This is a genomic window from Laspinema olomoucense D3b, assembly GCF_025370785.1.
GTDB classification, from domain to species: domain Bacteria; phylum Cyanobacteriota; class Cyanobacteriia; order Cyanobacteriales; family Laspinemataceae; genus Laspinema; species Laspinema olomoucense.
This window is the reverse complement of record NZ_JAMXFA010000025.1, coordinates 1-97724: the sequence shown is the minus strand read 5'-3', so window position 1 is coordinate 97724 and position 97724 is coordinate 1. Positions and strand designations below refer to the sequence as shown.

Here is a 97724-nt window from a genome sequence, read left to right as displayed (position 1 = left end):
CCTCCCCATCCTCCCCATCCTCCCCATCCTCCCCATCCTCCCCATCCTCCCCATCCTCCCCATCCTCCCCATCTCCCTTTGATCACCCTGAAAACTGGGTAAAGAGGAACCAGCAACTGATGGTGATGCTTAACCATGTTAAAAAGCACCATCGTGTGAGTAACATAGCTTGGTGAATTCGGTCTGGGGTGATGGGATTGAGGGGAATATTTAAGAGAGGTTTGGGTTTGGGAATGCCGCGATAGTAATTGATGCCACCGAGTTGGACGCCGAGAATGACGGCGTAGGTGCATTCACTCCAACCTGAATTGGGACTAGGGTCTTGGGTGGCATCGCGTTGACAGATCCGCCAAATGTCCGGGAGGCGATCGCTTAAAAGTCCTAATGTAATGACTGTTAAGCGACAGGGAAACCAGGTGAGAATGTCTTCGAGTTTGGCGCTACACCATCCTAAATCGGTATAGGGTTCATCCCGGTAACCGACCATTGAATCGAGGGTACTGGCGGCTTTATAGGCGAAGGCTAAGGGTAAGGCCCCAAGATGAAAAATCATGGAACCGGCGATCGCATAAAATAAAGGTGCCATGACTCCATCCACTGCATTTTCGGTAACGGTTTCTAATACCGCGCGCATCACCTCAGATTCCCTGAGATTGTCTGTATCTCGGCCTACATATAAGCTTAATTTTTGACGCGCTGTTTCTAAATCGGAGTCGTTTAGGGGTGTTAACACGGTTTCAGCAGCGCTTCTTAAACTGCGACCCGCAAAACAACTCGCTAAGAGGATACTTTCGATCGCCAGTCCCAATAGCGGATGTAACTGATAGGACCCGTGGATAATTCCCCACCCGATTAATCCGGTGCAAGCGACTGCACCAGTCGCCAGAATAATGCCTGCAATTCGGCGGATAACCGGGTTTTTCCAGCGGTTTAAAACCCATTGACTATAGTGAGAAATCACCCAACCCATGCCCTGAACTGGATGGGGCCAACCCCAAGGATCGCCAATCAAAAAATCCAGATAAGCGGCGATCGCCAGAACGCCTAGTGCAAATTCCCTCGGTTGCACGATCGATACAGCTAACCTCATCGGTGACAACATTAACTCATCTATATTATTAGCGATCGGTGCTTTTGGCTTCAAGGTGAGTCTAAAAACTCATTTTCCGTAGGGAACAGCGGAATCAAACCACCACTGGCTATACCACAAAATTGGTTTCTTCTCCTTGGTACGCTTGCCAGCTTCTAGCATCAAAGTACAAATCTTCCAGGGAAATGCTATAGAGAGATTCCTTTAACTTTTGGTGTAATCGATGCCAGAGGCGATCGGTTACCCAGTCCTCCGCTTGTTCGCTATCCGGAGAGGATCTAGGCAATGGATCAATCGTTTCTCCAACCGCTTCTAAAATTTGACCCAAAGAGATTTGTGCCGGATGTCGGGCGAGTTGATAACCTCCGGTAGCACCGCGCAGGGATTTGACTAAACCAGCGCGACGCATTTCCATCAATAATTTTTCCAGATAAGGGGCGGGTAAATCCTGGCGATCGGCGATCGCTTTTACAGAAGTTGGGCCAAACTGTGGCTGTAAACTCAAATCGAGCAGCGCCTTAACGCTATAGTGTCCTCGGGTTGTTAGCTTCATCCCTTGAATAGAATCTGATAGTGCATCAAAACTTGGTTATAACGCTTTTCCAACGGAAGAGGGATTTATAGTGAAAATATTCTCCTCCCTTCATCGGCTACTTTCCACCCAGCTACCCCTCCAATTGTCAAACGAGCAACGCGATCGCCTCTGCAATGGAGTATCCCCCCTTCCTTGAGTTAAATCTTCTCTCCCTGAACGGGATAGCTGCCCTTTCTCCCCCGTTTTATCGGACAGAACCGACCCTATTTATCTATTCTCCTCTCCCGGGGACCCCTTTCCCTCCGGCATTTATAGCCCTTCTCTTCTATTTCGTCTATATAGTAAAAAAGCGAAGACGTCAAGACACTGCTGAAGGATAAGCATCTTTTTTCTCTTCACTAGAAGCAACCTTTACAAACAAAATCTGCCTCGGGTTAACCCAACGCTTTCTAAATTGATTCTAATTGGCATAAGATGACATAAGCCCGTTCCAAAAGTCAGTTGCTAACCCGACTGAAACCGGACTTAAGCCTTCAAACCAAACCCTTCAACTGCTCTTGATGCCCCTCTAACTCTCCCCTTACTGCCTCATTCTCTTCGGGACCGCTTTGAGTCATGACTCAGTTAGCACAGTGGCTATTTCCGGCATAACTGACCGATATTAACCCCTTCTTCAATCCATCGCGCTTCTTTCATCTGCCTTTAAACAACTCGATTCGAGACCATTACCTTCCTTCGACCGAGCTTTTCTGGTTTATCATACCGATCTTTAGGCCAGAATTCACTCCTGAGCCCGGCCTATCCTCAGATAGGTTAGGGTCAATTCGACTTCTACCGGGCCGTACCTCTTATCAGTCCACCGCTACCTATCACTCACCTGTGCCGATTCCGGTGAAGCCTTTACCATTCCTGATGCCACAGATAGGATAAAAATCTCGTGACTACCCACTCTGATTCGTGTAATATAGTTTAATAACCTGACTGCCCGAAAAAAAAAGTTCTAATTTTTAGCAACACTCGGCTAAAATAGAATTCGTTAGCCCTATTGTTCATGGCGGTCGTTGTAAGTCAATGAGTAAAAAGAAAAAGATGGAACCCCTAGTTGGTGAAGATCTTCTCCAGAAAGTCAAAGATCTAGAGAACCTCAGCAAGGAAGAAAAAGCCAGAGAGTGTGGCTACTACACCGTTACAAAAAATGGGGTAGAGCGCGTTAATATGATGAAATTCCTCAATGCCCTGATTGATGCTGAGGGTATTGAACTCGATGGCAAGCAAAATGGTCAAGGTCGTGGTGGACGTAGTGCCAGTTATCGGATTAGCGTCCAGTCAAATGGCAACTTACTGATCGGATCGGCTTACACCAAGCAGATGGATCTCAATCCGGGAGATGAATTTGAAATTTCCCTAGGACGCAAACACATTCACCTGCGTCAAATCGATAAAGATTCTGACGAGGAATGAGTTCCAGACGGCGATTCTGTAACGGCAACTGCCAGTCAGGTCGCCGCAGTTAAACGAGCGACAGAAAGCCGACTCATCGGATAGAGGACAAAGAGGGTTGTATCCCAACCCTTACCTAGTATCCTGAGTAATTCTGAAGCTTGGTCAATGGCGGCGGCAAGTGCCAAAATCCTTGCCGCATCTAGTTCTAAAGAGTTCACCCCTGTGCTATTAATGCCTCCTGAAGTCAAGGGGAAACTAATTCAATACCATCAGTGGTGTAGGCAGTAATCTCCGTGGATTCACTGCTTTAATTTTGCTTTCACTCCTGCCATAACCGCACCCTCGCTTTCAATCCCATCCTCCCCAATAGAAGAAGCGCTGGGGCGGGTGTTGGATTGGAGGTTAATCTATCAATTCCCGGGTCATCCATTGGCCGGGAGATGAAAAGGTCTGCTTGCCGATCGCCCCGGTAAAAAAGCCCAGCTTCAGCGATCGCATCTCATCAGGACCTGGACCATCCCGTCAAGTCTATTCCTCAATTTTTAACCCCCTTCATTCCCTCGGTCTATCCTCCAATCTCAGGCTAAGGACCCGATGAAACCCTGATAAATCCCTCAAAAACTATGGCGTTTTCTGAAAAAATGCCCTGAGTTCCTTCGCGAAACAGGCATAAGGACTAGATTAGCATTCTGGCGGGCCAGTTAATTCAAATCAGGCGATCGCGAACAAGCGGATTGCATCAGCCTATTCCCTCCCCTGTATCCTCCCCCAGATGCTGGAGTCCGCATCCTAAATATCACCCTTCCAACCCTAACTGTCTATTCCCCTAAAGGGGGATTTCTTGACGATTTGGAATTCCTCTTCCTCTTAATCCAGGCCACCAGTCCAGGCAATTGTCGCGCTCGATACCTGACATATATAGATCGCCTTCAATAGAAGGGTTGAGAAAAATTGATGCTCCACCGCGATCGCGCGTTCCGGACCCTTGCAAGACTATCCCGATGGGTCACATTCCCGAACAATCTGCCCTCGCCACCGCAACATCAGCCGAAACTCTAGCCTAAATTTAGCAACCGTTAATCCACCTACAATCGCCATTAAAAATCAATAACCCAACCCCAAACAAACAGCACAAGGGAGTACCTTGTGCTCAGAAAAATTGAAAATTGTAGAATTGGGAATTCCCTAAGCTGCCCGATCGCCTTCCGATAACTCCACAGCCGGTGCAGCATTGGGCAACAATACATAAGGTGCCAATGCCTCAGAAACCGCAGCAACATTGCAAGCTAAAGAAATCCCCTCGCGATCGAGCAACCCTAGAACCCGATGTGGATCATCCGGGTCTACCACAGGTAATTGCCGCAATCCTCGGGCCGCCATGCGGTCTAACGCTTCACTGAGCAACTCATCGGGATAGGCATACAAAACTTCTAGGGTACAAATCTCTGCGATCGCCTGTTCAATCCAAGGCACTGCCACTGAATCTGATTCTACCAGGGTACTTGTCGGTCGTTCTCCCAAGGCGATCGCCCGCTCAATATCCTGTAAACTAATAATTCCAATCAGGCGATCGGTGCAATCAAACACCAAAGCACTGTAATACTTCCCCTGAGTCAAGGCTAACCCGGCTTCCAACACGGACTGAGTAGCCTTCAAGATTAGAAACGACTCATGCATCGCCGCCGCCACGGACATTTGTTGTAAAATCTCCACATTGCGATCGGGAGCAACATTAAACCCCATCTGTTCTGGATTTAACTCCGAATCAGTGCGAACCTTAGACCCTTCCACTAACCAAGCGGCCAAACCGACTGCCGCCATCAAAGGCAGTACAATCCGATAATCCCTTGTGAGTTCAAACAGCAATAAAATAGCCGTCAGCGGTGCTTTAGCCGTTCCCGCCAATACGGCAGCCATTCCCACCATTGCATAAGCCGGAGGGGCGGCTATATGAGAGGCGATCGCGGGTAAATTGGCGGCTAAAAGTTTCCCATAGGCTGAACCCAAGGAAGCCCCCAAAAACATGGCCGGAGCAAATACCCCTCCCACCAAACCACTCCCTTGACAGAACGCCGTTATCCCCAACTTGACCACCAGCAGCATGATTAACAACGGCAGGGAAAACTCCACATCCTGAAGCATCGCTTCCACGGTTTCATAACCAATTCCCAGGATTTGCGGCCATTGCAGCGCCACTAACCCCACGCAGATTCCCCCGATCGCCGGATGAATCGGGCGAGGAATTCGACCCAGCCATCTCACTAGCGGCACCTCTCCTCGAAAGCAGTGACGGGCGAATTGAATCGTTTCCGTAAAGGCGATCGAGACTCCTGCCGCCAATAAACCCAAACCTAAATATAGGGGTAATTCCAATGGAGAGCGCACGTCATACATCGGCAGGGTAAAAGCTGGTTGAGAACCCAAGCCAATTTGAGCAATTAACGCTGCCACCACCGCCGCCAGTAAGACCACACTCACTGCCGAAGTTGCAAACGTGGTCCCCAGGACCACCTCCAAGGCAAAAAACACCCCGGCGATCGGGGCATTAAATCCCGCTGCTAACCCCGCTGCGGCACCAGCACCCAACAGCAAGCGTTGGCGTTCTCGCGACACTTGCAGCACTTCCCCCAACAGCATCCCAAAATTCGCCCCAATTTCCACACTAGGACCTTCCGGCCCTAAAGAGGCCCCGGTCCCCAAGGAAACCGACGCCGCCACCATTTTGGTCACAGGTCTCAGGGGCAGTAGTTCCCGGAGGCCCTGGGTTGCCGCAATTAAAGCTGAGATCCCTGGACCAAAATCGGGCCGATGCCAGCGCATCAACCCCACCACTGCGCCCCCCAGGGCCGGAATACAAGCCAAGGTCCAAGGTCCCCCTGGGGAAATGATGCCCATGACATCCTCAAGCATCACGGTATGGATCAGGTGAATCAGGTAGTGAAAGGTGACGATTCCCATCCCGGTGCTACTTCCAATGAAGACGGCCAGGAGAAGCACAACCGTTTCTGGGGTGGGCTGCAATCGGTTCAGAAAACTCGTTAGGGAGGACTTGGAAGGGGCAGGAGGGGCTTGCCCAGGAAGTAACAGATCGGGGGGAGGGAGGGCTGTCATGGAATCACGATGCGGTGAAAATGTCCAAAATTTTAACTTTTGTTGCTATTTTCTCATTTTCCGAAGACCCTGTAGCGCTCTTCACTCCGGTTTTTTGGAACAATGGCAGGACTTAGGCATATTTTTTGAGTCCACCTTAAATATAGGGGCGATTCTCTACGATGCCCCTACACAGATAGAGGTAAAGCGCTAGTCCTGTGAGTGTCGTGATTTACTCCATCTAACTGGGATAGGCAGCGCCTGGGGTGAACTGGCCAATCCTCATCCCTGGATTTTTAAAATGAGGGATGAGAACGGGTTGGGTAAAGTGCGAAACTGAAACTATCCGGGCGGGATGATTTAGTTGGCTTGTCAGTTAAAAGTTGGCTGAATATTAAGGGGGAGTTGTTGTTCAATTGAGCCAGATGAGGTCAAATTTCCACCGCTTCTCCCCAATTCTGGCCTATCGTTCTGACTATCCTGGAGTCTGAGCCGGTGCTACGGATTCGGACGGATTACCCAGTCCTTCGGGGCGATCGCAGTCAGCTTTAAGGGTTGAGCTTTAACCGCTTCTGCCATCTCATCCATCGCCCATCACTGAAGGTAGAAAGGTAGAAATTAGTCTGCTATTTTTATAATATCTTATTTTCAAGCTAATTTAATCGCCAAATTTTAGAAAAATCCGGACAATCTCCCCTCCATTCAGTCGGGACTACCCAGTTAATTAAAGTTCCCCCTCGACCCCAGTCTGAACTCAACCTGCTATATAATAATAAAAGTAAAGACAATGCCATTCAACGGCCCTCCCCAGGAGGTCGGACTCAGCCCGGTCATTTGATCATCAGTTGAATGGGGGCCGATATGGGATGATCATAGGGGAAGATCAAGCAGTCTAGGAATAAAACCAGGATTAAACAAGGCCGCTTGGGATGGAGTCAAAGCTCCCTTACCAATTTTTATTAACAAGTGCCGCCACTTACTGACCTAAAAAAGCTCAAACAGTAAAAGGGGTTTAAGCCTATCAACTCAAGGGGACAGCGATTCAAACCGGAAAATATTTATAATTAATCTGAGTCTTTGCCTATCAATCTTGTTAGAGTAGAATGAGAGTAGAAATAGGGGAAAGCAAGGCACAGGGAGAACCCGAGACGCCAGCGGGCATCCGCTACCCCCCTCCCCTCAATTATCATCAGGAAAATGGGGCGATTTACCCGTTCCCACCGGGATAACTTTCGCCCAGGGGATAGTGGGTTCCTCAAATTGGCCCGCTTTGACCCCAGCTAGAGCCGAGTCTTGGCCTCCTTAGACCCTTGAAGGGATAGGGAGGGTAGCCCGAGCGCAGCCAGAGGGTTCAGAACGCATCCAGGGTGGATGGGAGTGTTTCTTTTAGTGTCCCACGAGGTGGGGTGAAATCTCCCCCAGGGCATCAACCCCGATGGCGATCGCCACCTCAAACCTAAATCCTGAGTAACCGTGAAGATTCAATCCATTCAGGGTAAACAGGGTGAGTGGGAAATCTGATCCAAAAACGGGCCAACATCTGCCGGTGGTGAAGCGCCAGGAGTGAGCAGGAATTGAACTCATCACCCCGGGTAGTCAATCACCCACCGACTCAAAGACCGCAGCAGCAAGACCCTTAAACCGAAGCCAAATCGCGATCGCACAGATACCCCAATCCGGGTTTCCACACCCTGAAAAATGAAACTAGCCAGAGAACCCCACCCCAGTCAATCCTTAGCACCCAAGGAGTTTGAAATTGTTAAATAAGTTTGTAACCTTCATCCGAATTTCCACTTTTTCGGGTATAACAGGAGAATGCTGCCTGATCTTTCTAAAACCTGGTTAACTTTGAATATAGTTACCTCTATTTTCTCCTTCTTAGAGATTTAGCCGAAACGTACAACCTGACTGATAGACCCCATTGCGACTACAAGCGAAATACACCCATGCAAGAGATGCAAAACCAATTCACAGTTCACTTCTGGGGCGTGCGAGGGAGCATAGCCTGTCCCGGGTCCGAAACCGTTCGCTACGGTGGTAATACACCCTGCATTGAGATGCGAGTGGGTGGTGAGCGCCTAATTTTTGATGGAGGGACGGGCTTAAGGGTTCTAGGACTATCCCTGCTATCGCAGATGCCGGTCAAAGCTTCGATGTTCTTCACGCACTCCCACTGGGATCATATCCAGGGGTTTCCTTTTTTTGTACCGGCTTTTATTAAAAATAATCGGTTCCGCATTCATGGAGCAGTCGCGCCGAATGGAGCCACCATCGAGCAACGCCTCAACGATCAAATGTTGCACCCGAATTTTCCAGTACCGTTGCAGATTATGGGTGCTCAACTGGAATTTCACGATATTAAAATTGGCGAAGTCGTACAAATTGGAGAGGTCAAGGTTGAAAATGCTCTCCTCAATCATCCGGGAGAGGCAGTTGGCTATCGGGTAAGCTGGCGTGGGTATGTCGCCGCTTACATTACGGATACTGAACATTTCCCCGATCGCCTCGATGAAAACGTCCTCTGGTTAGCTCGCGATGCCGATGTCATGATTTACGATGCGACCTATAGTGATGACGAGTACAACTCCCCCACTTCCAGTAAAGTCGGCTGGGGACATTCAACCTGGCAGGAAGCGGTCAAAGTTGCGAAAGCAGCCAATGTGAAACGATTGGTGATTTTCCATCATGACCCCTTGCATAATGATGATTTCTTAGATCGGATCGGAGAGCAAGCGGCTCAACTGTTTCCGAATTCGCTCATGGCACGGGAGGGGCTCTCGGTCCAGTTAATTACTCCCGGGGAAGAACCAGCGGTTCACGAACCCCAACAGGCAAAAGCCTCCGTCTAATCAACACCAGTCGGTCTAAACGAGAACGGGTGAGGCTTCAACACCACTGAGGTAGAGGTTGAAGTGTCCAGTCGCTGCTGAAGCATCACCCTAGCTTAAGGGCGATCGCCTAATGGAATTTTGAGGGGAGCGCTCTTTGGCTGAAAAAATTTTAGATAGAGTTTGGGGAGTTCCCATTTATGTGTAAAAATGTAAACTGTGTGGATTACCTCTTCTCTAACAACGGCTCTGACTCCCGCCTCTGTTGCCCTGGGAAATTTTGATGGCATTCATCAGGGACACAGACAGGTCATGCAGCCGATTTTAAGTCCGTCCTTGCGCCGTCAGCCGCTTTCTGTCCCTCCTCTGGCGGGAGAAAGCTATGGGGAAAATTCCCCCCCCAACCCCGAGGCATCTGTGAATAATGCCGAGGAAACAAGTTTAGAACCCTATCCAACCGTCGTTACCTTTAATCCCCATCCCCAGGAATTTTTTTCCGGGCAACGGCGTAGTCTGTTAACCCCCCTGAGTGAAAAGGTCAAATATTTAGAAGCAATCGGGGTTCAACAGCTCGTTTTGCTGCCCTTTGACCAGGATTTAGCCAATATGACCCCGGAAGCCTTCGTGGAAGAGATTCTGGTGGGACAGCTAAACGCTCAACAGATTAGTGTGGGGCAAGATTTTTGTTTTGGGCGGCAACGCTCAGGGACTGTCACCGAACTCAGAGCGATCGCCGCTCGTCACGGGGTTAAAGTTCACCTCGTTCCCTTACAAACTGCCAACGGCGATCGCATTAGTAGTTCTGCCATTCGTGCAGCTCTCCTCGAAGGCAACCTTCCTCAAGCCAACTCCATTCTGGGCCGCCCCTACAGCCTGATCGGAGAAGTCGTGCATGGACAGCAGATTGGCCGAACCATTGGATTTCCCACGGCTAACCTGCAACTTCCCCCGGAAAAATTTCTACCCCGCCACGGCGTCTATGCGGTTCGGGTTTATGGTTTACCCAGCCTTAATCAAGAAAACGGGCTGATGGGTGCGCTGAATATCGGGACTCGTCCCACCGTCGATGCGATCGCTACCCCCACCGTCGAAGTGCATTTATTAGATTGGTCCGGGGATTTGTATGGGAAAAGCTTGACATTGCACCTAGAGCATTTTTTGCGTCCCCAACAAAAATTTGACTCTTTAGACCAACTCAAAGCCCAAATCCAAACCGACTGCGACACCGCCCGAACCCTATTAAGTGCCCAGGAGTAGCCCAGAAATATCCGCACCCTGTTCGTGTAGCGTTCCGTAAGGAAAGGGTGGGGTTCTACGGACATAGCCCGCGCAGGCGGGCTCTTCATACTGGGTTTTTACAGAGTAATGAGGACCAGCATTGAGTATCACCCAGTTTAACCGTAAGCTGGTAACAGGGATCTGTTCTCCATGCCCGATCATCGAGTCCGAAATCATACCAAATCCGGTTGTTAAAAGTCGATTTTTTCTTGAGCCTGCCTTCGCAGGCTTCATCCGTAGAGCCAGACCCTTGAGGGTGTGGGGTTTGATAGACCTATCACAACCGGATTCCGTATAAATCCCGCTTACCAAGATAACTCTGGGTGATATTGAGCGAATTATGAGAGACCGTGTAGAAAAACTAACCCACAACCTCAGTCAAACCATTGTCGGCAAAACCGATGCCATTCGCCTCGTACTCGTGGCCCTCTTCAGTGGGGGCCATGCCTTGCTCGAAGATGTCCCCGGCGTCGGCAAAACCTTGATTGCTAAATCTCTGGCGCGTTCCATCGCTGGAGACTTTAAACGGATCCAATGTACCCCGGATCTCTTACCTACCGATATCACTGGGACTAATATCTGGAATCCCAATAAGGGCGAGTTTCAATTTCTTCCCGGTCCCGTCTTTACCAATATTCTCCTGGCAGATGAAATCAACCGGGCCACCCCCCGCACCCAGTCTGCCTTATTAGAGGTGATGGAAGAACAACAAGTCACTGTCGATGGCCTTGCTAGGACCGTTTCCCATCCCTTTTTTGTGATTGCGACTCAGAACCCGATTGAGTATCAAGGCACCTTTCCCTTACCGGAAGCCCAAATGGACCGCTTTACGCTGTCCTTTTCCATTGGGTATCCTAGTGAAGCTGAAGAACTGCAAATGTTGCAGCGCCTGGAACACAAAGGGTCAAACTTTCGGGATTTGCAACCCTGCCTGGAACTGGATGAAGTCCTGGAATTACAGCGCCTTTGTTCTCAGGTACGGGTCGATCGCTCCTTGCAGCAATACATCGTCAATTTAGTCCGCGCTACCCGAGAGTCTGAGGAGATCACCCTAGGGGTCAGTCCCCGGGGTGCAGTCGCCTTGCAACGCGCTACCCAAGCGCTGGCTTTTCTGGAGGGTCGAGATTATGCTGTTCCTGATGATGTCAAATTTTTAACCCCTCATGTCCTCTGCCACCGCCTGATTCCTTCCGGAGGACGTCGTGCTAAAACCATTGTGGAGCAACTCTTGCGATCGGTTTCCATTCCTTAACGGTTAAATGGGATGGATGGAGTATTGAGTACCAGAGGCTATTCAGTTAGGTTCCAGCATCCATCCCTCTAGCTTGAGGTATCAATTTGCGCTCCATGATGAACATGATATTAAGGTTTATAAGAACAAAAATCCTCCGGCGGCAGGGGGTGCGATCGCCCTTCGTCCTGTTTCTATTGCTCCTGTTTTGGAGTGTTGTCATCTCCTGGCAACTCGCCGAGGCGATCGAACCGCCTCCCATCACCACCGTAGATCCCGTGCCCGAAACCTTGCAACTCGGACAAGAACTCTACCTAAATAACTGCGCCAGTTGCCATATTGGCGTCCCTCCAGCCATCTTCCCAACTGAAACTTGGCGGGATATCATCCAAGACACCAACCACTACGGCATCCAAATCCCACCCCTGGTCGATCCGGGTCGTCTCGTCATCTGGAACTACCTCAGAGTCTTCTCCCGCCTCCAAACTCCTGACACTCCCCTCCCGTATCGCATCCGCGACTCCAACTATTTCAAAGCCCTCCATCCGAGAGTCGAACTCCCCGAGTCCCTCACCCTCAAAACCTGCATCCAATGCCATCCCGGGAGTGAGCAATACAATTTTCGCAGCCTAACCCCTGAGTGGGAGAATGGGGAGTGATTTGTCATTGGTCATTGGTCATTGGTCATTGGTTGTTGGGGAAGATGGGGAGGATGGGGACGATGGAGAGGGGCAGGAGATGGGTCCTCGTGAGGGGGCGGCACGCCGCGTCACGAGCAGGGGGACCAACCACCAAATGACAAATGACAAATGACAAATGACCAATGACCAATGACAATCCCCCATCTTCCCTCATCCGTTCGGTAGAAATGATAAAATTCATATCAGTTCAAACTCCCGTCAGCCAAGCTGTGTAAAATACGGGACATAAAACTGGCTGAATCAAACCCTCTTAAAAGTAGTGCTACTGTCCTGATATGCTTAAAAATCTGCTAGGCGACCCCAACGCACGCAAGTTAAAAAAATATCAACCCATCGTCGTTGATATCAATCTCCTTGAAGAAGAAATCCAGGCCCTCACCGATGAACAACTAACGGCTAAGACAGCAGAATTCAAGGAACAGCTATCCAAAGCCAAAACCATCGCTCAAGAAAAAGAAATCCTGGATGACATCCTCCCCGAAGCCTTTGCGGTGGTCCGAGAAGCCGCTAGGCGAGTTTTGGGGATGAGACATTTTGATGTGCAGTTGCTTGGGGGGACCATCCTGCACGAGGGACAGATTGCCGAAATGAAAACCGGGGAAGGGAAAACCCTCGTTTCTACTTTACCGGCTTACTTAAACGCATTAAATGGCAAAGGCGTCCATGCTGTTACCGTTAATGACTATCTCGCCCGACGAGATGCGGAATGGATGGGACAAGTGCATCGGTTCCTCGGGTTATCGGTGGGACTGATTCAGCAAGGAATGTCCCCGACGGAACGCAAGAAAAACTACGCCTGCGATATCACCTACTGTACTAACTCTGAACTCGGGTTTGATTATCTGCGGGATAACATGGCAACCTCGATGGCAGAGGTGGTGCAGCGTCCCTTCAATTACTGCATCATCGATGAAGTGGATTCGGTGCTCGTTGACGAAGCACGGACCCCCTTGATTATTTCTGGACAGATTGAACGCCCCACGGAGAAATATACCCGCGCCACGGAGATTGCGATGGCGTTGAATGCTGAGGAGCATTATGAAGTAGATGAAAAAGCCCGAAATATCCTGCTGACGGATGAAGGGTTTGCCCAAGCTGAGGAATTGCTGGGGGTGACGGACCTGTATGACCCGGCAGATCCTTGGGCGCATTATATTTTTAATGCAATTAAAGCCAAGGAACTGTTTATCAAGGATGTTAACTATATCGTCCGTCAGGATGAAGTGGTGATTGTGGATGAGTTTACCGGACGGGTGATGCCCGGACGGCGCTGGAGTGATGGATTGCACCAGGCGATCGAGGCAAAGGAACGAGTGGAAATTCAACCGGAAACTCAAACCCTGGCGACGATTACTTATCAAAACTTTTTCCTGTTGTATCCTAAGTTAGCGGGGATGACCGGAACTGCCAAAACCGAAGAGGCAGAATTTGAGCGGATTTATAACCTCCAAGTGACCGTGATTCCCACCAACCGATCGCTCCAGCGTCGAGATATGTCCGACGTGGTGTATAAAAGTGAGGAAGGAAAATGGAAATCCATCGCCCAAGAATGTGCGGAAATGCACCAAGCGGGACGTCCGGTGTTGGTCGGAACCACCAGCGTTGAAAAATCTGAGGTACTCAGTAGACTGCTGAATCAACTGGAGATTCCTCACAACCTGCTGAATGCTAAACCGGAAAACGTGGAACGGGAATCGGAAATTGTGGCCCAAGCGGGTCGCAAGGGTGCTGTGACGATCGCCACCAATATGGCGGGTCGCGGAACCGATATCATTCTCGGGGGTAATGCCGAATATATGGCCCGTCTGAAAGTGCGAGAATATCTGCTGCCTCGCATTGTGCGACCGGAGGAAGAGGGGGATATGAATGCCCTAAAAGTTGCTGGGACAGATTCCCGCAATAATAAACCGGAAGGGTTTGCGGCAACTTCTGATAAAAAAGTGAAAACTTGGAAAGTATCACCGCAAATTTTCCCCACCCAACTTTCTCGGGAAACGGAACAGCAACTCAAGGAAGCGGTAGAGTTTGCAGTCCAACAATATGGAGAACGGAAGCTGGCGGAATTAGAGGCGGAAGATAAAGTGGCAGTCGCCTCGGAAAAAGCCCCCACCGATGACCCTGCGATTCAAAAACTCCGGGATATCTACAACCGAATTCGCGAAGAATACGAGGCGTTTACCAGCAGTGAACATCAAGAGGTGATTCAACTCGGTGGACTGCACGTCATCGGGACTGAACGGCACGAATCTCGCCGGATTGATAACCAATTACGGGGACGCGCCGGACGCCAAGGTGACCCCGGTTCTACCAAATTTTTCCTCAGTTTACAGGATAACTTATTGCGGATTTTCGGCGGTCAGCGTGTCGAATCCATGATGAATATGTTCCGCGTGGAAGAAGATATGCCGATCGAGTCTAAAATGCTGACTCGTTCCCTAGAAGGCGCACAGAAAAAGGTGGAAACCTACTACTACGACATCCGGAAACAGGTGTTTGAGTATGACGAGGTGATGAACAACCAACGTCGCGCCATCTATGCCGAACGTCGCCGAGTTTTGGAAGGGTTAGACCTGAAAGAACAGGTGATTAAGTACGCCGAACAAACGATGGATGATATCGTGGAAGCTTATGTTAACCCCGATTTACCCTCGGAAGAATGGCAACTGGATCAAATGGTGGATAAGGTTAAAGAGTTTGTCTATCTGTTAGCGGATTTGGAACCGTCTCAACTGGAAGACTTATCCATTGACGAAATTAAAACCTTCCTTCATGAACAAATCCGGATTGCTTACGACATGAAAGAAGCGCAAGTCGATCGCATTCAACCGGGATTGATGCGACAAGCGGAACGATTCTTTATTCTGCAACAAATTGATACCCTTTGGCGGGAACATTTGCAACAAATGGATGCCTTACGGGAATCGGTTGGGTTGCGGAGTTACGGTCAAAAAGATCCGTTGTTGGAGTATAAGAGTGAGGGGTATGAGTTGTTCCTGGACATGATGACGGCGATTCGTCGGAATGTGGTCTATTCGTTGTTCCAATTCCAGCCGCAAATGCAACAAGCACAAGCTGCTGTGGCGGAACGGTAAAGCGGAAGGTTGCTCAAGAAACCGTATTCTAGTCCCCTCCTGGTAAGAAGAACCCCACCCTAACCCTCCCCTTGCCAAGGGGAGGGGACAAGAGGTATTCCAGTCTTCCCCCGGGTCAAAAGAACCCCACCCTAACCCTCCCCTTGCCAAGGGGAGGGGACAAGAGGTATTCCAGTCCCCTCCCGGGTCAAAAGAACCCCACCCTAACCCTCCCCTTGGCAAGGGGAGGGGACAAGAAATATTCCGGTCCCCCCCCTTAGCAAGGGGGGGTTAGGGGGGGTCCCCTCCTGGTAAGAAGAACCCCACCCTAACCCTCCCCTTGCCAAGGGGAGGGGACAAGAAATATTCCGGTCCCCCCCCTTAGCAAGGGGGGGCTAGGGGGGGTCCCAATGTTGACGTCAACCCTCCTAAAACTCTTTTAAAATTACCTAACATCTGTAACCTTGGATATTTATAAAACTCTATTACGTCCGCTAATTTTTTCAGGAGTGCAACCGGATCCGGAGTGGTGGCATCATCAAACGATGCAGGTGATGGAGTGGTTGAATCGGAATCGCGATCGCGCCACGATTAGCACGATTTTGTCCCAATTAAATCGCAGTTCTACGGTTGTTGATACCCGGTTAGAACAAACTCTTTGGAACATTAAGTTTCCCAATCCCATTGGATTAGCTGCGGGATTTGATAAGAATGGTTCAGTAGGGGGAAGTTGGTCTAATTTAGGGTTTGGGTTTGCTGAACTCGGGACGGTGACGTTTCATGCTCAACCGGGTAATCCTCGTCCCCGAATGTTTCGCTTACCCGAAGATTTAGCCGCTATTAATCGCATGGGATTTAATAATAATGGTGCAGAAGCTTTAGCACAACGCCTGATTGCGGATAAAGATAAAGGACAAGTTACTTCAGAAAAGCCGATTATTGGGATTAATTTAGGCAAGTCCAAAATTACTCCTTTAGAAGAAGCACCAGGGGATTATTTAGGCAGTTTTCGGCTGTTGAAAGAGTTCGGGGATTATTTTGTGGTGAATGTGTCTTCACCGAATACCCCAGGATTGCGATCGCTGCAAGAAGGAAAACAACTGGCGGAGATTTTAGACGCCTTGCAACAGGAAAATCAAGGGGTTAAACCGATATTAGTTAAAATTGCCCCAGATTTGGAATGGGAAGCAATTTCCGAGGCGATAACCGTGGCTCAAACCTATCAACTAGCGGGGATGATTGCCACGAATACGACGATTCGCCGGGATGGATTAAAAACCCAAACCATTAAGTTAACGGGAAACCCGGTTACGGAAGAAGCGGGAGGATTGAGTGGTGCACCGTTAAGAGGGCGATCGACTGAAATTATCCGCTATATTCATCAACAAACCCAAGGACAACTGCCAATCATCGGCACCGGGGGAATTTTCACGGCTGAAGACGCTTGGGAAAAGATAACAGCAGGTGCTTGTTTGTTAGAAATTTACACGGGTTTAATTTACGAAGGACCCTGGATGGTCCGGCGCATTTTAGCAGGATTGGTGCAGAAATTAGAGGAGAATGGATTGGGAAATATTGCCGAGGCAGTGGGTAGGAGTTAGGGAGTTGCATCAGGGGATTACAAAATATAAATCCTCCAAACGTTCAGCTAAAACGAACCTATATGTAGGGGCGCAATGCGCAGGCCCTCTTTTGGGCCTGCGCATTGCGCCCCTACTCCGTTGATCCTACGAACGAACATTTTGGAGATTTTATTTTTTGGAGTTCCCTCATAAATTTTTCCCTTACCCCCAGCGCGTCTTTGCATATTCAACTGCTTCTTTTAGGCTGAGTTTGACTGTGGAATTATTGCTGCGAAGGTAAAAACAATCTTCCTCTTTCCCTGCTTTGTCTTTAACTTTGACATAAATGGGTTTAGGGGAAGGTTGAACCACCACGCGACAGAGTTCAAATCCGGAGACTTGATGGACGGTAATTTCCCACAATGTGCCGCACTCTTTGCCAATTTCTCGCAGGAGTAAATCGTTATTTAAAAACAGTGCCAATCCATCGGGACTACTTTTTTTCAAGGTTTGATAGTCAGACTTTAATCCGAGGGGTACGCCGTCATCATTGATGCCAATTAATAATGTACCGCCGCTGGCATTGAGAAAACCGGCCACGGTTTTAACGATTTCATGTTCCATTGCTTTGTCTTTTTTATTCTCCCGTAAATTCCAACGGGCGGTGGATTTAAACTCTAACTGATGACCTTCTCCTTGGGTGATTAAGTTGATGATTTCCGAGTCACCGGATAGGGGGGCAAAATTACGATAGGCCTCTAAGGTTGCCTCTTTTACGGATTCAGAAACTAGGGGAAAGGTACTGAGGATATAGGTAAATTCTTCTTCATTTAGTCCGTAAATATGGGCGATTATCCCGTCAAGTTCTGCCCGCAGTTGGGCGCGATCGCCTTCATCGGTTACGCCGTCTTGGTGCGAACTTAACCCCACTTCCTGCGCCAGTTCGTCAAATTCTGGAGTAGTACAGATAAGTTTGGCAGCGCGATCGACGATTTCCGCAAAGAAGCGATCGGCTGCGGTTAATCGCGGGACTGGGGTTTGGTAAAGGAAAAACAGCGTTAAATTTGCGGAAACTTTCTGACGCAATGCAAAATCAAAGCATACGCTATTTAATACAGCACAAATTAACAGCATATACTGGTTATTTTCAATAGCTGAGGCAACATTAAGAGAATGACCGCAAACAACATTTTTAGGCAGTATTGTCCCTATCAAAGTACGAGAATCGGTACTTCTAGCAATTGCCCGATATGCAAAGCGATAACACTGATAATCTAACTTTTGACTATTATCTGTACTTTTTTTTCCTAATAAGGCTTTTCTAGCTTCTCCCTCATCCACCCAATACCTGGGTTCAGCATACAGGTGAGTAAACTGATGAATCATTTTCCCTTCATAAAGAGGGAATTTACCTTTCCCTGGCTGCTGCTTAAATAAATAACTGTCATTGGTCATGTGGAATTCAGAAGTTAACCGCAAATTCCACTTTCCCGCCATGTTTTCGCCTAGCAAAGGAAACTTGAGCATTTTTTCCGCAATTTGGATATCGACATCCGATTTAAACTCCATCACGGAAAGCGAGTCCGGAGACAACCGACGAACCAAAGGTAGAGAAATAACTAGATGTTCATCTGGATTATTTAGAAATGTATCTAACTGGTTGATTCTAATCGCTTCACGGGGATGGATTCGGAATGCCGCCCAAAATGAATCAGTTACTCCACCTTTAGCAAACGTAATTAGGCAAAACTTAAAACTGTGGTGGACTCCTTCAAAAATGAATTTTTCGTTTGAGAGTCCAAATAGTGCATCGATGTTACTTTGTGAAAACAACATTTCTCGCAACTGTTTAGCCCCTAAGTCTGTATAAATTCCCGAAGGAATAATAATTCCACATTCTCCCCCCGGACGTAACAGATTAAAACATTGTTCTAAAAACAGTTTGTAGAGGTTAATATCTGTCCCTGCTTTTTTGCCATTGACAATAGAAACTTGATTCTGATACTGTTCCGCAGACCGATAATAAGCACTCAAGTGAGGAAATTGGCTTTGATATTCTAGCCAAGCTGCCGCAATTTTTGGATCCTCCAGAATTTGACTTTGCTCTTTCTCAAATGCCTTAATGTCCATCTTGCTTTTATTCACCAATTCGCTATGTTGGAGAAAAAATTCTCTAGCATTGGGTTTAAAGATTTCCCAAGGCGGATTGGCAATAATGACATCAAATCCCCCGCGTTGCAAGACGCGATCAAAATGATATCCCCAATGGAACGGCTTCAATGCTGCAATGTCATCAATTTTTAATACCCGCTTCTTAGGTTTCCCCGAGATTTGCACCTCCTGATACTTAATCCCTAAGCGGCTGCTAAACTCATCCAATAACAATAGATTTAACTTATCCTGAGATTCCCGATTTAACTGTTCAATGTGACCCCGCAACATTAACAGCCGCGACTCCTGAGAGGTTCCCTCTTGTTCCCCAGGCTGAAAAGCGTGTTTTTTATATAAATCAATCGAATCATTTTTATCGGTTAAAATCTTTTGATAAGCACTTGCTGCCAAGGGTTGCAGCAAATTTCCCTGGAAAGCAACGGGTTCCGAATCTTTCTTTTTGCCTTTTCCCTTCGTCCCAGAATTGACCGCATCAAACCCGGTTTCATCCACCCGAATTAAGCCAATCAGAGAATTTCCCGCCATAATATTAAAATCAATATTCGGCAAAGGTTCTAATTCCTTGACATTATGGGCGGAAGAAACCAAAGCTAAAAATAGCCGCAATTTAGCAATTTCCGTGGCTTCCTCCATGATATCCACCCCATAGAGGTTATCGGTAATAATTCGCTTTTTGATATAATAATTAAGCGAAGGATGCTCGCTTTCAACTTGAGTTAACCAGGTATTGAGATAATGGTCCGTAATTCTAACTTTAACTGTAGCAATCACATTAGAATAGACATAAATCAGCGTTTTCATGGCTGCCACCAAAAACGCACCGGAACCACAGGCAGGGTCTAATAAACTGAGGGTGGGAAGAATCTCTTCCAGCAATTGACGGCAGAGTTTGGCATCCAGTTTGGTTAACAGTTCGGTAATCGTTTCAAACTGACGCGGTGCATTGGCTTGATTAATGCGGTCTAAAATCAGTTTATTAATGGTTTTATCACACAAATATTCGGTGATTTCTGCCCGGGTGTAATAAGCCCCAAAGGCTTTTTGGTTAATGTATTTCTCGAAAATATACCCCAAAACTGCCGGGTTAATTTCGTTTTCTTTGCCTTCCAGGGTATCATCTAAATTCCAGGAATAGCCTGCAAATAAAGCAAAAACCTTTTCAAAAGCCTCATCAGGAATTGCAATATCGGGATAGTTTTGTTCGATTTGATGGGTGAGAAATAGTCCCCCATTCAAATATTTGATATCCCCAATCAGGGCCATCACCGCAGGCGATCGCTGGTCCACAGGTTTAGCAAACCCATCAAAAAACAAGGCAGGCAGGAAGTCCCGGTAAAATAAATCGGTCCCTCGCTGCTGGCTTTCCGTGAGTTTTTCTTGAAGATAGAGGGTTTTTCCTCCATCAATAAATCCTTTGCGCTGCAAGAAATAAACAAACATCAAACGGTTAAGCAGAACCGAAGTGTACCAGCGGCGATCGCCTTCTTTGTCAATCCCCCGAATTGCACTTAAAAACTCAAGATGCTGTTGCTTAAAGTCTTCAAAAAATTTCTTAGTAATGCGTTCAACATCCAATCCTGCCTGTAACCGTTGAGCAACATCAATCACCGAGAGGGATTCCAATTCCTCCAAACTCACGTATAAGGCGCTAATCTTACTTAACAGCAAATCGCAAGGTTCGCGCTTAACATAAACATGGTCCCGAGGATACAGTTTATTCCCATCTCGCTTCACCCAATACCAAACACATTGAGTCCGATTTTTACCCACAAAAATTAACATATTTTCCCGAACCAACTCCGCAATTTCTTTATAAATTGCCATCCGCGCCGTGGCATTGGGAATTTCCCCATTCTCTGCTAAGACTTCAAAAACACCCACCCCCGACAGTTCCGCAACGGGCGATCTAGAGTAGACTTGCCCCTCCACTTCCATTCTGACGCTTTTATCCGCAGCAGGGTAGGACCATCCTAATTGCTGAACGAACAAATCGCTAAACTGAAATTCTTGTAAAAGGGGGCGAGCTTTTTGAAAGTCAATCGTCATCGTTAGTTTCCTCAGAACATTAATCAGTGGGGTACATCATTTCCGGATTTGGGTCAATCCGTAAACCGACTTAAAACAAAGGTTAAGCTTTTTTATCCGCCTATCTTATCCCTCCTGAAACAATCCTAAAGAACAAATAATTTGCGGTTCTCGCTTTTCAATTTCGTCACTGACAATGCACAATCGGCCATCCATTCTTAATGCTACCACTAACTCCGCCAGGTGGCGATCGCTAATTCCACTTTTCAACTGCCGATTCAACGTATCCGTTGCCGACTGCCGCAGGGGATAGCGGTAAATTTCATCAATCGCTTTCACCAATTCATCGGTAACAAAAGCCGCCTCTCGCTTATCCTGGGCATACCGTTTCAACCGTTCATAACTGCGGAAACGTGCCCCAGAAGGTCGCCCTAACTGACCCCCAGAGTTTTTCTCCTCTGCCGCCAACAAATCCGCCCCTTTTTTAACTAATTCATGATGCTGTTCATCACGGGAAATTGCCGGGGTGAATTCGTCACAAGCTGCCGCCCGCAACACCCCCAATTGGGATTGAGTCACGCTATTTCCCTCGCGATTCACCCAAATTAAAGAATCATTACCCTCTGTCGTTTTCATGTACAATAAAACCCCCTCCGGCTGTACCGGCGTTGGACTGTGGGCGCGAGTGGAATACACCACGTTCGGCATTTCTTCAATTGTCTTTTTCAAACTTGGATTATTTTCCGTCGCCTTTTTCCAAATTTGGAACGCTTCAGAGGTTAAATCCACTTCCCCATCTTCTTCCCCATCTAATGCCCCAGATTTTTCATTATAAATGTCAAGCAAAACCCCTGAATCATCATCCTCAAAAAACATTTCATCGGTTCCCACCACTTCCGCATTCTCCTGTAACCGACGCTTCAGGCGTCCCCGCAGATTAATAATTTGTTCAACTCCCTCCGCAGGCAAAAACGAATAGCAGAGAATTTTTTCAGCTTGTTGCCCAATTCTATCTACCCGTCCCGCCCGCTGAATCAGTCGAATAATCGCCCAAGGTAAATCATAATTAACAATAATCGCGCAATCTTGCAGGTTATGTCCTTCGCTCAAAACATCCGTCGCAATTAACACCCGCAATTCTTGATCCGGGCTAATGTTATCCACTTTCCCACTACTCACCGGACTAAAGCGATTTGCCAATTCCGTAGGGTCTGGAGATTGACCCGTAACCCCCGCCACTCTTGGAATTTGGAGGGCGTTTAAATTGTCCGTTAAATAGCGTACCGTATCCGCAAACTGAGTAAAAACCAGCACCTTTTCCTGGGGATAAGTTTTGGTTAACAACTCCACCAATGCTGCGAATTTTCTATCTTGCTGCCGATGCCACTCGCCACCCTTTTGCAACACCTCAATCAAGGCTTTCGCATCTTCTAATAGGTCCCGTTTCAAGGCTTTGGTATCGAATAAAGCCGCTTTGAGCCATTTAAACCGCCGTTTGTAGCGGGTTTCATAGTCATGGTAAACCGCCTGTGCTCGCTGCTTGAAAATTTTTTGCGAGAGGGATAACAAATCTTCCAATTCTAAATAGGGGTTCTCCCCTTCTTCGGTGTCCGTCTCCAGTGCGATCGCCGTCACCGAATCCGAATCCTCATCACTATTGCGCGTATCCAACAACTCCGCATCCTGAGTCCCAATGGGAATATCTAACTGATTTTCAATGGCATATAAATAGATGAAGTTCCGCAAAATATGACGTTCTAGAGACTGGATAAAAGCAATGCCACTACTTTCTAAGCGTTTAAAGAGATTAGTCCGCGAAAATCCCATCAACCGCTTCCCTGCACGAGATAGAGCATTCAGTTGATGTTGTTCCGCTTCCGTCGGGGAAACTTTCTGTTTTTTCTGGATATAATTTCCCAATCCATACCGAGGCAATGTCAGGGCATTAATCACATCCACCACCCCCTCGGAGTACAGCCGCGAATAGGGATTGGAGTCAGCCGAATCAAGCTGAAATTTGAGAGTAGCTGGAACGCGATCGGGAAAATAAGAACGACTTCCATCGGGAAATTTCAAAAATTTTCTCCCGGTTTCGCCGTCCGTTTGAGCATAATTTTCTTTAATAAACGAACGAGTTCGGCGGACCATGTAATGCTTCATTAATTCGCGCCAATCATCCGGATGGTCGCTCTTTTCAAAAGCCGCCAAAGAGCGTACCGAACATTGATGACGGCGGATAAATTCCAGTTCTCCTACCGCCCCGCCTCCGAGTTCATTCAACAGTGCCTCGGGCCGAAATCCCAGGTTTTGGTCCTCGGAAACAAATAACCGCAATTGGGAAGATAAATCTAAATAAGTTTTGTTATAAGGGGTAGCGGACAGAAAAATACACTTGCTTTCATTCGCCGCAATATATTCCTGAATGGCGCGATACCGCTTCCCGTCCCGGTTTCTCAAGTTGTGACTTTCATCAATTAAAACCACCCGATACCGGCGTAACTCAGGCAGTTTATTTTGCACCTGGCTAATCGGTAATACTTTAGCATAAAGACGGTAATTATCTACATAATCTTGCCACATTTTAACCAAGTTTTTCGGGCAGATAATCAGAGTTTCTAACAGGCAATCTTCTTGGAGAATCTTCGCTAGGGCAGTTCCCACCAGAGTTTTACCCAAACCGACAACATCCCCAACCAAAACCCCTCCCCGCTTGGTAACATGACGGGCAGCCAATTGCACTGCTGCTTTCTGGAAGTCAAATAAACCATTAAATTCCCGAGGAATCCGAAACTCAGAAAGTCCGGCGATCGCCTCCCGAGAGAGGTGATAAGCAATTTTCAAATAAATATGATACGGTGGAATCAGTTGTTCCCTAGCCCAACTTTCATCAATAATTTCCGCCAGTTCTTTAGAAATATCAATACAGCCAAAATCTTCCCAGCGATCATCAAACCACTTTTGCAACTTCTGGCAAGCATCAAAATCTAAAACATCAACATTCAATTCCCCCTGATATCGCAATCCAGCCAACGTCAAGTTACTGCTGCCTAAAAATCCCACAATCGGACTATTTGGATCTTGCCGATGAATCAGATACAGTTTTGCATGAAGGGGGTGGGCTAAAAATAGTTTAACGACCAGTTTTCCGGCTTTAATTTGACAACTAACCCTGCGTAATCCCGCTTCATCGTCGTTCGTCGGTGCGCCGATCGCCAACTGCTGACGAAATTCAGCCGCCATCCGTTTTTTAAACCGCAAAATTCCACTATTATCAATTTTTCCCTCACTAGGACCCAAGGTAAAAGCTGCCTGAACTTCATCCTTCGGCAGACGTTGCATCCCCACCAACAGACGGCAGCAAGACCCCTCTCCCCCAACATAACGCTCAATCAAATCATCTATCTTTTGCCACCCTCTCAAGTTGAAATAACCCACGCAAAAATCTGCCCGATACGAGAGTTTAAGCGTGTCTCGAAGGGCTGAGTGGAGGTGTAACTCAATATTATCAAAGATCCGTGGCACTTTTTTTCTGTAGTAGCACTAATTTGAGGGTGTTCTCAGTGGGAGGGCTTTTGCCCTACAACCTATCTTACCTCTTTTTTGCTAAAAACCCTCATTTTGTAATTTTGCCTGAAATAGGAAAGAGTATAGAGATTATATTGAACACTATTTCTTCTCTGTGAAAACTAGAAATTTTTTTAAAATTTAATCAATAAAAACTTAATTTACCCAGAATTTCCACTTTATAAAGCTCCTTAAAACAGGCAGAATATCCGATTCTGCTTTAATGCGGGGAAGGAGATAATCATTTATATTTGTAGAGGCGATTCGCGTCGCCCCTACAGATTAGGTTCGTTTTTGGAAAGCAAGCGCCAGCCCTATTTCCTCCTATGTTTACTATGAATACAGCCATCCAAATAAATCTTGGGCTGATAATTGCCAATCGGTTAATACACTTAAACCGGGTAACGCATCATCTCCAGTTTTTAATTCAGGGTTTTGATTGGGTTTAAAAATTAATACCGATTCATCCTCTGGATCGACTAACCATCCCAGTTTTGTACCCTGATTGAGGCATAGCATAATTTTCCGAATGACCCGATTTGCAGATTGTTCAGGCGACAAAATTTCAATCGTCCAATCCGGTGCAATTGTAAATCGATTTTCCACTCTGCCATTCGGTTTTCGGGGAATCCTGTGCCATTCAAATACTGCTATATCTGGCACGATTGCAGACCCACCAAATGTACAGCGTAACTCGGGAAAGGCAGAAGCTAAGTTCTGAGGTTCACCAAGTTGATTAATTAAGGATAAAAGACGAGCTTGTAATCGGCTATGTTCTCCTTGTGGCATTGGTTTTTGATAAATTACTCCATTGATATAGTCACTGGCAGGTTTGGTTTCGGGTAACTGCAAGAAGTCTTCCAGGGTAATCTCAGTCAAGGATTGAATTGCGGGAGTCATAACGGTTTTCTCCTGAACGGTTTGGGAATGCCTCCGAGGGTTTTGCCAAGGTTGGCTGTTGAGTAATCTGGGTTTACAGTATAGGGGCCGCCCCAAGGCATTCTCTTCCCCAGTATAGCCCAATCTCCCCGTTTCAATCGGTAATATTTACGCAAAATTCAACTCATACATCACCTGAACCTCCACCTAAAAAAGAGTGAAGATAAGCAGTAAACCTATTTTAAATCTCACCCATTATAGCGGTCCCCAGACTCATGAGTTTGGGGCTGAAATTGTCACGCCACCAACCACCGAATTGCGGATGAGACCCTGTGGAGTGGGAAGTCACCCTGCCGATCGCCTAAAATTAGGGAATAACTGCACTTTTATAGAGTTTAGGCATGAATTGGCAAGAAATTTCCGGTAATTGGGTCCATATTCCTCCCCGGACAAGGGGCATTATTCATTTCCTGGGGGGCGCGTTCCTGGCGGCAGCGCCTCAAGTGACCTATCGATGGTTACTTGAACAACTCAGTCTCCAAGGATATGCGATTATCGCTACGCCGTTTGTTAGTAATTTCGACCACGGTGCGATCGCCTCTGATATCCTGGACCGTTTCGAGTGGTGTGTGGAACAATTGCGCCTGTCTGGTAAATTGCCTCAACGCTATCTACCCATCTATGGAATCGGTCATAGCATGGGTTGTAAACTTCACTTACTAATCGGTAGTTTATTTGACGTCGATCGCGCTGGGAATATCCTCATTTCCTATAATAATTACCCCGCCCGTCGTTCCATTCCTTTCTTAGAATTAGTGGAACAATTACCCACAGCTTGGGGAGGCCAATTGCCGACAGCTTTCTCCGTTGAATTTACTCCTTCCCCAGAAGAAACTAACCAAATTATTGCCAGAGAGTATCAAATTAAGCGGAATCTAATTGTCAAATTTAAAGATGATACCCTGGATCAAACTTTGCTGTTATTTCCTGTGATGAAAGAGCGCTTTCCTGACCTGGTATCTATGCTCACTATCCCGGGAAATCATCTCACACCCTTAAGTCAAGACCCGGGTTGGAAATCGGGGACGGAATTCTCGGCTTTTGATGCGATCGCCCAATGGGTCCGCCAAGAAATGTATCGCGAACCCGTTCGCCTCAAAGATGAAATCCTCCGATGGCTCAATCCCATCCCCTCCATCAGACCTCTAGGCTAATTTCTCCCTCATCCCTGTTCCTGTCGGGGACTGACCTCGGCTCGATAAAGCAGCTTCTCCCCTTGGCGATACCCGGTACTGCGGACTCTCACAAGTTCCCCGGGTTGAGCCATTCCCTCCCGTAACTGATGCTGCTGGGGATTGTATGGAATGTCCGAACCCACGGAGGCGATCGCCTCCACTCCCCACTCTTGCAGCAACCGTTCCACCGGATGTACCAACGGCAGCAAACGCACCGCAGGCAAGTTCGGATTTTGGGTAGCAGCATAAGCAGCAGTAGGCCAATTCCGCAACCAGGACTCTAAAATATCTAAACTGCTGAGTTGAAATTCCTGCAACAGCGTCTCCCGTTGTTGCTGCATCTGCACCAGAAGGCGCTCATATTCCGCTTGCACCGTCGAACTCGGCTCAAGGGGTTCTACGGCCTCCACTCCAGCACATCTCACTAATAACTCGGATAGGGTGACTTGTAGCACATTAGCCAGCACCAGCAACGGTTCTACACGCATCTGCAACGCCTTTCCCTGGCGCAGTTGCCTCACTTGCCAGTGAGACACCCCGGCTTGACGAGCGAGCGAGCGAAAACTGGAGATTCCCACCCGTTGCATTAACCCTTGTAATTGTTGGCTGGCGTCTGGAGTATCACTCATGAGTTCGAGTTGATCAATCTAATGTCATCTTGAACATCATATTACAAACCGCGAAGGAATCTTCGCGGTTTGTATGTAATGCCTCACCTAGAAACCCGATTTATGGTTTCGAGTTGGCAGGATTTAACCGATGTTTTATTCTTCCAGTAGACTTCTTAACATCCAAGCGGTTTTTTCATGAATTTGCATCCGCTGGGTTAATAAATCAGCGGTGGGTTCATCGTTTGCAGCATCAACTGTGGGGAAAACAGAACGAGCAGTCCGCACTACGGCTTCTTGTCCTTCAACTAACAACTGAATCATCTCTTTCGCCTTCGGAACTCCGAGGGTTTCTTCAATGGAGCTTAACTGACTAAACTCGCTGTAAGTCCCGGGTGCTGGATATCCCAAAGCCCGAATCCGCTCGGCGATCGCATCCACGGCTAAAGCTAATTCGGTATATTGTGTCTCAAACATCACGTGCAATGTCTGAAACATTGGTCCGGTAACATTCCAATGGAAATTATGGGTTTTCAAGTAGAGGCTATAAGTATCGGCGAGAAGTCGTGATAATCCTTCTGCGATTTGTTGCCGGTCTTCTGCATTAATGCCGGTATTGATTTTTGACCCTTTATCTTTATCTTTGTCTTTATCTTTGTCTTTGTCTTTATCTTTTCCCATGATTCGGTCTCCTTTAGAACGAGTATATTGTTAACGGGATGACTACAGCATCGGTACAGTAGGGGTGGGAAGGCGGGTTTCTTGAGAACACCCTGCTGGCGGGGGAACACAGAAAGGTCCAGAAACCTGGCAACCGCCCCCTTGAGGGAATACTGTACCGCCTCTATCGGATACATTGACTCAGGCTAGGTGCATTTTTAGCACCGATCGCGGAGCACGACGCACGTTACAGCGAATGGTTTCATAGCCTAGGCGTTGACAAGCCTCATAGCGATGACAACCAGAAAAGCCGTAATATTCCCCTTCTACTTCTAACACGTCAATTGGTTCTAATAATCCGATTTCTTGGATGGACTCCATCAGCTTCTGTACTTTTGCCTGGTCATTCTGGCGGGGTAAGGGACGCCGAATCTTGGCGATCGCAATTTCTTGGACTCTCATAATTGTGATTTTTGGGTTTTAGGTGGCTTTCTTATATCATAGTCGGAATGAGTATGAGTTGCAACAAGGGGGATGGAGTCATTGGTCGTTGGTCACTGGTCGTTGGTCATTGGTCGTTGGTCACTGGTCCTTGGTCGTTGGTCCTTTGACAAATAACAAATGACAAATGACCAAGGACAAATGACATTCGTACTGGGGGATGGGGGGAAAATAGGTTGAAAGTTAGGGGGATTTTGACCAGAATATGAGGGGATAAAATTAACGATCGCCTTGCAAGGCGATCGCCCAGTTCGACGAGGTTAAGGGTGTGAAATTCTTGCTGGGTAAGGAAAATTAGGCCATTGTCGAGACTTTAGATCTGATATTTAAACGAAACCAAAGGGGATCGAACGGTGAAATCAACAGCATATCAAGAACGGAATGCGGGGGTCCATGCCCAAATCCTCAGCGATCGCCCGGGAAATACTCCTAGTCAAGCTATCAGCCAGTTTGGGGGACCAAAACCGACTCCTGTCACTCCAACGGTGAACCGGATGGGGGGCCAATGGTTAGGGCGGATATCTGGGGTGGTGTTCACAGTCCTGTGCTTCTGGGGCCTGCCCGGGGAAGTAGTACGCGCCAATCAGGTGCAGAATCGAGAACTGGAGATAGGGGTTGTGCAGCGGTTTGGCAGCAAACCGACAGATAAGCTCATTCTGAAAGCCCAAGAGGGCGATCGCCTCTATGTGCGCTTTGAGGGGGGTGATGGGACGCCTCAAACCCAGGAAGTGAGCCAGATGCAGCTAGAAATCATCATGAAACCCCTAGCCGAACCCATCCTGGAAGAACGGCTGGTATTGAGTACCCATCGCAGTTTCGAGAATGCGGAACAGAATGCCGATGAATGGCGAAACAAGGGGATTGAGGTAGAAATTGCCCATCCGGGACGCTGGCAAGTCTGGGCCAAGCGCGAGGTCTATGGGACCCCGTTATTGCGGCGGTTCTTGCTGCAAAATCTGCAAGCTGAAGGATATGAAACAGCCTTTTTAGATACGGCGATCGTGCAGCAGAAACCCCAACCCAGTTGGGTCTTTGAGGGGTTCCGCTATAATCGCGATCGCCTAGAAATTTGGGCGGGTAAGGATCGGATTCAGGTTAGCCGAGGAAAAGAGGACCGCAACCCCACGGTGTATCCCGGGAAACTGCGAGTTCAACCCAATGCCTACGGCACCTTTACCCTCGTTAATAAGGTCCCTATTGAAGAGTATTTACGGGGAGTCGTCCCCCATGAAATTGGCGCAGAAGCACCTTATACCGCAGTAGAAGCTCAGGCGATTATTGCTCGGACCTATGTCCTGCGGAACCTGCGACGATTTGTGATCGATAACTACGAGTTATGTGCCAATACAGAATGCCAGGTTTATAAAGGAATTGGAGAGACCTGGGAGCGGTCCGATCGCGCGATCGCCGCCACTGCCGGGAAAGTGCTCACTTATAACAATGAATTAATTGACGCCCTGTATTCCTCCACCACCGGGGGGATCACCGCCCCTTTCCAGGATATGTGGGATGGTGCCGATCGCCCGTATTTGAGAGCGGTCCTCGACTCCGTAGGCAACGTTTGGGACTTATCCCGCGACAGTTTAGCCAACGAGCAGAACTTTCGCCGGTTTATTACCCTGGACAAAGGGTTTAATGAAGAAGAGTGGGATGTATTTCGGTGGCGCGAAGTTAGCACTCTGGCGCAAATGAACAAAAACCTCAAGGATTATCTTCAGGAGAAGCAGCATCCCCAGGCCAATTTCCAGACCATTCAGGCGGTGGAAGTGGTGGAAAGAAGCAATGCCGGTCGAGCGATCGCCGTTAATGTCACCACAGACCAGGGGTCCGTCAAACTGGTGAAAGATGAAATCCTGCGAGCCTTCTGGGCACCGTTAAGTACATTTTTTTACCTAGAACGGATGTATGGAGAGGATAAAAGCTTCAAGGGGTATGTTTTTGTTGGGGGGGGATTTGGACATGGGGTGGGATTGAGCCAAAGTGGTTCCCATCGACTCGCGAAATTAGGATGGACCAGCGATCGCATACTCAAGTTCTACTATCCCGGCACCGAAATTCAACCCGTTTCTGAGGATATTATCTTTTGGCGCGATCCCTTAGCTCCCTAAACCCTTGAACGGGGTGGTTGCAGCAACACCCGATGGGGGATCAATCCCCTGCCAGTTATTGCCACTCCAGAGATTGCCCAACCCCCTAAGATCAACAATAGGGGCGCACCACAAACGGTGCGCCCCTACTTCTTGAAAATGAGAAAATTTTAAGGGGGGGAGTTCTCTTAGTAGAGTTCTTCCTCTTGATGAGTCAGAATCGTACAGTCAGAACTCGGGTAAGCCACGCAGGTTAAGACATAACCAGCTTCAATTTGATCATCATCTAAGAAAGACTGGTCAGACTGGTCAACAGTACCCTTGGTAATTTTGCCTGCACAGGTAGAGCAAGCACCAGCACGGCAGGAATAGGGCAGATCGAGACCTTGTTCTTCCGCAGCATCGAGAATGTAGGTATCATCTTCCACGTCAATGGTTTGATTGAGACCTTCGGCTTCGTTGATTAAGGTGACTTTGTAAGTTGCCATTTAGTGATCTTCTCCAGATAATCGACAGGCTTATAAGTTTTGCTAATGCAGAGGTCACGCCTTGATTAACGCGCCAGTCTGCGGGTAGGATCAGCCTTTCTCTGATATTAGGGGAAAAATCAAAGGTTGCAACACCCGGTTGCTCCTTTATACCAACAAAATTTATTATAAAAAATTCTAATTTAATCCTGATTACTTATACCTAAAGAAGGCCCCACAGGAAAGTTAGGGCGGGTATCCACAGGGGAAAAGTTAGAGTAGTATCGATTTTATTGAAGAAAGCAAACTCAGACCGTGACGACTTCCTCTAGTCCCCGTACGAACCGATCGCCCTCCCTAGTCCCCATCACCCACCTCCCGATTCGGGTAGGTCTCGTGGGTACAGGTTTTGTGGCAAAACTCCGAGGGCAAACCCTACAAGAGGATGAGCGATCGCGCTTAGTGGCCGTAGCGGGACATACTCCAGAAAAAACCGCAGAATTTGCCCAACTCCATCAGAGCACTGCCATGAACTCCTGGCAAGACTTAATTGCCAGGGGGGACCTAGATTTGGTGATTGTTTGCAATATCAATCGCGATCGCGGTGCAATCATTCGCGCGGCCCTATTAGCCGATTGCCATGTCGTCGTTGAATATCCCCTCTGTCTGGATCCCGCAGAAGCTGAGGACCTGCTCGCCTTAGCAACCTCAAGGCAACGGCTGCTTCATGTGGAACATATCGAACTATTGGGGGGAGTTCATCAGGCCCTGAAACAGTCCTGGTCCGAAGTGGGGGACGTCGCCTATGCCCGGTACAGTACCCTCAACCCCCAAGAGTTGGTCGGGCGCAAATGGAGCTATAACCGAGAATTGTTGGGCTTTCCCTTGACTGCGGCCCTCTCTCGTCTGCATCGCCTGACAGATGTCTTGGGACAAGTTGCCACAGTAAGCTGTCAAAGCCGGTTTTGGGAGGTGCCAACCGAACCGGAGTATTTTCGGGCTTGTTTATGTAGCGCTCAGTTGCGGTTTACCAACGGGGCGATCGCTTCCGTCCTCTATGGCAAAGGAGAAATCTTTTGCGCCAGCGAACGAAAATTAGAAGTGCATGGAAGTCAGGGAACCTTGATATTTGATGGAGATCAGGGTCAACTGGTGCGGGAAGGTGACATTAGCCCCCTTGAAGTAGGGACCCGGCGGGGGCTATTTGCCAAAGATACCCAGATGGTCCTGGATCATTTAACCCAAGGGACCCCATTATATATTGACCCCAGGGCCAGTCTCTATACCCTCAAAGTTGCTGATGCTGCGCGTCTAGCCTCTGAAACCGGAAAGACGATCGCCTTAGAACAAGAGTCAGAACCCAATCTTTAACAGGGTGCAGTAAACCCAACCGGGGACAAGGTAGCGATCGCCCGCTCATGATCCCCCTGTTCCGGCTAGGATAAAAGAGGCACTCTCGGGTTTGTCTTTTTTGTGGCTAATAGAATAGATAAATAGATAAACGTAACCATTCCAATCTGCAATCAAAGGGAGTTAATATGGGCGCGAGTCTCCAACAAATCGCCGATTATCTTGACAACCGGGCTTGGCAATATGAGGTTGATCCAGAACATCATCGGATTATCACCGGCGTCCAAGCAGAAAACCTGGAAAGTTTCCCCATCGTGATTCAACTCGATGAAGAAGGAGAATTTTTCAAATTGTTTGCGCCGAAAGTCATATCGGGAATTAACCAACATCCTTACAAAGAGTCCATTCTCCAAACCATGTTATGTATTTCCTGGGAAACCAAAATGCTGCAATGGGAATATGACCCGACCGATGGAGAAATCCGAGCTATTATTGAATTTCCCTTAGAAGATTCCCTATTAACCGAGAGACAATTTAATCGCTGTTTGAGTGGATTAATTCAAATTGTGGATGATATTGCCATGCCTCGGCTTAAAACCGTCATGGAAACAGGGAAGGACCCGGGGGATGAAGATATTGGAGAACGGCTCCTGTTAACATTACAGGAAGAAGCACCGGGACTGTTAGACCTGTTAGAAAAAGCGATGCAAGCGCGGAAAAAACGAGGGATTTTGCCCTCGGATTATTTTTGAATAGGGAAGGCGGTAGGAGGTTAACAACGGCGATCGCGCACTCTTCGTTATCAAGGCGATCGCCTGGGCTGATTCTAAAAATTAACGGGTGTCGCTTTATCGGCCTAAGAGATTAGGAATGCCTTCGCACCCCCCCGGGACAGTTTGTCGGGTTTGGGAACCGCCCCAGGCACAGATATAATAGCGTTGACTTTCAGACATCCGCTCAACTTTAGAGAAATTGGCTTTCTCGATGACCGCGCCGGTATGTTCCCCAGTTTGATAATTGGGCCGTTTGGTCCGACTGCGCGGAGAAGCGGTTTCTACAGGTCCGTAGAAGAACCGAGTCCCGTTGATGTCCGCACTAGAAAGGTCGGCTTCATACAACAGAGACCGGGAGAGATTGGCTTTGACCAAATCGCACTTTTGGAGATTGGCGCGAACGAGATTAGCTTCGGTCAATTCAGTCCAACGTAGATCCGTGGAGGAGAGGTCAGCACCCGCTAACATCACGCCGAGGGCGATGACGCGGACTCCATCAACCCGGTCTTCTGCGTAGCCTCCATCTCCGTCGAGGATGGGACGACCGAGATGGCGATCGCGCATGAGGGGGGTCAAGAGTTTAGACTGGGAGAGAAATCGGATAATTTTGGCTTTCCCTTCACTATCAACGCTGGCGAGAATCGCGGCAGTCCTGCCGTCGGCGATCGCCCGTTCTTGAGGCCAGTCTTCTAGCAATCCTTCTTCATTTAAGGCTAAGTCAGATACCCCTTGAAAGTAGGTATCAATGGTTTGTTGTTGGGTAATCCGGTTTTGCTGAATGGTCAGTTCTTTGGAAATGACATACTGTCGCCATGCCACATAGACAGCGATAATGGCAATCAAGATTTGACCCAACGCACCGACGATTTCCCCAACCGCCCCGATCGCCTCCCAGTTAATCTGGATATTCCGGCTTCCCGGTTCCTTATTGGATCCACTGAGCATCAGTAGGCCGATGATCCCCGTGAGCACTCCCACAAAAGCAATCACAACAGCACGCCAAGGATCAGGGACCAACTGGATCCAAATCCGACTCCAGTTCGGCCAGATGATACGCAGGGAAATAGCAAAGGTGGCAATGGCACCGGCGAACCCGAGGAAGATATTATCGATCGCCAGACCGAAGACCATCAGGGCGATCGCGACTAAAACTAGAACTCCCCCAGGGCTACTAGGGAGGGGGTCGTCCTCCAGGGAGGGTAAGGTGATCCCCGAGGTCTGTTGTCTTCCCAGGTTCTGTTGGTATTCATCCAACTCTGATAATAGGTCCGATGAGCTTACCCCTTCTCTGGTGACCCGGTTATAACTGGACATATGCTGGAGTTCAGGGGTGGCATTCCCCATCGAGTCCAGGGGTTGTTCGGGAGTAATGGGGTTGTTTCCTCTCTGTGAAGGGTTACCGGAAGAGGAGTTGTCTCTAGGGTTGGGATTGGACGAGTTAGGGTTTGGCTCGGGGTTCATGGTTTTTGAGAAAGCAGAGGAAGCTACTGCTGTGCAAGATTGGAATAGCCCAGAAGGGCTGTGTAGAAAATTGTACCTAACCTGGGCATGATCTGGGTTGACCTTTGGGAGTAGGGGGGAGTGGAGAGGACTCAGGGTTGAATACCCAATCTGGGACGCGGCGATCGCCTGGGGGAAATTACGGGGATCAATTGGGTAGGAATTAGGGGAGATCTCAAGGATGCACCCTGGGGTGAAATTTTCCTTTAGAGGCTACATTTTTTTAGGCGGGTGGCTAAAAATGACCATAACCGACCGCGCCGTCCCCAACTGGGAAGATGTCCGATGGGTGCGGTAATATCAAAGGTCAGGTCCGCATAAGAAACCCATTCAGTATCGCTTCGCCATCCGAGGCGATCGCTCAATTGTTCGTAGTCTTCTGCGCTTTCGCTCCAAATCTGTCTTTGGATGCTCAAGCCGAAATGTCCATTGCTATATTCGGTCCAGAGGCGATCGAGAGTGCGGAGGTCTCGGCAGGGAAAATGTTTGACATCTTCGATGTTGAGGCGGCCTTCTGCCTCTCGACCCGCCACTCGCAGCATCAGTGCCTCGGTTTCGCGATCAGCTTCCTGCCATTGACCGGCAGCGAGGAGGCTCTCTAGGGTCGTATAGTCCATGCCGACTGCTGAGACGGAACTGGCGATTTCCGGGCTGGCGGGTGTCATCTCACCGGGTTGGGGGGAGAAAGGCGATGCGCCGTCTGAGAGTAATTCTAACCAACTCTTGATGGACTGGGGGCGATTTTCCGGGACTAATGCCAACCCCTTAAGAATAGCTGAATTAACGCGATCGCTCACCAACTGATTGAGAGTTTTTGGGGGGAGCAAGGGGTCGGTTTGGTTTTTGACCCAACTGCGATCGCGAGCACTGGCCGATGGGGGGACTTTAGCTGTTAATAGGGAATATAAAGTAGCCGCTAATCCATATACATCCGTATAAGCGCCGCGCAATGCTCGGAGATCGTACTGTTCCAGAGGGGCAAATCCCCGCGACCCTTGTTTGGGATGAATGTCTACCCCATCCTGGGAAAACTCCCGGGCTAATCCAAAATCAATCAATACCGCATCTGATCGCTCTTGGCGTAAGACAATGTTCATCGGCTTGACATCTCGATGTAAGAAGCCTTGTTCGTGAACCAGGCGCAGAGCATCCCCAATTTGATATGTATAAAATAATGCTTCCCGTTCAGATAATCGGCCTTTTTGCCTCACTAACTGGGCCAGAGGCGTACCATTAATGTATTCAAGCACCATGCAGCAGAGGGAGTCCGTATCAATCACCTCTTCAAGTCGCACAATACTGGGATGAATGCAGCGCGACAAACAGTCTGCTTCCTTGAGAAATTCTTCCTTATATTGAGCGAGTTCCTGAGTAAAGCGAGCTTTTCGCCCCAAGGTTTTAATGGCAAAAGGGCGATTGCGATCGTCCCGAGCGAGATAGGTAATCCCAAAGCCGCCTTGGCCGAGTTGGGATTCGATGGTGTACTTACCGTTGAGTAATTGTTCTCCGGGTTGCCAAGCCATAAGTCGTTGCTCTTTATTAGTATCCGATATTGTACTTGTACCGCCATAAAAATAGCCACCCACCTAGCAATGTTGAGCAAGTGGGTGGCCTATAGTGGTCAACCGGGGCTGGAGTTACTTAGATTAGCCCCCGTTGTCCGTTGGAGGGTGGCGGCGACTTCGCCTCCGCCCTCTTTGTGAGTCATGTTACACCACGGGGGGTTCTGCGGGTTGTTGGTATCCGGAACCCAAGACGTAGTTCAACGTTTGGACGTTGGTCACTTCCGTGATGGCGCTGGCGCTGTAGAACTGAATCAGAGCTTCAGCATTTTGAGTTTTCAGTGCATTCACATCCAGACCAGCAGAGGGATTGAACCCAGCTTCTGCTCCATCAGTCATCATAAACTCTAGGGTTTCTGAGTAGGTGACTTGTTCCAGGGCAGAAGCATTAGCCCAAGTGAGCAGGGCTTGCGCTGAGGCCGAGCCTTCCGCCCGATAGGACGCGAAGTCAACCAACTCCGAGGGATTTTGACCCTTTTCTAACCCGGCACCCGTTATATAATCCAAGAGTTCGTCGTTAGACGTTTCGCCGTTGGCATCGACGTCGATTAGTGCTTTGTCTTCTTCCAGCACCGTGGCATAGTTGGTTTTATACCACTCTAAGTCAACCAGAGCGGAGGTCTCTAACCCTTGAGCGATACCTTCAGTGGTCATGAAGTCGTAAACTTGCTCACCACTGATATTGAAGACATTTTCCAGGCTGTAGTTCGCTAGGATTGTATCCGATAAGTTCTCGGTGAAGTAATCCATCGCAACAAATTGGGTAACATCAATTCCCAGTTCAGACGCTTGGTTGAACATGAAGGAGACGATATCCGACTTGCTGAAGACACCAGAGGTAGAGGAGGCACCAGCGATTTCCAGGAGTTGAGTGCCATATTCCGCCACAAATCCTTCAACATCAACCGGCGTTGGGGAGAAGTCTGCTCCCGAAGCAATCTGGCCATAAGCAAATTCTAGGACTTGAGCATCGGTGATTTGGTCAACCGCGACTCCAAACTGGCCGGTGATTTGCGCTGCATACTGAGTACGGACGAACTCGAAGTCAATCTCACTAGAGAGACCGCCCTCATAGAGGAAGTCCAGAACCAGTTCTTCCTTGAGGTCAACCACGGAACTCACTTCAATATTGTAGTGCTGCGCCAGGTCAACGCTGAACTGTTCTTTGAGGTACTCAACATCCACATACTCGGTGAGGCTGATTCCTTGTTTCAAGCCTTCAGTGAGGGCAAACTTCATGATTTGCTTATCAGTGAGGGTGTTTACATCGAATTCACCACCCTCGTCGATCGCCCCACTGAGTTTCAGAGAACCACTCTTGAGCTTGATTGAACCGCTCTTGAACTTAGCGGAACCACTCATCGATTTCAAGGAGCCAAATGAGCCGCTCTTACCGAGTTTGAAGGAACCGCTCTTGACTTGAACAGGGCTGCTTTCATCGCTGTAGAAGGCTGCTAATGCCTCACTGTTGTCGGCCAGATAGGCGGCGATATCGATCGCACTCAGTTTGATTTCTTCCACCGCTAAGGCAGCCTTGAATTCTTCACTGTAGGCAATCTCAAGGATTTGTTCCACGCTCAAGGAAGCACCTTCGCTGAGTGTGATTTCTAATCCCGTCAACAGTTGGGTTTGTTGCTCGACAGTCAGTTGCTCAAACTGGTAGGCGAGGAAGTTCACATCCAGTGCAGAGAATTCGGTGGTGACCCAGTTCAGGACGGCGGCACTGTCGAGGCTGGCAACTTCCTCTACGGTGATGTTGAGGGATTCGGCGATCGCAAGGCCATAAGCCTCTTGAATATAAGCCGTGTCCACCAATCCGTCTAAGCTCAGACCGAGTTCCACGCCTTCTTTGAGCATGAACTGCTCGATTTGCTTGCTGTCAATCTGGCTGAGGGCTTCAACTTCGATCCCCAAGGCTTCGGCGATCGCCTCACCATTGGCTTCTACATATCCGGCTACATCAAAGGCGGACAGCTTGACCGTTTCTAAGCTTTCCTGTGCATACAGGTACTCGACCATTTGCAGCTTGGTCAGTTGGCTCACATCAGTGATGGTGCTGCCTGTTGCCGTCACCGCTGCCAGGATTTCTGCACCCAAGGTCTCGCGGATGTACTCTAAGTCAGCAACCTCAGTGGCCCCGCCAAACTGGAAGTCGATGACCAGTTCGCTGTTGAGGGTTTCCACCTGCGCCAGTTCAATGCCGTAGTATTCCGCCAGGAGGGCAGCATTTTGGTCACGATAGAGTTCGATATCTTCTGGTGCAACGAACTGCGACAGGTCGATGCCCATTTTCCAGGCTCCCTCAGTCATGTAGGTGACAATCTGGGAGGAAGAAACCTCTTCGATAGAAGCGACACCGTAGAAGGTCAGCAGTTGGCTGGAAATCGTGGTATCAGCCTTAATCGCTTCTAGGTTAAAGGCAGACAGACTGGTGTATCCAGCTTCCCAGCCTTCGCTGAAAATGTAGAACTGGAGTTCTTTACCCGTGAGGTCTTTAACAGCGGTGCCGTCAGCGGTGACTTGTTCACCGTATTTCAGCTTAAAGTAGTCGGTATCAACGAAGGGAGCAGCATCACCGAACACAAAGCTGACTATTTGTTCTGGGGTGATTTCACTAATCGAAGCAACTTCAAAGGTAGCAATGAGGGCCGCCTCAAAGGTGCTTTGATAGTAGGAGACCTCAATATATTCGCTAACATTGAGTCCTTGGGCGATCGCCTCGGTGACCATGAAGCTGTAAATTTCATACTGGCTGAGGGTTTCAACCGACTCTACCTCGTAGAACGCCTTCAGTTCCGCCTCATACTGTACGCTGAAGCCTTCAATATCAAATGGAGAAGTCTGTAAACCGGCGTCCTTCCCTTCACCCAAGGCATAAGCTTTCACCTGATCGTCGCTGAGGTCTTCCCCAGTGGCGGCAGGGTCACCCAACAATTCTTTGGCGTGGGCATCCAGTTCTACGGTGTAGCTGGTGCGGTAGAATTTCAGATCCAGAACGAAGTTACCGCTACTGAAGACATGATCCAAAACTTCAGGAGTTTCAAGTTCCGAGATACTCTCGACGCTGTAAAACTCACGAATGTTTTCGAGGTAGAGGTTCTTGATGTAGTCAACACTGAAGAAAGGAGACGGATTTAAACCGGCTGCGATACCTTCTTTCACAATGAACTCAAACAGTTCTTGGTTGGTGAAGGTCGAGATATCTACTCCGAGTTTAGCCGACAGTTCCGTCAGTTGGGTGCTGTTAACCGATTTGAAGTAAGACAAATCGATTAACGGAGTCGGGCTCAATCCCACTTCCAGGGATTTTTCCAGCAACTCTTGTAAGCTGAGGCTGGCGATTTGTTCCTGGGTCATCCCTTGCTCTAGGAGTTTGGTCTCAACTTGAGTTTTGACCACAGACTCGAAGTAGCTCAAGTTGACGAAGGCGGAAGGAGCCAATCCTTCGGCAGCAGCGTATTCTTGAATTTGCGCGGCCTGTTCTGCCGTCAAATTGCTGAAATCAAAGCTGGCAAACTGTGCTTGGAGTAGCTCTAGGTTGTTCTGGACAACGTATTGGAGGTTGAATAACGCAGTCGGTGCAGGAGGCGGACTGGTGGGGTCTTCTGGAGTTTCGCCCGGTTCTTCTGGAGTTTGGCCGCCGCCATCATTGGTGGGAATACCCGGACCGGCACTGGGGATATCAAAGACGATTTGGGGTTGATCGGATCCGTCTTGGGCGTCATCTCCCTCATCGTCATCCAGGTCTTCGCTACCACCGTCGAGGCCACCGCTGCCGCTGAGGTTGTTGCCGCTGCCCTCACTCAGGTCATCGCCACCGGCACTACCTAAGAGTTCCTGACCTTCCGCGCTACCGAAGAAGGTGAACAGTTGCTCGATGGTGATTTGCGAGAAGCTGCTGACCTGGAAAATGCTGGTCAACTGAGACCCAAAGAGAGATTCCAGACTGCTGAAGCTGAAGGATTCAGAGGTTGGCAATCCTTGGGGAATCGCTACATTGAAGGCATAAGAGATGAGGTCAAATCCGCTGAGGGCGGAGAGTTCACTCACGTTGAAAAAGCTCTTAATCTTCTCGCTGTTGGCTTCGGCCACCACTTTGAGGTCCATCAAGGGGTGGATCTTGCGCATCTCTTTCAGGCCAAATTCAAACAGATGTTCGATCGCCGTAGTTTGACCGGCGGCTACCGCTTGTGCAACATCACCATTTTGCTGGAGATAATATTCAGCATTGAAGAATGAGCTAAACTTGCGGTTTTCTTTCCAGCCAAATTGCATGAAGTGACCCCAAGACGTGGTTTTACCCTCGGCAACGGCTTGCTTAACGTCTGGATGGAAGGCTTCGTATTCTTCCGCTTTGAACAAGGCATGGGCGACCCGTTTCTCAAACTGGCCCTTGCTCACAAAGTGACTGAAGGCAGTGAACTGGCCCTGTTCGACGGCTTCTTCAACGTCTGCGTTATTTGCGAGGTAGCCTTTGAAGTCGATAAAGGCGTTGCAATTGCGGAGTTCTGTCATCCCAAATTGGGCGAAGTGCTCAATCGCCGTGGTTTCTCCGCGCATGACGGCTGCTTTAACGTCGCTATGCATGGCCAGATAGAAGTCTTCCTGAAATATGCCGGAATCTTCTATTTCTTTGATGACTTCAGCTTGTGCCATTTCTTCTGGCGTCATGGCAGTGATTTGCACCATCTCTTCGGTGACGGTGCCATCTTCTGGGGTGGCTTCACCTTCGGTCCCTTCTGCGGGAATGGCCGTGGTGGCGATCGGGTCACCGTCGGTCAGGGTGCCATCTTCTGTGGTGGCATCTTCTGTAGTGCCATCGTCTACAACAGAACTCATGGCAGCCAAGTCAGCATCGGAGACCGTGCCATCTTCGGGGGCCTCTCCCGCCAGAAAAGTCATGGTCATCAGGTCCGGCTGGGTGGCGGTGCCATCTTCTGTGGTAACAGTGTCATCTTGCACAACAGCAGTCGTCGTGGCGGTGCCATCATCTGCGGTTGTTCCGTCGCCTGTCGCCGCTGCTGTGGTTTCTTCCGTTACAGGTTCTTTAGGAGTCGCATCCGTGGTGGTCATAGTTGGTTCCGTTGTTGCTGCTTCCTCGGGGGTTTCAGTAACGGTTACCACGACGGTCCCATCCTGGGGTGCTGTGGCTGCTGGGTCAGTGGTGGTGCCGTTTACTTGGTCGCGTATTTCTTGTTCGGTCAACATAAATGAGCTCCAGTGTTTGAGAGTCAATAAAAGGTCATGGAACTGCGTCGGGGAAACGGAAAGCCGGGTTTCCCGTTCCCGGGACTGATTTCGCTATAGATGCTCCCTATAAGAGGTAGGGATTCCCTGATTTAGAATGTTTATTTCTTCGCTTAGATTGTCGGAGGACATCTTGAGCATCATCCTTAATTTGAACTTGGGAATTTTCTAATTTAATAATGATGTCCACTGCTAAACACCCCGAGTTGTATCATGAGTTATCTGCTTATAAAGCTGTACATCAAGGAAAGACCAGATTTTGATTTCCCTTGTTCCCTTCATTGACATTTGCCAAATCCAGGATGTTCCCGTTAAGTGGTTAGACTTGATTATTCCGGGAATGTTTCCGAAGGTTTAAATTTATTTTCTAGGCAAGCGCTATCGGATTAAATTTAAAGCACGGAACCTTTCTGTACTTGTAGAACCTACGTTTCACCTTACCCAACATCATGATCAGTTGGCTTCGGTATTTTTGCGGATTTTTAATTTTTTTTTATAAGTTTAATCGGGCCATCAAGGTTAAGCAAGTCCCTGAAACGTCAGCACATTAGGGGAAGAATAAAGCCCGAAATTTCTGACTCCTTTTTGCCTGAAAGCCTCTCTCCCAGAGTATTCTAGGGGATGCTTGGGGAAACTGATGATTGCAATTAAAGATTAATAATCCCTAAAAATTTAGACCCTTTGCATCTTAGGGAATCAGTCTCTACCGATTTTGCTGCTTTCAGGTAGGGCGGAGTTGGGAAATTCGGCAAAAGGTCTAGTAAAATTAATCTATTAGTCTGAAGATTCCCTGTCATTAAGGAATTTAGCAATTTGAGCAATAAGGGGCGATTTATAAATACTTTTTCAAGACAATTAAAGAATAAAAAAATAAAAAAAATCGGGAACTAAAATTTAAAAATAGATATCACAGGGTTATTTCTTTAAAAAAGAGACCTCTAAAGTTTCGGAAGGGGAGGAAATTTCTAGGGTCTCTCATCTCTAATTTGTGTCAATATTCTAATAATTTTATCCTTTAACTACTGAGTAAGTGAAGTTCACTTAAGTCTCTATAATAAAGTGACAATTTTGTGAAACGCGATTCTTTCCGGAGTAGGGCACAAATCAATAATTTTTAGAATCAGGGATTCGGTTTTAACGAGAAGTAAGTACATTTAATAAGAGGGACAAGTTGAGGGAGGTTTCCGATGTGATTATTAGGCACTCCGACATGGAGACGTCTCCCTTGGGGGATGGGTTCCCTATTTTCCCGGTATCCGGAAAAAATAAAGATGTTCCCGCTTGAGTTCGTAAGGAGAAAGGGTTTCATCCATTCCCGACTACCCTAAAATCGCCCAATCTAACCGTTGAGACAAATAATCGCCTTCTGTAGTATGGGTTGTAGGTGACTTGGGTTCAGAGGCGAGTGACCCCTATTTGCGGAGTGTTAACCCGAGGCGATCGCAACTTTCTCTCTCTCCACACCCCTCCTCAGAATCTCTCAAATTAACCCGGTTTTAAATCTCCATCAGAGAAAATTCCCGGTAAAAATGCCCGGGTTTTCCAGATAGTTTAAATCGTCATCAGAGAAAATTCCAGGGAGAAAATGGGCGCGATCGCACCCATCCTCTCCCTAGCTTTTCAGTTCCCTGAAATTACTCTTGGGAATAGTCCTCCATCGGTAAACAAGAACAGACTAAATTGCGATCGCCATAAGCATTATCAATCCGTCCCACCGAGGGCCAAAACTTGTGTTCTCGCGTCCAAGGGGCCGGAAATACTGCCTGTTCCCGACTATAAGGACGATTCCACTCCGAGGCGATCGCCACCGTTGCCGGATGTGGCGCATTCTTCAACGGATTATTTTCCCCATCCATCGTCCCCGCCTCGATCGCCCGAATCTCCTCCCGAATCGCAATCATTGCCTCACAGAAGCGGTCCAATTCTTCCTTAGACTCACTTTCCGTCGGTTCCACCATAATTGTCCCCGCTACGGGCCAAGAAACCGTAGGCGCATGGAACCCATAATCCATCAACCGCTTAGCAATATCCTCCACTTCAATTCCCGCCGATTTTTTCAGCGATCGCAAATCCAAAATACACTCATGGGCCACCAACCCCGTTTTACCCTTATACAACACCGGATAAAATGGATCTAACCGCTTGGCAATATAATTCGCATTCAAAATCGCCACCTGAGTTGCTGCGGTCAATCCTGCCGAACCCATCATGGCCATATACATCCAGGAAATGGGCAGAATACTCGCACTTCCCCAAGGGGCCGCCGAAACCGCCCCGATCGCCTCGTCACTGCCCAGATTCACCACGGAATGTCCGGGCAGAAACGGTACTAAATGGGGCATTACCCCAATCGGACCCATTCCCGGACCGCCACCCCCATGCGGAATACAGAAGGTTTTATGTAAATTCAAGTGACAGACATCCGCCCCAAAATCCCCGGGACGACATAACCCCACTTGGGCATTCATATTTGCCCCATCCATATACACTTGACCACCGCAATCATGGATAACCTGGCACAGGTCCTTAATCCCCACCTCAAATACCCCATGAGTGGAAGGATACGTTACCATTAACGCCGCCAAGTGCTGAGAATGCTTCTGCGCCTTCGCCTTCAGGTCCTCAACATTAATATTTCCATTTTCATCACAGGCAACGGGAACCACTTTCATCCCGCACATCACCGCACTTGCTGGATTCGTCCCGTGGGCGGAAGTCGGAATCAAACAGATATTGCGATGAGATTCCCCGCGATGTTCGTGATACTGACGAATCACCAACAATCCCGCATATTCCCCTTGGGAACCGGCATTCGGTTGCAGAGAAATCCCAGCAAATCCGGTAATTTCTGCTAACCCTGCCTCCAACTGCTGGAATAACATCTGATATCCTTGGGTTTGGGCAGTTGGTGCAAACGGGTGAATTTTTCCAAATTCCGGCCAAGTGATGGGAATCATTTCTGCCGTTGCATTCAGCTTCATGGTACAAGAACCCAAGGGAATCATCGAAGTAGTGAGAGATAAATCCTTGGATTCCAAGCGATGCAGATAGCGCAACAGTTCCGTTTCTGAGTGATAGCGATTAAACACCGGGTGAGTGAGATAGCTACTCGTTCGCGCAAAGGTGGAGTCAAAGCGACTATTGACTTCCCCGGCGAGTTGTTCCACCGTAAACGGCAACGGTTCCCCACTGGCGAAAATCTGCCAGAGATTCTCTAATTCTTCCAGGGTGGTTGTTTCATCTAAACTAATGGACAGGGTGGTTTCATCCAGAACCCGGAGATTAATCTGATGATTCGCTGCTGCTGCAAGAAGTTGGGACTGGGATTTGGTCCCCAACTCCACCCGCAAGGTATCGAAAAAGGGTTCCGAACCCATGCTGTATCCCAGACGGTTTAATCCGGCGGCCAAAATTACCGTGAGGTGATGGACGGTTTCGGCAATCCGTTTAATGCCCTTGGGACCGTGATACACGGCATACATGGAGGAAATCACCGCTAATAAGACTTGGGCGGTGCAAATATTGCTGGTTGCTTTTTCCCGACGGATATGCTGTTCGCGAGTTTGCAGGGCCAAACGTAAGGCGCGATCGCCATTCACATCCTTAGACACTCCCACAATTCGTCCCGGAACCTGCCGTTTATACTCGTCGCGAGTGGCAAAATAGGCGGCGTGGGGTCCCCCATAGCCCAAGGGGACTCCAAACCGTTGGGTACTTCCTACAGCAATATCGGCCCCAAATTCGCCGGGAGGGGTGAGTAATGCTAGACTCAAAATATCTGCTGCCACAGTGGCGACTGCGCCCGCAGTATGAGCTTTTTCTATAAATTCCCGATAGTCATAAATCGCGCCATCGGTTGCCGGATATTGTAACAACACCCCAAACACCGGGCGATCGAAATTAAATTGTCTAGGATTGCCGACAATTACCTCAATCCCTAGGGGTCTAGCGCGAGTTTGGACCACTTCAATGGTTTGGGGATGACAATCCTCACTGACAAAATAGGCAGTTGCCTTGGTTTTACAAAACCCATAACTCAGGGTCATCGCTTCCGCTGCTGCTGTTGCCTCATCCAGCAAAGAGGCATTGGCAATTTCCAACCCCGTCAAATCCACAATCATGGTTTGGAAATTCAACAGGGCCTCCAATCGTCCTTGGGCGATTTCTGCCTGGTAAGGGGTGTATGCCGTGTACCACCCAGGATTTTCCAGGATATTCCGCTGAATTACTGGCGGGGTGATGCAGTCATGGTATCCCATGCCAATAAAGGACCGGAATAGTTGATTCTGGGAGGCGATTTGCTTGAGATAGGTTAATGCGGCAGTTTCGCTGAGGGGTTGGGGGAGGTTCAGGGGGATATTGCGGCGAATCCGACTGGGAATCGTAGACTCAATCAGGGAATCCAGACTGGAAAACCCGACTTCCTGCAACATTTGCTCAATTTCATCCGAGGAGGGTCCATTGTGTCGGTGGACAAAAGCATCGGGGGTCATGACGGGTTGAGATTCGGGATTAGGCGGAGACTGTCTGACTAAATCTGTGTCGTTCACGGTTGTCTCTAAATTTAGCATGAGTTGGGGAATTGGGGAGAGGGGTTAACAGGGAGGGCGCACCGGGGTGCGCCTCTACAACATCACCGGAAGCATTATTACTCTGAAACTTTCTTATATCGGTTCCGGAGGGGGGCTGATATTAGCAATTCAGACGGGAGTGGTGCAAACCCAAAGCTATTCTCCTTCAACTTGGGCGCGATATTCATTCGCTGACATCGCCTCCTCAAGTTCATCCGGGTCATTAATCCGCACCTTCAGCAACCAACCTTCACCGTAGGGGTCGTCTCCAATCAGTTCTGGGGCTTCAATCACTTCATTGTTCCGTTCTACAATGGTTCCGGATATAGGGGCATAGAGGTCTTCTACTGCCTTAACTGATTCAATCGTACCAAAAGTAGAGCCTTTTTCCAGGGCTTCACTAATATCAGGCAGTTCCACAAACACGATGTCCCCCAGTTGATCCAGGGCAAAGGCACTGATCCCTATGGTAGCAATTTCTCCATCCAAGCGGACGTACTCATGACTATCAAGGTATTTGAGATCTTCGGGATATTCCAGGTTCACGATTATTTCCTCACACTAACTGCAGGGGATTTCCCTCATCATAGAAAGGACGCCTCTACAAGGCAATCATAATTGTCGAATTCTGCAAATCTCTCCCTTTTCCGGGGGAAGTGGGCTGCAATTTTCTCTGGGTAGGGTAAATTGCTAGTAGCATAAAAACCCGTTTTTGTCAACTTGACGCTTTGAGGAATATTACAGGGTATTAACTTCGCTAATTGAATGTGAGAAAATGAACGCTTGAGCTCCGGACTGAAAATTTGGAGTTGACTCGCCTGAAGTGAGGTAGATTTTAATACACTACAGCCCTGGATTGTTCCGATTCGTTGACCGACCTGAAGTGACCAAAAAGAGAAGAGTGTTTAGTCTGCCCCAATTAACGACAGCAAGTCGTTAGTAGGAACAGGGGATAATTTTCAGGAGGTCTAGTTGGCTTCCTAATGGGGTTTTCTTTAATTCTGCTGTTTCTTTTTCATTTAAAAGGGAATATCTGAGGGTTAGACTTTCTAAATGGGGGAGGGCGTTGGAATTAAAGAGATGGAAATAATGGGATGTTGGGGTTTTGTGTTGTTCGTAATCTTGGATATAGGTTTCGGAATAGTCGGTAAAATCTAGGGTTTTTAGTTGACTAAAGCAAGTGGATTGGGCTAAATTTAGAATAAAATCTTGGGTATGGTAGCCGGTTTGGAGGGTGAGATGTTTTAAGGGGTGAGGGGGGCGGTCAAAAAAGGCAAGACTGGGTGTCCAGGGAAGGGAGAGTTGTTCTAAATTGGGCATTTTATCCAGGAGTCGGGGGACGATGCCATCTTCGGCAAAGTGGCCGAGAGTGGTGGGATGGTGATGTTCCAGTCGGGTGCGTTGGATGTCTAAAAGTCTCAGGTTTTGATAGGTTCCTTCTCCTCGGGTTAAAGGTTCTAAATTCCACGATCGCGTTCCGTTGATGCCTTCATCTGGGGCCGACAGGCGCAGGGCGGATAGAAAGGGGGCAAAGTCGTAAAAGGCGAGGAGTTCTAGAATTTCTTCATAAAATTCATCATCGACATCCACATAATAATCCAGTTCAAGCGATCCATTCTGGATTGACCCAATCAGTAAAGAGTTATTGATTTCGGACAATTCGCATTGATAACCGGCCAAATGTCTGCATAATCGGTTGAGGGCGAAATTTGGTGCATCCATATTCAATTTAAGGGGTAGGGTGACATAGCGGATGAACAGAGCAACGGTGCGATCGCGATCTAGCGTTCTCTAGGGTTTCACCACCCCAAATTATATCCCATCGGGTTTACCAAAAACTCTGGCGATCGCAAGTCTTCATAAAATACAAAAGACGCGATAATTCGCGTCTTCCTAACCTGTGGACTCGGTGTTTTATACAGCCGGTTTAATCGTCACGACCCCATAAGCATCCGCAGACAGATAGTCTATTGCCGCTTGCTGGATGTCTTCAGGCGTGAGAGACTGTAAGTGAGTGGGATAATTGAACGCCGGTTCTAAATCTCCCATCAGGGAATGGTAATATCCATAAAGGTTGGCCCGATCGCTGGGGGTCTCGTTACTAAAGATAAACCGATTCACCACCTGAGTAACAATGCGATCAATTTCCGATTGACGCACGACTTCGCGATGGAATCGGCGAAGATGTTCCTGGATTGCCGCTTCTACTTCCTCCAGATTTTCTGAGGGCAAGTGAGCAGAAATCGTAAAAATCCCCTGGTGATGAAAGGAACTATTACTGACCGAAATGCCCGAAACTAACCCTTTTTCTTCTCGCAAATCCTGGACTAACCGTCCCATCCGTCCCCGTCCCAGAATCGAGGCGACGGCATCCAAGGCGTAAGTTTTGTTTAATTCCGTTAATCCCGGAACGCGCCACATCATCACCAGTCTAGCCTGTTGCAGCTTTTCATCAATGAATGCCCGCCGGACGATGTTCTGAAATGCCGGTTCTGGGGTGGCGCCGATGACTTGAGTCGGTTCAAGGATGAGTTGTTCGTCATCGGTGGCAAGTTGCCAGTTTGGATGAAGAGAGAAGGCGGGACGTCCGTTTTTTTCAAACCCTTGTGCCACAATCTCGATTAATTGTTCCACGGGTAAATTGCCCACAGCAACAGCAGTGAGCGATCGCGGTTGATACCAAGTTCCGTGGAAATCCCGCATCTGCTGTGCCTTCAGTCCGGCGATCGTCTCCGTCGGACCCAAAACCGGGCGACGGTAAGGCAATCGTTCAAAGGCAGTTTCCATTGCCCGAGAATAAATCCGGCGACGGGGATTATCCTCCGATCGCCGAATTTCTTCTAAAACCACCAGTTTCTCTCGTTCAAATCCATCCTCGGGAATACTCGGATTGAGAACCACATCAATTTGTAAAGGCGCGAGTTCGGCAAAATCCTGGGGCGCAGAGGTAATATAGTAGTGCGTATAATCCTGACTTGTAGCAGCATTTGTTACAGCACCGCGTTCCTCAATGCGCCGTTCAAACTCCCCGCTTTCAAGGCGTTGGGTTCCTTTAAAAACCATGTGCTCCAAAAAGTGGGCCATCCCGTTGATCTCATCGGATTCCACCGCCGAACCAACATTTGCCCAAATGCTCAGGTTCACCGCCTCCACTGGCATCTGTTCTGCGATAATCGTCAATCCATTGGACAGGCGATGAATTTTTGGGCAGTTCAGACGAGGGAGAGAGGAAAACTTAACAAGCGTTGAAGTCATTAGATACTCGTTTATTTGAGATTTCTTCTTCTATCTTAATCATTCTTTACGCAATGGGGAGGGCACAATCACTGATTTCTCCCTTGCCAAGCTGCTTCACCCCAAGGCGATCGCCCCAAATAGGGAGCCTTTCTATCTATTACATCTCCCAATATCTGGAATTGTTAACCCGTTATATCTCCCAATTCTCCCCCATCCTCCCCATCCTCCCCATCCCCCATCCTCCCAATCCCCCCAGCCCCATATAATAAAAACAGAGAGGATTTTTCCCTCATCCAGTAAAAACCAACACCCGTTGGCTGACTTTATCAGGGGCATCCGATGAATTACTAATCAGGGTAACCATTCAATGGACCGTTTTGGAGGACAAGCAGCATGAACGTCATTGTTAAACCCCAGGGCAATTTAGATGTAAAAGTCTCCGCCATGCTTCAGCAAAAAATTGCAGCTTTAGTGGCAGAAAACTATAACCATTATTTCATTGATTTGGCCGGGGTCAAGTCCTTGGGTCATTGTGGCGTCAGCACCTTATTGGCGGTCGATCGCCTAGTTCGCAAAACGGGCAAACGCTTAAGTTTGTGCAACTTAAATACTTCCGTCCAATACATTTTGGAAATCAGTGACCTCGCCTGTGAACTTGATATTGTAGAGTCAGAATCTGATGCGGAAGTGCTTCGAGTCGGCACAACCATCCTAGTCTAATTCACACTGCGATCGCCTTCACCCTATCAGGGAATCATCTACTATGCTCACTCTATCTCCGACTCAGAATTGAAAGCCATTCGCCCTAATTACAGCCCCTTAACCGTTGCCCAATTTTTGTGGAAATTAAAGACTGCTTCTTATTAAATTCTGGCTAAAATCCCCCAATCTCAGATGGGGGAGACCGTCGGGATCAGCCCCTGGACCTGCTGACTTGTTAATTTTGGCCCCGCGCCCACCGTTCCCAAATTCTGAAAAATCCTTTACAATTAAAAAAGTATTAAAAAATGTAAAGCTTATCTCGAATGTCAAGCCATCATCAGGGTAAAAACAAACCTCGCGTTATTGTTATTGGGGCAGGAATTGGCGGGTTAACTGCCGGGGCATTATTAGCCAAAAGAGGCTATGGAGTGCGGGTTTTTGACCTAGCGATCGTTCCCGGGGGATGCGCTTCGACCTTCCGGCGACAGGGATTTATCTTTGATGTGGGCGCAACACAAGTAGCTGGATTAGAACCGGGGGGGATTCATCACCGGATTTTTTCAGAATTAGGAATCAATTTACCCGAAGCAAGCGATTGTGACCCCGCCTGCGCGGTATTTTTGCCCGGAGAAACCACCCCGATTAATATTTGGCGGGACCCGCAACAATGGCAAATGGAACGGCAGCGCCAGTTTCCCGGTAGCGAAACCTTTTGGCAGTTAATGGCTACTTTATTTCGGGCTTCCTGGCAGTTTCAAGGGCGAGATCCGGTATTACCTCCGAGGAATCTCTGGGATATTTGGCAGTTAATTAAAGCCTTCCGTCCCGATACGATGGTTACGGTTCCCTTTACCTTAATGACGGTGGAGGATGCCTTGGGATGGTTGGGATTAAAACAAGACAAGCGGCTGAAAACTTTTCTGGATTTGCAACTGAAATTATATTCCCAGGTAAATGCCCAGGAAACGGCGTTATTGTATGCAGCAACGGCGTTAGGGGTGTCCCAATCTCCCCAAGGGTTATCGCATTTAAAAGGGAGTATGCAGGTATTGAGCGATCGCCTGGTGGAAGGGTTAGAAAAACATGGGGGCGAACTGTTCATGCGCCATACGGTCAAACAGATTCAGGTCACGGAAACCGGCGCATCCACAGTGACGATTCTCAATCAAAAAACTGGGGAGATTTGGACCGAACAACCGGATTTAATTGTCGCTAATGTGCCGGTACAAAATCTCATCAACCTAGTGGAGTTGCCCAAAGGTTCAGAAAACTTATTTCAGCAGTTGTATCGGCGTCGGGTGGAGAATTTACCCCCTGCGTCGGGGGCATTTGTGGTTTATTTGGGGGTGAAACAGGAAGCGATTCCCGAGAATTGTCCGCCGCATTTACAATTTTTGTATGAGTATGGCAGAGAAATTGGGGAGAATAATTCTTTATTTGTGTCCGTGAGTCGGGTGGGAGATGGCCGATCGCCCAAGGGTATGGCAACGATTACTGCTTCCTCGTTTACGGATACCCAAATTTGGACCAATTGTGAGGATTATTCCCAGTTAAAACTACAGTATGAAACTGAGGCGATCGCCCGTTTGGCCGGGTATTTTGCCCTGAATCCAGAGACAATCGTCTATCAGGAATCGGCGACGCCGCGTACCTTTGCCCGGTTTACCGGACGCGATCGCGGGATTGTCGGAGGTGTGGGGCAGCGTGTGGCAACATTTGGACCCTTTGGACTAGCCACTCGGACCCCAATTCCGCATCTGTGGTTAGTGGGTGATTCCACCCATCCCGGGGAAGGAACCGCTGGGGTGAGTTATTCTGCACTCACGGCAGTTCGGCAAATTGAAGCTGAGGGATATTGACGGATTGTCAGGGGAGTCAACGGGGTTTAAAAATCGCCCTTTGATGGCAAGGGGATGATAAAATCAATCCAGGGAGCGATCGCGATCGGCTCTAGGGTGGGGCTGCACAAATATTCAAGGATTCATTCACCTGTTTAACCATTCATGGATGGGAGATTTTCTGCTGTTTTATTAAATTTTATACAAAAATTTAACTCCCAGGTTTCCACTCCCTCTACCAACCGCTAAAACCCTCTAACCTAAAAGTCTAACATTTTATCACAATTATCAAGGCAATTCATGAAATAAATTAAAGTTCCTTAAGCAGGCGATCGCGGGTTAGCTATAGGCGTGGCAAAGCCGGAGAAGCCCTCAGCAAAACATCAGACTTTCCCCCTCTCGACGGATGGCCCGGAATAAACCCTTTCGCTAAAATACCAGGGTTTGAAACGGCTCAAGAGCGGGAATCTAAATGATGGAACTTAAACCAAACCCATCAGTCTCCATGCTGGGAATTTTCCAAATTTTCCCTTTCATTGGCAACAGCATTAATCAAAAAATATAGAAAATTAGTGATGAATCCTCCAAAAGTAAACGCCCCAAACATTCATTTATTTGCCTTCCATTTGCGCCATGAAAGCGGCATTCGTTCTGAGGCTCCAATCTTACCAGGGGCCGAAAAGTTATGGGAAAAACTGGGGCAAATTCTCAACCAATATGGGTATGATGCTCCCCTGGATTTATTGGGTTATTATGCACCCAAAGGAGAACAGGCTTACGACCCCAAAGAAGAAGGACCGGGCAATATCGTCAATCTCCACAAAAACGGCCTAATCGACTTTAAAGGAACCCTGGAAGTGGATGAATATCCTGTTAATTTTACGGGGATTGCTTGTCCCCGTCGGGTTTATGATAGTTATGCCTTAGCCTTGAATATTCGGCGGCCTGAAAAAGAAAATGAGCGCCAAACTGACGCCGTTCCTATTTCAATCTATGGTCACTTTAATACACCTTCAAACCTGTTACTCCCCGACTTTATCCAAAGTTCTTTAGGTCAAACTCTTCTCCTAACTGCGGATTTAACTGAGGAGCAAAAGCAGTTTTCTCCCGAAGGGTTAAAGAACTTGGCCTGTCAATGTGTGGAGGAATTGATTGAAGACCCCAAAAAGCGGCCTTCTTATAGCAATAAAGGTCGGTTATTTGGCAGCCCTATTTTTGAATTTGGAGATATTGAAACTTTAGAAAGTCAGTCCGATTATCGGCACATTTTAGTTTTATTTTTTCGAGATGATACCCTCAAACGCAAGTTTGAATCCGCCTACTGGGATTTAATTGAATTGTTTTATTATCGCAATAAAATATTAACCAGTTTTGATTTTACTCGAAGGGGATACCAGGAAACCTATCAAAAGTATGAGGAAATTGAGGGGATTATTTCGGATGTTAATCAACAAATCTCTAATTTAGTGCCGAATAAAAGACTGGGGTATAAATATTTAGAAAGCCTGAAGCAAAAACTAAAAATTATGCCTGGATTAGCCTTAGAGTATTCCCGACTCCAGCAGGTTTTAGAGCGAAATCGAAATACCATCGCCATTGATGCTAAAAAATACGATGCCGCCCTTGATGAAATTCAGCGCAAGCAAAATTTAGATGTGTTTTATTTAAAACCGATTGATTTAAGTTTTGTGGAGAATTTTACGAGACAAGAAGTGCCTTATTTTCAAGAACGAATTAAAGCGGATTTAGATTATTTTGTGCATGGCAAGGGACTGGTCGATCGCGCGATCGCCACGATCCGGGGGATTGTCGAAATCGAACGCATCGATCGCGAACGACATCTGGAAACCAAACTCGAAGCGATCGCCGTTGGAGTCGGAACTGCTGCCGTTGTCGCTGCCAGTTCCATTTACCTGAGTTTAGATCAACCCGTCACCGCCCTCAATCCCCCCGATCGCTCCCCCTCCATCGCCTTATTTATGATGGTGATCCTCATTAGTATTGCCGTAGGGACAATTGTTTTTGCCCTATTTTCTTGGCTATTAAGCTGGATTCGTCGGGACTAATCCTCTGCTTCCCTCCCTCATCCGGGCTAAAAAAATTTAAGCGATTCTCCCCTCTTTGTAGTAACAAGTTTAGTCGTTTATTCAGGTTTATAGAGAGAAAATAGGAGTTTTTCTCAACCCGAATAGCGCATCCAAATGACAACTAAACGTCACGACGAACAGGGGAGAAGAGTTGAGGTTTTATTCCCTGTTAATTCTCACTGAGTTTGGGGCCAAGGAATCATCGGGTCTTGGGATAAACGGTTAGAAACCTCGTGTGCACCATAGCGGTTGAGGTGACTGGGGTCAGAAAAGCGATCGATTTCTGTCGGCCAAAGTTGACTGAGGTCCCGGAAACTGAGTCCTTCTTTTTCTAAGGATAAACTCAGCATATATTTTTGGAATTCCCGTTCATATTCTAAACGTACTGGGTCCAAATATTCCTGAGTTAAGGGCATATTAATAAACACCAAGGGAATCTGATGCTGGCGGGTAAATTCCAGCAGGTTGGTGACAGCAGCAGTTTGGATTCCCACCAGTTGGAATGACTCGTAATCTGCATCATAGTCCCCCGAAACCCGAGCGTGTTTTTCATAGTAGGTCATGGGATTAAACCGCACGGACAAGGGTAAGAACCCGTTAGAAAGGGTGGAGGGTTCGAGGGTGTCCGGACCGGATAACGCTGCGGATTCTTCACTCAAGGCGATGATGCTCTGTTCCACAGAATCGAATGTGGGGTCCGTGGTGGTTTCCGCGATCGCCTCCGGTGAGGGACGACTGGGTTCGGGAATGAAATTGTTCGCGATGTCTGCTAGGGGTAAGAGGAGTTGACCCCGCAGAAAACCTTGGAGGCGATCGCGCTGTTGATAATTCGCCGACAGGGATGCCAGCTTCTCATTAATCCACTGGTCTAGAGTTTCATAACTTTCCTGGACATTTAACCCAGTCCGAGCCCGTTGGACGAGGGATTCACTTAGGGAGGAGAGAGACTGACTGGCATCATCATCCTTCGCCATTTCCGGGATCCGAGGTCGATTGCCGAGGAGGAGATGACGATATCCGGGGGACCGGGAAATTGCCTCAAAGGTGCGATCGCTCCGGCCACTATTGAAGGCCCTGGCTCCATCGGCCCAAAGAATCAGTTTTGGTAATTGCTCTTGTGGAATCAGTTCACGAACCACAAAGTCAGCCACCTGGGCTGTGGCCCCATTTATGCCGAAGTTAAACACCTTCAGTCCCGGATAACGGGAGGAGAGAGATTCCTCAATCGTCATGGGAGCCACCCCGCGCAAGGCCCGGGAACTGCCAATAATCAACACATCCGGGGCACCCGAGGTAGCTAAATATTGCAGATACAACCGCAGTTGTTCATCTAACTGCTGAGAGTTAAAGGTTGGATAGTCAAAGGTTGGCACCGTCTCCGGGTTAACGGCGATCGCCGGATCCTCCTGAGAGTCCGTAAAGCTAGAGCCATTAAAAATCGGGTCATCCTCATTTGGCGAGGGATTCCGGGAGAGTTCACCAAAGCTGGATCCCTCCTGGGAACTGGCATCCGGTAGGGAATTGGGGTCTGCCTCCGGTTCTCCTGACACCGTTGCGGTTTCCGCAGAAGGGGAGGAGGAGACGGGGAACCAGGCAGCATGACCCAAGAACAAATCGGTCTGCAACATGACTAATAAACCCAGAAAGCCCCAAATGAAGGCAACTTTACCGCTGCTTGCCGGAGCGCGACGGAAGGTTTTAGCGGGAATAAATAAACCCGTGAGCAACAGCAAGCGGGTGACCCAACCCGGGGAGGGACGCTCCCGAGGCGCCAGGGGGATCACTTGTTTAGTCAGACAGGCTTGTAATTCCTCCGGTGGGTCCGAGGCAAACATGGACTCTACGGCTTCTGGGAGGTCCTCTGTAGCATCGGGATCGCCGTGGGTAAAGGCGATCGCGGGTTCGGGAGTTTCCTCGGCTAACTCAGGTTCCGGGCCTTCTAGCGGTTCTGGAGTCGGGTCTTCTGGGGTGGATAGACTCGGTTCCGGCTCTAGGGGGAGGAGGCTGGAGGGGGCAAAAATGGGGGTATGGTAGCGCCAGGAGGGATGCTTATCCCCCCCTCGACGACCATACAGACGAAGCTCCTCGACCCCATTGAGGTTCAAATCCTGGAGGAATTCCAGGACGAGGGGCGCGAGGGTGTCTTGGTCGGGACAGGTGGAGCCTTCGACCATGATATGCAGCAGGTCAGGGTCTTGGCGCAGGAAGACGGAAAGGCCACTGCCGTTGAGTTTGGCATCGAGTTCCGGATTGACGAGGCGATCGAGCAAGAACTGGAGGGCGTCCAGGTTGCCTTGGGTGGCGAGTTCCCGGGGGGAGAGGGCCAGCAGGGGGTCCCGGGCTGCGGGTAAGTCGAGCCAATCGACCCACAGCGGTGGGGCGTTGGAGGGGGTGTCAAGCTGGCGACCGTAACGACAGCCATAGAGGGTAACGGCGTGGAGTCCTTGGGGGGCGAGGGATTTGAGAATTGGGGCGATCGCATCGATGCAGAGGGATTTATCGGCAGCGGCTAGGGGAGAGTCCGTGGCGGTGGGGTCTGAGTCCGGGGTAGAGTTGCCGCAAAATAGATGCAGAGTGGCGTCTTTTTGGACCGCGCCGACTTCCAGACCCTTAGAGGCAACAGCTTGATTTAACAGCCGAGTGATGGCCGGGATATCCCCCCATTTGGCCCAGCTTGTGAGCCGTTCTGTAGTGGGAGTGAGGTCTACCCGGAGGAGCAATTCCGGTTTGCCGTCGGGGGTGGTGCGTCCGAGAATGGCAGCATCGGCGCATCCCGTTAACTGGAGTTCTCGCAACCGTTCGGCGATCGGCAAGGCGAGGGGGGTGGCGTCTGGGGAATCCGGGGACTGACAGAAGATCCAGAGACGACGAGGGGGATAGGGGCGATCGCCCCAGGTGCGAGCGGCCCGTTTCAGGGGCCGGATCAGGACTTTGACCGAGACAGAATAGAGGCTGAGGGCTTCGGTGAGATACCGCGCCATCCCTTTTGCCAGCAGCGCTTCAGCTTCGGGATTTCCCAGGGAGGCACGACTTTGAACCTTCAGCATCATCCGCGCATCGGTAATGGAAAAGGGGAGATTTTCTGTAGGGGGAGGTGCTGGAGTGGGTTGGAGTTCGGCACAGGAGGGGCCATTCTCCGAGGACGGCAAGTCCGCAGGTGTCGGGGAAGTCGGGTGACTGGATTCAATTCGCACACTCCAATCTGGACGCTTCGTCCCCAGGGTGCGACCGTAGAGGAAGATTTCCTCAATGGAGGGATGATCCGGGGGTAAGAGGCTGTCTATGCCTTGTTTTTTGAGGGCATCCGTCAGTCTGGCGACGGCGATCGCCATCGATGGACAGCTTTCGCTTTCCCAGAGAATGTGCAGCGTGTTTCCACGGAAACGCAGATGAATGTTTTCCCCCGGCACCTCTAGGGCTTGGGCTGCCCATTGGGTTAGGGTTATCCCTGTATTAGTCTGCACCAGCTCCTGTGTGTTTACCATGAATGATTCCTCTCCCCGCTCCTCATCTGTTCAAAACGGGTCTGAAACCCCGTCGTTTACACGGTTTACCCAGTCATGTTTTGATGGACCCTCTCAGTTCTCAGGATTGAAGTCCCGAGGATGGCCCGAAGTCCCTTCCAGTGGGGAGGGGTACGGACTGGGTTTGCTCCAAATAGCATAACTCCTGACATCCTCCCGACATCGACCCTAGCGGGTACGATGCGGGGTTCCTCCTTCCCCGAATCAACTTACGAGATAAGCTCTCACTCATCCCGCAGAGGTTAATCTCTCCAGAGGCGTTTTCTGGTTTCAGACCAGCGGTTTGGGACTGCCCGCCCCTACCGATTGCTACCAAACCCTTCGCCAAAATATTCAATGCGGCATTATGGTCTCGATCAAGAACACAACCGCATGAACAAACATGAGTTCTGTGGCTGAGGGTTTTCTTGACCCTTTCACCACAAGCGGAACACTCTTGGGAGGTGTATTCAGGAGCAATACCAATGACTATTTTGCCAAATACTTTCCCGTAATACTCCAACCACTCAAAGAATTGTCTCCAACTAGCATCCGAGATGCTTTTAGCCAACTTGTGGTTTTTGAGTAGATTTCGCACTCTCAAGTCTTCAAACACCACGACATCGTTAGATGACACGACGCATCTTGCCAACTTCGAGGCAAAATCTTTACGCTGGCGTTGGACTTTGAGGTGTTTTCGTCCAAGTCGGTTAATCGCTTTACGTCGGTTGTTAGACCCCTTCTTCTTACGAGACACTTGTCGTTGCAAGCGTTTGAGCGCCTGGGACGACTTCCGCAAGAATCGGGGATGCTCGACGGTTTGGCCATCGCTGTCAGTATAGAAATGGTTTAACCCCACATCTAAACCAACGGCCCGGTGAGAGGGCTTAACGGTCTCAGTTTTATCGCACTGGATGCAAAACTGAGCGTAATACCCGTCAGCCCGACGAATGACTCGGACTCGTTTGATGAGAAATTTATCGTAGTAATTGAGGTCCAAGGCTCCTCTGATCCGAAAGGTTCCCGCCTTAAACTTATCGGTAAATGTCAGAGACTGGCAGTCTTCAGAGAGTTTCCAACCGCTGGTCTTGTACTCTACCGAACGGGCCTTCTTGAAACGGGGATAGCCTTTCTTCTCTGAAACCTGTTTTTTGCAATTGTCGTAGAATCGCTTGATTGCATTCCAAGCTCGTTGAGCACTGGCTTGTCGAGCCTGGGAGTTCAGTTTTCCCGCCCATTCAAACTCAGATGCGAGAACCTTACAGTAAGCTGACAGGTCGTATTGTCCAGTTCTTGGGGAATCCATCCATAAGCGCAAGCACTTATTACGGACAAAGCCAGCAGTGCGAATCATCTCATCGATGATGGCGAACTGTTGACTAGAGCCGTATAACTTGGCTTCAAGGACGAGCATACTCTCGACGGATTCCGATAATTGTGGGTTAATTTTACCATAAAAGCCGACCGTCGATCATCACCATTCATCTCGACCCGAACAGGTGAGGGTCGAGCGCGAGCCTTCTTGTGGGTTCAAGGTAAATTTTGTCATAGTTGAGATGACCTAACCGGGTCATTCTCCGATTCTCATTTTAATAATGTTGTCAAGCTAGAAAAGAGGTCCCTATGAACTCATCGAACTCACCGAATAGTGAACCTACGTCTTTAAATCCCGATGCCAAGGAACCAGTTGTCAAAATTTCCTCAGAATTGCTGATTACTTTACTCACCCCACCATTCCTAGGGGCTTTGCTGGGGGGAAAAGCCGTGAGTCAAATGCTGCAATCAATGGGTCAGGCGAGTGAAGAAGTCTTTCGAGGCGATCGCCTCCCGGTCCTGAATTTTCCCCATTCTGAGGAGGACTGAATCTCAACCCAGGGGCCCCTAGAGCTAGACCCCCGGCGATCGCCGGTGGAGGAATTCCAGCCAATGGCTTTAGCTTGGGGGGACCCCTTGATGTTCTTCAACCCAGAGACAGGACCCGGGTGAAATGCCCGGGTCCTGTCTCTATTTTAATCATTATGTAAATTCACGGTCGAACCCCGGGGGTCTGCTGGAGGATTCTCCAGCGCCAGAGACTGCAATTGTCAGGAAATCTAGTTGATTAAAGCCGCTCATCCTAGGCAGTTTTAGAAGACTGAATCGACAAAAAAGCGAGATTTAGGAGCAGTTAGGGGGTAAACTGAGTCCGTCCAGATTGCGATCGTCTCCCGGCACGAAGCCTGCTAAAAATCCCAGGATCAACCCTAAAATTAGCTAATATCTGACCTGAGCTCAGGCGGGGTTGGGCAGCGCATCCCATTCTGAACAAACCGGGGGTTATCCCTGGATTTTGCAGAATAGCGCAGACTCGCCTTTGGTTTTAACCGACTCAACTTTTTGGAGTCACCACCCCGAGAAAGAGCCTTGCGAGTCCCTCGCTTGGAACCAGGGGGGTCAACCCGTTGGGAGCCTGTCCCGGCACAGGTGCTTAATTCGGTCAAAAGATACGGGCCGCGCCTGGAGCGCGATTAAATTATAGTAGCTCCTGATCAAGGCGGCACCGTTACGGTGTTCTGACAACCAACGCGCTAGTTTAACCCGTTCACCTCGACCCGCGCTCTGAGGAATTGGATTGAAGGAAAGTGAACCGAATCAAAGTAAAAATAGAATTGGGGACAGAAACACTGGGTTGTCCTGGTGTGGCGGGAATAACCGCCTTTCTTTAGTCTGAATTAGGTAACTACAGGTTGGGTTTATTGAGGTTCACCACTTTACCCATTTAAGCGCAAAAATACCATTCATTCCCTCACCGGAATCACAGTCCCTTGAGTCGTTTTTTACCCAGTGTAGACCGGGTGTTTTCCAATCGTTCAGGAGGTTCTGATGACTTTACGACTCGAACCCTCAAATTCTGTTATGACAGTTAGTTCATCCGACTTATTTTTACGCCATCGTCTCAAAGTCGTCGAGGACTTATGGGAGTCCGTCCTGCGGACTGAATGCGGTCAGGAATTAGTGGTTCTACTGGCGCAATTGCGAGCGATGTATTCCTCCGAGGGACAAGCTTGCAATTTTGCAGAATCCAGTGTTCTGAAATTGGTAGAACAGTTGGACCTCAATGATGCAATTAGGGCGGCTCGTGCGTTTGCACTGTATTTCCAACTGATTAACATTGTCGAACAACATTACGAGCAGCGCGATCGCCTGCGAGGTGCGGGTTCTAACACCGTTGTCCCTGAATCTGAGCAATTCGACGTTCCCAAAGAAAGCCCTTATTTTACCAGTCAGACCATTACTCGCCGTCGAGAATTAGCTAATTTCACCGCTTTATTTCCCAAATTAAAGCAGTTGAATGTCCCGCCGCAGCAAATCCAGAAAATCATGGAAAGTCTGGATATTCGCTTGGTCTTTACGGCTCACCCCACGGAAATTGTTCGTCATACCCTGCGAACCAAACAGCGGCGGCTGGCTCAAATTTTGCAAGAACTTGACACCCTACAAGAAGGTGGGCAACCGGATAGCCAAACCCTATCTGGAGAAACTAAAGACCTTTTAGAGGCGCTGACTGAAGAAATTCGCCTGTGGTGGCGAACTGACGAATTGCATCAGTTTAAACCCTCCGTCCTCGATGAAGTAGATTATAGCCTCCACTATTTTAAAGAGGTGCTATTTGACGCCGTACCTCAACTTCATCAACGGTTAAAACGCTCGTTACAAGCGTCATTTCCCTATCTGCAACCCCCCCGTTACAATTTCTGCAAATTTGGCTCTTGGGTCGGTTCCGATCGCGATGGAAATCCCTACTGCACTCCTTCTATTACCTGGAAAACCGCCTGCTATCAGCGGCAGTTAATCCTAGACAAATACATGGGTTCCCTCGATCGCTTGACTCAACTCCTGTCTTTGTCTTTGCACTGGAGTGACGTCTTACCAGAACTCCTCGAATCCCTGGAACAAGACCGACTGCAAATGCCAGACATCTATGAGAAACTGGCCATTCGCTATCGACAGGAACCCTATCGGTTAAAACTCGCCTATATCTGCCATCGCTTAGAAAATACCCGCGATCGCAATCAGCGTCTTTACACCGAGTCCGACTGGAATCGCCATCTGAGCGATATCAAAAATGCTCCAATGTATCACTCAGGCGCAGAATTTCTCGACGAATTACGCCTGATTCACCGCAATTTAGCCGCAACCGGCTTAAGCTGCCGAGACTTGGAACACCTGATTTGTCAAGTGGAAATCTATGGCTTTATTTTGGCGCACTTAGATATTCGGCAAGAGTCCTCTCGCCACAGTGAAGCCATCAATGAAATTGCGGACTACCTGCAAATCTTACCCCTGCCTTACACCGATCTATCAGAAGCTGAAAAAACCGCTTGGTTGACGACTGAACTAAAAACCAGGCGTCCTTTAATCCCCGCCGAACTGCCCTTTTCTGAGCAAACTAGCGAGATTATTTGCACCTTTAGAATGCTGCGGGCGCTTCAAGAAGAGTTTGGCTTGGAAATCTGTCAAACCTACATCATTAGCATGAGCCATGATGTCAGTGATTTGTTAGAAGTTCTCCTCCTTGCTAAAGAAGCCGGTCTTTATGACCCCGCTACAGGGATGGGCACAATTCAAGTTGTCCCCTTATTTGAAACTGTAGAGGACTTAAAACGCGCGCCGACGGTCATTCAGGACCTGTTTGAACTTCCCCTTTATCATGCTTTACTCTCGGGCGGGTATCAAAAATCGCTGCCGGTTACAGTCAACGAAACTGATGTCCCTAACATTTCTAATCTGAAATCTTCTCACATTCAGGTTCCTAAATTGCAAGAGGTGATGCTGGGGTATTCCGATAGTAATAAAGATTCGGGATTCTTAAGCAGTAACTGGGAAATTCATAAAGCCCAGAAAGCCTTACAAATTATTGGCGATCGCTACGGGGTTGTTCTCCGCATTTTTCATGGTCGCGGCGGATCCGTCGGTCGCGGGGGCGGTCCGGCTTATGAGGCGATTTTAGCTCAACCGGGTCGCAGTATTAACGGGCGAATTAAAATTACCGAACAAGGGGAAGTTTTAGCCAGTAAATACACCTTACCCGAGTTAGCCCTTTACAACTTGGAAACTATCGCCAGTGCGGTGATTCAAAGTAGCTTACTGGGTTCGGGCTTTGATGATATCGAAGCCTGGAATCAAATCATGGAGGAGTTAGCCGATCGCTCTCGTCAACATTATCGCGCCTTGATTTATGAACAACCTGATTTTATCGATTTCTTCCATGAAGTCACTCCCATTGATGAAATCAGCAAGTTACAAATCTCCTCGCGACCCGCAAGACGCAGTAGCGGCAAACGGGATTTAGGTTCCCTCCGAGCCATTCCTTGGGTCTTTAGCTGGACGCAAACTCGTTTCCTCCTCCCCGCTTGGTATGGAGTGGGAACCGCGCTCAATAATTTCCTGGAAAAGGAACCGGAAGAACATCTAAAACTCCTGCGCTATTTCTATTTGAAATGGCCGTTCTTTAAAATGGTGATTTCTAAAGTAGAAATGACCCTCTCCAAGGTGGATTTAGAAATTGCTCATCACTATGTCCGGGAACTCACCCAACCGGAAAATCGCGATCGCTTTGAAGCTTTGTTCACTCAAATTGCGACGGAATTTAATCTAACCCGGGATTTAGTGCTTGCCATTACCGAACATCAACGGCTGTTAGATGGAGACCCGGACCTCCAGCGATCGGTTCAGTTGCGAAATGCCACCATCGTTCCCCTGGGTTTATTACAAGTCTCCCTACTCAAACGCCTGCGCGAACATCAAAGTCAGTCGGTGACTGGAGTGATTCACTCCCGATACAGCAAGGGCGAATTACTACGCGGTGCCTTGTTAACCATTAACGGCATCGCCGCCGGAATGAGAAATACCGGCTGATGCATTAAGGGATTCGCTAGACTGATTCAAATAGAACCAATCCCTCCCTCCGGTCCCCTCCCCTTAGCAAGGGGAGGGTTAGGGTGGGGTCCTCCGGTCCTCCGGTCCCCTCCCCTCTAGGTTGCTTCGGTTGGCGAATCACTGTAAGGGGAGGGCGATCGCAACCCATCACCCGGAAATTGACCCTCAAGCCACCCCGATTCATAAATTATGAACAAATCAAAAAAACGGATGTTGGTCTGCACTGTAGTTGCTCTATTATCCGGTGCCTTGGGTTCATTTTGGGGCGGGCAAATGCGGTGGTTAGCCCATGCTCAACAGTGCAATACCAGCACTCACGTGTGGTTAAATACCTTATGCCGGGTGCAACATAGCCCAGCAATGTTCAAAGGTGGCACCGCTGGATTGTGGACGGGGACTATTTTGGGTGCGTTTCTGGCCGGAATTGCTACGCGCCACCCCAAAGGTAAAAACATGAGGGGACAGGGAAATCCAGCATTCTCTGGCAGCGAAGGGGACCGGCTGGAGTTAGAGGGGTTAACCCCGGAACAACTGGCACAGGTGCGTGAGTTGATCCTGCTGTTAAAAACCCAACCTGCGGATTTAACCCCGGATTCAGGAGAACCCAAGGCGATCGCCTCCCAACCCGTCAGTCTGATGCAGTTTCAACAGTGGCTAACTGAGGTGGCGCAGTTCCAGGAAACGTCCCCCCTGACCCCACTGCAGGCGCGGCATTTGTTGCATGAACTGGGATTCTCTGATGAGGCGATCGCCGAGGCACAAGTCTCCCTCTGCGAACCCCTGGAACGACCCTAGAACGGCCTCAGCGTCGATGTTTCCTTGTTTGATTTTTTCACTCTAAAACTTAAAAAGGCTGGCCTTCATCCCCAGAACAAAGCAGCCTAGCAGCAATATCCCCGGGATAATCTCCCTTCGTCCTATCCCCAACCCCCAAATAAACACCCCTTTCCCAGTCCATTGCAAATCGGGATGGGAGGTTCCCGTAAACAAACCCACCCCAGGGAGTGCCAAAGCGGTTGCCAAAACTGATCTCCCTGATGCGGGAAGAGTTGGGGGGATCTGTGCTGGAAGATTTGATGTTTTAAAGTCTCCTTAATCCAGGGTAAGGCCCCTTCGATCCTAAAAACACAACTGGTCTAGCGGGACAATTATCATTAATATTATGGGTAAAGACAAGGGCAGTTGACATTCCACTAGAGTGACGGGTTGGGTGGTCGTGCCAACTCACTCTGACCCTGGAGAGTGGGGTCAAACCGCAACCTAGAAGGTCCACAGAACACCCAGGGCGATCGCAGCCAGGGGACCCGGGCGAAACTTTTCCGACTCCTACCCTATAGCCTGCCTTGATAGCGAAACCACGCAATATGTACAGCATTACACAGATATTAATTTCCGACTTTGTTGAAAAACTGCGCGAAGGCTATTACCGAATGTATGGCGGATTGAAGCCCGACTATGCTGACATTATTGCCTGGGCCGGAGGCATGGCTTTAGAGAATATTGCCAATAGTGACGCCCTCTATCATAATGTCGAGCATACCATTTTGGTTACCCTCGTCGGGCAGGAAATTCTCCGAGGTAAACACATCCGCGAAGGCGGGGTTTCTTGTGAAGATTGGCTGCATTTCACCATTTCTTTGTTATGCCATGATATTGGCTATGTTAAGGGGGTTTGCCGAGACGATAGTGAGGGATTGTATGCCACGGGCATCAATGGTACAATGGTTTCTCTGGATCCGGGCTGCACTGATGCCAGTTTGACGCCCTACCATGTCGATCGCGGGAAATTGTTTATTGAGGAACGGTTTGGCGGTCATAAGTTAATCAATTCTGAGGAAATTAAGCTCAACATAGAACTGACTCGTTTTCCGGTTCCAGCAGAGGCGGATCACCAAGATACGGTGCACTATCCTGGGTTAGTTCGGGCGGCGGACCTCATTGGTCAACTGAGTGATCCCCGGTATCTTAAGAAGATTTCTGGGCTATTTTATGAGTTTGAGGAAACGGGGTTTAATCAAAAGGTTGGCTATCGAAATCCCGGAGATCTCAGAAAGAATTATCCTAAATTTTATTGGGGAGTGGTTCATCAATATATTAAAGATGGGTTGACTTGTCTGGAGTTGACTCAACAGGGTAAACAAATTATTGCTAATCTTTATGCCAATGTGTTTGTAGTGGAACATGAACCCCCCAAGCCAGAATAAGGGAAAACCCGGCGATCGCCTCTTGAAACCCTAACCGGAATTAGCTGTCAGTCATTGGGTCCGTGGCAGCCTGGTGAGCGAGCCCTCAATCTTTCTTTCTATTGTGTCACTTTCATGATATATTGAACATCGCGATCGGTCCAGCTAGTTCTGGCCTAGTTTTTCATGGCCATGCTGCATAATAACCCGGCTCAACTCTCTCATTATCTGCTTAATTTTTAGGGAAAATACAAGTAATTTATATACCATAAAATGGCAAAATTTTATGTGTTTTTAAGTTAAAATTTTAGTTACAGCCTGGAATTATCTGGATTATTCTAATATCCAATTGACCCTAAATTCTCCGAAGTCATCCTAGTAAAAAGGTGTATAAAAATGTTTAGAAATAACACTCAGGCGTTCTACGCAGAACTCAAAGCACTGTTAGAGTCAAATGAAACAGTTTTGTGGGGCGATGTAGAACTTAAAGCAGGGCGATCGCGCTTGATTAAAATCACCTCCCCCCGCGAACGAGTTGATATCATTCCGAATCTTAACTGTAACATCTTTGCTCAAATTGCCGCCACTTTTTGGGAAATGGCCGGTCGTAAAGATTTAAGATTTTTATATCACTATTTACCCCAATCCCTTGACTTTTTTGAAGAGGAATCATTTCAAGGTTCCAGTGACGATTCGACTTTTAAATCGTGGCATCTGAATAAAGAAATTCAAAAAATTGTCTGCATTTTGAACATTGATTCCAGTAGCCGCGATGCCGTAATTAATTTATCGGAAACTCAATTAAAAGAATCCAGAAGTTCTGGAAATATTGCCCAGAATTGGATGCAATTTTTAATCAGAAACGGCAAACTGCATCTAAATGTTTGTCTACAGTCTCATGATATGTTTTCCGGGACTTCGGGAATTAATCCTTTTGGATTAAGCATTATTCAGGAAGCAGTCGCCTATTGGACGGGGACCCAAGTGGGTGAATTTTGCTGCTTCATCAGCGAATTGCATCTCGGCGATCGCCACCGGGACCAGGCGCAAAAGGTCCTAGACTCTTTGACCCCCAAAACCTTGTATGAATTTGGATTTACACCCCCTCAATTTACCACCCCCTTTCCCGAGATTGATAGTACCCTATCACGCTGGTTTGAGTTAGAACATCAAATGCGGCAACAGTCATTTAAAATAACTGATGAACTTAGCAACATTTCCGATGATTTAGTTAAAAATAGCTTAGAATTACTGTATATTTACAATCGCTCCCAGTATGGAGACAAACCGGAAGAAATTGCCCAATTAATCGCCAAATTACCTCCAAACGACTTCAAAATTGCCGCAGTCGAGTATTTTGCCCGAATCTGGAACAACCGCGAAAGCATTCATTTACAACCCCAGGAAAAAGACTACTTCGACTATCTCTGGCAAAGAACAGAACCGACTCACTCCTACTCTTTTTCTAGCATCTTCGAGTTATTAAGTACACTCCACTACAAGAAAACCCTAGTTTATAAAAATAGCTGGAAAAAACACGGAGAAGCCCTCGGTGTATTTGCTGGAATTTCCCGCAAATATGACCGACTCGAAACCATGTTCACCGAAAATGTCAAACCCACAGCAGACGAATCCGTACTGGATACCTTTGCCGATTTAGCGGTTTATTCGACCAAATATTTAACCTATCTGGCGGAACATTATCCCGAAATGTTTCAAGAGTTTATTCAACCCGATTCGGCAGCAGAAGACTTACAAACCTACTGGCATAACGAAGGATTCGACCCTACTTCTAAATTACTGATTCAACGGTATGAATCATCGGAACAATGGCAGCAGATATCTAGCTATCAAGGCTGTTTTGAAGCGATTAGAGATGCCTATAAAGAACTAGAGGATATTTTCGTCAACCAGGATTGGAGAGTCAGCGATCGGCGCAAATGTAGCTTATCCGCAGACTTGGCGATCGTCTCCCTACAGTATCTCGTCCTGGCATCGCAACAGGAACCGGAGAATTTCCAGAAATTTGCGGAGGCGATCGCCAATTTGTAAGTGTCCCATGACAGCCATATCATGATAGGATAAAAAATTTGGCCAATCCACCAACCCGGTAATTGCAACTCAACAGCAATACGGAATGGGGAATTCCCCCAGGCTAAGTCATTCAGAAGTTAGGGATAAATCATGGATCGATTTCGAGTAGAAGTAATTACCAAAACCCCCCATCCTCAGCAAGTCATTTATGCAGCAATGCACCAAGATTATAGCGAGGATTTTGTATATGATGACCAAGATTCTTGGCCGTCCGAGTCCAAATGTGGGGAACTCATCGTCAAGCGTCTTTTAGCCGGAGAACGAGGTCATTATGGACCGATTGAACACGTGGGAATTGTGTTCAATTGCGGCTTTTTTCCCCATAGCGTCATGCAGCAAATTAGGACTCATCGCGTAGGAATTTCATTCGATGTACAATCTAATAGATACACGGGAAATAGGATTATTGATGCTGCAAAAAGGATTAGAGATATTGAAGATGTGTTTTATTTACGTCCCGTTGGCTACTATACCGATCGCCAGGGAAAACGCTATGAATATACCCAACAACAACGCGATCGCGATTTAGCTTGGTGTTTAGATGCTGCCAAACGCTATCAAATTTTGATTGAAGAAGGGACATCAGAAGAACACGCCCGAGGCATTATTCCCTTTGATGTCCGTCAACACTGGATTGTCTCCTTCAATGCGCGATCGCTGATGCATTTACTCGATTTGCGTGCCAAACCTGACGCCCAACTCGAATGCCAAAAACTCTGCGATTTGATTTGGCCGCATTTTCAAGAATGGGTCCCCGCTATAGCAGAATGGTATGAGAAATATCGCCTCAAAAAAGGTCGTTTATCTCCCTAACTTAAGGACGGTATAGAGAGATAAACCCCCTCTCTATACCCCCGTCGATCCAAACCCATTTGTACCTCTTGTCGTTGCCATCATTTCCGTGGTTCCTACCTCGATTTCGGGTCTTAAAACTGGAGTAATTGCCATTTGAGCAATTCTCATCCCCTTAACTATGTGAAAAACTTCTTGTCCATGATTGATTAAAATCACCTTGATTTCCCCCCGGTACCCTTCATCAATGGTTCCCGGCGTATTCAAAACCGTAATCCCCTGTTTATAAGCTAACCCACTTCTTGGCCTAATTTGTGCTTCCGTCAAAGGCGGTAACTCAATCGCGATTCCAGTTCCAACTAATGAACGTTCTCCCGGATGTAGCGTCACCTCCTCATTCGCTGATAAATCCATTGCTGAATCATTATCATGGGCATAAGTTGGAATAATTGCATCCGGATGTAAGGGATAAATTTTTAGTTTCATCTTGGGGGGTTTAGTGACCTTCTAACTCAGGAATTTTCTGGGCGCTATCTCAATTAGCAATCCACCAGGCAAGCAGAACTAGATAATATTAATCAATTGTGGGATAAAAATCAATAGGTTACTTCCCCGACTCAGGCCGTATAAATAACAGTGGTAAACGCTTTGGCAGGTTTTCATTTTCAGCAGTATCTAAAACCCTGTAAACCGATAATTTTTACCCTAATTTATTAGTCTTTTCTTCCCCGAACTGTTACTATGAATAGAAACGATTGGTTAGCTAGAAATTAATGGAACTGGAAGAACTGAGACCAACATGGGATGAATATTTTATCATGTTGGCAAAATTGGCGGCGATGCGCTCAACTTGCCTTGCTTTTCCCGTGGGTGCAGTGATTGTGAAAAATAAGCAAGTTGTGGCAACGGGTTACAATGGTTCCCCATCGGGTACGGCCCATTGTACGGCCCAGGGATACTGTTATCCTGGATTGAGTAGCTGTGCAGAAAGTAAGACGATGCCATCGCGGGCAGTTCATGCAGAAGCGAATGCGATCGCCCAAGCGGCTAAACATGGAATTTCGACAGAAGGGTCCAGCATTTATGTCACCCTGGAACCTTGTTTATCTTGCTTAAAATTAATTATTTCCGCCGGAATTCATGAAGTGTTTTTCGAGACGGGATTTAACAGTGGGAACAGCTTGCTAGTGCGCGATTCGTTTATTCAGGATGGGTTAGTTACCCTCAAACAAATTCATATTTCTGAGGCGATCGCCCAAAAAGCCGCTACCTTTCTGATGAACCCAACCTCCGTGGCAACCCCATCCCTCCTCTAAAGAATTAAGAATTAAGAGTTAACCCCCCATTAATTCTTAATTCTTACCTCTCCTACGGACGATGACTGCGGCGAATTTCAGTGATTTGGTCCGCTAATTCTAAAATGGGTTGGGGCATATTCGGTCCCGTTAAAATAATATCAACGTGACTCGGGCGTTTTTCTAAAAATTCTAAAACTTCCGCTTCGGGGATCAAGCCAAAACTAATGGCTACACTCAACTCATCCAGAACCACCAGAGAATATTTTCCTTCAGAAACCACTTGTTGGGTATAGTCCCATAATTTCCGTAGAGAACCGGCCTCTATTTCATCTAACTCCGGCGTATCAATGCAGCGAGGCAAGTCACAGCGAACCCAGTCCAGGTTTTGTCCGAGTTGAACCGGGGCCTCGGGACCCTGACCAATTCCTCCCTTGAGAAACTGGACAACCAGGACCGGGGTCCCCTGACCCGAAATTCTCAGGGCCTGGGCCATCACACTGGTGAAAAAGTTACGGTGGCTGCTGGTAAAAACTTGTAACAACCCCTCCACCGCGTAGGGTAGACGGCAAGGGGTATCGAGGGTGGGACTTTCAAGCTGTGCAATCATTGTGGCAATATTTCCGATGGGTTAAGAAACCGTAAAGGGTAGACCGACTTAAGGGCCAGAAAGTGAATTCTGGCACTCCAGTCGATTCAATATGTAGTGTAGTGTAACCAGATTATGCCACGAAAAAACACTAAATGTACAAAATTCGGCGAAATGCCCGAGGCGTAGGAACTTTGGACAAGTTAGGGAGAAATTAAGATTTGTTCCGTGGGAAGGGGAACAGTGTTAGAGTCTATTTTGGGCTAACATGAGGAGTTTTTGTCGTGAGATTGGTAATTCTGGGAGGGCCAGGAGCAGGAAAGGGGACCCAGGCGAGTCAGCTATGCAGCCGCCTGAATATTCCTTGCATTTCAACCGGGGAAATCCTGTTTAAGGCGATCGCCGCCCAAACTGAATTAGGCAGGCAGGCGCAACCTTATGCAGAACGAGGCGAACTGGTCCCGGACCCGATCATGATTGAATTTGTTCGGCAACAGTTAACCCAACCCTATACCGCAAACGGGTGGTTACTGGATGGCTATCCCCGCACCTCCTTCCAAGCGGAAGAACTGGATTTTTTACTGGAATCCTTGCAGCAGCCCTTAGATTGGGCGATTTGGCTGAACGTATCCGATGCGGAGTTAATGCGCCGGTCCCTAGAGCGATCGCAGACCCGACCGGAAAGAGGGCGTCCCGATGACGAACCAGAATTTCTGCGCCGTCGGATCCAGTTATTCCAAGAACGCACGATCCCTATCTTGGACTACTACGACTATGGCAGTCGCCTCCTCACCCTCGATGGCGATCGGCCCTCGGCAGAAATCCATGAAGAAATCTGGAAAACGGTCAACCCTAACAAAACGCAACCTTAATCATGATTTGGCAGCGTCCCGATGGTCGAAAACCGGATCAACTGCGTCCGATTCGGTTTGAAAAAGACTTTACCCGCTTTGCAAACAGTTCCGTCCTGACCCGTTGTGGCGATACCCAGGTCCTCTGTACCGTCACCATCGAACCCGGAGTCCCCCGGTTCCTCGCTAATCAAGGCAGTGGCTGGTTAACCGCAGAATATCGAATGCTTCCCGGTGCCACCCCCCAACGGCAATCCCGAGAATTCATGAAACTGTCGGGACGCACCCAAGAGATTCAACGCCTAATCGGGCGCAGTTTACGCGCTGCACTGGATTTAAAAGCACTGGGAGAACGGACGATTCTGGTTGATGCTGATGTCCTCCAAGCGGATGCCGGAACCCGAACCACGTCGATTACCGGGGGATTTGTGGCCCTCGCCTTGGCGATCGAGAAACTGGTGCAAACCGGAGAGTTAGAACAATCGCCCATTTGTCGCCAAGTCGCCGCTGTTTCCGTGGGGTTATTTGAGGGTGAACCCTATCTGGACCTCAACTACCCAGAAGATGTGGCGGCAGATATTGATTTTAATGTGGTGATGAGCGATGGTTTGGATATTCTTGAATTACAAGGAACTGCCGAAGCAGGCAGTTTTAATCGCACCGAACTCAATCGCATTTTAGATATGGCTGAATCTGGAATTCAGGAGTTAGTCGCCGCACAAAAAGAGGCCATTTACGGGGCGAATAACGGTTAAAATTATCCGGTTAATCCTGGATAGGATTATTTGAATAATAATTTGAGGGGATATGGCTATACAGAAATTGCCGTTAAATCGAGAACTCCCTATCGAACTGCCTCCTGCAAAAATGGCTGAATTTTGTCAGCGATGGAAGGTTGAGGAATTTTACTTGTTTGGGTCAGTTTTGCGGGAGGATTTTCGGCCCGATAGTGATATTGATGTGATGGTAAAATTTCAGTCGAATGCGGGTTGGGGATTGCTAGAACTGGTGCGGATGAAACGAGAACTGGAAACTTGGCTACAGCGTCCGGTTGATTTAATCACCAAAAAGGCGATCGAGCAAAGCCCTAATTGGATTCGTCAGCAAGAAATCTTAGAAACAGCACAGATGATTTATGTCGCGGGATAGTGCATCACTTTTGGATATTCTGAAAGCGGGGGAATTGGCGTTAGAATTTGCCCGGGGACTGAAAGGAAATATTCCAGAAGTGCTGAATGCGATCGGGGTTCTAGTGCCAATTCAGGATTCAGGAGAAACTTGAGCTATTAACAATACCTATCGACAAAGTTTTTCGGGCAAATTATTACCCCATTCTGTGCAAATTTCGTTTTTCAATCCAAACACATTCAGTTGCCATCCTATAATTAAAATCAAGAGGGTTACTACGAGTCCTGATTTCCACGTTACTTTTAAATATAGTTGTTGTGGGAGTGGTGGCAGTGGTGGGAGCCTTTGTAGCAGTCGTAATTGTGGGAGGGGCTGTAACCGTGGCAGTGGTGGTAGTCTCCGTAACAGGGATGAAATTTTTTGGTTAGATTTAGGAGGTTTAATGGGATTCGTAACACTTGGAAAGATATCCGTTCCCAGATGATTAGCGCGTTCACACCAATAGCAACGACCATAAGTTATACTGTAAGAATGATTCCCTACTTTCCTACAAGTCTCTAAGTCAGAAATCCCTTGTTCTAAAGCATTAACCCAATCTTGTGGCGAGGGTCGAGAACTTGGAGAAGTGTGGCCCTCATTAAAGCATTTGAGGAAACATTTTTTTATTTCTGGATGAACTACATGAAGCGGAATCGTATTTTGACTGGGGGTAAACTTACTATTTAAACCATAAGGCCAATATCCTTTACTAATAGATTCATCCAAACCAGGAGGGTCTCCAATTCCTATCCACCGGCCCATAAAAGGATGATATCCAAACAGCAAATAGTGAATTATGACGGCTAATCTAAATCGATCATGGAATCGATTTTGAGTCATGGTGGATAGCTCTTTTGCAATCAATTCAGGTGGAGTAAATCCTTCTGAACCGACTGAACACCTATAAACCTTTCCTTGAGGATCGGTAATTTGAAAAGAATCTGTATCAATAATAGAAACCTGGCCTCGCTCATTGACCAGGATATTTTGCGACTTCATATCTCCAATAATATAGTTTTTGGCATGAAGTGCCTGAAGAATTGATGCGACATTTTTAGCAATAATATGTAAACCATACCAGTTAACACGAGGAGCTTGTTTTTTACGAAGCTTTGGATTATAAATACATAAAAGCTCTTTAGAATTTACAATGTAAGGCATTAAAAAGCCTACAAAAGAACTTCCACTGGTTTTCAGCAGCAAATCCTTTGGCCAAACAATTGAAATATGATTTTGAATTTTGGTTGGATCTTTCGGGGGATTTGCAATCATAGCCTCCACCTTGTTTCGACGGACTGAATTGGGAGAATGGTAAATTTTTGCGAGCAATCCTTTACGGTTAGTTGTCCAAATTTCTCCCTCTCCACTCTTCGCAAGAAGTTTTATTAAAGTAACAGATTTACCTTTACTATCATGGTAGTTAATCATAGTTATTTAATCGAAAAATGGGGATGTAAAAAACCAATCCACATAAAATATAAAATTAAAGCGCCTATAAATGCACCCAGCACACAAGTCATTAGTTGTAATAAAATATGAAATTTGTTGTTTGTATATTTGCCCGAAATATTAGTTGAATTGATAACTTCAAAAAATTTCCAATTATAATATATAGACAACAATATGATAAAAGTCCAGATAAAAATAGCTGATGCAAAATTACCAAGGACCCATTGCGAATAATGATATTGGAAGTTCCAAATAAATCCCGCTGTTACACTAGCAATAAAAATTTGGATGTAGAAATCAATGTAAAAATTTTTATTATGAAATATAGGACCGGCAGAAGGACCAGATTCAAACAGACAAACCAGTAAAGTTTTGTCATCATCTGTCTTAGCATTGACTTCTGGAGAATTTAACCAATGTTGCAAAGACTCAGTTTCCTCTTGTTGACTTCTAGTGGTAATCCCTTCTTCAAAGGGCTTAAAAAAATTATTTGATGCCATGCAATTGCTCAAGTCTTTCATGTCAATTGCCAATCTTTCTAAACCATCAGTTGAAACTGAGATGAATTTTTGCTGGCCTGATATTATACGAAACCGCATTTTATTATAAACATCATTAGAGGTTACAAATGTACTTACGTTAGGATATTCTTTTTCTTCAGGCTGGAACAATAGTTGATAAGTGTCTGATTCTTCTGCTCTAATTACAATAAACCCATCGCCAATTTGCATAGCAGCTATCCATTGAGGAGTAGCAATAACTACTAATAAAGTACAAGCTAAGTCTTTTAGCGCATACCCTTTTTTCGTCTCTTCATTAAGTTCTGATAAAACTTTACTTAGAGTTTTAATAAAAATTTTTTCAGCTTCTTGTTCAGATAGGGGAAAGTTTAAACTTTTAAATTTAAACTGGTTTTTTCGCCATTTAACCCATGCAGTTAAATAGGATATTACCGATTTAACTGCCAATTTAGAGCCAATGTCAGAATATGTGGCGCTACCAGCCCCATCAGCTACTGCGCCAATAAGGATGTTGCCAACGACTACATAATCTCCGGCATCTTGACAGACTATTTGTTGTCGTTGGTGACTTGTTCCTATTGCTGACTCTGCTATAGCTTTCCAGGTCATAAAACATCCTTAAGAGTTTAGATACTAACTTGACCCCATCCCATCGGAGGAAGTGTTGTTTGTTGTCCTCCTGGTTTACTGTGGGATACTTGTGTTACAGAAGCACTTATCCATTGGAACATGGATTTAAAATCGAGGCCATTGAGCATTAAAGGTGGACGATTTGAAGGAGCAATTTGGCTTAAAATATTCATGTCTGCTCCCTGTACCCCCACAACAAAAAACAAGTGCTTTTTTTGTTGATCACCGTCTCTAACGCGCTGTGCTGCATTTTGCCAAGAATCAGTCGGCGCTCCATCTGTCACTAGAAAAACCCAAGGACGATAGTATTGAATTCCCTTATTTCTATAGGTTTGTTTGCGATCTTCTAAAACATCTAAACCATAATTAATTGCTTCTCCCATTGGAGTATTTCCATTTGCAGTAAGATTTGATATAATAAAGTTATCAACTGTTGTGAAATCTTGAAACATGGATACATTAGAACCGAAAGTTATAATAGCAACTTCTACCCTAAGTGTAGCCATATTATCGGTTTCAATTTCTTGCTTAAAAGTAGCAATTCCGGTATTTAATTGCTCAATGGGTTTCCCACACATAGAACCGGATGTATCGAGCAATAAAATCACTGGACAACGAGGCTCTAGGTTGGTAACAAGCTCAGGTTCTCCTACAGGCATCTGTATGTCCTCAATATAATTTGACTATTGTTTTACTTAAGATATCTTCAGGTCAAATAATCTCAGGAACAACAAAGGTTGGCATCCTCTATTTTGTCGAGGTTAAAACTACTGTATTGTTCCTTTCTTACTTACTGTACGCTAACAAAAATAAGTTTTCAACTGACAAACGTCAGGAGTTATGCTAGGATTTTGTTAGGAATTTAAGAAGGGGCCTAGTGATGGCAGTAACAGATGAACAATTTGTAGAAGCGGAGAACCACTGGGACTTAGACACTCTCTATATGGATCTGGCTTCAGCAAAGGGTAAGCGCCTGACTCCGATGGAAAAGCTGCACCTGCGGGGCTTACTTTGTGGCTTTAGCCCTTGTGAAATTGCGGAAAAGCTAGGCAAGAACTCCAGGGGAGTGGAAACTGACTTATGTGCAACCCTCTATAAATATGTCAAAAGTCTGGTGGGTCGGGAGAGCGAAAAGATAGACAATTGGAGAAATGTCACCGAATGGTTGGATGAAGCTGGATATAAAAGCTTATCGCGGCCTCAAATAGCTGAGAATACAAATGCCTCGGAGAACGGGGGCGTTCACATCACTAACATTATTTGCGAAAATAATGAAATAAAAATTGATGTATTTCTACAAATAAAAATGCCCCTCCCTTCAGACCTTACTATTCAAAACTTTAATTTGAATCGAACAAATGATAACTAGATAGAGAGGAGAACCTAAAAATACGCGAGAAATTCATCAATAGATTCTCTCCAAGTTATTGAAAATCGAAACTGATTACTATTTAGGTTGCTACAGATGACTGAATTACTTCGGTATGTGCTTGCAGAGATAGAGAAGCTGACCGAAGAAGAGCAGAATGCGATCGCCTCTCGTCTCCTGGCTGAACTTGAAAATGAGCGGAAGTGGAAATCTCGCTTTGAAGCCACGAATGAGCGGCAGTGGAATGCTTTAGCTAAAATGGTACGTCAAGATATTGCTGCCGGTAATATTAACTCAATCGATGATGTTTTCTCATCAGAACAATGAAGTCGAATATATCGAGTGATAACCACAGATTACACAGATTTTCACGGATTCAACTCTGTGAAAATCTGTGAAATCTGTGGTTCTAATCTATGCTTCTTCCTCTCCCCCCTCCTCAAAATGCCCAACCCCGCCCAAAATTACGGAAGTTATCAAAATATTAATATTTTTTACAAAAACAACAAAAAGATTGTTTTAATATTAACCTGGATCGCAGTCGCCTAGGGTCTTTCGACGTTTCCTAGGAATTTATACCTGAAAAAGTCACCTCTCAGAACCCCTGGAATTTTGAGATAATCAACAACAGCTTATCGCAGGCGCTCAAAACGCTGTATTTAAACCGAACAAGGGAGAACACTCAAATGAAATTGGCTTACTGGATGTATGCAGGTCCCGCCCATATTGGTACCCTCCGCATTGCAAGTTCTTTCAAAAATGTCCATGCCATCATGCACGCGCCCCTTGGGGATGACTATTTTAACGTGATGCGGTCTATGCTGGAGCGGGAGCGGAATTATACCCCAGTAACGACGAGTATCGTCGATCGCAACGTTCTCGCTCGGGGTTCCCAAGAAAAAGTCATCGATAATATCGTTCGCAAGGACCAAGAAGAAACCCCAGACTTGATTGTACTCACCCCCACCTGCACCTCTAGCATTCTCCAAGAAGATTTACAAAACTTTGTAGATCGGGCCCAGATGGAGTCAAAAGGCGATGTCATGCTGGCAGATGTCAATCATTACCGGGTGAATGAACTCCAAGCAGCAGACAGAACCCTCCTGCAAATTCTGCAATTCTATATCGCCAAAGGTCGCAAAAAAGGGGAAATTGCTGAAGGCAAAACCGAAAAACCTTCGGTGAATATCATCGGCACAACGACTCTGGGTTTCCATAATCAGCATGATTGCATCGAACTGAAGAAGTTAATGGCAGATTTGGGCATTGAAATTAATGCCATTATCCCCGAAGGTGCTTCCGTTAATGACTTGAAAAACCTGCCTCGGGCCTGGTTTAATCTGGTTCCTTATCGGGAAATTGGGATGATGAGCGCCCATTATCTCGCCGAAGAATTTGGAATGCCTTATGTGGATATCACGCCGATGGGAGTGGTGGAAACTGCCCGCTGTATTCGCAAGATTCAGCAGGTGATTAATGAGCAAGGGGCGAATGTGGATTATGAAGAGTTTATCAATCATCAAACCATGTTTGTTTCCCAAGCAGCCTGGTTTTCTCGCTCCATTGACTGCCAGAATTTAACAGGTAAAAAGGCAGTGGTGTTTGGGGATAATACCCATGCCGCAGCGATGACCAAAATTTTGGCGCGGGAAATGGGAATTCATGTGGTTTTAGCCGGGACTTACTGCAAATATGACGCCGACTGGTTCCGGCAACAGGTGAGCGAATATTGTGACGAAGTGCTGATTAGTGAAGATAATGGGGAAATCGGAGATGCGATCGCCCGCATTGAACCTTCAGCAATCTTTGGTACGCAAATGGAACGGCACGTGGGCAAACGTTTAAATATTCCTTGTGGCGTGATAGCCGCCCCGATTCACATCCAAAACTTCCCGATAGGATATAAACCATTCCTCGGATATGAAGGGACAAATCAAGTCACGGATTTGGTTTATAACTCGTTTACCTTGGGAATGGAAGACCACCTGCTGGAAATCTTTGGGGGACATGATACCAAAGAGGTGATTCAGAAAACAATTTCTGCGGATTCTGACTTGAACTGGACCAAGGAAGCACAAGGAGAATTGAACAAGGTTCCGGGTTTTGTGCGGGGTAAAGTGAAGCGGAACACGGAGAAATTTGCGCGGGAACGAGGGTTCAGCCAGATTTCTTTAGAAGTGATGTATGCGGCGAAAGAATCTGTAGGCGCGTAGATTTGAGGGTTGGGTGGGGTGACTCACCTAATGCAAATTAAAAGGGGGCGATCGCCGAGGCGCTTAACGGGATTGAAGAGATGGATATCCTTAAGCAGCTATTGTGGCAGGCGATCGCCATTGCCTCCCTCGCCGAATTCCAAGTTTTTCTAACCTCGGTAAGAACATCCGCCGAGTAGCTGCTACCCAAGGGGAAAAACGTTTTTCCCTTGGTTAGCACGTCCATATTCAGCAAAAAGACGGCATGACTATCCCAGATTTTCAATCCATTATGCTACCTTTGTTAAATTTATTGGCCGATGAACAAGAGCATTCACTACGGGGAACGATTGATAGCTTAAGTGAAATTTTTGCGCTTTCTGACGAAGAACGTACAAAACTTTTGCCTAGCGGTAAACAGTCGAGGTTTGCTAATCGGGTGGGTTGGGCCAAAACTTATTTAATCAAGGCAGGATTGCTGGAAACAACGAAAAGAGGTTATTTTAAAATCACTGAACAAGGATTAAAAATCTGGAACGAGCATCCCCCACAAATCAACACAAAATTTTTGCAGCAATTCCCCACTTTTGGAGAATTTCAAGAGCAGAATAAAAAAGATTTAAGCTCTCCTAATTTAGAATCGGATACCAACTCTAGCACCACCCCTGAAGAAGAGTTAGAATCGGCATTCCAGAAACTGAATCAAACTTTAGCCTCTGATTTAATTGAACAGATTAAAGCAGGCTCACCTCGATTTTTTGAAATATTAGTGGTTGACCTGTTGGTAAAGATGGGATATGGAGGAACGAGGAAAGATGCGGGTCAGGTGATTGGTCGTAGTGGGGATGAAGGGGTAGATGGTTTAATTAATGAAGATAGACTGGGACTTGATGTCATCTATATTCAGGCAAAACGCTGGCAAAATCCAGTTGGTCGGCCAGAAATTCAAAAATTTACGGGTGCTTTAGAAGGATTTCGGGCTAAAAAAGGGATATTTATTACTTCATCTAGTTTCACCAATGATGCCCAAGAATATGTAGAGCGAATTGATAAAAAAGTGATTTTAATAGATGGAGATAAGCTCGCCCAATTAATGATAGAATATAACGTGGGTGTTAGCCCTGTCGTCAGTTATGAAATTAAGAAGGTAGATTCAGATTATTTTATGGAAGAGTAGCCGATCGCCCTCTTATCTCCCTTCAATCACTACACCGAATATCCCCCAGTAAAATAGGGAGTTAACGAGCTTACTTTCCCTATTTTACCGGCTAAAGAAACAACGGCTACAGCCTGGAAAAAAATCTAATTCGACTAATTTTCAGATTTTTCCGTTTGAGGTGGTGCCTCGGAAATCACCTCATATTCAATGACACCTTCAGATTCCCAGACCACTTTAGGTTCCAGGACCACTTCAGATTCCACCAGAATGGGAGTCGCGGTCGATTCTCCTCTCATTTCTGCAACGCGATCGCGGGTTTGATTCGCTACTTCACTTGCTTTTTCTCGCGCTTGTTCCGCAAAAGATACCGTCCCTTCTCGCGCTTGTTCTGCAAAGGAAATAGTCCCTTCTCGCGCTTGTCCCGCCACTTCTTGCACCTTAATTTTCGCTTGTTCCGAAATATTTTGCGCTCCCTTCATTAATCCGCGCAAATCACCCATTGTTTTAGTATAATCATCTTTCAGCAACTCGCCCACTTTATTCAGTTTTTGATTCATGCCATCGGTATAGGGTTGAGGGTCTTGGATGGCTGTATCAATAACCAGAATTCGCTTACTCCCGATGCTAGAAATATCGTCCGGAGAGAGCAGATAAGTCCCTTCTACCGCACCCCGCCAACCGCTCGATTTATAAAGATAACCCACCACCGCCCCAGTCTGAGTGGCAATGATATAATCGCGCAATTCACCCGCCGTATTTCCGCTATCCGTCAAGACTTCATGACCCATAATCGGAGAACTAATTTCCGAGGACTTTTCCGGTTCTTCCGCCTCAGCATTAATGTTGACTAAAATACTATCCGCACCGATACTATAAATTTGCTCCCAAGAAAAAGAATGCTTTTTAACCCCTAATCCTAGAACGCCGCCTGATTTGGAAGAAAATCCGACAACGTGATGGGATTTGGCATTGAGCCAGAGTTCATCAAGTCGGCCTACTTCTTCGGCGCTGCTGCGGTCAATAATGCGACGATTAATCAACTGAGAATACTGAATCACCTGTTGTTCGATTGCCATGTTAAAACTCCTATGGATTAAAAATTCATCCGTTAGGCGGATGATTGACATGAGACCCCTGAGTGCACCGGGTTAAAAACCATGAGGTATTGCCCACAAACCCTTCGTTTCCCGTAGTCTGCTAGAGGGAGCAATGTACAAGAGTGATCAGAGCTACCCTGGGGGGGTAATTGGGCGCTAAGGGAAGCAACATAGCCCGATGCGATCGCTCCCCATTTCATGGCGAATTCCCTCTAGTCTGGCTGCTACTTTATGAACCGATACTAACAAAATCGTAGAGGAATCAGCCCCTTGCTCAGGATGGATAACCCTTTTTTGCCACTTCCGGTTCCAAACAAGTTTGGGGAAGGGGAATGGGTAGGGTGACATCCTCCTCAGTCACCGTATCCGAATCCGGTTCAGGCAGACGCATTTCAGACTCCAATTTTTGAAAGTCGGATGAGATTTTAGTCTGATATTTTGACAGATGAATTTGGATTTGCGGACCCGATCGCGCCAGAGAAAAAATCACCCCATCTTCGGCGGTCACTTGAGTAATGGGAGACCCCTTCAGATAGGTCCCATTCGTGCCCAGATTAATAATTTTCCACTGGAGACCGGCCCGTCGCAATTCTACATGATGTCGAGACACAACAGCGCTATAGAGTACGACATTGTTATCCGTCGCCCGCCCAATCCGAATTACAGGTTCGTTGTCAAATTTCCAACTCTGAATCGGCGTAGACTTAATCGGATGCAATAAAGTTAATGTAATCACAGGAGCATCCCTATACAGTAGATCTACCTTTGATAACAAAGGCTTAAGGTAAAGTCGCAACAGGGTACTTACATTTCCCGGTAAAAAAAGGACCCAATTAAAGATAGCCCTGTCACCCTGCCCTTTCTCAATTCCCATGATCTCCCTTGTAAAGAAGACAAAGGGTTTCTTCTAAAGTGGAATAGAAATCGAGGGTTGACTGGTCCGGCTAACAAAACCCCGGCCTGACTTAGAAAAAGTTGGCGGTGAGTCTGTCAGCCGGGAAAAAAGTGGTCAATTCCTAAAACCTGGGTACAGCAAAGGTTAGAAACCGGGTTGGTTGACCAAATCTCTGGGATCTAGCAACAAAGAAAGGGCAGACCCCCAGTTTCTTGTCCCCTGGACTTGATCCGGAACTAATCCTGTACCACTGTTTTGGATTTTAAGACAATTGGAAAATAAATGTGACCATATCTCCCTTGCCCAGAGCAATGCGATCGCCCGCACGCAGCAGCTGCCGGTTTCCCTTGGGTAACGGCAGATTATTGACATAGGTGCCATTAGAACTGCCCACATCCTCCAGAAAGTAATTAGTTCCCTCGACGCGAATATCCGCATGAATTCGAGAGACCACCTCAGAATGGGGAAATCCCGACACATCTACATCGGGGGGAACCATATCATTAGGTTTGCCAATGTGAACGACGGAGAGAGTGGAGGGTAATTCTATCGGGGTATTCGTTTGTACATGGAACAGTCGCGCCTGTGGCATTGCCTGAAGTTGAGTTGCCGAACTTCTCGCAACCGGCGTGGTAACGGGAGGCGGTGCCGGAGTGGGATCCGGAGTAGCAACCGGAGGCGGTGCCGGAGTCGGGTCCGGAGTCGGTAGCGGAGTGGGGAGAGTTGGAGGTGCGAAAGCCGGAGGATTCGCTGCTTCCGGTTCCGAGGTAGAAAATCCGGCCAGGGGGTCTGGAGAGACCAAGGGTTCCGGGGGGTCTAGGTCCGGGAGCGACCCCGTAGAGGAACCCGAAGCCGTAGAAACCACCGTGGGTACAGCTTCGGGGAATTCTACGGAGGAGCTTTCCTCAGCAGCATTGACCTGGAGATTATAGCCACACTGACCGCAGAAGGCGGCATCAGTTTGGACCGTTGCGCCACAGGAGGGGCAGTTCATGGTGGCAGGCAAAGGAGTCAAACAAGCCTCACATTGGATGGCTCCATCAGGATTTTGGTGGTTACAATTCGGGCAAACTATCATCTTCGTTAAGTTCTCGCTGCGATACGATCGGAGAAAAGACAGGTTTAAACTGCTGCTATTGCGGCGGTTCAATCGCTTCAGGAGAGAATAGCAACGATCGGTTGATAGCAAAAGTCCATTGGACCTCTGGCCTAATCAGGCCGCCGTGCTATAGGGGATAGACCGTTTAGATGGCTAACTCCCGTCCTGCCGGTTCATCTAATAGCCACCATAACTCGCCTAAAGGCTGAATTAGCCGCGCCGGGTAGGTTAGAGGGTCAGCTTCGTCAGCAAAGATTTGTCCGAGGGCCTGTTGTTTGGAGGCACCAGCCACCAGAAAGAAGACATTGTGGGCGTGGTTAATTAGGGGAACGGTAAAGGTGATGCGGGGCTGTCCGTCTTTATTGCCTACGGTCACGAGGCGATCGCGCACTTGTAAGGCTTCGGTATGGGGAAATAGGGAGGCCGTATGAGCGTCATCGCCGATTCCCAGCAAAATGATATCAAAATTGGGGAACTCTCCCGGAGAAATGGTAAAGAATTGTTGCAAATGGGCCTCATGGCGCTGGGCATCCATAGCCGGATCTTCTCCCTGGGTGGGAATCGGGTGAATGTTAGCCTCCGGAAAGCTGACGCGATCGAGCCATGCTTGACGTGCCATGAGCTGATTGCTATCAGGATCCGTTGGGGGGACATAGCGTTCGTCCCCCCAAAAGATGTGAATTTTTTCCCAGGGAAGGTTTAAGGTTGCAAGGGATTCATACAAAGGTTTGGGGGTGCTGCCACCAGCCAGGGCGATGGTACAGCGATCGCCCTGTTGAATCGCTTCGTCAATTTTGGCCCGCACCAGTTCCAGCGATCGCTCAACTAGGGCAGTTTTATCGGCTAAGACTTCGACGTTATGATTCATCCCGTTGGATTAAAATGAGGGTTTTCCACCCTATTTTAGGCAATCTGGTCAAGAGAGGATGGGGTGGATGGGGAAGATGGGGAAGATGGGGAGGATGGGGAGGATGGGGAGGATGGGGAAGGTGGGGAAGGTGGGGAAGGTCGATTATTCTTCCCTCTCTCCCCTATCCTCCCCCTCTCCCCTATCCCCCCTATCTCCCCCATCTCCCCTATCTCCCCCATCTCCCCTATCTCCCCCTCTCCCCCATCCCCCCTATCTCCCCTATCTCCCCCATCTCCCCTATCCTCCCCATCCCCCCATCCCCATGCTTGATCACCCCAACCCCGATCGCCTAATTATTTTTACCCGCTTTCCCTATCCTGGAATGACTAAAACCAGGCTGATTCCTGCATTGGGGGCAAGGGGGGCGGCGCTCTTACATCGACAATTGGGGGAACATACCCTAGCAACGGTTCGAGACGGGTTGCAGCAAAAGATGCCGAAACCGATCGCGGTGGAAGTGCGATTTACTGGGGGAAGCCTGGAACAGATGCAAGGGTGGTTGGGGGAAGATTGGGAGTATTTATCCCAGTCTCCTGGAGATTTGGGGCATCGCCTCAAAGCTGCGTCTAAGGAGGCATTTGAGGCGGGATGCTCTCGCCTGGTCCTCATTGGCACTGATTGCCCGGATTTGGATGCCGAGCTCCTCATGCAAGCTTTTGAGTCCCTGCACTCTCATGACTTGGTGTTAGGACCCGCAATAGATGGGGGATATTACCTGATTGGACTGTCTCGATTCGTTCCGCAACTCTTCCAAGGGATAGCTTGGGGGACTGGGGAAGTTTTGGCCCAAACCTTGGCAGTGGCGAGTTCTGAGTCTCTGACTGTGGCGCAGTTACCGGAACTTAGGGATATCGATCGCCCGGAAGATTTAGCTTTTTTAGGGTCCCAATTCTTCCTGAGACCCAATCCGGGCCAAATCTCAATTATCCTGCCGGTTTTGAATGAAGAAGCAGGGATTGGGGCTACCTTAGCGGGAGTTTGTGGACTCGCGGATGTAGAGATTATCCTAGTGGATGGCGGATCGAGCGATCGCACCCGGGAAATTGCAGCATCTTATGGGGTCACCGTTGTCCGTAGCGAACCCGGGAGAGGGCGACAAATGAATTTAGGGGCTGCTCAGGCAACGGGGGAAATCCTGCTATTTTTACATGGGGATACTCGGTTGGGGTCGGGATTTGACAGGGAGATCCGGCGCATCCTGGAGGAACCCAAGGTGGTGGGGGGAGCCTTTGAATTGAGGATTGAGGGGCCAGAACCCTTGCTGCGGGTGATTGAATGGGGGGTAAAGTGGCGATCGCGCCTAGGGCAGATGCCTTATGGGGACCAAGGCATTTTTGTGCGCGCCGCCACCTTTTGGGAACTGGGGGGATTTGCCGAGATGGGGATCATGGAGGATTTTGACTTTGTGGGCCGCTTGAAACGGCGTGGAAGACTGGCGATCGCCCCCCTCCCCGCCTTCACCAGTGCCAGACGATGGCAGAAATGGGGCATTCTACGAACCACTGGGATCAATCAACTGATGATTGTGGGATATTATTTGGGGATTTCACCGGCTCGTTTAGCCCATTGGTATCGCAGCGCCACCCTAAAATAAAGAAAGCTCTACTTGATTTAGTGGTCTGTGCGGGGTCAACGCCCCAATCCATCCTCCTGTCCCGGCATCCTTCAACCGAACCTCAATCCCTTGGGATGGCTTTTACCCCCCGCCAAAAACCACCATAAATTTTGGGTAAATTTTACCCAATTGAGGTTAAAATTACTTGAATTTAAGTTTAAACTTAAATCGGAGGATTCAATCAATCAACCCTTACCTGGGTGGCATCCCGTGAAACTCATTTGATGAATTCCAAAACCGGGCCTATTAATAGTATGCTGTGGCCATCAGGACGGATTGATTTAAAGGAGTTTAAGGGTAAACCCTCAATCGGAATAGCAATTCCACGGGTTTTAGGGGAATCCCAAAACCGAGGTCCCCTTGTTTATACCCCGGAAATTCAGTCAACATCATCGGGGTAAAAACCCATCCACAAAGGAGTGGAAAGGGAAGAGAAAAACTTTCCCTATGTTGGGGAATATATCTGGAAAATTATAGGAGAATCATGAATCAAGAGTCTGTAGCTTCAATGTCCCTAAAAGTAATCGGGGTGATTTTAATTGTATCTTCCTTAGTGGATTATGTACTTTTAGCCATTCCCTTTCAGCCCGGATCAAGAGAATGGCAAATTGCCTATGCAGCTCAAATTGTAGAACGAGGAATTATTCCCTTAGTAGGGATAGCTTTTTTAGTGACAGGGGCTTGGATGGAGCGTTCTGAAGGGGGTGGTGCGGTTAAACGCAACCCGTTCCAAGATTTGAGATTTTGGGCCTTTGTGTTGTCTACAATTCTAGGGTTGGTATTTTTAGTCGTATTTCCCCTGCATTTGAATAACGTGCGCCTGCAACGTTCTGAGGCATTGCAGCAGATTCGAGAACAAGCCAGCCAGACCGAAGGGCAAATATTAAGCCAACTAGAAAATGAGAACGTGGAGAGCGAAATTCAACAACGCCGGGGCGCGATCGGAGAACAAATTCGCCAATTGCTATCGAATCCAGACCAACTGAACCAAGCCCTACAAAGTCCGGACGTGCCGCAACAAGAGAAGGAATTACTGGAACAATTTCAGCAAAATCCCCAAGCCTTGGATCAGTTTCTCAATCAACAATTTAGTGCAGAGAATCTTCGGACTCAACAACTCACCCAGATTCGCTCTCGTCAGCAAGAACTGGAAAGTCAGACCAAAACTCGATTTACCAAGTTAGCTGTGCAAACGGGGATTAGTAGTTTGTTGTTATCCGTGGCTTACAGCATTATTGGCTGGACGGGTTTAAAAAGTATGGGGAGTGTAGGGGGAGGACGGCGTAAATCGATGGGTCGTTAGCAGAGGAAATGGGCGATCGCCACTCAGGCATCACTCAGGGATACCCACTCAAGTCGGCAAGTCGGCCTGCTGTTCATCCTCTTCAAGTTTAAGTCTTTTAAGGTGGCGAGGTTGCCCTCGTTACAATCGTCTCGGGTGAGTTACGATTAGGGCGAAATGGGTGCGTCAGGGCGCTCACCCGGTGCAACCCTTCAGCCCTGAAAGGGTGGTGTGGTTCAACTAACGGGTCCATACCGGCGTTGCAGACAAGTTTTGATCGCCGATGGCAATAACTATTCACAATTCAGCCAATTATTGGCAATTGCCCCCCATGTTCTCGATTTATATCCTGACCCATAACGAAGAAATTGATATTGCTGCTTGCATCGAGTCCGCCATGCTGAGTGATGAGATTATCGTGGTGGACTCGATGTCAAGCGATCGCACCGTGGAGATTGCCCGTCAGTATCCGGTACAGGTGGTTCAGCATCCTTTTGAAAGTCACGGCAAACAACGGACTTGGATGCTGCAAGAGATTCCCACCCAGCATGAATGGGTTTACATCCTGGAAGCTGATGAACGCATGACTCCAGAATTATTCCAGGAATGTCTCAATGCGATCGCCAACCCCGACGAAATTATCGGCTACTATGTCGCCGAGCGCGTCATGTTTATGAACCAATGGATTCGTTACAGCACCCAGTACCCCCGCTATCAACTCCGTTTATTCCGCAAAGACAAGGTATGGTTCACGGATTACGGACATACGGAACGGGAAGTCTGTGATGGTCCTACGGGCTTTCTAAAAGAAACCTATCCCCACTACACCAGTAGCAAAGGATTGAGTCGCTGGTTGGACAAACACAACCGCTACTCCAGTGATGAAGCTAAAGAAACCCTGCGCCAACTGCAAAAAGGAGAAATCTCCTGGAAGAATCTCTTCTTTGGGCGATCGGAAGTGGAAAAACGCCGAGCACTCAAAGATCTCTCCTTGCGCCTGCCCTTTCGTCCCCTGTTGCGCTTTATTTATATGTACTTTATGCTCGGGGGCATCCTCGATGGACGTGGTGGGTTTGCTTGGTGTACCTTACAGGCATTTTATGAATATCTGATCTTGCTCAAAGTGTGGGAACTCCAAAATATACCCACGCCGCAGTTAGACCCCCAACCCGCCAGCAATGTCACCACATCCAACCCCTCCTAATTCTTAGGGTATCGGTGCTTTTACAACAACCGGCAGGGCGTCCAATCTCTGCCGGTTTGTTGATCTGACTACAGATGGGACTGGGCTCTGAGTTCAGGCAGAAAGTTTTTTTAATCAAGATGCCGGTCAGTTGGCAATAATTCTTTACAATTGATTAGAGAAGGGCCTGAGTTGAACTTGACACTTTCTTTGCTCAGGGCACAGGGTATAGTATCAGAAGATACTCCATGCTTTTTCCGTTTCTGCAAAGAAACCGGGACGGATTCAGCCTAGGCTCATTCAAGCCGACTCCGGGGCTAAAAAGCCCGCCGGAGTTCTAACCCAAAGAATCAGGGTTCGGTGGCGATTCACTCTTTGGGTAGTCTCATCCCTCACCGTTGCTGACTCCGCCAAGGGATTTTACGGAAAGGAAGGGATTCGTGGCTGAACTCCGACGGTTTTTTGGAGACCGAAAATGATACCGTTTGGTGATAATCAAGCAGTTAAAAGTGGCGATCGCGTAATGTTTCGGAACAAAAGGAGAGTGGGTAAGCTGTGATCCAACGCCTTAAACAAGACTTAAAAAATGACCTGATTGCTGGACTGCTGGTGATCATTCCCCTGGCAACCACCATCTGGCTCACGATTACGGTTGCCCGATGGGTGATCGATTTGCTCACCAGTATTCCCAAGCAGCTTAATCCCTTCGATAACCTCCACCCGATTTTAGTCATCCTGATTAACTTAGGCGTCGGTTTGGCGGTTCCCCTCCTGAGTATTCTGCTGATTGGTTTGATGGCACGCAACATTGCCGGACGATGGTTGCTGGACTTGGGGGAACGAGTGCTGCAAGCCATTCCCCTGGCAGGTTCAGTTTATAAAACCCTCAAGCAAATTTTAGAAACTGTTCTGAAAGATTCTAATGGGAAATTTCGACGGGTGATTTTAGTCGAGTATCCGCGCAAAGGAATCTGGGCGATCGCCTTCGTCACAGGGGGTGTCGCCGCAGACATCCAATCCCAGTTATCCGGGGGAATGGTCAGCGTTTTTATTCCCACCACGCCTAACCCGACCAGTGGGTGGTATGCTGTCGTTTCTGAAGAAGAAGTGGTCAACCTCTCCATGTCCGTGGAAGATGCCTTTAAAATCATCGTCTCCGGTGGCATTGTTAGCTCGCCTATGACTGGACCCTTGCCCCTACCTCCATCGAGCGATCGCAAGCTACAGGAACTCACAACAGAAGTCAAACGGCAGGCCCTCCTTTCTGAAGAAGAAAAAGAATATATCTAAACCCACCCAAGTTAACTCCTAGCATTATGAAAGCTCAAAGAGTCGCTCGTGAACTCGCCCTGCTGAGTATGAGTCAGCTGAGTTCCAATCTGGAAAAACTCAGCGCTCAACAACTCTCCGATCTAGTCCTCGCTGCGGTTCGCGCCCTCACCAATGAAGTCCACGATATCCTAGAAACCGCTGCTGCTGAACTCAAACGCAGCAACGATCGCCTTTTAGGGAGCGAAATTCAAGCCACCACGGTGCAAAGTTCTCGCACAATGGTTTACGAAGCCGTAGAACTCACCCAAACTGCGATTAACCGCGTGGCAATGGCAATGGAATTGCCCGAGTTTCTGCAACTGACGAACCAAAAAGAAGTCAAGGCATACACCTTAGAAACCCTGACCCTGGTAAACGCCCATCGCGAAGAAATTGATGCCATTCTCCAACAGGCGATCGTCAATTGGCAACTGAATCGGATTGCTCGAATCGATCGCGATATCCTGCGAATTGCTGTGGCTGAAATGCGCTATCTGGGACTCCAAGAACGCATCGCCATCAATGAAGCGGTGGAATTAGCCAAACGCTATAGCGGTGAAGATGGCTATCGCTTTGTCAATGGCGTCTTGCGTCGGGTCACGGAACAGTTTCATGAGACGGTGCCCCAAGAATAATTTATCCCCCCTGGGTTCTCGCGCAAGGGTCTTAATCCTGTCCTGGGGATAAAACCCCGGCCATTTCTCTTCAAAAATCTCTACCCGACCCTCTAAAATAGTCGGCAAAGCTCTCTTGCTGGTAAGTGCTATGGTGTTTAATTGGTTCCGCCGTCAGTTCAACGAAAAAGAACAACAAGAACAAGAACAGGCAACAAAACCGACTGCTAAGCAGCCGGAATCTGATGCTGAGGAAACGACCCCAGATGTTGCCGAAGATTATCTGAACTGGGCTAAAGCTGCTTATCAAAATATTCAAAAGCAACAGGTTTCTTCTGAGGGAGAACCGGAAGCTGAGGAAGAACTGGAAGCTGAGGGAGAACCGGAAGCTGAGGGAGAACTGGAAGCTGAGGGAGAACCGGAAGCTGAGGGAGAACCGGAAGCTGAGGAAGAACTGGAAGCTGAGGGAGAACTGGAAGCTGAGGGAGAACTGGAAGCTGAGGGAGAACTGGAAGCTGAGGGAGAACTGGAAGAACCGGAAACCGAGGCCGTTCCAGAGGAGGTTAGAGAACCGGCAGCGGCTCTGGCTATCGAGACCTCAGAACAAGCGGAAACCTCGGAACCTGCTGCTCCAGCACCGGCTCCCGTGTCATTCCTGGCACGAGCGGAGGCGGAACGACAGGCGAGAATGCAGCGGCTAGAGGAAACGGCGGTGGAGGCCCCGGTAGAGGAGGACCTCAGACGGCCCACCACTGCGGGACAACGGGATAATGAAGGGACAGAAATACCCGGACTGCCGTTTGATGAGGGCTTTTTGTGGTCAGCGGAAGTGCTGGCGGCGCAAGGACGCCGTGCGGATCAGGTTTCCCTTGAAGAAATTACCTGGTTACAGAAGTTACGGCAGAGCTTGGATAAAACCCGTCGGAGTTTAATTAACCAACTGCGGGCGATCGTGGGACAGGGGCCGCTGAATAAAGCAGCGGTGATGGAAATTGAAACAGCCCTGTTGCAGGCAGATGTCGGGGTGGAGGCGACGGACTTGATTATCGAGGCCCTCCAGCAGAAGTTAAAAGAAGAGGCACTCCCCCCGGCAGAGGCGATCGCCTACCTGAAAAAAATCCTCCGGGAGATGCTCGATCGCCCCTTTCAGGAAAAATACAATGCTAACTTTGTCCCTGAGAAAGAGACGCTGAATATTTGGGTGATTGCCGGAGTCAATGGGGCGGGTAAAACGACTACCATCGGTAAAATTGCGCACCTGTCTAAACAATCCGGTTATAAAACCCTGATTGCCGCAGCCGATACCTTCCGTGCCGCTGCAGTGGAGCAAGTGAAGGTTTGGGGAAGTCGCGCCGATGTGGAAGTGATTGCCAACCCGGTGAAAAATTCGGACCCCGCAGCGGTGGTATTTGATGGGATTTCAGCCGCACAAGCCCGAGGGACCGAACTGCTGCTGGTGGATACTGCCGGACGTTTGCAGAATAAAAAGAATCTGATGGACGAATTGGCAAAAATCCGTAGAATCGTGGATAGAAAAGCACCGGATGCAGTGGTAGAATCACTGCTGGTTTTAGATGCAACCCTGGGACAAAATGGCCTCCGTCAAGCTCAAGTATTTTCGGAAGCGATTAATTTGAGTGGGGTGATCTTGACAAAATTGGATGGAACTGCTAAAGGTGGCATAGCCTTGGCGATCGTGCAGCAGATGGGATTACCCATTCGCTTTATCGGTGCCGGTGAAGGAATCGAAGACCTGCGCCCCTTTTCCAGCTACGAGTTTGTCGAAGCATTGATTGGTGGGTAGTATCCAGAGCAAGAATAGAGACGTTAGACCTTCAGACTCAAGGGACTCAAGTCATGGGACTTAGAGTTTGGACGCAGGGAAGTCCCGGCGGGTCACTCGCCCGCCGGGTCGAGTCTGGCTTTGAGGAATGGGTGACAACAAATCGAACAAATCAGCGATCGCTTTTTTGAGGAATCGAGGTGGGAAAACCCCCCCATCAGTGGATTGGCAGAGCCTATAAATAGCGCTATCATGAATCCACTTTAAGGGGATGTCTGTAGAAATCTGGATTGATGCTTCGTGCAGTCGGCTCAGGGTTGAGGAATCATCACCTTCCAGCAGCCTGCGTGATACAAAAGCAGTCCATCCCCGCGCTTAGCATCGCCGATGGTGTGAGTTTTTTGACAACCCGCTCAAGACCTTGGGGGGAGTGTCCCGGATGCCAATCACTCGAATTGCTACCTTTTGCCGCGAATATTATCTTGCAACCGAGTTCAAATCGGTTGCATAAGGGTTAATTTAGAACCGTTTTAAAATACTGAGTCCTTAAACTATCTATCAAGGGCGATCGTTAAAGCCAATTGGCAGCTATTCTTTAACACCAAACGCTGTGGTGTGGAGTAATTTCCACCCCCAAACAAAAGATATAATCACTCCCGCTGGAGCGAGCTTGACTCAATGACTTCTTTGCCTCTCCCTCGACAGCCATTTCAGCCAGATGTACCCGACAACGGCAGCACATCCGCAGATGTAACCCCCGTCTTTGCCCTCAAAGAACTGGTGGCACGTTTGCATCGGGAACAAAAGAAAGTCCAAGATTTATTGTCATCCTTGGGATTTGCTCTACGCAGTTTCAACAATTTGAATCAATTCTTGGAGTTGATTCCCCTGGTGGCGAGTCGGGTCACCGATGCAGATGGGGGAGCATTGATCCTGTTTAAACCCAATGGTCAAGTGAGGTTACAGCAACTTCACTGTCAGGATGGCCATGAATGCCATGATATTCGGCAGGCTTTAGAAAACCTGACTCGTCAAATCATGGATGATTCTAACTTGGCCGCCTCAAGCCTCCCTCCCTCGGCGTTAGATTATCAAGTGACGCCCTATTTGGGGTCGGATGTGCAGTTATTTGGCACCGCCATTTTGGTTAAAAATACGGAACGTGGTCGCCTGTATGTGTTCAGCCGGGACCCGGACTATACTTGGACTCCCACGCGTCAGAAGTTGGTGCGGTTAGTGGCGGATCAAACTGCGGTGGCGATCGAAAATGATGAGTTGACCGTAGAACTGCGCAAGAAGGAACGACTGGACCGAGAATTAGAAATTGGGGCAGAAATCCAACTGCGACTCCTGCCGCGTCAATGTCCGACGATTAACGGGATTGAACTGGCTGCCTGTTGCGAAACTGCCAATCGGGTGGGGGGAGATTACTACGATTTTATTCCCACAACCCACGACTTTGCCCAATCTAAAAATCAAGGCGGAAAACCGAACGGACGCTGGAGCGTTGTCATTGGCGATGTGATGGGGAAAGGGGTACCTGCCGGGTTGATTATGACGATGACCCGAGGAATGTTAAGGGCAGAGGTCCTTAACGGTCATTCCCCCTCACGAATTCTTCAGCATTTAAACCGGGTGATGTATGCGGATTTGGAGAATTCTCATCGGTTTGTCACTCTGTTTTATTCGGAGTATGACCCGGAAACTCGGATTTTGTCCTATAGCAATGCGGCACATAATCCGCCTTTGTTATGGCAGGCTTCTACAAGGACGATTCAGCGGTTAGATACGTTGGGGATGTTGATTGGATTAGATCCGGATACGCAGTATCAAGAGGCTCAGATTCAGCTAGAGCCTGGAGATACGCTGATTTATTACACTGACGGGTTTACTGATGCTAGTAATCACGTGGGCGATCGCTTTGATGAGGAAAACCTGACTGCTGCCTTGGAATGGGCTTGTCAACATTACCAAAAGCCCCAAGCTATCTTAGAACACCTGTTCGAGCGCGTTAGGCATTTTATCGGCCCGGATACGCAAAATACGGATGATATGACCCTGATTGTGATGCAGGTCAAGGGGGAGGAGGATAGCTCAAAAATGGGGTCTGCAAAGGACAATCGAGGAGGGGTTTGAAGTGGGGAGGGTCTTTAGAAATAAGGCCGTTCCTGGTGAGGTGGCTCTGCCGCATCCGGAGAAAGGGGGTTTGAGGAGGGGCGGGGGATTTATCCGGGCCCGGTGTTGCCAGTTCAGGGAAGAATTGCGATCGGGTCGTTTACAGGGTGAACTTGATCCGGCATACTGCAAACAGCCCTCTTCATACCCGGTTACGGGTGTTAAAAACTCATGACAATATTTTTTTGTAGCATTCACGAATTAATTGCTAAATTGGCTATCCCTCCCAACAGCAGCGAAGTCCTGTGGGGGTTGATGGGGGAATCTTTACGGCAGGCGATCGTCCTGGCTCAACAAGTCAGCAACCCGGATATTATGGGTCAAATTAAAAATAGCTGGGATAACTTTGTTGCCACTGGACAAATTTGGGCCTTAATCATTGGTATGGTTCTGGGTTATCTATTTCGGGGATTCCGAGGCGGTTAAAGTCACGGGTCATTTGTCTGGGATACTATCTCCAACGAGAAACAATATCAGGCCGGAAAAGAGTAACAATGTGTTGGTGAGCGAGTTAAGAAGGCGGTTAAGTGAGCATGACAGAACAAAAAACCTGGAGTCAACGATTTGAAGGTGCATTACATCCGGCGATCGCCCGCTTCAATGCGAGTATCGGATTTGATATTCAACTGATTGAGTATGACTTGACCGGCTCGATGGCCCATGCGAAAATGCTTGGTAAAACGGGCATCATCTCGGTTGACGAAGCGGACAAGTTGATTAAGGGACTTGAACAAATTGGCCAAGAATATCGCCAAGGGTTATTTAAACCCGGAATCGATGACGAAGATGTCCATTTTTCGGTGGAACATCGGTTGACGGAACTGGTGGGAGATGTGGGGAAAAAACTCCATACGGCGCGATCGCGCAATGATCAAGTGGGGACTGATACCCGCCTGTACCTCCGGGACCAAATCCACCAAATTCGGCAACAAATTCGCGACTTTCAAAGTGTTTTGCTTGAACTAGCCGATCGCCATGTGGAAACCTTAATCCCCGGTTATACCCACTTGCAACGGGCCCAACCGATTAGTCTGGCGCATCACTTACTCGCCTATTTTGAAATGGCTCAGCGCGACTGGGAACGGTTAGGAGAGATTTATCAGCGTGTGGATATTTGCCCGTTAGGTGCTGGTGCTTTAGCGGGAACTACTTTTCCTATTGATCGGCAATTCACCGCCCAAGAACTCGGGTTTGGCCGACTCTATAATAACAGTTTAGATGCGGTGAGCGATCGCGACTTTGCGATCGAGTTTCTCTGTGCTTCTAGCCTCATTCTCGTGCATCTGAGTCGATTATCGGAGGAAGTCATTCTCTGGGCATCGCAAGAATTTAGCTTTATCACCCTCACTGATAGCTGTGCCACAGGTTCCAGCATCATGCCGCAGAAGAAAAACCCTGATGTTCCCGAATTGGTTCGCGGCAAAACAGGCCGAGTTTTCGGACATTTGCAAGGAATGTTAGTGCTGATGAAAGGTTTACCTTTAGCCTACAATAAAGACTTGCAAGAAGATAAAGAATCTTTATTTGATGCTGTAAAAACTGTCAAAGCTTGCCTAGAAGCGATGACCATTTTAATGAGTGAAGGCATCAAATTCCGGGAAGAACGCCTTGCTGAAGCTGTTGCCGAAGACTTCTCGAATGCCACGGATGTTGCTGACTATTTAGCCGCCAAAGGCGTCCCCTTCCGCGAAGCTTATAATTTGGTGGGCAAAGTGGTTAAAACCTCTCTATTAGCGGGGAAATTGTTAAAAGATTTAACCCTAGAGGAGTGGAAAGCATTGCATCCCGCCTTTGAGACGGATATTTATGCGGCGATCGCACCCAAACAAGTGGTATCCGCCCGCAATAGCTATGGGGGAACCGGGTTTGAACAGGTGAGGCAAGCGCTAACTGAGGCGAAGAGTCGGTTTAAACAAGTGTAAAACCTTGAAAAGCCCTCACTTTAATCCCACTGAGGGCTTTTCAACTTTAGCCATTCTACACAGGCGGAAATAAAAATTAAGACAATAAAGATTTTTCTGACTTTAAATAATGCTGTTGATAAGCTTCCACTAAAATATCTTTTCGGCCCTTTTCTTTAAAATAACGAGCGGCATAATCTTTCTGTTTAGCAGTCCCGTTTAATAAGTAATGCTTGATGCGATCTTGTCCTTCAGAAGTTTGGACTAAACTGAGAGATTGGTCAACCAGCTTACCCATTTTACTTCCCTCCACCTGTTCCAAATTTTGCATCATGGTATCAATCTGCTCAAGATTGGCTACAGGTTCGGGTTCTACAATGCGATTGACTAAAGTATGATGAGAATTGTAAAACCGTAAAGCGTGTTGCACCCGAGTTTCTGTGCGGTTTTCCAGGAGTAAATAAGCTGCATGACGCACTTTACAAGAGCGATCGCGCAACGAATCAATTACTAAATCTAATCCATCAATTCCATACCGAAGCGCTTCTGACAGGGCAGTAATGCGATATTCTACCACAGGCGAAGCCAAGCGCATTTTTACCCCGTCTAACCCCCCCAAAACCATAGCACCTATGGGGGCCGGGTGTTGTCCCCCCAAAACGGCATCATCAGGTTGAGGTTGATTTCGATTATTTCCCATCAGGACCTTCGCTCTCAACTCTCTTCGAGTATAGCGAATTTCCAGGGCAAGGATAAAGCATCACAACTCAATTCTGAAAGAGGCGATCGCCTTGAGACAGGATTGCGGGAAAGGCGATCAACACAACCTAGGGACCTTAGTACCCAAGAGGTTAGAAACCAGGTTTCTTGTCCGAATTTCTGGTAATGAGCACCAAATTCGGGTAAGAAACCCGGTTTCTTGTCCTCTCTATTTCTTACCCTACTGACGTCCTAGGAAATTCCTATTACCACTCTGTCGTTCCTACAAATGGGGAGGAATTCTTGATGGAATTACATCAAGCGGCGAGTTGGGGTGACAGAGGAGTCAATCTGATTGGGAGCACTTTCGCAGGGATTCGGCGAAAAGTTACAGGGGTTGGGATTGACTTGATCCAGATTCTGGCGCAACTCCTCGGGACGTTCCAGAATCGGAATTGCTTCACAGATACTCAAATCTGGGGACAAGGGATTCGGCAACATTCGGCAAATTTCTGGGACTTCTCCATCCTCTTGTGCCACTGGGGAGAGATTGGCAGTAGTGGGGGAAGTGGGGTTTCCCAAGGCAAAGGCAGCGGAACTCCGGACTTGCGGATTTTCATCCGTCAGGGCCTCCTTTAGGGCGGGGACTGCGGGGGACCCGATTGCGCGCAAGGCAACTGCAGCATTCCAGGCGAGGCGCTCATCTGGATCCTGTAAGGCGTTGATTAAGGGGGCGATCGCCGGTTCTGCGGTTGCACCAATTCCCGCTAAGGCAAAGGCAGCACCCCGACGAACTTCTATCTCTGGGTGTTGCAAGGCAGTGGCGAGTGCCTCCACGGCAGGGGTGCCAATTCGTCTAAGTGCCACGGCAGCATCCAGACGCACAGACTCTGCTGAGTCATTTAAGGCAGCAATCAGGGACGGAATGGCGGATTCTGCATCAGAACCCATCGAACCCAAGGCAAATGCGGCCCCTCCTCGGACTCCTACATCGGCATCCTGCAATGCGGTGATCAGTAGGGGAACTGCGGGAGTCCCAATCTGCCGCAATCCTTTTACTGCTTCTCGTCGGTTGGCTCCTTTTTCGGTTTTGAATTGTTCGAGGTAGGTTCCAATTTCCAGATCTACGGTTTGATGCGCTTGAACTTGGGCGATCGACAGGACGATCGCTGAAAGGGTTAATAATGCGAGTTTGGGTGCGAACATTTGGTTAGTTTCTGCTCTATAAAACTTAAACAAACCCGGACCTAGCCGGATATTGATGTTTATTTCTTGCTTCGTCCGGGACTGTCAGCAGCACCCCGTCCACAAGTGTAATCGCCCAAGCCCGGCGATTTTTCTAACGTTATACTGGCGTTCAAGTCACGATCTATCACCAGACCACAGTTCTGACATTCAAAAGTCCGCTGGCTTAACGGCATTTTTTGACGATGGTCGCAATTAGAACAGAGTTGACTGGATGGATAAAATCTATCCGATTAAACTAAGCCGGGCAGTCGCCCACCCGACTCGTCTTCAGAACCGTGCGTGAAAGTTTCCCTTCACACGGCTCC

General features: G+C 48.0%; 73 protein-coding genes and 1 pseudogene. 40 read left to right on the top strand and 34 right to left on the bottom strand.

What is annotated here, in order from left to right; all coding sequences use genetic code 11:
* Window positions 1-82 precede the first annotated feature (82 nt).
* Window positions 83-1102, bottom strand: a complete 1020-nt coding sequence (gene cbiB / locus NG792_RS18375) for an adenosylcobinamide-phosphate synthase CbiB (RefSeq protein ID WP_261236341.1) — start codon at window positions 1100-1102, stop codon at window positions 83-85.
* 97 nt (window positions 1103-1199) lie between these two features.
* Window positions 1200-1643, bottom strand: coding sequence for an Rrf2 family transcriptional regulator (locus tag NG792_RS18370; protein ID WP_261199588.1), 444 nt, complete (start codon window positions 1641-1643; stop codon window positions 1200-1202).
* A 1053-nt stretch (window positions 1644-2696) separates the two neighbouring features.
* Here NG792_RS18370 and NG792_RS18365 point away from each other — a divergent pair.
* Window positions 2697-3086, top strand: a complete 390-nt coding sequence (locus NG792_RS18365) for an AbrB family transcriptional regulator (RefSeq protein ID WP_261199587.1) — start codon at window positions 2697-2699, stop codon at window positions 3084-3086.
* A gap of 35 nt (window positions 3087-3121) precedes the next feature.
* On the opposite strand, the gene NG792_RS18360 is transcribed toward NG792_RS18365, so the two are convergent.
* Entirely contained in the window at window positions 3122-3316 is a 195-nt protein-coding gene (locus tag NG792_RS18360) for a hypothetical protein (RefSeq protein WP_261236338.1), read from the bottom strand.
* 693 nt (window positions 3317-4009) lie between these two features.
* Between NG792_RS18360 and NG792_RS18355 the strand changes: the two genes are divergently transcribed.
* Window positions 4010-4132 (top strand): hypothetical protein, encoded by a 123-nt coding sequence (locus NG792_RS18355; RefSeq protein ID WP_261236337.1) that lies wholly within the window; start codon window positions 4010-4012, stop codon window positions 4130-4132.
* Between the two features lie 121 nt (window positions 4133-4253).
* Here the strand turns inward: NG792_RS18355 and NG792_RS18350 are convergent, their stop codons facing one another.
* Window positions 4254-6179, bottom strand: a complete 1926-nt coding sequence (locus tag NG792_RS18350) for a chloride channel protein (RefSeq protein WP_261236336.1) — start codon at window positions 6177-6179, stop codon at window positions 4254-4256.
* Window positions 6180-7544: 1365 nt separating this feature from the next.
* Window positions 7545-7742, bottom strand: a complete 198-nt coding sequence (locus NG792_RS18345; RefSeq protein WP_261199583.1) for a hypothetical protein — start codon at window positions 7740-7742, stop codon at window positions 7545-7547.
* A gap of 362 nt (window positions 7743-8104) precedes the next feature.
* Here NG792_RS18345 and NG792_RS18340 point away from each other — a divergent pair, with 362 nt between their 5' ends.
* The 6 genes from NG792_RS18340 to NG792_RS18315 all read left to right on the top strand — a co-directional run bounded on the left by NG792_RS18340 (window position 8105) and on the right by NG792_RS18315 (window position 16868).
* Window positions 8105-9007, top strand: coding sequence for an MBL fold metallo-hydrolase (locus NG792_RS18340; RefSeq protein ID WP_261236335.1), 903 nt, complete (start codon window positions 8105-8107; stop codon window positions 9005-9007).
* Between the two features lie 198 nt (window positions 9008-9205).
* Window positions 9206-10243, top strand: coding sequence for a bifunctional riboflavin kinase/FAD synthetase (locus NG792_RS18335; RefSeq protein ID WP_261236334.1), 1038 nt, complete (start codon window positions 9206-9208; stop codon window positions 10241-10243).
* 361 nt (window positions 10244-10604) lie between these two features.
* The gene (locus tag NG792_RS18330; protein WP_261236333.1) at window positions 10605-11516 is read left to right on the top strand and encodes an AAA family ATPase; all 912 of its coding nucleotides are present in this window, start codon (window positions 10605-10607) and stop codon (window positions 11514-11516) included.
* 95 nt (window positions 11517-11611) lie between these two features.
* Entirely contained in the window at window positions 11612-12154 is a 543-nt protein-coding gene (locus tag NG792_RS18325) for a diheme cytochrome c (protein ID WP_261236332.1), read from the top strand.
* Window positions 12155-12471: 317 nt separating this feature from the next.
* Window positions 12472-15288 (top strand): preprotein translocase subunit SecA, encoded by a 2817-nt coding sequence (gene secA / locus NG792_RS18320; protein ID WP_261236331.1) that lies wholly within the window; start codon window positions 12472-12474, stop codon window positions 15286-15288.
* A gap of 443 nt (window positions 15289-15731) precedes the next feature.
* Complete coding sequence (locus tag NG792_RS18315; protein ID WP_261236330.1) at window positions 15732-16868, top strand: quinone-dependent dihydroorotate dehydrogenase; 1137 nt, start codon at window positions 15732-15734, stop codon at window positions 16866-16868.
* 183 nt (window positions 16869-17051) lie between these two features.
* Here NG792_RS18315 and NG792_RS18310 read toward each other — a convergent pair whose 3' ends face one another.
* The 3 genes from NG792_RS18310 to NG792_RS18300 form a co-directional block, all read right to left on the bottom strand.
* Entirely contained in the window at window positions 17052-21047 is a 3996-nt protein-coding gene (locus tag NG792_RS18310) for an ATP-binding protein (protein WP_261236329.1), read from the bottom strand.
* A gap of 105 nt (window positions 21048-21152) precedes the next feature.
* Window positions 21153-24548 carry a helicase-related protein gene (locus NG792_RS28975; RefSeq protein ID WP_261236328.1) on the bottom strand — a complete coding sequence of 1132 codons (3396 nt, stop codon included), beginning with the start codon at window positions 24546-24548 and terminating at the stop codon, window positions 21153-21155.
* Window positions 24549-24923: 375 nt separating this feature from the next.
* Window positions 24924-25490: a Uma2 family endonuclease gene (locus NG792_RS18300; protein ID WP_261199575.1), complete on the bottom strand. Its 567-nt coding sequence runs from the start codon at window positions 25488-25490 to the stop codon at window positions 24924-24926.
* 196 nt (window positions 25491-25686) lie between these two features.
* Between NG792_RS18300 and NG792_RS18295 the strand changes: the two genes are divergently transcribed.
* Entirely contained in the window at window positions 25687-25896 is a 210-nt protein-coding gene (locus NG792_RS18295) for a hypothetical protein (protein WP_261236327.1), read from the top strand.
* On the top strand, window positions 25871-26683 hold the full coding sequence (locus NG792_RS18290; RefSeq protein WP_261236326.1) for a DUF1350 family protein: 813 nt from the start codon (window positions 25871-25873) through the stop codon (window positions 26681-26683). Before NG792_RS18295 ends, NG792_RS18290 begins: the two co-directional genes overlap by 26 nt.
* A gap of 8 nt (window positions 26684-26691) precedes the next feature.
* Here NG792_RS18290 and NG792_RS18285 read toward each other — a convergent pair whose 3' ends face one another.
* The 3 genes from NG792_RS18285 to NG792_RS18275 all read right to left on the bottom strand — a co-directional run bounded on the left by NG792_RS18285 (window position 26692) and on the right by NG792_RS18275 (window position 28434).
* Window positions 26692-27333 carry a helix-turn-helix domain-containing protein gene (locus NG792_RS18285; protein WP_261236325.1) on the bottom strand — a complete coding sequence of 214 codons (642 nt, stop codon included), beginning with the start codon at window positions 27331-27333 and terminating at the stop codon, window positions 26692-26694.
* A gap of 135 nt (window positions 27334-27468) precedes the next feature.
* Window positions 27469-27993, bottom strand: a complete 525-nt coding sequence (locus NG792_RS18280; RefSeq protein ID WP_261199571.1) for a Dps family protein — start codon at window positions 27991-27993, stop codon at window positions 27469-27471.
* A 180-nt stretch (window positions 27994-28173) separates the two neighbouring features.
* Window positions 28174-28434, bottom strand: coding sequence for a sulfiredoxin (locus tag NG792_RS18275; RefSeq protein WP_261199570.1), 261 nt, complete (start codon window positions 28432-28434; stop codon window positions 28174-28176).
* 392 nt (window positions 28435-28826) lie between these two features.
* Here NG792_RS18275 and NG792_RS18270 point away from each other — a divergent pair, with 392 nt between their 5' ends.
* Window positions 28827-30581, top strand: coding sequence for a SpoIID/LytB domain-containing protein (locus NG792_RS18270; RefSeq protein WP_261236324.1), 1755 nt, complete (start codon window positions 28827-28829; stop codon window positions 30579-30581).
* Window positions 30582-30748: 167 nt separating this feature from the next.
* Here the strand turns inward: NG792_RS18270 and NG792_RS18265 are convergent, their stop codons facing one another.
* Window positions 30749-31048 (bottom strand): ferredoxin, encoded by a 300-nt coding sequence (locus NG792_RS18265; RefSeq protein ID WP_261236323.1) that lies wholly within the window; start codon window positions 31046-31048, stop codon window positions 30749-30751.
* Between the two features lie 294 nt (window positions 31049-31342).
* Here NG792_RS18265 and NG792_RS18260 point away from each other — a divergent pair, with 294 nt between their 5' ends.
* Together NG792_RS18260 and NG792_RS18255 are read left to right on the top strand one after the other, a co-directional pair.
* Window positions 31343-32398 carry a Gfo/Idh/MocA family protein gene (locus NG792_RS18260; protein WP_435387589.1) on the top strand — a complete coding sequence of 352 codons (1056 nt, stop codon included), beginning with the start codon at window positions 31343-31345 and terminating at the stop codon, window positions 32396-32398.
* Window positions 32399-32565: 167 nt separating this feature from the next.
* A complete protein-coding gene (locus tag NG792_RS18255) occupies window positions 32566-33129 on the top strand; it encodes a hypothetical protein (protein ID WP_261199567.1) in 564 nt (187 codons plus the stop codon).
* A 96-nt stretch (window positions 33130-33225) separates the two neighbouring features.
* On the opposite strand, the gene NG792_RS18250 is transcribed toward NG792_RS18255, so the two are convergent.
* The 7 genes from NG792_RS18250 to NG792_RS18220 all read right to left on the bottom strand — a co-directional run bounded on the left by NG792_RS18250 (window position 33226) and on the right by NG792_RS18220 (window position 49285).
* The gene (locus NG792_RS18250; RefSeq protein ID WP_261236322.1) at window positions 33226-34611 is read right to left on the bottom strand and encodes a pentapeptide repeat-containing protein; all 1386 of its coding nucleotides are present in this window, start codon (window positions 34609-34611) and stop codon (window positions 33226-33228) included.
* 245 nt (window positions 34612-34856) lie between these two features.
* Complete coding sequence (locus NG792_RS18245; protein WP_261236321.1) at window positions 34857-36173, bottom strand: serine/threonine-protein kinase; 1317 nt, start codon at window positions 36171-36173, stop codon at window positions 34857-34859.
* Between the two features lie 186 nt (window positions 36174-36359).
* Window positions 36360-41420 (bottom strand): hypothetical protein, encoded by a 5061-nt coding sequence (locus NG792_RS18240; protein ID WP_261236320.1) that lies wholly within the window; start codon window positions 41418-41420, stop codon window positions 36360-36362.
* Window positions 41421-43093: 1673 nt separating this feature from the next.
* Window positions 43094-45952 (bottom strand): aminomethyl-transferring glycine dehydrogenase, encoded by a 2859-nt coding sequence (gene gcvP / locus NG792_RS18235; protein WP_261236340.1) that lies wholly within the window; start codon window positions 45950-45952, stop codon window positions 43094-43096.
* Window positions 45953-46186: 234 nt separating this feature from the next.
* Window positions 46187-46576: a glycine cleavage system protein GcvH gene (gcvH, locus tag NG792_RS18230; protein WP_261199563.1), complete on the bottom strand. Its 390-nt coding sequence runs from the start codon at window positions 46574-46576 to the stop codon at window positions 46187-46189.
* A 390-nt stretch (window positions 46577-46966) separates the two neighbouring features.
* Window positions 46967-47752 (bottom strand): hypothetical protein, encoded by a 786-nt coding sequence (locus NG792_RS18225; protein WP_261236319.1) that lies wholly within the window; start codon window positions 47750-47752, stop codon window positions 46967-46969.
* A 192-nt stretch (window positions 47753-47944) separates the two neighbouring features.
* Window positions 47945-49285 carry a M16 family metallopeptidase gene (locus NG792_RS18220; RefSeq protein ID WP_261236318.1) on the bottom strand — a complete coding sequence of 447 codons (1341 nt, stop codon included), beginning with the start codon at window positions 49283-49285 and terminating at the stop codon, window positions 47945-47947.
* 375 nt (window positions 49286-49660) lie between these two features.
* On the opposite strand from NG792_RS18220, the gene NG792_RS18215 reads away from it, so the two are divergent.
* From NG792_RS18215 to NG792_RS18205, 3 genes are all read left to right on the top strand, one after another.
* Window positions 49661-49987 carry an STAS domain-containing protein gene (locus tag NG792_RS18215; protein ID WP_261199560.1) on the top strand — a complete coding sequence of 109 codons (327 nt, stop codon included), beginning with the start codon at window positions 49661-49663 and terminating at the stop codon, window positions 49985-49987.
* 305 nt (window positions 49988-50292) lie between these two features.
* Window positions 50293-51828, top strand: coding sequence for a C-3',4' desaturase CrtD (crtD, locus tag NG792_RS18210; RefSeq protein ID WP_261236317.1), 1536 nt, complete (start codon window positions 50293-50295; stop codon window positions 51826-51828).
* A 554-nt stretch (window positions 51829-52382) separates the two neighbouring features.
* Window positions 52383-53873 (top strand): hypothetical protein, encoded by a 1491-nt coding sequence (locus NG792_RS18205; RefSeq protein WP_261199558.1) that lies wholly within the window; start codon window positions 52383-52385, stop codon window positions 53871-53873.
* 197 nt (window positions 53874-54070) lie between these two features.
* Here NG792_RS18205 and NG792_RS18200 read toward each other — a convergent pair whose 3' ends face one another.
* Together NG792_RS18200 and NG792_RS18195 are read right to left on the bottom strand one after the other, a co-directional pair.
* Window positions 54071-57379, bottom strand: a complete 3309-nt coding sequence (locus NG792_RS18200) for a hypothetical protein (protein WP_261236316.1) — start codon at window positions 57377-57379, stop codon at window positions 54071-54073.
* A gap of 100 nt (window positions 57380-57479) precedes the next feature.
* Entirely contained in the window at window positions 57480-58811 is a 1332-nt protein-coding gene (locus NG792_RS18195; RefSeq protein WP_261199556.1) for an RNA-guided endonuclease InsQ/TnpB family protein, read from the bottom strand.
* A gap of 209 nt (window positions 58812-59020) precedes the next feature.
* Here NG792_RS18195 and NG792_RS18190 point away from each other — a divergent pair, with 209 nt between their 5' ends.
* The 6 genes from NG792_RS18190 to thyX all read left to right on the top strand — a co-directional run bounded on the left by NG792_RS18190 (window position 59021) and on the right by thyX (window position 68406).
* On the top strand, window positions 59021-59260 hold the full coding sequence (locus tag NG792_RS18190; RefSeq protein ID WP_261199555.1) for a hypothetical protein: 240 nt from the start codon (window positions 59021-59023) through the stop codon (window positions 59258-59260).
* A gap of 999 nt (window positions 59261-60259) precedes the next feature.
* A complete protein-coding gene (ppc, locus tag NG792_RS18185; RefSeq protein ID WP_261236315.1) occupies window positions 60260-63295 on the top strand; it encodes a phosphoenolpyruvate carboxylase in 3036 nt (1011 codons plus the stop codon).
* A gap of 210 nt (window positions 63296-63505) precedes the next feature.
* Complete coding sequence (locus NG792_RS18180; protein WP_261236314.1) at window positions 63506-64111, top strand: hypothetical protein; 606 nt, start codon at window positions 63506-63508, stop codon at window positions 64109-64111.
* Window positions 64112-64680: 569 nt separating this feature from the next.
* A complete protein-coding gene (locus tag NG792_RS18175) occupies window positions 64681-65520 on the top strand; it encodes an Npun_R2479 family HD domain-containing metalloprotein (RefSeq protein WP_261199552.1) in 840 nt (279 codons plus the stop codon).
* Between the two features lie 375 nt (window positions 65521-65895).
* Complete coding sequence (locus NG792_RS18170; protein WP_261236313.1) at window positions 65896-67551, top strand: thymidylate synthase; 1656 nt, start codon at window positions 65896-65898, stop codon at window positions 67549-67551.
* Window positions 67552-67683: 132 nt separating this feature from the next.
* Window positions 67684-68406, top strand: coding sequence for an FAD-dependent thymidylate synthase (gene thyX, locus NG792_RS18165; protein WP_261236312.1), 723 nt, complete (start codon window positions 67684-67686; stop codon window positions 68404-68406).
* A 33-nt stretch (window positions 68407-68439) separates the two neighbouring features.
* Here the strand turns inward: thyX and dut are convergent, their stop codons facing one another.
* Entirely contained in the window at window positions 68440-68871 is a 432-nt protein-coding gene (gene dut / locus NG792_RS18160; protein ID WP_261199549.1) for a dUTP diphosphatase, read from the bottom strand.
* A 287-nt stretch (window positions 68872-69158) separates the two neighbouring features.
* On the opposite strand from dut, the gene NG792_RS18155 reads away from it, so the two are divergent.
* Complete coding sequence (locus tag NG792_RS18155; protein WP_261236311.1) at window positions 69159-69701, top strand: deoxycytidylate deaminase; 543 nt, start codon at window positions 69159-69161, stop codon at window positions 69699-69701.
* A gap of 52 nt (window positions 69702-69753) precedes the next feature.
* On the opposite strand, the gene NG792_RS18150 is transcribed toward NG792_RS18155, so the two are convergent.
* Window positions 69754-70290 carry a P-loop NTPase family protein gene (locus NG792_RS18150; protein WP_261199547.1) on the bottom strand — a complete coding sequence of 179 codons (537 nt, stop codon included), beginning with the start codon at window positions 70288-70290 and terminating at the stop codon, window positions 69754-69756.
* A gap of 263 nt (window positions 70291-70553) precedes the next feature.
* Here NG792_RS18150 and NG792_RS18145 point away from each other — a divergent pair, with 263 nt between their 5' ends.
* The 4 genes from NG792_RS18145 to NG792_RS18130 are packed head-to-tail and all read left to right on the top strand — an operon-like array spanning window position 70554 to window position 72402.
* Entirely contained in the window at window positions 70554-71141 is a 588-nt protein-coding gene (locus NG792_RS18145; RefSeq protein ID WP_261199546.1) for an adenylate kinase, read from the top strand.
* Between the two features lie 2 nt (window positions 71142-71143).
* Complete coding sequence (rph, locus tag NG792_RS18140; RefSeq protein ID WP_261236310.1) at window positions 71144-71875, top strand: ribonuclease PH; 732 nt, start codon at window positions 71144-71146, stop codon at window positions 71873-71875.
* A 52-nt stretch (window positions 71876-71927) separates the two neighbouring features.
* Entirely contained in the window at window positions 71928-72269 is a 342-nt protein-coding gene (locus NG792_RS18135) for a nucleotidyltransferase family protein (RefSeq protein WP_261236308.1), read from the top strand.
* A complete protein-coding gene (locus NG792_RS18130; RefSeq protein ID WP_261236307.1) occupies window positions 72256-72402 on the top strand; it encodes a hypothetical protein in 147 nt (48 codons plus the stop codon). Before NG792_RS18135 ends, NG792_RS18130 begins: the two co-directional genes overlap by 14 nt.
* Before the next feature lie 14 nt (window positions 72403-72416).
* Here NG792_RS18130 and NG792_RS18125 read toward each other — a convergent pair whose 3' ends face one another.
* Genes NG792_RS18125 through NG792_RS18115 form a run of 3 tightly spaced genes read right to left on the bottom strand, consistent with a single transcriptional unit; the run spans window position 72417 to window position 75546 of the window.
* The gene (locus NG792_RS18125; protein WP_261236306.1) at window positions 72417-73715 is read right to left on the bottom strand and encodes a helix-hairpin-helix domain-containing protein; all 1299 of its coding nucleotides are present in this window, start codon (window positions 73713-73715) and stop codon (window positions 72417-72419) included.
* 2 nt (window positions 73716-73717) lie between these two features.
* Window positions 73718-74866, bottom strand: a complete 1149-nt coding sequence (locus tag NG792_RS18120; protein ID WP_261236305.1) for a PP2C family serine/threonine-protein phosphatase — start codon at window positions 74864-74866, stop codon at window positions 73718-73720.
* A 17-nt stretch (window positions 74867-74883) separates the two neighbouring features.
* On the bottom strand, window positions 74884-75546 hold the full coding sequence (locus tag NG792_RS18115; RefSeq protein ID WP_261236304.1) for a vWA domain-containing protein: 663 nt from the start codon (window positions 75544-75546) through the stop codon (window positions 74884-74886).
* Window positions 75547-75767: 221 nt separating this feature from the next.
* On the opposite strand from NG792_RS18115, the gene NG792_RS18110 reads away from it, so the two are divergent.
* From NG792_RS18110 to bchB, 3 genes are all read left to right on the top strand, one after another.
* Complete coding sequence (locus tag NG792_RS18110; protein WP_261236303.1) at window positions 75768-76256, top strand: helix-turn-helix domain-containing protein; 489 nt, start codon at window positions 75768-75770, stop codon at window positions 76254-76256.
* A gap of 96 nt (window positions 76257-76352) precedes the next feature.
* Window positions 76353-76583 (top strand): hypothetical protein, encoded by a 231-nt coding sequence (locus tag NG792_RS18105; RefSeq protein WP_261236302.1) that lies wholly within the window; start codon window positions 76353-76355, stop codon window positions 76581-76583.
* A 359-nt stretch (window positions 76584-76942) separates the two neighbouring features.
* On the top strand, window positions 76943-78469 hold the full coding sequence (gene bchB / locus NG792_RS18100) for a ferredoxin:protochlorophyllide reductase (ATP-dependent) subunit B (protein WP_261236301.1): 1527 nt from the start codon (window positions 76943-76945) through the stop codon (window positions 78467-78469).
* A 37-nt stretch (window positions 78470-78506) separates the two neighbouring features.
* Here bchB and NG792_RS18095 read toward each other — a convergent pair whose 3' ends face one another.
* Window positions 78507-78734: a hypothetical protein gene (locus NG792_RS18095; protein ID WP_261236300.1), complete on the bottom strand. Its 228-nt coding sequence runs from the start codon at window positions 78732-78734 to the stop codon at window positions 78507-78509.
* A gap of 6 nt (window positions 78735-78740) precedes the next feature.
* Between NG792_RS18095 and NG792_RS18090 the strand changes: the two genes are divergently transcribed.
* Window positions 78741-79625: a restriction endonuclease gene (locus NG792_RS18090; protein WP_261236299.1), complete on the top strand. Its 885-nt coding sequence runs from the start codon at window positions 78741-78743 to the stop codon at window positions 79623-79625.
* Between the two features lie 134 nt (window positions 79626-79759).
* Here the strand turns inward: NG792_RS18090 and NG792_RS18085 are convergent, their stop codons facing one another.
* The 4 genes from NG792_RS18085 to pgl all read right to left on the bottom strand — a co-directional run bounded on the left by NG792_RS18085 (window position 79760) and on the right by pgl (window position 83566).
* The gene (locus NG792_RS18085) at window positions 79760-80683 is read right to left on the bottom strand and encodes a PRC-barrel domain-containing protein (protein ID WP_261236298.1); all 924 of its coding nucleotides are present in this window, start codon (window positions 80681-80683) and stop codon (window positions 79760-79762) included.
* A 295-nt stretch (window positions 80684-80978) separates the two neighbouring features.
* Window positions 80979-81440, bottom strand: coding sequence for an FHA domain-containing protein (locus NG792_RS18080; protein ID WP_261199534.1), 462 nt, complete (start codon window positions 81438-81440; stop codon window positions 80979-80981).
* A 421-nt stretch (window positions 81441-81861) separates the two neighbouring features.
* A complete protein-coding gene (locus tag NG792_RS18075) occupies window positions 81862-82677 on the bottom strand; it encodes a double zinc ribbon and FHA domain-containing protein (protein ID WP_261236297.1) in 816 nt (271 codons plus the stop codon).
* Window positions 82678-82843: 166 nt separating this feature from the next.
* Entirely contained in the window at window positions 82844-83566 is a 723-nt protein-coding gene (pgl, locus tag NG792_RS18070; protein ID WP_261236296.1) for a 6-phosphogluconolactonase, read from the bottom strand.
* A 304-nt stretch (window positions 83567-83870) separates the two neighbouring features.
* On the opposite strand from pgl, the gene NG792_RS28970 reads away from it, so the two are divergent.
* The 9 genes from NG792_RS28970 to argH all read left to right on the top strand — a co-directional run bounded on the left by NG792_RS28970 (window position 83871) and on the right by argH (window position 95493).
* A complete protein-coding gene (locus NG792_RS28970) occupies window positions 83871-85202 on the top strand; it encodes a TIGR04283 family arsenosugar biosynthesis glycosyltransferase (protein ID WP_317619515.1) in 1332 nt (443 codons plus the stop codon).
* A gap of 505 nt (window positions 85203-85707) precedes the next feature.
* Window positions 85708-86526, top strand: a complete 819-nt coding sequence (hpsJ-B, locus tag NG792_RS18055; protein WP_261199531.1) for a hormogonium polysaccharide biosynthesis protein HpsJ — start codon at window positions 85708-85710, stop codon at window positions 86524-86526.
* Between the two features lie 310 nt (window positions 86527-86836).
* Entirely contained in the window at window positions 86837-87709 is an 873-nt protein-coding gene (locus NG792_RS18050) for a glycosyltransferase family 2 protein (RefSeq protein ID WP_261199600.1), read from the top strand.
* A 534-nt stretch (window positions 87710-88243) separates the two neighbouring features.
* The gene (locus NG792_RS18045; RefSeq protein ID WP_261199530.1) at window positions 88244-88978 is read left to right on the top strand and encodes a DUF502 domain-containing protein; all 735 of its coding nucleotides are present in this window, start codon (window positions 88244-88246) and stop codon (window positions 88976-88978) included.
* Between the two features lie 26 nt (window positions 88979-89004).
* Window positions 89005-89634 (top strand): transcription antitermination factor NusB, encoded by a 630-nt coding sequence (nusB, locus tag NG792_RS18040; RefSeq protein WP_261199529.1) that lies wholly within the window; start codon window positions 89005-89007, stop codon window positions 89632-89634.
* 130 nt (window positions 89635-89764) lie between these two features.
* The gene (ftsY, locus tag NG792_RS18035; protein ID WP_261236295.1) at window positions 89765-91417 is read left to right on the top strand and encodes a signal recognition particle-docking protein FtsY; all 1653 of its coding nucleotides are present in this window, start codon (window positions 89765-89767) and stop codon (window positions 91415-91417) included.
* 657 nt (window positions 91418-92074) lie between these two features.
* The gene (locus tag NG792_RS18030) at window positions 92075-93532 is read left to right on the top strand and encodes a PP2C family protein-serine/threonine phosphatase (RefSeq protein WP_261199527.1); all 1458 of its coding nucleotides are present in this window, start codon (window positions 92075-92077) and stop codon (window positions 93530-93532) included.
* Between the two features lie 210 nt (window positions 93533-93742).
* Window positions 93743-93997 carry a hypothetical protein gene (locus NG792_RS18025; RefSeq protein WP_261199526.1) on the top strand — a complete coding sequence of 85 codons (255 nt, stop codon included), beginning with the start codon at window positions 93743-93745 and terminating at the stop codon, window positions 93995-93997.
* Between the two features lie 107 nt (window positions 93998-94104).
* Window positions 94105-95493 carry an argininosuccinate lyase gene (argH, locus tag NG792_RS18020; protein ID WP_261236294.1) on the top strand — a complete coding sequence of 463 codons (1389 nt, stop codon included), beginning with the start codon at window positions 94105-94107 and terminating at the stop codon, window positions 95491-95493.
* A 76-nt stretch (window positions 95494-95569) separates the two neighbouring features.
* Here argH and NG792_RS18015 read toward each other — a convergent pair whose 3' ends face one another.
* From NG792_RS18015 to NG792_RS18005, 3 genes and pseudogenes are all read right to left on the bottom strand, one after another.
* Window positions 95570-96172 (bottom strand): hypothetical protein, encoded by a 603-nt coding sequence (locus NG792_RS18015; RefSeq protein WP_261199524.1) that lies wholly within the window; start codon window positions 96170-96172, stop codon window positions 95570-95572.
* A 311-nt stretch (window positions 96173-96483) separates the two neighbouring features.
* Window positions 96484-97377, bottom strand: coding sequence for a HEAT repeat domain-containing protein (locus NG792_RS18010; RefSeq protein WP_261236293.1), 894 nt, complete (start codon window positions 97375-97377; stop codon window positions 96484-96486).
* 59 nt (window positions 97378-97436) lie between these two features.
* A pseudogene (locus NG792_RS18005) lies at window positions 97437-97649 on the bottom strand (zinc ribbon domain-containing protein); the annotation flags it as partial.
* Window positions 97650-97724: the final 75 nt, after the last annotated feature.

Bases quoted from the DNA above. Each gene is read 5' to 3' on its own strand.
- cbiB (WP_261236341.1), bottom strand. From the start codon at position 1,102: ATGTTGTCACCGATGAGGTTAGCTGTATCGATCGTGCAACCGAGGGAA.
- NG792_RS18370 (WP_261199588.1), bottom strand. From the start codon at position 1,643: ATGAAGCTAACAACCCGAGGACACTATAGCGTTAAGGCGCTGCTCGAT.
- NG792_RS18365 (WP_261199587.1), top strand. From the start codon at position 2,697: ATGAGTAAAAAGAAAAAGATGGAACCCCTAGTTGGTGAAGATCTTCTC.
- NG792_RS18350 (WP_261236336.1), bottom strand. From the start codon at position 6,179: ATGACAGCCCTCCCTCCCCCCGATCTGTTACTTCCTGGGCAAGCCCCT.
- NG792_RS18345 (WP_261199583.1), bottom strand. From the start codon at position 7,742: ATGAGTTCAATTCCTGCTCACTCCTGGCGCTTCACCACCGGCAGATGT.
- NG792_RS18340 (WP_261236335.1), top strand. From the start codon at position 8,105: ATGCAAGAGATGCAAAACCAATTCACAGTTCACTTCTGGGGCGTGCGA.
- NG792_RS18330 (WP_261236333.1), top strand. From the start codon at position 10,605: ATGAGAGACCGTGTAGAAAAACTAACCCACAACCTCAGTCAAACCATT.
- NG792_RS18325 (WP_261236332.1), top strand. From the start codon at position 11,612: ATGATGAACATGATATTAAGGTTTATAAGAACAAAAATCCTCCGGCGG.
- secA (WP_261236331.1), top strand. From the start codon at position 12,472: ATGCTTAAAAATCTGCTAGGCGACCCCAACGCACGCAAGTTAAAAAAA.
- NG792_RS18310 (WP_261236329.1), bottom strand. From the start codon at position 21,047: ATGACGATTGACTTTCAAAAAGCTCGCCCCCTTTTACAAGAATTTCAG.
- NG792_RS18300 (WP_261199575.1), bottom strand. From the start codon at position 25,490: ATGACTCCCGCAATTCAATCCTTGACTGAGATTACCCTGGAAGACTTC.
- NG792_RS18290 (WP_261236326.1), top strand. From the start codon at position 25,871: ATGAATTGGCAAGAAATTTCCGGTAATTGGGTCCATATTCCTCCCCGG.
- NG792_RS18285 (WP_261236325.1), bottom strand. From the start codon at position 27,333: ATGAGTGATACTCCAGACGCCAGCCAACAATTACAAGGGTTAATGCAA.
- NG792_RS18280 (WP_261199571.1), bottom strand. From the start codon at position 27,993: ATGGGAAAAGATAAAGACAAAGACAAAGATAAAGACAAAGATAAAGAT.
- NG792_RS18275 (WP_261199570.1), bottom strand. From the start codon at position 28,434: ATGAGAGTCCAAGAAATTGCGATCGCCAAGATTCGGCGTCCCTTACCC.
- NG792_RS18265 (WP_261236323.1), bottom strand. From the start codon at position 31,048: ATGGCAACTTACAAAGTCACCTTAATCAACGAAGCCGAAGGTCTCAAT.
- NG792_RS18255 (WP_261199567.1), top strand. From the start codon at position 32,566: ATGGGCGCGAGTCTCCAACAAATCGCCGATTATCTTGACAACCGGGCT.
- NG792_RS18250 (WP_261236322.1), bottom strand. From the start codon at position 34,611: ATGAACCCCGAGCCAAACCCTAACTCGTCCAATCCCAACCCTAGAGAC.
- NG792_RS18245 (WP_261236321.1), bottom strand. From the start codon at position 36,173: ATGGCTTGGCAACCCGGAGAACAATTACTCAACGGTAAGTACACCATC.
- NG792_RS18240 (WP_261236320.1), bottom strand. From the start codon at position 41,420: ATGTTGACCGAACAAGAAATACGCGACCAAGTAAACGGCACCACCACT.
- gcvP (WP_261236340.1), bottom strand. From the start codon at position 45,952: ATGACCCCCGATGCTTTTGTCCACCGACACAATGGACCCTCCTCGGAT.
- NG792_RS18225 (WP_261236319.1), bottom strand. From the start codon at position 47,752: ATGGATGCACCAAATTTCGCCCTCAACCGATTATGCAGACATTTGGCC.
- NG792_RS18220 (WP_261236318.1), bottom strand. From the start codon at position 49,285: ATGACTTCAACGCTTGTTAAGTTTTCCTCTCTCCCTCGTCTGAACTGC.
- NG792_RS18215 (WP_261199560.1), top strand. From the start codon at position 49,661: ATGAACGTCATTGTTAAACCCCAGGGCAATTTAGATGTAAAAGTCTCC.
- crtD (WP_261236317.1), top strand. From the start codon at position 50,293: ATGTCAAGCCATCATCAGGGTAAAAACAAACCTCGCGTTATTGTTATT.
- NG792_RS18205 (WP_261199558.1), top strand. From the start codon at position 52,383: ATGAATCCTCCAAAAGTAAACGCCCCAAACATTCATTTATTTGCCTTC.
- NG792_RS18200 (WP_261236316.1), bottom strand. From the start codon at position 57,379: ATGGTAAACACACAGGAGCTGGTGCAGACTAATACAGGGATAACCCTA.
- NG792_RS18195 (WP_261199556.1), bottom strand. From the start codon at position 58,811: ATGCTCGTCCTTGAAGCCAAGTTATACGGCTCTAGTCAACAGTTCGCC.
- NG792_RS18190 (WP_261199555.1), top strand. From the start codon at position 59,021: ATGAACTCATCGAACTCACCGAATAGTGAACCTACGTCTTTAAATCCC.
- ppc (WP_261236315.1), top strand. From the start codon at position 60,260: ATGACTTTACGACTCGAACCCTCAAATTCTGTTATGACAGTTAGTTCA.
- NG792_RS18180 (WP_261236314.1), top strand. From the start codon at position 63,506: ATGAACAAATCAAAAAAACGGATGTTGGTCTGCACTGTAGTTGCTCTA.
- NG792_RS18175 (WP_261199552.1), top strand. From the start codon at position 64,681: ATGTACAGCATTACACAGATATTAATTTCCGACTTTGTTGAAAAACTG.
- NG792_RS18170 (WP_261236313.1), top strand. From the start codon at position 65,896: ATGTTTAGAAATAACACTCAGGCGTTCTACGCAGAACTCAAAGCACTG.
- thyX (WP_261236312.1), top strand. From the start codon at position 67,684: ATGGATCGATTTCGAGTAGAAGTAATTACCAAAACCCCCCATCCTCAG.
- dut (WP_261199549.1), bottom strand. From the start codon at position 68,871: ATGAAACTAAAAATTTATCCCTTACATCCGGATGCAATTATTCCAACT.
- NG792_RS18155 (WP_261236311.1), top strand. From the start codon at position 69,159: ATGGAACTGGAAGAACTGAGACCAACATGGGATGAATATTTTATCATG.
- NG792_RS18150 (WP_261199547.1), bottom strand. From the start codon at position 70,290: ATGATTGCACAGCTTGAAAGTCCCACCCTCGATACCCCTTGCCGTCTA.
- rph (WP_261236310.1), top strand. From the start codon at position 71,144: ATGATTTGGCAGCGTCCCGATGGTCGAAAACCGGATCAACTGCGTCCG.
- NG792_RS18135 (WP_261236308.1), top strand. From the start codon at position 71,928: ATGGCTATACAGAAATTGCCGTTAAATCGAGAACTCCCTATCGAACTG.
- NG792_RS18130 (WP_261236307.1), top strand. From the start codon at position 72,256: ATGTCGCGGGATAGTGCATCACTTTTGGATATTCTGAAAGCGGGGGAA.
- NG792_RS18125 (WP_261236306.1), bottom strand. From the start codon at position 73,715: ATGATTAACTACCATGATAGTAAAGGTAAATCTGTTACTTTAATAAAA.
- NG792_RS18120 (WP_261236305.1), bottom strand. From the start codon at position 74,866: ATGACCTGGAAAGCTATAGCAGAGTCAGCAATAGGAACAAGTCACCAA.
- NG792_RS18115 (WP_261236304.1), bottom strand. From the start codon at position 75,546: ATGCCTGTAGGAGAACCTGAGCTTGTTACCAACCTAGAGCCTCGTTGT.
- NG792_RS18110 (WP_261236303.1), top strand. From the start codon at position 75,768: ATGGCAGTAACAGATGAACAATTTGTAGAAGCGGAGAACCACTGGGAC.
- NG792_RS18105 (WP_261236302.1), top strand. From the start codon at position 76,353: ATGACTGAATTACTTCGGTATGTGCTTGCAGAGATAGAGAAGCTGACC.
- bchB (WP_261236301.1), top strand. From the start codon at position 76,943: ATGAAATTGGCTTACTGGATGTATGCAGGTCCCGCCCATATTGGTACC.
- NG792_RS18090 (WP_261236299.1), top strand. From the start codon at position 78,741: ATGCTACCTTTGTTAAATTTATTGGCCGATGAACAAGAGCATTCACTA.
- NG792_RS18085 (WP_261236298.1), bottom strand. From the start codon at position 80,683: ATGGCAATCGAACAACAGGTGATTCAGTATTCTCAGTTGATTAATCGT.
- NG792_RS18075 (WP_261236297.1), bottom strand. From the start codon at position 82,677: ATGATAGTTTGCCCGAATTGTAACCACCAAAATCCTGATGGAGCCATC.
- pgl (WP_261236296.1), bottom strand. From the start codon at position 83,566: ATGAATCATAACGTCGAAGTCTTAGCCGATAAAACTGCCCTAGTTGAG.
- NG792_RS28970 (WP_317619515.1), top strand. From the start codon at position 83,871: ATGCTTGATCACCCCAACCCCGATCGCCTAATTATTTTTACCCGCTTT.
- hpsJ-B (WP_261199531.1), top strand. From the start codon at position 85,708: ATGAATCAAGAGTCTGTAGCTTCAATGTCCCTAAAAGTAATCGGGGTG.
- NG792_RS18050 (WP_261199600.1), top strand. From the start codon at position 86,837: ATGTTCTCGATTTATATCCTGACCCATAACGAAGAAATTGATATTGCT.
- nusB (WP_261199529.1), top strand. From the start codon at position 89,005: ATGAAAGCTCAAAGAGTCGCTCGTGAACTCGCCCTGCTGAGTATGAGT.
- ftsY (WP_261236295.1), top strand. From the start codon at position 89,765: ATGGTGTTTAATTGGTTCCGCCGTCAGTTCAACGAAAAAGAACAACAA.
- NG792_RS18030 (WP_261199527.1), top strand. From the start codon at position 92,075: ATGACTTCTTTGCCTCTCCCTCGACAGCCATTTCAGCCAGATGTACCC.
- NG792_RS18025 (WP_261199526.1), top strand. From the start codon at position 93,743: ATGACAATATTTTTTTGTAGCATTCACGAATTAATTGCTAAATTGGCT.
- argH (WP_261236294.1), top strand. From the start codon at position 94,105: ATGACAGAACAAAAAACCTGGAGTCAACGATTTGAAGGTGCATTACAT.
- NG792_RS18015 (WP_261199524.1), bottom strand. From the start codon at position 96,172: ATGGGAAATAATCGAAATCAACCTCAACCTGATGATGCCGTTTTGGGG.
- NG792_RS18010 (WP_261236293.1), bottom strand. From the start codon at position 97,377: ATGTTCGCACCCAAACTCGCATTATTAACCCTTTCAGCGATCGTCCTG.